Source organism: Pseudarthrobacter oxydans, assembly GCF_030812335.1.
Classification (GTDB): Bacteria; Actinomycetota; Actinomycetes; order Actinomycetales; family Micrococcaceae; genus Arthrobacter; species Arthrobacter oxydans_B.
Genome location: NZ_JAUSSN010000007.1, coordinates 1 through 115,343, shown reverse-complemented (window position 1 = coordinate 115,343; position 115,343 = coordinate 1). Strand labels below are relative to the sequence as shown.

Annotated in this window: 98 protein-coding genes, 7 tRNA genes and 1 riboswitch (1 of these 106 running past the window's edge); of the genes, 62 read left to right on the top strand and 43 right to left on the bottom strand. The window is 68.3% G+C overall.

Translation table 11 applies throughout. The features are described from left to right. Positions 1-1,278 carry the 5' portion of a leucyl aminopeptidase gene (locus J2W14_RS13050; RefSeq protein ID WP_307463042.1) on the bottom strand. The gene continues 249 nt to the left of window position 1, outside the view, so 1,278 of the gene's 1,527 nt are visible here — the first part of the coding sequence; its start codon is at positions 1,276-1,278; the stop codon falls past the left edge of the window. 291 nt (positions 1,279-1,569) lie between these two features. Here J2W14_RS13050 and J2W14_RS13045 point away from each other — a divergent pair, with 291 nt between their 5' ends. From J2W14_RS13045 to J2W14_RS13030, 4 genes are all read left to right on the top strand, one after another. Beyond that, positions 1,570-2,508, top strand: a complete 939-nt coding sequence (locus J2W14_RS13045) for a proteasome assembly chaperone family protein (protein ID WP_307463040.1) — start codon at positions 1,570-1,572, stop codon at positions 2,506-2,508. 35 nt (positions 2,509-2,543) lie between these two features. Then, positions 2,544-3,875, top strand: a complete 1,332-nt coding sequence (locus J2W14_RS13040; protein ID WP_307463037.1) for an MFS transporter — start codon at positions 2,544-2,546, stop codon at positions 3,873-3,875. 138 nt (positions 3,876-4,013) lie between these two features. Beyond that, a complete protein-coding gene (locus J2W14_RS13035; protein WP_307463035.1) occupies positions 4,014-5,432 on the top strand; it encodes a DUF4192 family protein in 1,419 nt (472 codons plus the stop codon). 320 nt (positions 5,433-5,752) lie between these two features. After that, positions 5,753-7,087: an RNA polymerase sigma factor gene (locus tag J2W14_RS13030; RefSeq protein WP_307463032.1), complete on the top strand. Its 1,335-nt coding sequence runs from the start codon at positions 5,753-5,755 to the stop codon at positions 7,085-7,087. A 178-nt stretch (positions 7,088-7,265) separates the two neighbouring features. On the opposite strand, the gene J2W14_RS13025 is transcribed toward J2W14_RS13030, so the two are convergent. Continuing rightward, positions 7,266-7,487 (bottom strand): DUF7455 domain-containing protein, encoded by a 222-nt coding sequence (locus J2W14_RS13025; RefSeq protein ID WP_282383279.1) that lies wholly within the window; start codon positions 7,485-7,487, stop codon positions 7,266-7,268. A 238-nt stretch (positions 7,488-7,725) separates the two neighbouring features. Between J2W14_RS13025 and J2W14_RS13020 the strand changes: the two genes are divergently transcribed. After that, the gene (locus J2W14_RS13020) at positions 7,726-9,834 is read left to right on the top strand and encodes a DNA gyrase/topoisomerase IV subunit B (RefSeq protein WP_307463030.1); all 2,109 of its coding nucleotides are present in this window, start codon (positions 7,726-7,728) and stop codon (positions 9,832-9,834) included. Between the two features lie 168 nt (positions 9,835-10,002). Beyond that, entirely contained in the window at positions 10,003-11,526 is a 1,524-nt protein-coding gene (locus J2W14_RS13015) for a M28 family peptidase (RefSeq protein WP_307463028.1), read from the top strand. A gap of 134 nt (positions 11,527-11,660) precedes the next feature. Here J2W14_RS13015 and J2W14_RS13010 read toward each other — a convergent pair whose 3' ends face one another. The 3 genes from J2W14_RS13010 to J2W14_RS13000 all read right to left on the bottom strand — a co-directional run bounded on the left by J2W14_RS13010 (position 11,661) and on the right by J2W14_RS13000 (position 14,626). After that, positions 11,661-12,650: a M56 family metallopeptidase gene (locus J2W14_RS13010; RefSeq protein ID WP_307463026.1), complete on the bottom strand. Its 990-nt coding sequence runs from the start codon at positions 12,648-12,650 to the stop codon at positions 11,661-11,663. A 6-nt stretch (positions 12,651-12,656) separates the two neighbouring features. Continuing rightward, a complete protein-coding gene (locus J2W14_RS13005) occupies positions 12,657-13,043 on the bottom strand; it encodes a BlaI/MecI/CopY family transcriptional regulator (protein WP_069951345.1) in 387 nt (128 codons plus the stop codon). A gap of 146 nt (positions 13,044-13,189) precedes the next feature. Beyond that, complete coding sequence (locus tag J2W14_RS13000) at positions 13,190-14,626, bottom strand: DUF2252 domain-containing protein (RefSeq protein WP_307463023.1); 1,437 nt, start codon at positions 14,624-14,626, stop codon at positions 13,190-13,192. Between the two features lie 372 nt (positions 14,627-14,998). Here J2W14_RS13000 and J2W14_RS12995 point away from each other — a divergent pair, with 372 nt between their 5' ends. Continuing rightward, positions 14,999-15,829 (top strand): MIP/aquaporin family protein, encoded by an 831-nt coding sequence (locus tag J2W14_RS12995; protein WP_307463022.1) that lies wholly within the window; start codon positions 14,999-15,001, stop codon positions 15,827-15,829. 147 nt (positions 15,830-15,976) lie between these two features. Here the strand turns inward: J2W14_RS12995 and J2W14_RS12990 are convergent, their stop codons facing one another. Then, entirely contained in the window at positions 15,977-16,330 is a 354-nt protein-coding gene (locus J2W14_RS12990; protein WP_307463019.1) for a hypothetical protein, read from the bottom strand. Between the two features lie 252 nt (positions 16,331-16,582). Here J2W14_RS12990 and J2W14_RS12985 point away from each other — a divergent pair, with 252 nt between their 5' ends. From J2W14_RS12985 to J2W14_RS12970, 4 genes are read left to right on the top strand one after another with little or no spacing between them, the layout of a single operon-like run. Then, positions 16,583-18,184, top strand: a complete 1,602-nt coding sequence (locus tag J2W14_RS12985) for a cytochrome ubiquinol oxidase subunit I (protein ID WP_307463015.1) — start codon at positions 16,583-16,585, stop codon at positions 18,182-18,184. Between the two features lie 35 nt (positions 18,185-18,219). Beyond that, the gene (cydB, locus tag J2W14_RS12980) at positions 18,220-19,269 is read left to right on the top strand and encodes a cytochrome d ubiquinol oxidase subunit II (RefSeq protein WP_307463012.1); all 1,050 of its coding nucleotides are present in this window, start codon (positions 18,220-18,222) and stop codon (positions 19,267-19,269) included. 6 nt (positions 19,270-19,275) lie between these two features. Beyond that, a complete protein-coding gene (gene cydD, locus J2W14_RS12975; RefSeq protein WP_307463009.1) occupies positions 19,276-22,953 on the top strand; it encodes a thiol reductant ABC exporter subunit CydD in 3,678 nt (1,225 codons plus the stop codon). A gap of 21 nt (positions 22,954-22,974) precedes the next feature. Then, complete coding sequence (locus J2W14_RS12970) at positions 22,975-23,967, top strand: GNAT family N-acetyltransferase (protein ID WP_307463007.1); 993 nt, start codon at positions 22,975-22,977, stop codon at positions 23,965-23,967. A 60-nt stretch (positions 23,968-24,027) separates the two neighbouring features. On the opposite strand, the gene J2W14_RS12965 is transcribed toward J2W14_RS12970, so the two are convergent. After that, a complete protein-coding gene (locus J2W14_RS12965; protein ID WP_307463004.1) occupies positions 24,028-24,546 on the bottom strand; it encodes a DinB family protein in 519 nt (172 codons plus the stop codon). Between the two features lie 719 nt (positions 24,547-25,265). Beyond that, on the bottom strand, positions 25,266-27,785 hold the full coding sequence (locus J2W14_RS12960; protein WP_307463001.1) for a DNA gyrase/topoisomerase IV subunit A: 2,520 nt from the start codon (positions 27,783-27,785) through the stop codon (positions 25,266-25,268). 67 nt (positions 27,786-27,852) lie between these two features. On the opposite strand from J2W14_RS12960, the gene J2W14_RS12955 reads away from it, so the two are divergent. The 3 genes from J2W14_RS12955 (at position 27,853) to J2W14_RS12945 (ending at position 32,623) form a co-directional block, all read left to right on the top strand. Beyond that, on the top strand, positions 27,853-30,537 hold the full coding sequence (locus J2W14_RS12955; protein WP_307462999.1) for a bifunctional acetate--CoA ligase family protein/GNAT family N-acetyltransferase: 2,685 nt from the start codon (positions 27,853-27,855) through the stop codon (positions 30,535-30,537). A 111-nt stretch (positions 30,538-30,648) separates the two neighbouring features. Beyond that, a complete protein-coding gene (locus J2W14_RS12950) occupies positions 30,649-31,395 on the top strand; it encodes a DUF5998 family protein (RefSeq protein ID WP_307462997.1) in 747 nt (248 codons plus the stop codon). Positions 31,396-31,411: 16 nt separating this feature from the next. Beyond that, complete coding sequence (locus J2W14_RS12945; RefSeq protein WP_307462994.1) at positions 31,412-32,623, top strand: alkaline phosphatase family protein; 1,212 nt, start codon at positions 31,412-31,414, stop codon at positions 32,621-32,623. Between the two features lie 54 nt (positions 32,624-32,677). Here the strand turns inward: J2W14_RS12945 and sepH are convergent, their stop codons facing one another. Continuing rightward, a complete protein-coding gene (gene sepH / locus J2W14_RS12940; RefSeq protein WP_307462991.1) occupies positions 32,678-34,039 on the bottom strand; it encodes a septation protein SepH in 1,362 nt (453 codons plus the stop codon). 355 nt (positions 34,040-34,394) lie between these two features. Here sepH and J2W14_RS12935 point away from each other — a divergent pair, with 355 nt between their 5' ends. Further along, positions 34,395-34,694: a DUF4193 domain-containing protein gene (locus tag J2W14_RS12935; RefSeq protein ID WP_307462988.1), complete on the top strand. Its 300-nt coding sequence runs from the start codon at positions 34,395-34,397 to the stop codon at positions 34,692-34,694. Here J2W14_RS12935 and J2W14_RS12930 read toward each other — a convergent pair. Then, positions 34,691-35,176 carry a DUF3093 domain-containing protein gene (locus J2W14_RS12930; RefSeq protein ID WP_307462985.1) on the bottom strand — a complete coding sequence of 162 codons (486 nt, stop codon included), beginning with the start codon at positions 35,174-35,176 and terminating at the stop codon, positions 34,691-34,693. The two genes, J2W14_RS12935 and J2W14_RS12930, sit on opposite strands and share 4 nt — an antisense overlap. A 210-nt stretch (positions 35,177-35,386) precedes the next feature. On the opposite strand from J2W14_RS12930, the gene dut reads away from it, so the two are divergent. The 4 genes from dut to J2W14_RS12910 all read left to right on the top strand — a co-directional run bounded on the left by dut (position 35,387) and on the right by J2W14_RS12910 (position 38,011). Next, positions 35,387-35,851: a dUTP diphosphatase gene (gene dut / locus J2W14_RS12925; protein ID WP_307463414.1), complete on the top strand. Its 465-nt coding sequence runs from the start codon at positions 35,387-35,389 to the stop codon at positions 35,849-35,851. 168 nt (positions 35,852-36,019) lie between these two features. Continuing rightward, the gene (locus J2W14_RS12920; RefSeq protein ID WP_307462982.1) at positions 36,020-36,748 is read left to right on the top strand and encodes a DUF3710 domain-containing protein; all 729 of its coding nucleotides are present in this window, start codon (positions 36,020-36,022) and stop codon (positions 36,746-36,748) included. Further along, complete coding sequence (locus J2W14_RS12915) at positions 36,741-37,178, top strand: hypothetical protein (protein WP_307462979.1); 438 nt, start codon at positions 36,741-36,743, stop codon at positions 37,176-37,178. The genes J2W14_RS12920 and J2W14_RS12915 overlap by 8 nt, the downstream gene beginning before the upstream one ends. Beyond that, positions 37,175-38,011, top strand: coding sequence for a DUF3159 domain-containing protein (locus J2W14_RS12910; RefSeq protein ID WP_307462976.1), 837 nt, complete (start codon positions 37,175-37,177; stop codon positions 38,009-38,011). The genes J2W14_RS12915 and J2W14_RS12910 overlap by 4 nt, the downstream gene beginning before the upstream one ends. Before the next feature lie 70 nt (positions 38,012-38,081). On the opposite strand, the gene J2W14_RS12905 is transcribed toward J2W14_RS12910, so the two are convergent. Continuing rightward, on the bottom strand, positions 38,082-38,840 hold the full coding sequence (locus J2W14_RS12905; RefSeq protein WP_307462973.1) for a potassium channel family protein: 759 nt from the start codon (positions 38,838-38,840) through the stop codon (positions 38,082-38,084). Further along, positions 38,841-39,512 (bottom strand): potassium channel family protein, encoded by a 672-nt coding sequence (locus tag J2W14_RS12900; protein WP_307462969.1) that lies wholly within the window; start codon positions 39,510-39,512, stop codon positions 38,841-38,843. It abuts the gene before it with no gap. A 225-nt stretch (positions 39,513-39,737) separates the two neighbouring features. On the opposite strand from J2W14_RS12900, the gene J2W14_RS12895 reads away from it, so the two are divergent. The 12 genes from J2W14_RS12895 (at position 39,738) to J2W14_RS12840 (ending at position 55,071) form a co-directional block, all read left to right on the top strand. Further along, positions 39,738-41,714, top strand: coding sequence for an APC family permease (locus tag J2W14_RS12895; RefSeq protein ID WP_307462966.1), 1,977 nt, complete (start codon positions 39,738-39,740; stop codon positions 41,712-41,714). Continuing rightward, positions 41,711-43,072, top strand: coding sequence for a class I SAM-dependent RNA methyltransferase (locus J2W14_RS12890; protein ID WP_307462963.1), 1,362 nt, complete (start codon positions 41,711-41,713; stop codon positions 43,070-43,072). The genes J2W14_RS12895 and J2W14_RS12890 overlap by 4 nt, the downstream gene beginning before the upstream one ends. 170 nt (positions 43,073-43,242) lie before the next feature. After that, the gene (locus J2W14_RS12885; protein WP_307462960.1) at positions 43,243-46,056 is read left to right on the top strand and encodes an aconitate hydratase; all 2,814 of its coding nucleotides are present in this window, start codon (positions 43,243-43,245) and stop codon (positions 46,054-46,056) included. A gap of 186 nt (positions 46,057-46,242) precedes the next feature. After that, positions 46,243-48,216 (top strand): 1-deoxy-D-xylulose-5-phosphate synthase, encoded by a 1,974-nt coding sequence (gene dxs, locus J2W14_RS12880; protein ID WP_307462959.1) that lies wholly within the window; start codon positions 46,243-46,245, stop codon positions 48,214-48,216. Continuing rightward, positions 48,213-48,770 carry a DUF402 domain-containing protein gene (locus J2W14_RS12875; RefSeq protein ID WP_370871291.1) on the top strand — a complete coding sequence of 186 codons (558 nt, stop codon included), beginning with the start codon at positions 48,213-48,215 and terminating at the stop codon, positions 48,768-48,770. Before dxs ends, J2W14_RS12875 begins: the two co-directional genes overlap by 4 nt. Next, the gene (locus tag J2W14_RS12870) at positions 48,767-49,324 is read left to right on the top strand and encodes a hypothetical protein (protein ID WP_307462954.1); all 558 of its coding nucleotides are present in this window, start codon (positions 48,767-48,769) and stop codon (positions 49,322-49,324) included. Before J2W14_RS12875 ends, J2W14_RS12870 begins: the two co-directional genes overlap by 4 nt. A gap of 77 nt (positions 49,325-49,401) precedes the next feature. After that, positions 49,402-49,620 (top strand): hypothetical protein, encoded by a 219-nt coding sequence (locus J2W14_RS12865; protein WP_307462951.1) that lies wholly within the window; start codon positions 49,402-49,404, stop codon positions 49,618-49,620. Between the two features lie 62 nt (positions 49,621-49,682). Then, the gene (locus J2W14_RS12860; protein WP_307462948.1) at positions 49,683-50,660 is read left to right on the top strand and encodes an aldo/keto reductase; all 978 of its coding nucleotides are present in this window, start codon (positions 49,683-49,685) and stop codon (positions 50,658-50,660) included. 72 nt (positions 50,661-50,732) lie between these two features. Continuing rightward, the gene (locus J2W14_RS12855) at positions 50,733-51,764 is read left to right on the top strand and encodes a nucleoside hydrolase (RefSeq protein WP_307463413.1); all 1,032 of its coding nucleotides are present in this window, start codon (positions 50,733-50,735) and stop codon (positions 51,762-51,764) included. A 62-nt stretch (positions 51,765-51,826) separates the two neighbouring features. Next, positions 51,827-52,681 (top strand): ECF transporter S component, encoded by an 855-nt coding sequence (locus J2W14_RS12850; RefSeq protein WP_307462947.1) that lies wholly within the window; start codon positions 51,827-51,829, stop codon positions 52,679-52,681. A gap of 12 nt (positions 52,682-52,693) precedes the next feature. Continuing rightward, a complete protein-coding gene (locus J2W14_RS12845; RefSeq protein WP_307462945.1) occupies positions 52,694-53,458 on the top strand; it encodes an energy-coupling factor transporter transmembrane component T in 765 nt (254 codons plus the stop codon). Beyond that, positions 53,455-55,071: an ABC transporter ATP-binding protein gene (locus J2W14_RS12840; RefSeq protein WP_307462943.1), complete on the top strand. Its 1,617-nt coding sequence runs from the start codon at positions 53,455-53,457 to the stop codon at positions 55,069-55,071. The genes J2W14_RS12845 and J2W14_RS12840 overlap by 4 nt, the downstream gene beginning before the upstream one ends. Before the next feature lie 108 nt (positions 55,072-55,179). Here the strand turns inward: J2W14_RS12840 and J2W14_RS12835 are convergent, their stop codons facing one another. The 9 genes from J2W14_RS12835 to J2W14_RS12795 all read right to left on the bottom strand — a co-directional run bounded on the left by J2W14_RS12835 (position 55,180) and on the right by J2W14_RS12795 (position 65,749). Continuing rightward, positions 55,180-57,375, bottom strand: coding sequence for a 3-hydroxyacyl-CoA dehydrogenase NAD-binding domain-containing protein (locus J2W14_RS12835; RefSeq protein ID WP_307462940.1), 2,196 nt, complete (start codon positions 57,373-57,375; stop codon positions 55,180-55,182). Next, positions 57,372-58,616, bottom strand: coding sequence for a thiolase family protein (locus tag J2W14_RS12830; RefSeq protein WP_307463412.1), 1,245 nt, complete (start codon positions 58,614-58,616; stop codon positions 57,372-57,374). Before J2W14_RS12830 ends, J2W14_RS12835 begins: the two co-directional genes overlap by 4 nt. 292 nt (positions 58,617-58,908) lie before the next feature. Then, on the bottom strand, positions 58,909-60,336 hold the full coding sequence (locus tag J2W14_RS12825) for an HRDC domain-containing protein (RefSeq protein WP_307462938.1): 1,428 nt from the start codon (positions 60,334-60,336) through the stop codon (positions 58,909-58,911). 86 nt (positions 60,337-60,422) lie between these two features. Continuing rightward, entirely contained in the window at positions 60,423-61,073 is a 651-nt protein-coding gene (locus tag J2W14_RS12820; protein WP_307463410.1) for a DUF3000 domain-containing protein, read from the bottom strand. A 102-nt stretch (positions 61,074-61,175) separates the two neighbouring features. After that, on the bottom strand, positions 61,176-62,264 hold the full coding sequence (locus J2W14_RS12815) for a threonine aldolase family protein (RefSeq protein ID WP_307463408.1): 1,089 nt from the start codon (positions 62,262-62,264) through the stop codon (positions 61,176-61,178). A gap of 56 nt (positions 62,265-62,320) precedes the next feature. Next, a complete protein-coding gene (locus J2W14_RS12810; protein ID WP_307462936.1) occupies positions 62,321-63,079 on the bottom strand; it encodes an SDR family oxidoreductase in 759 nt (252 codons plus the stop codon). Further along, positions 63,076-64,485 carry a DUF6421 family protein gene (locus tag J2W14_RS12805; protein ID WP_307462934.1) on the bottom strand — a complete coding sequence of 470 codons (1,410 nt, stop codon included), beginning with the start codon at positions 64,483-64,485 and terminating at the stop codon, positions 63,076-63,078. Before J2W14_RS12805 ends, J2W14_RS12810 begins: the two co-directional genes overlap by 4 nt. 248 nt (positions 64,486-64,733) lie before the next feature. Continuing rightward, a complete protein-coding gene (gene msrB, locus J2W14_RS12800; protein ID WP_307462932.1) occupies positions 64,734-65,246 on the bottom strand; it encodes a peptide-methionine (R)-S-oxide reductase MsrB in 513 nt (170 codons plus the stop codon). Positions 65,247-65,260: 14 nt separating this feature from the next. Further along, complete coding sequence (locus J2W14_RS12795; RefSeq protein WP_307462929.1) at positions 65,261-65,749, bottom strand: hypothetical protein; 489 nt, start codon at positions 65,747-65,749, stop codon at positions 65,261-65,263. A gap of 120 nt (positions 65,750-65,869) precedes the next feature. Between J2W14_RS12795 and J2W14_RS12790 the strand changes: the two genes are divergently transcribed. Then, positions 65,870-67,192, top strand: coding sequence for an alpha/beta hydrolase family protein (locus J2W14_RS12790; protein ID WP_307462926.1), 1,323 nt, complete (start codon positions 65,870-65,872; stop codon positions 67,190-67,192). Here J2W14_RS12790 and ybaK read toward each other — a convergent pair. The 3 genes from ybaK to J2W14_RS12775 form a co-directional block, all read right to left on the bottom strand. Further along, complete coding sequence (gene ybaK, locus J2W14_RS12785) at positions 67,189-67,686, bottom strand: Cys-tRNA(Pro) deacylase (protein WP_307462924.1); 498 nt, start codon at positions 67,684-67,686, stop codon at positions 67,189-67,191. The two genes, J2W14_RS12790 and ybaK, sit on opposite strands and share 4 nt — an antisense overlap. A gap of 76 nt (positions 67,687-67,762) precedes the next feature. Then, the gene (locus J2W14_RS12780) at positions 67,763-68,221 is read right to left on the bottom strand and encodes a SufE family protein (protein WP_307462922.1); all 459 of its coding nucleotides are present in this window, start codon (positions 68,219-68,221) and stop codon (positions 67,763-67,765) included. 66 nt (positions 68,222-68,287) lie between these two features. Next, the gene (locus J2W14_RS12775; protein WP_307462919.1) at positions 68,288-69,205 is read right to left on the bottom strand and encodes a sulfurtransferase; all 918 of its coding nucleotides are present in this window, start codon (positions 69,203-69,205) and stop codon (positions 68,288-68,290) included. Positions 69,206-69,435: 230 nt separating this feature from the next. On the opposite strand from J2W14_RS12775, the gene zapE reads away from it, so the two are divergent. Continuing rightward, complete coding sequence (gene zapE / locus J2W14_RS12770; RefSeq protein WP_307462916.1) at positions 69,436-70,473, top strand: cell division protein ZapE; 1,038 nt, start codon at positions 69,436-69,438, stop codon at positions 70,471-70,473. Positions 70,474-70,700: 227 nt separating this feature from the next. Here zapE and J2W14_RS12765 read toward each other — a convergent pair whose 3' ends face one another. The 6 genes from J2W14_RS12765 to J2W14_RS12740 all read right to left on the bottom strand — a co-directional run bounded on the left by J2W14_RS12765 (position 70,701) and on the right by J2W14_RS12740 (position 71,739). Then, a complete protein-coding gene (locus J2W14_RS12765) occupies positions 70,701-70,970 on the bottom strand; it encodes an antitoxin (protein WP_307462914.1) in 270 nt (89 codons plus the stop codon). 224 nt (positions 70,971-71,194) lie between these two features. Further along, a tRNA-Val gene (locus tag J2W14_RS12760) sits at positions 71,195-71,269 on the bottom strand. 38 nt (positions 71,270-71,307) lie between these two features. Further along, positions 71,308-71,380: transfer RNA gene (locus tag J2W14_RS12755), tRNA-Gly, on the bottom strand. 56 nt (positions 71,381-71,436) lie between these two features. Then, positions 71,437-71,511 (bottom strand) — tRNA-Val (locus tag J2W14_RS12750). A 39-nt stretch (positions 71,512-71,550) separates the two neighbouring features. Further along, positions 71,551-71,621, bottom strand: a tRNA-Cys gene (locus J2W14_RS12745). Positions 71,622-71,666: 45 nt separating this feature from the next. Further along, positions 71,667-71,739: transfer RNA gene (locus J2W14_RS12740), tRNA-Gly, on the bottom strand. Between the two features lie 318 nt (positions 71,740-72,057). Here J2W14_RS12740 and J2W14_RS12735 point away from each other — a divergent pair. Both J2W14_RS12735 and J2W14_RS12730 read left to right on the top strand, forming a co-directional pair. Beyond that, positions 72,058-72,129, top strand: a tRNA-Val gene (locus J2W14_RS12735). 106 nt (positions 72,130-72,235) lie between these two features. After that, positions 72,236-73,084, top strand: coding sequence for a cytochrome (locus J2W14_RS12730; RefSeq protein WP_307462911.1), 849 nt, complete (start codon positions 72,236-72,238; stop codon positions 73,082-73,084). A gap of 192 nt (positions 73,085-73,276) precedes the next feature. Here J2W14_RS12730 and J2W14_RS12725 read toward each other — a convergent pair whose 3' ends face one another. After that, on the bottom strand, positions 73,277-75,190 hold the full coding sequence (locus tag J2W14_RS12725; protein WP_307462908.1) for an HNH endonuclease: 1,914 nt from the start codon (positions 75,188-75,190) through the stop codon (positions 73,277-73,279). A gap of 304 nt (positions 75,191-75,494) precedes the next feature. On the opposite strand from J2W14_RS12725, the gene def reads away from it, so the two are divergent. The 12 genes from def to hisF all read left to right on the top strand — a co-directional run bounded on the left by def (position 75,495) and on the right by hisF (position 86,168). Continuing rightward, positions 75,495-76,091, top strand: coding sequence for a peptide deformylase (gene def / locus J2W14_RS12720; RefSeq protein WP_307462906.1), 597 nt, complete (start codon positions 75,495-75,497; stop codon positions 76,089-76,091). Next, on the top strand, positions 76,088-77,008 hold the full coding sequence (gene fmt / locus J2W14_RS12715; protein WP_307462903.1) for a methionyl-tRNA formyltransferase: 921 nt from the start codon (positions 76,088-76,090) through the stop codon (positions 77,006-77,008). Before def ends, fmt begins: the two co-directional genes overlap by 4 nt. Then, on the top strand, positions 77,005-78,645 hold the full coding sequence (locus J2W14_RS12710) for an RsmB/NOP family class I SAM-dependent RNA methyltransferase (protein WP_307462901.1): 1,641 nt from the start codon (positions 77,005-77,007) through the stop codon (positions 78,643-78,645). The genes fmt and J2W14_RS12710 overlap by 4 nt, the downstream gene beginning before the upstream one ends. A gap of 74 nt (positions 78,646-78,719) precedes the next feature. Then, positions 78,720-79,376 carry a ribulose-phosphate 3-epimerase gene (gene rpe / locus J2W14_RS12705; protein ID WP_307462900.1) on the top strand — a complete coding sequence of 219 codons (657 nt, stop codon included), beginning with the start codon at positions 78,720-78,722 and terminating at the stop codon, positions 79,374-79,376. Positions 79,377-79,635: 259 nt separating this feature from the next. Further along, positions 79,636-79,786: riboswitch (FMN riboswitch) on the top strand. A 271-nt stretch (positions 79,787-80,057) separates the two neighbouring features. Further along, entirely contained in the window at positions 80,058-81,200 is a 1,143-nt protein-coding gene (ribD, locus tag J2W14_RS12700; protein ID WP_307463407.1) for a bifunctional diaminohydroxyphosphoribosylaminopyrimidine deaminase/5-amino-6-(5-phosphoribosylamino)uracil reductase RibD, read from the top strand. After that, the gene (locus J2W14_RS12695; protein WP_307462899.1) at positions 81,200-81,856 is read left to right on the top strand and encodes a riboflavin synthase; all 657 of its coding nucleotides are present in this window, start codon (positions 81,200-81,202) and stop codon (positions 81,854-81,856) included. Before ribD ends, J2W14_RS12695 begins: the two co-directional genes overlap by 1 nt. A 131-nt stretch (positions 81,857-81,987) precedes the next feature. Next, positions 81,988-82,590, top strand: coding sequence for a 3,4-dihydroxy-2-butanone-4-phosphate synthase (gene ribB / locus J2W14_RS12690; RefSeq protein ID WP_307463404.1), 603 nt, complete (start codon positions 81,988-81,990; stop codon positions 82,588-82,590). A 13-nt stretch (positions 82,591-82,603) separates the two neighbouring features. After that, entirely contained in the window at positions 82,604-83,296 is a 693-nt protein-coding gene (gene ribA / locus J2W14_RS12685; protein ID WP_307462898.1) for a GTP cyclohydrolase II, read from the top strand. 127 nt (positions 83,297-83,423) lie between these two features. Continuing rightward, positions 83,424-83,909 (top strand): 6,7-dimethyl-8-ribityllumazine synthase, encoded by a 486-nt coding sequence (ribH, locus tag J2W14_RS12680; protein ID WP_307462897.1) that lies wholly within the window; start codon positions 83,424-83,426, stop codon positions 83,907-83,909. Positions 83,910-84,064: 155 nt separating this feature from the next. After that, positions 84,065-84,328, top strand: coding sequence for a phosphoribosyl-ATP diphosphatase (locus J2W14_RS12675; protein ID WP_018772463.1), 264 nt, complete (start codon positions 84,065-84,067; stop codon positions 84,326-84,328). Positions 84,329-84,505: 177 nt separating this feature from the next. Further along, complete coding sequence (hisG, locus tag J2W14_RS12670; protein ID WP_307463403.1) at positions 84,506-85,348, top strand: ATP phosphoribosyltransferase; 843 nt, start codon at positions 84,506-84,508, stop codon at positions 85,346-85,348. A 43-nt stretch (positions 85,349-85,391) separates the two neighbouring features. Continuing rightward, on the top strand, positions 85,392-86,168 hold the full coding sequence (hisF, locus tag J2W14_RS12665; RefSeq protein ID WP_307462892.1) for an imidazole glycerol phosphate synthase subunit HisF: 777 nt from the start codon (positions 85,392-85,394) through the stop codon (positions 86,166-86,168). Positions 86,169-86,277: 109 nt separating this feature from the next. On the opposite strand, the gene J2W14_RS12660 is transcribed toward hisF, so the two are convergent. After that, positions 86,278-86,922, bottom strand: coding sequence for a TIGR03085 family metal-binding protein (locus tag J2W14_RS12660; protein ID WP_307463400.1), 645 nt, complete (start codon positions 86,920-86,922; stop codon positions 86,278-86,280). Between the two features lie 155 nt (positions 86,923-87,077). On the opposite strand from J2W14_RS12660, the gene hisI reads away from it, so the two are divergent. The 11 genes from hisI to pyk all read left to right on the top strand — a co-directional run bounded on the left by hisI (position 87,078) and on the right by pyk (position 102,562). Further along, positions 87,078-87,542: a phosphoribosyl-AMP cyclohydrolase gene (hisI, locus tag J2W14_RS12655; RefSeq protein ID WP_307462891.1), complete on the top strand. Its 465-nt coding sequence runs from the start codon at positions 87,078-87,080 to the stop codon at positions 87,540-87,542. 145 nt (positions 87,543-87,687) lie between these two features. Beyond that, a complete protein-coding gene (locus tag J2W14_RS12650; protein ID WP_307462889.1) occupies positions 87,688-89,253 on the top strand; it encodes an anthranilate synthase component I in 1,566 nt (521 codons plus the stop codon). Then, a complete protein-coding gene (locus J2W14_RS12645) occupies positions 89,250-89,885 on the top strand; it encodes a Trp biosynthesis-associated membrane protein (protein ID WP_307462886.1) in 636 nt (211 codons plus the stop codon). The genes J2W14_RS12650 and J2W14_RS12645 overlap by 4 nt, the downstream gene beginning before the upstream one ends. 126 nt (positions 89,886-90,011) lie before the next feature. Further along, positions 90,012-90,302 carry an HGxxPAAW family protein gene (locus J2W14_RS12640; protein ID WP_307462883.1) on the top strand — a complete coding sequence of 97 codons (291 nt, stop codon included), beginning with the start codon at positions 90,012-90,014 and terminating at the stop codon, positions 90,300-90,302. A 2-nt stretch (positions 90,303-90,304) separates the two neighbouring features. Beyond that, entirely contained in the window at positions 90,305-91,123 is an 819-nt protein-coding gene (gene trpC, locus J2W14_RS12635) for an indole-3-glycerol phosphate synthase TrpC (RefSeq protein WP_307462881.1), read from the top strand. Positions 91,124-91,219: 96 nt separating this feature from the next. Further along, complete coding sequence (gene trpB, locus J2W14_RS12630; RefSeq protein ID WP_307462879.1) at positions 91,220-92,548, top strand: tryptophan synthase subunit beta; 1,329 nt, start codon at positions 91,220-91,222, stop codon at positions 92,546-92,548. Continuing rightward, on the top strand, positions 92,545-93,372 hold the full coding sequence (trpA, locus tag J2W14_RS12625; protein ID WP_307462878.1) for a tryptophan synthase subunit alpha: 828 nt from the start codon (positions 92,545-92,547) through the stop codon (positions 93,370-93,372). The genes trpB and trpA overlap by 4 nt, the downstream gene beginning before the upstream one ends. Positions 93,373-93,375: 3 nt before the next feature. After that, positions 93,376-94,647 carry a prolipoprotein diacylglyceryl transferase gene (lgt, locus tag J2W14_RS12620; RefSeq protein WP_307462877.1) on the top strand — a complete coding sequence of 424 codons (1,272 nt, stop codon included), beginning with the start codon at positions 93,376-93,378 and terminating at the stop codon, positions 94,645-94,647. A gap of 263 nt (positions 94,648-94,910) precedes the next feature. Beyond that, a complete protein-coding gene (gene gltB / locus J2W14_RS12615) occupies positions 94,911-99,530 on the top strand; it encodes a glutamate synthase large subunit (protein ID WP_307462875.1) in 4,620 nt (1,539 codons plus the stop codon). Beyond that, entirely contained in the window at positions 99,523-100,980 is a 1,458-nt protein-coding gene (locus J2W14_RS12610) for a glutamate synthase subunit beta (RefSeq protein WP_307462874.1), read from the top strand. Before gltB ends, J2W14_RS12610 begins: the two co-directional genes overlap by 8 nt. Positions 100,981-101,062: 82 nt before the next feature. Further along, the gene (gene pyk / locus J2W14_RS12605; protein WP_307462873.1) at positions 101,063-102,562 is read left to right on the top strand and encodes a pyruvate kinase; all 1,500 of its coding nucleotides are present in this window, start codon (positions 101,063-101,065) and stop codon (positions 102,560-102,562) included. 105 nt (positions 102,563-102,667) lie between these two features. Here pyk and J2W14_RS12600 read toward each other — a convergent pair whose 3' ends face one another. Next, a complete protein-coding gene (locus J2W14_RS12600; RefSeq protein ID WP_301226264.1) occupies positions 102,668-103,273 on the bottom strand; it encodes an ANTAR domain-containing response regulator in 606 nt (201 codons plus the stop codon). A gap of 204 nt (positions 103,274-103,477) precedes the next feature. On the opposite strand from J2W14_RS12600, the gene J2W14_RS12595 reads away from it, so the two are divergent. The 3 genes from J2W14_RS12595 to J2W14_RS12585 all read left to right on the top strand — a co-directional run bounded on the left by J2W14_RS12595 (position 103,478) and on the right by J2W14_RS12585 (position 106,632). Then, a tRNA-Leu gene (locus tag J2W14_RS12595) sits at positions 103,478-103,558 on the top strand. Between the two features lie 88 nt (positions 103,559-103,646). Beyond that, a complete protein-coding gene (locus tag J2W14_RS12590; protein ID WP_307462870.1) occupies positions 103,647-104,339 on the top strand; it encodes a tyrosine-type recombinase/integrase in 693 nt (230 codons plus the stop codon). A 118-nt stretch (positions 104,340-104,457) separates the two neighbouring features. Then, positions 104,458-106,632, top strand: a complete 2,175-nt coding sequence (locus J2W14_RS12585) for an NACHT domain-containing protein (protein ID WP_307462868.1) — start codon at positions 104,458-104,460, stop codon at positions 106,630-106,632. On the opposite strand, the gene J2W14_RS12580 is transcribed toward J2W14_RS12585, so the two are convergent. From J2W14_RS12580 to J2W14_RS12560, 5 genes are read right to left on the bottom strand one after another with little or no spacing between them, the layout of a single operon-like run. Beyond that, positions 106,629-106,913: a hypothetical protein gene (locus J2W14_RS12580; protein ID WP_307462866.1), complete on the bottom strand. Its 285-nt coding sequence runs from the start codon at positions 106,911-106,913 to the stop codon at positions 106,629-106,631. The two genes, J2W14_RS12585 and J2W14_RS12580, sit on opposite strands and share 4 nt — an antisense overlap. A gap of 43 nt (positions 106,914-106,956) precedes the next feature. Further along, positions 106,957-107,331, bottom strand: coding sequence for a hypothetical protein (locus J2W14_RS12575; protein ID WP_307462863.1), 375 nt, complete (start codon positions 107,329-107,331; stop codon positions 106,957-106,959). Continuing rightward, on the bottom strand, positions 107,328-107,666 hold the full coding sequence (locus J2W14_RS12570; protein ID WP_307462860.1) for a hypothetical protein: 339 nt from the start codon (positions 107,664-107,666) through the stop codon (positions 107,328-107,330). Before J2W14_RS12570 ends, J2W14_RS12575 begins: the two co-directional genes overlap by 4 nt. A 45-nt stretch (positions 107,667-107,711) precedes the next feature. Next, positions 107,712-108,992 carry a Y-family DNA polymerase gene (locus J2W14_RS12565; RefSeq protein ID WP_307463398.1) on the bottom strand — a complete coding sequence of 427 codons (1,281 nt, stop codon included), beginning with the start codon at positions 108,990-108,992 and terminating at the stop codon, positions 107,712-107,714. Positions 108,993-109,018: 26 nt separating this feature from the next. After that, complete coding sequence (locus J2W14_RS12560; protein ID WP_307462857.1) at positions 109,019-109,450, bottom strand: LexA family protein; 432 nt, start codon at positions 109,448-109,450, stop codon at positions 109,019-109,021. Positions 109,451-110,610: 1,160 nt separating this feature from the next. Here J2W14_RS12560 and J2W14_RS12555 point away from each other — a divergent pair. Further along, positions 110,611-111,291 (top strand): VOC family protein, encoded by a 681-nt coding sequence (locus tag J2W14_RS12555; protein ID WP_307462854.1) that lies wholly within the window; start codon positions 110,611-110,613, stop codon positions 111,289-111,291. 44 nt (positions 111,292-111,335) lie between these two features. On the opposite strand, the gene J2W14_RS12550 is transcribed toward J2W14_RS12555, so the two are convergent. The 5 genes from J2W14_RS12550 to J2W14_RS12530 form a co-directional block, all read right to left on the bottom strand. Beyond that, positions 111,336-111,974, bottom strand: a complete 639-nt coding sequence (locus J2W14_RS12550) for a helicase associated domain-containing protein (protein ID WP_307462853.1) — start codon at positions 111,972-111,974, stop codon at positions 111,336-111,338. Between the two features lie 195 nt (positions 111,975-112,169). Next, on the bottom strand, positions 112,170-112,892 hold the full coding sequence (locus J2W14_RS12545) for a DNA/RNA non-specific endonuclease (RefSeq protein ID WP_307462851.1): 723 nt from the start codon (positions 112,890-112,892) through the stop codon (positions 112,170-112,172). Positions 112,893-113,018: 126 nt separating this feature from the next. Next, the gene (locus J2W14_RS12540) at positions 113,019-114,119 is read right to left on the bottom strand and encodes a S1C family serine protease (RefSeq protein ID WP_370871287.1); all 1,101 of its coding nucleotides are present in this window, start codon (positions 114,117-114,119) and stop codon (positions 113,019-113,021) included. 227 nt (positions 114,120-114,346) lie between these two features. Then, positions 114,347-114,703, bottom strand: a complete 357-nt coding sequence (locus J2W14_RS12535) for a helicase associated domain-containing protein (protein WP_307462849.1) — start codon at positions 114,701-114,703, stop codon at positions 114,347-114,349. Positions 114,704-114,731: 28 nt separating this feature from the next. Further along, positions 114,732-115,004, bottom strand: a complete 273-nt coding sequence (locus J2W14_RS12530; protein WP_307462846.1) for a hypothetical protein — start codon at positions 115,002-115,004, stop codon at positions 114,732-114,734. Positions 115,005-115,343 lie beyond the last annotated feature (339 nt).

Below are 115,343 nucleotides of genomic sequence, written 5' to 3'. Positions count from 1 at the left end.
CAGGCTGGGGCGCAGCTCTTCGGGCAGCGGCATCGGCCAGACCAGCTCGCCGGCGCGGTCCGCGGCCGCCTTGAGCGGGCCGGTGACGGAGTCGGCGCCCATCACGCCGGCGGTACGGTTGCCGAGGGCGACCAGCTGCGCGCCGGTGAGGGTGGCGACGTCGATGATGGCGTCCGGGAACTCCTGGCTGGCGGCGACGATGCCGTCCGCCATGACGAGCCGGCCCTCGGCGTCGGTGTTGAGGACTTCGACGGTCTTGCCGCCGAACATGGTGAGCACGTCGGCCGGGCGCTGCGCGGCGCCGGAGGGCATGTTCTCGGCGATGCAGAGCCAGGCGGTCGCCTTGACGGGCAGGCCGAGGCCGGCGATGGCCAGCACGCTGTTAAGGACGACGGCGGCGCCCGCCATGTCGGACTTCATGTCGCCCATGCCGAGGGCCGGCTTGATCGAGATGCCGCCGGTGTCGAAGGTGATGCCCTTGCCCACGAGGGCGATCTTGGCGGTGGCCCGGGCGGGGGAGTATTCGACCTTGACCAGGCGCGGCTGCCGGGTGGAACCCTTGCCGACGCCGAGGATGCCGCCGAAGCCTTCCTTTTCCAGGCGCTTTTCGTCCCATACGGTGACCTTGACGGGCAGCCCCTTGGACAGTTCCTTGGCGGCGTCCGCGAAGGATTCGGGGTAGAGGTGGCTTGGCGGCTGGTTGACCAGGGAGCGGGTCGCATTGACGGCTTTGCCGATCAGGGCGGCACGGTCCAGTACCGGCTTCAGGGCCCTGTTGGCGGCAAAGTCCGTGACAATCACAACGTTCTTCACCGGATCCTTCAGGTCATCCTTGGAGGAGCGGTATTCGGTGAAAGAGTAGGCGCCCATCGCCGCGCCCTCGGCGACGGCGGCAACGTCGCCGAGCGACGCCGTCGGAAGGGCCAGGGTGACGGTGCCGACGCCGGCCAGCTGGCGGACCGCCGAGCCGGCGGCGCGGCGGAGCGCCTCTTCGGTGAGGGGCTGCGCGGCGGAAATCTTTCCGACACCGGCGAGCACGAGGACTTTCGCGCCGGATTCGCTCAGGCCCGGGAGGCGGTGGGCCTGGTCGGCTGCGCCGGTGATGCCAAGAACACTCAGTGATTCCGCCAGGGCTTCGGCGGCTTTGGCCGTCAGGGGGTTGCTGAGCAGGACAGGGCCGTCCGTGCCCTGCCCGACGCCGATGACAAGGGCGTCGCTGGGGGACTTCTTCAGGTCCCCTGCGACTGCACTAAGTTTGACTTCAGTATTCTTGACCACGAGGACAGTCCTCAATTCTCTGAGTTTTTACGGCAGGAACTGCATGTTCGGCGCCCTGCCTTGGAACCTGGGCCGCTGCCGGTTTGAGACGTAACCCAAGTGTCTTCAAGCCGTCATAAGGCCAGCTCCGATCGTAGTCTCTCCGCGGCGCGGGTGTTCAATTGAATGAGAGCTGGAGCACACCCCGATCAGGAATGCCCCGGCACTCCGCCGTGTTGTACCCCATATCAGCGCCGGCGCCCCTGCAGGGCACGTCCGGCTGCCCACTAACTACGACGAAAGGAACATGCCGTGCTTGAACGGATTTCCGGCTCCCTGCTGGACCCCGAATCGCTTTACCTGCGTGATGACGCGCTGTTCCACAGCCCCGAATTGCAAGGGCTGAACCTCGTCATGGGCTTCACCGGGTTCGCCGACGCAGGACACGTCGTCCGGCAGATCACCGCCGAACTGCTGGACACCCTGGACTCCGAAATGGTGGCCGAATTCGACGCCGACCAGCTGATCGACTACCGGTCCCGCCGCCCGCAGATCAGCTTCGTCGAGGACCACCTGCAGGACTATCAGGCGCCGCGCCTGGCGCTCTACCGCCTGGTCGACGGGCTGGGCAGCCCGTTCCTGCTTCTCGCCGGATTCGAACCGGACCTGCAGTGGGAGCGGTTCGCGCGCGCCGTCGTGGGCATCGTCGGGGAACTGGACGTCAACCTCGTCACCTGGATCCATTCCATCCCCATGCCGGTCCCGCACACCCGTCCCGTCGGAGTGACGGTGCACGGCAACCGCCCGGACCTCATCGAGGGCATCTCGGTGTGGAAGCCCACCGTCGAGGTGCCTGCCGCCGTCGGCCACATCCTGGAACTCCGGCTCACGGAGGCCGGCCGCAACGTCGCCGGCTACGTGATGCACGTGCCGCACTACCTTGCCGAAGCCGAGTACCCGACGGCGGCCGTCGCCGGACTCGAATACCTTGGGGCTGCCACCTCGCTGATGCTGCCCGCCGACCGGCTCCGCGAAGCGGGCCGGGATGTCGGACGCCAGATCGCCGAGCAGATTGAGGCTTCGGAGGAGGTACAGCAGGTGGTCTCCCGGCTCGAAACCCGGTACGACGAGAACGCCGAGGGAACCGTGCGGCGGTCCCTGCTCGCCGATGAGAACGACCAGCTGCCCAACGCCGATGACCTCGGGGCCGCCGTCGAGGCCTACCTGGCCCGTAAAGAACCCGGCGAATAAATACTATTTCTATCTCTGCTGGGCATAATGGAAGTGTGACTTTACCCCGCGCCTGGCTGATCTGGATCGTCGGGGTCTTCGCGTACCTTGTGGCGGTCAGCCAGCGCACCTCGTTCGGTGTGGTGGGGCTGGAGGCCACGGAACGCTTCCACGCCAGCGCGGCCGAGATCTCCTTCTTCACCGTGCTGCAGCTCCTCGTCTACGCGGCCCTGCAGATTCCGGTCGGCATCCTGGTGGACCGCTTCGGCTCCCGGGCCATGATCGCCGGCGGCGCCGTCCTGATGGGCCTGGGGCAGCTCCAGCTGGCCTTTGCTGAGAACATCCCCGGAGGTGTGCTGGGCCGGGTCCTGGTGGGCGCCGGCGATGCGATGACGTTCATCGCAGTGATCCGGCTGATCCCGATCTGGTTCGCCGCCGCCCGCGTTCCTCTGCTCACCCAGCTGACCGGAATGTCCGGCCAGCTCGGCCAGCTTTTCAGTGTGGTGCCCTTCGCCATGATCCTGCACCTCGCCGGCTGGACCCCCGCGTTCCTGACGCTCACGGCCATGTCCGTCCTCGCCGTGGTCCTCGTGCTGGTCCTGCTCCAGGACCGGCCGCCCGGGCACCCGGCACCGGAACCGTCCCAGGGGCTGCGCGCCACCGGGATCTCCATCTCCCACGCCTGGCGGCAGCCCGGCACCCGGCTGGGGCTCTGGAGCCACTTCACGGTCCAGTTCAGCGGCACCGTCTTCGCGATGACCTGGGGCTACCCCTTCCTGATCTCGGCGCAGGGCCTGGAGACGCCGGCCGTTTCTGCGCTGATGACGCTGTACGTGGCCGCGGCCATCGCCGCCGGTCCGCTGATGGGCAGCTTCGTCGCGCGGCACCCGCTGCGGCGCTCCACCATGGTGCTGCTGATTTCCACCGCCACCGCCGCGGCGTGGGCGGCGGTGCTGCTTATTCCGGGTCGCTCCCCGCTGTGGCTGCTGGCCGGGCTCGTGGTGGTGCTCGCCATCGGCGGCCCCGGTTCCATGATCGGCTTCGACTTTGCCCGCACCTTTAACCCGGCCCACCGGATCGGCACTGCGACCGGGATTGTGAACGTGGGCGGCTTTATCGCCTCCCTCATCGCCATCTACCTGATCGGCCTGGTCCTTGACGTGCTGCACGCCACCGGCTTCTCGCAGGGCGAGCTGTACGGGCTCGATCCGTTCCGGATCGCCCTGAGCGTGCAGTTCCTGCTGCTGGCCGGAGGAGCCGGAGCCATCGTTGTCAGCCGCCGAAAGGTGCGGAAGCAGATGGCGGCCCAGGGGGTCCGGGTGCCGCCGCTGCTGGCGGCCCTCGCCGAACAGCGCCGGCGCAGTGCAGAGCGGCGCCGCACGCCCTGACACGGGGACCTGGCCGCCTCCCGCCGTTGTCCACCCGCGTTGTCCACTCGTGTTATCCACTCGCGTTGTCCACCCGCGTTATCCACATAGGACAGGCCGGCCCTAACGCGGGCGTGTCCGGGCCGCGAAGCTGGCTTCATGACAGCTCCCGATCACCTGAGAATCACCGGCCCGGAGGACATCCTCGGGTTCATCCCGCATTCCCTGGGCTACTGGCCGGCCCGCAGCCTCGTCGCCATAACCATGCAGGGCAAACGGCTCGGCGCCACGCTGCGGGTTGACCTCCCGGGCGACGGCGGCAGCCCGGACTGGTCCGGCACTCCCGGGCCGGCAGGCTTTGCCCGTTCCGTGGCGTCCTACCTGGCGGCCGACGCCGAGGCGGACGGCTCGCTGCTGGCCCTCTTTACCGAAACCGACGGGGACGGCGCGCCGTGGGGGGAACTCCTGGCGGCGCTGGAAAACACACTGGCCGACGCGGGCATGCCCGTGCGGGACGCCTGGCTCGTCGGTGCCGACTACTGGCGCAACGCCTACTGCCTGGACCCGTCGTGCTGCGCACCGCCCGGGCGTCCCGTGGAGGAGATCAGGAACAGCAGGCTCAACGCCGAGATGGTCTACCGCGGCAGCACCGTGGGAGCGGCTCCCGGCGCCGCAGTGCTCAAGCCGCCGCCGGGTCCGCCGGATCCCGCCGTGCTGGAGGCCCAGCGGGAGTGGACGCAGCTGTTCTCCGCCCTCGTGCGGGACAGGCGCCAGTTCAGCCAGGTCTTGGACGTCTGGGCGCGGGTGCTGCAGGCCCACGCGCCGACACTGTCCACGGCGCTCACAGGCTACCTGCGCGCATCCCTGTGCGTTCCGTCCTGGCGCGACGCCGTGCTGGTCATGGCGGCTGCCGGGGCGGAGGCCGCTGAGCGCGGAGCCGACGAGTTCGGTGTGTTCCACGGCGGGCCACCGGATCCCGGAGGGGAAGGTTCCCTGCCTGCCTCCGAACAGTCTTCGCGGCCGCTGGCTCCATTGCCTCCGCTGGAAGGCTTCCCGCCGCGCGGCCCGGCCCCCAGTCGACAGGGCTCCGGTGGAGCGAGCCTCAGGGGAGAGGCGCCCAGGGGAGAGACGCCCCGGGGAGAGACGCCCAGGGGAGAGACGACCATGGGACGGGGCCCCAGGGGAGGGGGCCCCAGGAAAGGCGTCGCCGGCCGAGCGGGAGGCGGCGGCGGTGCCGGCCACCAGCGGCCGGAGGTTCCCGGCTACGGTGAGGTCCTGCTGGGTCTGGCGCCCCCGCTGCCGGACTGGGCCTTGATGGCACGCCTGGACCGGGTGCTGGAGCAGTTGTGCGCCGCCGGCGGTGAGGCGGGAGCCGCCGCATTGACCGGGCGGGGCTGGATTGAGTGGTGCCGCGGCAAAGGATCCTTTGCCGATGCACTTTTCCGCCGCGCCGACCAGGAGCTCCCGGGCTACCGGCTGGCCGAACTGCTCGCGGAACTGGTCCGCCGCGGGACGCTCTGCGGTTGGGCGGCCAGGAGGGAGGCGGCCTGGCAGCGGTTCGAGCCGGACGTTGCCTGACACCAAGCCAACGCCGGGCCGCGGCGGCGGCGGCGCCGCCGCCGCCAGCCGGGCGGGCGCCGCCCGATATCCCGGCCCCGCGCCCTGCGTCGGTCCCGATTGAGAAAACCGTGAGACAATGGTTGCCGAGACCCGGTTGGGTCCGTGTATTAAGTGCTTGTAGTGAACCGTGGAAACAGGGAACATTACGGTCACCCCAGGAGTTCTACTTAGTGGCTCTGCTGGTCGTGATTGCACCTGATGTCAAACACGGACTTGACAGGGTCATAGTGGTGTTGCCCGTATGGTGATTCCACAGACCGCCGCTAGAAAGGTTTTCTGTGACCCCGTCTTCCGCGAAGAAGGAACCCGCCGACCAGGCCGTATTGTCCCCCGAGGAGAAGAAGGCGGCGACGAGCGCCAAGCGCGCCGCCACGCGTGCAGCCAACAAGGCTGTCAAAGACGCAGCCTCGGCCGAAGGTGACACCACCGCATCGGCAGTCGCCAAGCCTGAACCCAAGAAGCGCGGGCCCAAGCCCGGCGCTAAAGCCGCGGCGCAAGCCGCCGGCAAAGCCAACGGTGACGATGACACCGATGAGGAAGTCGAAGTAGACCTCGACGACGTCGTCGTGGAGGCCGTCGAGATCGGTGAGGACGGGGAGGAAATCCCCGCCAAGGCCGCAGCAGCTGCCACCGGCTCCGGCTTTGTCTACTCCGACGCCGACGACGACGACGCCCCCGTGCAGCAGGTCATGTCCGCCGGCGCCACCGCCGACCCGGTCAAGGACTACCTGAAGCAGATCGGCAAGGTCGCCCTGCTGAACGCCGAGCAGGAAGTCGACCTCGCCCTGCGCATCGAGGCCGGCCTCTTTGCCGAGGAAAAGATCAACGCCGACGACGGAACCATGGATCCGAAGCTCAAGCGTGAGCTCGAATTCGTCATCCACGACGGCAAGCGTGCCAAGAACCACCTGCTGGAGGCCAACCTCCGCCTCGTGGTCTCGCTGGCCAAGCGCTACACCGGCCGCGGCATGCTGTTCCTGGACCTGATCCAGGAAGGCAACCTGGGCCTGATCCGTGCCGTCGAGAAGTTCGACTACACCAAGGGCTTCAAGTTCTCCACCTACGCCACCTGGTGGATCCGCCAGGCCATCACGCGTGCCATGGCCGACCAGGCCCGCACCATCCGCATCCCGGTGCACATGGTGGAAGTCATCAACAAGCTCGCCCGCGTGCAGCGCCAGATGCTGCAGGACCTCGGCCGCGAACCCACTCCGGAAGAGCTGGCCCTCGAACTGGACATGACACCCGAGAAGGTCGTCGAAGTCCAGAAGTACGGCCGCGAGCCGATCTCCCTGCACACCCCCCTGGGCGAGGACGGCGACTCTGAATTCGGTGACCTGATTGAGGACTCCGAGGCAGTGGTCCCCGCCGACGCGGTGAGCTTCACCCTGCTGCAGGAACAGCTGCACTCGGTGCTGGACACCCTCTCCGAACGCGAAGCCGGCGTGGTCGCGATGCGCTTCGGCCTGACCGACGGACAGCCGAAGACTTTAGACGAAATCGGCAAGGTCTACGGAGTCACGCGCGAGCGGATCCGCCAGATCGAATCCAAGACCATGTCCAAGCTGCGGCACCCGTCGCGGTCCCAGGTCCTCCGGGACTACCTGGACTAGGCACGCACCAAACAACGCGGGGTCATTTCCCGCCTATCCTCCCCGGAGGATTGGGCGGGAAATGACCCCGCGTTGTTCGTTAACCGACGTGCGTTGTTCGCAGAAGTTGTCGTTAACGCGGAAAGAGCCCCTCCGGAACCGGAGGGGCTCTTTCTCACGTGGTCTAAGCGACCGGACTCTAGTCGACCGGGACTGCCGGCTTCTCGTGAAGGCGTCCGGTCTCGTCGTGCCAGTCTGAGCTGAGCGGCCTGAGCGTCGGTTCTACGGCGCGGGCGTGGTGGCCGCAGAAAAGAAGCTCACCTCCGGAGGCGCCGAGAACAACCCGGACATACGCCTGTGCTCCGCAACGATCGCACCGGTCGACGGTGGTGAGTGTGCGGTCCGCAACTGCTGTTGTCATGTTCGGCCTCCTTGGTAGATCGGTATACCTATATAACCAGCATTCGCAGCGAAACCGTGGCACGGATGGCCCACTTTCGCTGTACGCGTATCACGTCTCGGTAACGGGTTCCGGCGCGTGCGGCGCCGGAGGAGTGGCAGCACGCCGGACGCCGGCTCTCCGACTACCCTAGGAAGAGCGCCAAAATGCTTTGTCCGTCCGATGGCGACGGTCCCGTTCCTGAAGGAGTTTCCGCCCCGTGGCACCAAGTTCTGATTACACCGCCCGGCATCTCTCCGTGCTGGAAGGCCTCGAGGCCGTCCGCAAGCGACCGGGCATGTACATCGGTTCCACAGACTCCCGCGGACTCATGCACTGCCTCTGGGAAATTATCGACAACTCCGTCGACGAGGCCCTCGCCGGGTTCGGCCATGACATCAAAATCATCCTGCACGCGGACAACTCGGTGGAGATTCACGACGACGGCCGCGGCGTCCCGGTGGACATCGAACCGAAGACCGGGCTCAGCGGCGTCGAAGTCGTCTTCACCAAGCTGCACGCCGGCGGCAAGTTCGGCGGCGGTTCCTATACGGCCTCCGGCGGGCTGCACGGCGTGGGCGCCTCGGTCGTGAACGCCCTGTCAGCCCGGCTGGACGTCGAAGTGGACCGGGGCGGCAAGACCTACAAGATGTCCTTCCGCCGCGGCGAGCCCGGCCGTTTCAAGGACACCGGCACCCGGCCGGACCCGGCTTCGGTGTTCTCGCCCTTCGTCGACGGTTCCGTCCTGGACATCGTGGGCAAGGCGAAGCGCGGCGTCACCGGCACGCGGATCCGCTACTGGGCGGACCGGCAGATCTTCACCCCGGACGCCAAGTTCTCCTACGACGAACTCGCCGCCCGCGCCCGCCAGACCTCCTTCCTGGTCCCCGGCCTGAAACTCACCGTCCGGGATGAGCGCAAGCTCCCCGGCACCCCGGGCGAGCTCGGCGGGCACGAGGAGGTCTTCCACCACGACGGCGGCATCTCCGAGTTCGTCGAATATCTCGCCGCCGACCCCGCCGTTACGGACGTCTGGCGTCTGCACGGCGCCGGCAAGTTCAAGGAGACCGTCCCGGTCCTGGACGACAAGGGCCACAGCCACCTCACCGAGGTCGAACGGGACTGCGAGGTCGACGTCGCCCTCCGCTGGGGCATCGGCTACGACAGCACGGTGCGCACCTTCGTCAACATCATCTCCACCCCCAAGGGCGGAACCCACCAGACCGGGTTCGAGCAGGCGCTCCTTAAGACCTTCCGCAAGGCGGTAGAGAGCAATGCCCGGAAGCTGAAGGCCGGCAACGACAAGATCGAGAAGGACGACATCTTCGCGGGACTCACCGCCGTGCTCACCGTCCGGCTCGCAGAGCCGCAGTTCGAGGGCCAGACCAAGGAAATCCTGGGCACCTCGGCCGTGCGCGCCATCGTCGCGAAGGTGGTGGAACAGGAAATCAACGCGAAGCTGACCTCTTCCCAGCGCAACGACAAGGCCCAGTCGGCGCTGCTGCTGGAAAAGGTCGTCAGCGAGATGAAGTCACGCATCTCCGCCCGCGTCCATAAGGAAACCCAGCGCCGCAAGAACGCCCTCGAGACGTCCTCCATGCCCACCAAGCTCGCCGACTGCCGCACGGACGACGTCGCGCGCTCCGAGCTGTTCATCGTCGAAGGCGACTCGGCGCTCGGCACCGCCAAGCTGGCGCGCTCCTCCGACTTCCAGGCGCTGCTGCCCATCCGCGGCAAGATCCTCAACGTCCAGAAGGCCTCGGTGGGCGACATGCTCTCAAACGCCGAATGCGCCGCGCTCATCCAGGTGGTGGGCGCGGGCTCCGGCCGGAGCTTCGACATCAGCGCCGCCCGGTACGGCAAGGTCATCCTGATGACCGACGCCGACGTCGACGGCGCCCACATCCGCACGCTCCTGCTCACGCTGTTCTTCCGCTACATGCGGCCGATGATCGAGGAGGGCCGGGTCTTCGCGGCCGTCCCGCCGCTGCACCGGGTGGAGGTCATCAACGCCGGGCAGAAGGCCAACGAGATGATCTACACCTACTCGGAGGCCGAACTTCACGTCCTGCTGGCCAGGCTCGCCAAGGAAGGCAAGCGGTACAAGGAGCCGATCCAGCGCTACAAGGGCCTGGGCGAGATGGACGCGGAGCAACTGGCCGAGACCACGATGGACCCGCGGCACCGCACCCTGCGCAAGGTCGGCATCGAAAACGCCAAGCACGCCGAAGAGACCTTCGACCTGCTGATGGGATCGGACGTCGCGCCGCGCAAGGACTTCATCATCGCCGGGGCGGCGGGCCTGGACCGGGAACGCATCGACGCCTGACCCGGCCCTAAAGGCGCGGTGGAGGCGTGCATTGTCCTTCCCGTTGCCGGATCGCGCCAGTGCCCAAATGCCCTCTAACCGGGTATGCCTCCTTCCGATAGTGTCGTCTCACGGCCCCGGGCAACGACGCCCGGGGCCGGATTCCGCAGCAAAATCCAGGAGACCCCTATGAGGCAAACTCGGAATATCCAGCGCGCGGCCATCGCCGCCACGATCGGGCTGGCGGTCAGCTTCGCGCCGCCGGCCCTTGCAGCAACCGGAACCAGCTCGAACGCCCTGCGCACCGCGGTATCGGCGGACAACATCATGACCCACCTCAGTGCACTGCAGGCCATTGCGGATGCCAACGGCGATAACCGCGCGGCAGGAACGTCAGGCTACGAGGCTTCCGGCCTGTACGTCGAGGAGAAGCTCAAGGCTGCCGGCTACGGTGTGGAGCGCCAGCACTTCACCTACGACCGCTACGACTTCACGTCGGCTGCTCTGCAGCGCATCTCACCCAATCCGGAGACCTACTCTTATGGCACCCGCTTCCTCGACATGTCCTACTCGGGCGCCGGCGACGTCACTGCCGACTTGATCCCCGTCGACCTGAATCTGGCCGGCGACCACGCCTCGACCAGCGGCTGCGAAGGGGGCGATTTTGACGCTTCGATGCAGGGAAACATCGCCCTGATCCAGCGAGGCACCTGTACCTTCCGGATCAAGGCGGACAACGCCGCCGCGGCAGGGGCCTCGGGGGTCATCATCTTCAACCAGGGCAACGTGGTCCCGGGGGATGACCGCCTCGGCCTGTTCGGCGGCACCTTGGACCTGCCACAGGCAGAAATCCCCGTGGTCAGCACCAGCTACGCCACCGGCGCCGAACTCGCCGCGCTCAGCAGTGTGAGGATGCGCCTCGCCGTAGATGCCGATGTGACTCCGGTCAGCTCCTTCAACATCCTGGCGGACACCGCAGACGGCCGAGCCGACCGGACCGTGGTGGTCGGGGCGCACCTTGACTCCGTGGCCGAGGGCCCCGGCATCAACGACAACGGTTCAGGATCGGCCGCCATCCTCGAGACGGCACTCCAGCTCGCGGAGTTGGACAGTGAGCCGACCAACCGGATCCGCTTCGCGTTCTGGGGCGGGGAGGAAGACGGGCTGATCGGCTCGGATTACTACGTCTCCCAGCTGACGGCGCGCCAGATCAAGGACCACGCCGTCAACCTCAACTTCGACATGGTGGGCTCGCCCAACTCCGTCCGCTTCGTTTACGACGGCGACGGCTCGGAGTTCGGCGAAAAGGGCCCCAACGGCTCCGCGCTGGTGGAGAAGGTCTTCCTCGACTACTTCAAGTCCCAGAACCTGCCCGTCGCACCGACGGCCTTTGACGGACGGTCCGACTACTTCGGCTTCATCAACAACGGCATCCCGGCCGGAGGCTTGTTCACCGGCGCGGAGGGCACCAAAACAGTAGAAGAAGCGACCGTCTTCGGCGGCAAGGACGGAGTTGCCTATGACCCGTGCTATCACGCGGCCTGCGACACGATAGGCAACATCGATGAAGTCGTGCTGGAGGAGATGGCGGACGCGATCGCCCACGCCACTCTCACCTTTGGCATGACCACTTCGGCGGTCAATGGCTCGGCGAAGGGGAACGGGTCCGGCAACGTGGACCTCGAATACAAGGCCAACAAGCTGCTCAAGTAGCCACGGACCAAAGCCGCGCAACGGGGGCCGGGCCGCTCTGCCTTCGGGCGGGGCGGCCCGGCCTCTGTGTGTGTGGCCCGGTGGCGGTCGCCGCCGGAGGGCACTGTTCGGTGCCGGCCGCCGCGAAGGGGGGCTCAGCCCAGCAGGCCGGGGACAATCAGCAGGGCCGTCGGAACCGCCAGCAGCAGCAGGCAGGCCGCCAGGACCGCCACGCGCAGGGGCTCCGCGAGCGGAGGCTGCGGCGACAGCAGGCGGCTGACACGGGACGCCGTCGTCCGGGCCGAACCGGCCCCGCCGGTGGCACCCGGCTGGCCTGGCTCGCCGTCGGACAGTTCCGGTTCGCCGAAGGCCATCCGGGCAGCGGGGGAGCCGGAGTTGCCGCTCGCCACAATCGCGATCGCCTTGATCAGGGTGGCCTTGCTCTCGGTCTTCAGTGCGACGTCGTCGGCGAGCATCTCGATCAGCGAGCTGACGGCTTCCTGCGCCAGCTGCGTGGTGGGCAGCCACGGCAGCGCCTGCCGCCAGGCCGCAAAAGCCCAGAGCAGCAGGTGGTGACGCTGGTCGAGATGGGCGTTCTCGTGGTTCAGGACCGCTCGCAGTTCGGCGGGTTCCAGGGCCGCCATGAGCCCGTCGGAGAGCACGGTGACCGAACGGGCACCTCCGGGCAGGCAGTACGCGACGGGGGAGTCGACGTTGATCACCATGGTCCGCGGGCCGTCAGCGGACGGGGACGCGAGCAGGGCGAGCAGCTCGCGGTGCCGGCGCCGCTGGCGCTGGATCTTGTAGTACGTCAGCAGCAGCGTGAAGACCAGATGGGCTGTCAGCAGGGCCGCGGCCGAGAGCGCAAAGATGTGCCAGAATCCCAGTGCTGTGGTGGGCGCATTGTTGAAGACCATCCCGGCAAGGGCCTTGAGGCCGGCCAGCAGGTTGTCCCCAATCGGTTCCAGCCCGTAGACCAGCATGGCGCCGATCATGGACAGCCCGCCGGCGAGGGCGATCGCCTGCCAGAGCAGCATTGCCGTGAACGGCGAACGTGCCGGCCACTGGGCGCGGGACAGCAGGATAGGCACCGGCCAGGCCAGCACTATCGCCAGGACCGCCAGAAACCATGAGGTCCAGAACATTGGGCGCTAGCTGAGTCCCAGCAGCTTGCGCAGCGTTTCTGCCTCGGTGTCGGTGACGGAACCGATAAAGCGGGCCAGCACGGCCTCGCGGTCGGGTGCGGAGCCCAGCACCTCGTGCATCAGCTCAGCGGTGTGGTCCTCACGGCTGGAGACTGCCTGGTAGCGGTGCGGGCGGGTGCCGCGTTCGCGCTCGACCAGACCCTTACGCTCCAGGCGGGAGAGCACGGTCAGCACCGTGGTGACGGCCAGGTCCTTGCCCTCGTGGCCTGCGGTACCGTTTTCGGGGCGCGTGCTCTGCGCGAGCAGATCCCGCAGGGTGTTCGCGGTCGCAGCCTCATGGCCTGCCCAGAGCAGATCCATCACTGCCCGTTCCAGTTCACCGAGACTTGCCATTCCGTACATCCTTCGTGAGGGCCGCCCGGCGAATCGACTCTGCCGGGCGGTCAGTGGATACTTCAGTCTTAAATTTAGCGTGTTTTGCGGATAGTTTCTACATGAGGTAGAAGTACCAGCCGTGGCGTGTCGTGGACGATATTGGCCTAGAGGCCCTCGATTGCTTCCAGCCGGCCGGAGCGGACCGCTGCGGCGAAGGCCTGGTAGTCCCGTTCGTTCTGGTCGGCGTAGCGCTCGGAGAAGTCGTTGATCGCCACATCGAATTTGTCGCTCTTGCCCAGATAGGCGGCGATCGCGACGGCGTCACCCGAGCGGGCGTGCGCCCGCGCCAGTGTCCATCCGCATGCATTGGCATAGAAGTTCATGCCGAGCGGTTTCATCGCTTCCACAACGGCTGAACCTTTCATGTCACGCAGTTGGCGCCAGTACAGGTACCGGTTTTCCTGTGCGCCCTTGGTCCACCCCAGGAAGATGTCGCTCGCAGCCTGCATCATCCGCTGCCCCTGCACCACGCGCTCGCCCGGCTGTTTGAATTTGCTCTTGGGCAAGTGGTCCTCCAGCACGGATCGTGTGGCCTCCTTGACCTGGAGGAATAGCGGGTCCTGTTGATCGCGCCCCTGGAGCAAGGCGATAAATGCCCGGGTTCCGACACTGCCGACGCCGACGACCTTGCGGGCGACGTCGATAATTTCGAAGCGCTCGAGGAGATGGCGCCGGTCCTCCTGGAGTGTCGCCCGGTAGGAACGGAGCTGCTCGCGAATCACGTGCTCAAGTTCATCGGCGGACATGCTGAACGATCCGCCCAGTTCCCGGGCCGGGATGACGATCGGTGGCTGGCTGACGATTCGGTATTTCCCGTCCACACGCTCGGCGAGTTTGGACAGTGCCTGCAGGCTGTCCCGCGTGTGGGCCTTGGCGACGTTCGCGCGTGCGTTCTTTGCCATGCCCTGGGCTGCTTTCTTGAGGGCTTTTCCCTTCTGCGTGGCCGCGGCTACGTCGATAGCTTCAATCAGTTGCTCCTCGGACAAGCGGGCGTACCAGATGTCCAGGGTGCGCATTTCCGCAAACTGGGCCATCGCTTCCCGGTAGGCCCGAACCGCGGTCAGTGTGATGTCGCGGGTTTCTTCCTTGGTGAACGAGTTGTTCCGGGCCGCGATGGTGAAACTCGCAGACATACGCTTGACGTCGTATTCAAACGGCCCTGGCAGTGTCTCGTCGAAGTCGTTCAGGTCGAACAGCAGTGTCCGCTCCGGCGAGGCGAAGACGCCGAAGTTCGACAGGTGGGCATCTCCGCACAGCTGCGTGATCAGGCCTGCCCGTGGCGTGTCTTTCAGGTCGGCGGCCATGATTTTGGCCGCGCCCCGGTAGAAAGTGAACGGTGAGACCAGCATCCGTCCGTGGCGCACCGGTACGAGATCCTGTTCGCGGGTCAGGTTCTGTTCCTCGAGGAGCGCGACCGGATCCGGCCGGTCCGGCGCGGGAACCCAACCCTTGGAGCTGGACACTGGCGTCTTCTCCCGGTATCCCTTGCCCTTCGCAGCCCGCTCCTCGACGGTCCGGTGCTTGACTTTAGTCTCGGCCATGATCGACGACCTCCCTTGACGTCAGGTACCGCCCACCGGGCACTCGTTGCCTGGGGCAATACCTGCTGAGTTGCGCAAACGCGCCTCGGCTTCGCGCTCCATCAGAATGGCTGCGCAGGTATTTGCGATTGTGGCCCTGAAGCGGCCTGTGGTCAACGCGCTGCGGAAAGTGCGGAACCCCCACCGGCTGGCGGACGGAACTGTGCGATCCGCCAACTAGTGAGAGCTACCCGCGCAGCGCTGACAAGGGTCGCAGGCAGCGGTACATTGGCCTTTTCAGGTGCCGGCTCCTTCTGGGCAGGGCACGCATGCCAGCGTCGGCGGAGGCGATCAGCCATGGCGGAAAATCAGCGAAAAGTCAGAACCGGACGCGTGCGCGCGCATGAGGACCGGGCGCATGACCACAATCTCGCCAGCGAACTGGGAGCTGTCGAGCAGAACATCCTGCTGCGGATCCAGGATTTTGATGATCCGCGCCAGGAATGGCGGCGCCTCTTCTCGGAGCTGTACGGCACGTTTCTGCTCGTCATTGTCGCGGCCGGGGGTGGCATGATGAACCAGGCGTTTCCCGGTGTGATCAGCCGATCGGCGGCCGTGGTGGCCCCAGGCCTCATGGTGATGGGCATCATCCTTTTCATGGGCAAGATTTCCGGCGCCCACCTGAACCCCGCGGTCAGCATTGCGTTCGCGCTCCGCGGTGACTTCCCGTGGCGCCGGGTGCCCGGCTACATCGTTGTACAACTCATCGGTGCGACGCTTGCCTGTGTGCTGCTCCAGGCCCTGATCGGGGTCTCCGCCACCTACGGATCAAACTATCCGGCGGCGGACTATTCGGCGGGCGCCGCGTTCGGGATGGAGGCACTGCTGACGCTGGTGCTGGTGAGCGTCATCCTGGGAACCGCCTCCGGCGCCCCGAATGTCGGGTTGCTCGGGGCGTTTGCGGTGGGCGCGTACATTGCCGTTGCCGGTCTGTGGGGCAGCCCCATCTCCGGCACATCGATGAATCCGGCACGCACGTTCGGGCCGGATCTCGCTGGGGGAAATTTTAGTGACTACTGGGTGTATGTCGCTGGGCCACTGGCCGGCGCAGTGGTCGCCGTCGGTATCGCTTTCATTTTGCGCGGCCCGGGGGGCGGCCAGTCGGGCTCCGGCGCTGCGCAGGGCGCTCTCTTCACCGAGGCTGCGAAGGACCAGAAGCCCTAGCGTCTGCTGCCGGTGCTGTTCCAGGACGTCCCGGGCCGTCGTCCACTTCCGGCTGCCATACCTGTCGTTGTTGACGTAGCGAGGTTCGCGTCGCCGCTGAACATGCTGGCGAAGTACTGCATGCCCTGCCACGGCGGGAACGGTTCGTCAGAGGCCGGCGTGAGTCTGGAGGACGCTGGGCGCCCGCTCGTCGAGGGCGGCGGCGGCGGTGTAGGTGGCCGCGTCGTCCTTGGTAGTGAAGTCGAGGACTTGGTGGGGGTCGGACCAGAAGAGCACGCGGCGGCGGGAGAACAGGATCATTGGTGCCTGCCCGGAGAGCATGTCGGTGAACGCGCCATTGAGGATCGACGTGGCCTGGATTTCGGTGGCGTCCAGTGTCTGTGCGAAGTCTCTGCGGAGTTGCAGGTTCCGGGTCACCAGATTCCGCAGGATGAGTCCGCCGAGATCTCCCGTGTCGCCGGCGAGAAGGACGGTGCCCGAAGGGGGTGTCGTCGCGGTCATTGTTCGCACCTTTTGTGATGTCTCGTGGAAAGGCGACGGTCGGCTAAAGGCTGCCAACGGTGGGGAAGAGGAGACTCCCGGGTTTGCCCCAGGGACGCCCCGGGTTCAACGGGAGCCACTGGCTCCGCCTCCATTGCGGGCCGTTACCTGCCGTGGGACTCTGGGTGCAGTGAACCATCAAAGTGTTCTACACTCTGTAGAAGAATCTTTCTACGTGATGTAGAAGTTGCTCCTAGCAAGTGAGGGACTGCCTTGGACGCCTTGGAAATCGCACGGTGGCAATTCGGAATCACCACCGTCTACCACTTCATGATGGTGCCGCTCACGATCGGCCTGGGGCTCGTCGTCGCCGTGATGCAGACGATGTGGCACCGGACCGGCAAGCCCGAGTACCTCCGGATGACCAAGTTCTGGGGCAAGCTCTTCCTGATCAACTTCATTATGGGTGTCGCCACCGGCATTGTGCAGGAATTCCAGTTCGGCATGGCCTGGAGCGAATACAGCCGCTTCGTCGGCGACGTGTTCGGGGCGCCGCTGGCCATGGAGGCCCTGCTGGCGTTTTTCGTGGAATCGACGTTCCTGGGGCTCTGGATCTTCGGCTGGAAGCAGCTCAAGCCCGGCGTCCACCTGGCCTGCCTCTGGATCGCCGTGATCGGTTCGGTCTTCTCCGCCTACTTCATCATCGTCGCGAACAGCTGGATGCAGCACCCCGTGGGCGTGGAGATGATCAACGGCCGTCCCGTGATGACCGATGCCTGGGCGGTCTTCACCAACAACACCGCCCTCGTCGCCGTCCCGCACACCATCTTCGGCGCCCTCGCCGTCGCCGGCGCCTTCCTGCTCGGCATCGCCTGGTACCACCTGTGGCGCCGCCGGCACGACGGGATCGACACCATCGGCGCGGACGGCAAGGTCGTACCGGGCGAGGCCGCCATCCCCGGCCGGGACCGCACCGACCACGCCGTCTGGATCCGCTCCCTGCGGATCGGCGCCGTCGTCGCCATGATCTCCTTCGCCGGCACCGCCATCACCGGGGACCTGCAGGGCAAACTCATGTTCGAACAGCAGCCCATGAAGATGGCCGCCGCCGAAGCGGCCTGCCACGACGGTACGGGCTTCTCCATCCTGAGCATCGGCAACGTCGGCTCCAAGAACTGTGATGACATCGTCGCGCTCATCGAGGTCCCCGGGATCCTGTCCTTCCTCGCCAAGGGCGACTTCACCACCGAGGTCAAGGGCGTCAACAGCCTGATCGACCAGTACAAGGCCGACTACGGAACCAACCTGCCGGACAACCCCATCTACGGGGAACGTGCCGGGCAGGAGATCCAGTACGTCCCGGTCATGGAGGTCACCTACTGGGGCTTCCGGATGATGATCGGCTTCGGCGGACTGGCGGCCCTGGCCGCGCTGGTTGCGCTCTGGGTTACCCGCAGCGGGACAGTGCCCGCCTCCCGCGGCCTCATGCGGCTGGCCGTGTTCGGGATCCTGGCGCCGTTCGGAGCCAACGCCGCCGGCTGGATCTTCACCGAGATGGGCCGCCAGCCGTTCGTCGTCGCCCCCAACCCGGACCCCAGCGGGATCGACCAGGTCTTTATGTTCACGGCCGCCGCCGTCTCACCCGGCGTCTCCGCCGGCGAGCTTATGACCTCCCTCGTAGTGCTCACGGCCGTGTATGCGGTGCTGCTGGTGGTCGAGGTGAAGCTGCTGGTCAAGTACATTCGCGGCGGTGTGGTCGCGGCCATGCCGGAACTGGCGCACGTGCCCGCGGACGAGAACGAGGATGCCACCCCCAAGGGCGGTGGCCCCGGCAAGCCCGGGGACGCCGACGACGTCCTGGCCTTCGCCTACTAGCCTTCGCTCCCCAAGAAACGCAGAGGATACTCAGCATGGATCTCCTTCCCACCATCTGGTTCATCGCCATCGCGGTGCTATGGACGGGCTATCTCTTCCTCGAGGGCTTTGACCTCGGCGTCGGGATGCTGATGAAGGGCTTCGCCCGGAACAACACCGAACGCCGGGTGCTGCTCAACACCATCGGCCCGGTCTGGGACGGCAACGAGGTCTGGCTCCTGACCGCGGGAGGCGCCACCTTCGCGGCCTTCCCGCTTTGGTACGCCTCGCTGTTCTCCGCGCTCTACCTGCCGCTGCTGCTGGTCCTCGTCGCGCTCATCTTCCGGGCCGTGTCCTTCGAATACCGCGGCAAGGTGGACAACCCCCGGTGGCGTGCCCGCTGGGACTGGGCCATCTCCCTCGGCTCCCTCGTGGCGGCCTTCGGCATCGGCGCAGCCCTGGGGCTGACCACGACGGGACTCCCGCTCAACGCCAACGGCGACCGCGAAGGCGGTCCGTTCGCCTGGTTCAGCGCCTACGCGGTGCTGGGCGGCCTCGCCGTCGTCGGCTTCTCGCTGCTGCACGGCCTGGCGTTCCTGGCCCTGAAGACCGACGGCGACGTCCGGCACCGCGCGCGCCGGTGGTTCGTCCGGCTCCTGCCCGTCCTGCTGCTGCCGATCGCGGGCTGGGCGATCAGCCTGCAGCTGCTCAGCGGCGAGGTGTGGACCGTGCTGGCGGTCGTCGCCGCCGTCGTCGCCGCGGTACTGGCGTGGAATTTCGCCCGCACCGGTGCCGAAGGCCGGGCGTTCCTGTCCCTGGGCGCCTTCCTGCTCCTTGGCAGCGTCTCGATCTTCGGCGCCGCGTTCCCGGTGGTCCTGCCATCCACGCTGAACCCGGACTTCAACCTCACGATCTCCAACGCCTCCTCCTCGGACTACACCCTGGGGCTGATGAGCATCGTTGCCTGCATCGGGCTGCCGCTGGTGCTCGCCTACCAGGCGTGGACCTACTGGGTGTTCCGGCGCCGGGTCAGTGACGCCCACATCCCCGAGGCCCACAGCTTCCTCCCCGCCATCGCCGCCAAAGCCCTGGCACCCAAGGACTAGCACCTGATGAGACCGCAGTTCCCCCCGGGCCCCGCCAACCGCGCCGCCCTCTACCTGCTGGGCCTGCTCGCGGCCCTGAAGGCCCTCTCACTCGTGCTCATCGCGCAGGCGGTCGCGTCCATGCTGGCTGGGCTGATGGCCGGCGACCCGGCCTGGGGCGGGCAGCTGTACTGGGGGGTTGCGGGAGTGGTGCTGCGGTCCCTGACGGTCTGGGCGCAGGCTGTCGCGTCGCGCCGGGCGGCGCTGGGTGTGAAGGAGGAGCTGCGCTCGCAGCTGCTCGAGCGTGCGCTCCGCAACGGCACCCGGTCCGCCGGCCCCTCCGACGGCGGCCTCGCGATCCTGGCGACCCGGGGCCTGGACGCCCTGGACAGCTACTACACCCAGTTCCTGCCCGCCCTGGTGAACTGCGCCGCGATCCCGCTGCTGCTGGGCGCGCGCATCCTGTTCGCAGACTGGATCAGCGCCGTCGTGATCGTGCTGACCGTGCCGCTGGTCCCGCTCTTTATGGTCCTGATCGGCCGCTATACGGATGACCGCGTCCGGGAAGCCCAGTCGGCCCTGTCACGGCTCTCCGGCCACATGCTGGAGCTCGCCAAAGGCCTGCCTGTCCTCGTGGGACTGGGCCGGGCCACTGCGCAGCGCAAGGCCCTCGAGGATCTCTCCGAGGAATACCGCCACCGGACCATGGGCACCCTGCGGACCGCCTTCCTCTCCGCCCTCGCGCTGGAACTCATCGCCACCATCTCCGTGGCCGTCGTGGCGGTGTTCATCGGCGTCCGGCTGGTCCATGGCGACATGGCGCTGGAAGCGGGGCTGCTGGCCCTGATCCTTGCCCCGGACTGCTACCTCCCGCTCCGGGAACTGGGCACCGCCCACCACGCGAGCGACGACGGCCGTGCAGCGCTCGCCGAAACCACCGCCGTCCTCGACGGGCCCGAGCCCACGCCGCTGCGGCCCGCCGGGCCCGGTGCGGACGCTGCCTCCTCCGCCTCCGCAGTCTCCTGCGCATCCGCTGCCGCCGTCACCGGGGCGGCCGCCGCCTCTGCGGGGGCTGACGCCGGAACCGGCCGTCCGCCTGCCCTGAGCGTGGCCGGGCTGAGCGTCCGTTACGGCGGCCGGCCGGATGCCGCCGTCGGGCCCCTGACCTTCACCGCATCCCCGGGGCGCATCACCGCGCTCGACGGGCCCAGCGGCGCCGGCAAGAGCACCGTCCTGGGCGTGCTGGCCGGTACCATCGGGACGGGCGGCGGCACGGACCAGGAAACCACCGTCACCGGACGGCTTGAAGGATTCACGACGGCGGATGTCGCCTGGGTGCCGCAGCATCCCGTGATGGTGGCCCCCACCGTACTGGACGAGATCCGGCTATATCTGGGATCCGCCGCGGGACCTGCCGCGGACGGTGCCGGCGATCCGGTGCGCGCCACGGTGTTGCGCTGCCTGGCCGCCTGCGCCGCGGAGCACCTCGCCGCAAAGCACCCCGCAGAACTCAGCCCGGGGGAGCTGCGCCGCGTCGCACTCGCCCGCGGTCTGGCGAGGATCGAAGCCGGAGCCAGGGTGCTGCTGCTGGATGAACCCACCGCGCACCTGGACCGGGAATCCGCCACCGCCGTGAGCCGTGCCATCGCCGCGCTCCGCGGAAAGGTCACCGTCCTGCTGGTGGCCCACGACCGGCTGACCCGGGAACTCGCCGACGAAATCGTGGCCGTGGCCCCCCGGGCCCAGGCTCCCGCGGCCGCGACGGTGCCCGGCGTCACAGCATCCGCCACAGCGTCCGCCCTCGAAACGTCGGCTGCCAGTTCGAGCACCGCCGGGATCCCCGCCGGTGAAGCCGCAGTGCTCGATTCCCGGCCGGCCGCCGTCGGGCAGCCCGGACCCGGCCTGCCCGGACCCGGCCTGCCCGGACCCGGCCAGACCGGATCCGGGCAGCCCGGTCTCGAGCCCTCCGACAACGAGGATCCCCGCGGGCGGAACGCGGGGACGGCCGGACGCACCCCGCCCGGGTCAACGGCAACCCGGCTCCGCCGGCTGCTCGCACCCGTAGGAGCCAAATTCGTTGCGGCCGGCGCCGTCGGCACCCTGGCGGCGCTCTTCGCCGTCGCCCTCGCCGGGCTCTCCGGCTGGCTGATCATCCGCGCCAGCGAGCAGCCGCCCATCCTCTACCTGCTCACCGCGATCGTGGGCGTGCGCTTCTTCGGCATCGGCCGGGCCGCGCTGCGCTATCTGGAACGCCTGCTGCTGCACGACGCCGTGTTTGCGGCCCTGACCCGGCTCCGCGGCCGGCTCTGGGAATCGCTGAGCCGGCGCGCCCTCTCGCTGCGCCGGCTGCTGCAGGGCGGCAACGTCCTGGGCACCGTGGTGGACGACGTCGACACGGTCCGGGAGCTGCTGCCCCGAGTGGTCCTGCCTCCGCTTACCGCCGTGGCCGTCGCCGCTGCCTCCGTCACCGGCATCGCGCTGCTCCTGCCGGCCGCGCTCCCTGCCGTGATTGCCGCCGCGGTGCTCAGCCTCGTGGCGGCCCCCGCCCTGGCGCTGGCAGCGGACCGGATGTCCGCCGGGACCGAGCAGCGGCTGCGTTCCGGCGTCCTCCGCCAGGTGGCGGCCGCCCTGGACGCCCGTGCCGAACTTCACGCCAACGGCGTCTCCGCGACGGTGCTCGCCGCCATCACCCGCGCAGACCGCTCCGCGACCGCCGCGTCCCAGCGCTCGGCGTGGGCCGAAGGGCTCGGCCAGGGCCTGACGGTGCTGGCCTGCGGCACGGCCGCCCTGGCCAGCGCCGTGCTGGCCGCCCCGCTGGCCCTCAGCGGAGCCGTTGAGGCCTCCACGGTCGCCGTGGTGGTGCTGCTCCAGCTCGCGCTCGTGGAACCTTACGCGGCCATCACCACGGCGGTGCGGCAATATCCCGCGCTGCGGGCCGTGCTGGAGCGCATCGGCGAAGCGGGCGTCCTGGACGACGGCGACTCCGACACGTCCGGCGGCCTGGTCCCGGTCGCCGGCCGGCCCGGCGGCAAGCCCGGGATCGAGCTTCGGGACCTCGCGGCCGCCTGGCCGGGCGGGCCGCCGGTCTTCACCGGCCTCACCGCCACGGCGGAACCCGGGCGCTGGCTGGCCGTCACCGGGACCTCCGGCTCCGGCAAGTCCACGCTGCTCGCCGTCGTCCTGGGCTTCCTCCCGGCAGCCGGCGGCCAGATCCTGCTGGGCGGGCGTGCCGCCTGGTGCCCGCAGGAGGCGCACCTCTTCGACTCGACCATCCGCGGCAACCTGCTGCTGGGGCTGCCCGAGGGCCAGCGCGGCGGAGCGCCGGAACCGCGGCTGCAGGAAGCCCTGGCCGCGGTGGGCCTCGGACCGCTGATCGGGCGGCTGGAGCACGGCCTGGACACCCGGATCGGACCCGGCGGAGCCTTCCTCAGCGGAGGCGAACGCCAGCGCCTCGCCGTCGCCCGCACGCTCCTGACCGGTGCGGACGTGATACTGCTCGATGAACCCACGGCCCACCTGGATGCGGAGTCCGGCCGGGCGATGCTGGCCGAGCTCCGGCACGGCCTGCGGGACCGCACCGTTGTCCTGGTGACCCACAATCCGGACGACATCGCCGCGGACGACAGCCGGCTGGACCTTGACCGGGCCGCAGCCGCGCAGGCTGCGCTGGCCCCGGAGTCAACGCCGTTGCTGGCGCGGGGGTAGGCCGGACGTTAGCCTGTTGCCATGAACGGACACGCCGACCCGCTGGCCAGCCTGGACCCCCGCCTTGAGTGGCGGGCCGCCGGGACCGCGGACCTGGACGACTGGGCGGCACTGATCGCCCGGACCGCCGCCGTCGAACGGCCCGTCTGGTATGAGCGCCGCGCCGACCTGGAGCAGGTCCTCGAATCACGGACGAACCCGGCCGCCGCGAACACGGTTCTCGGCTTTGACGCGCGGGACGCGGTCCGGGCCTATGGCCGGATCACAAAAAATCCGGACGGCGAGAAGGCGATCGGGTACGGCTGCGTCGATCCCGCGTGGCAGGGACACGGGATCGGCACCGGGCTGCTGGGCTGGATGGAGGCGAGGACGCGGCAGCGTTTTGCCGAGGACGCGGTGCCGGGTTCCACACCCAGGCTGCGGCTCCATATGGAGCAGCAGCACACGCACCAGGCCGCCCTGTTCGGGGACGCCGGCTACCGGATCGTCCGCTACTACAACGAGATGCACCGGCCCCTGGCGGACGGTTTTCCCGAGGCGGTGCTGGGCGAGGGGCTGGAGCTCGTGGGCTTCGGTCCGGAGCTGCACGAGCCGGTGCGGCTCGCGCACAACGAGGCGTTCCGGGACCACTGGGGCAGCGAGCCCCGGGACGAGGAGGCCTGGGGCTTCGTGGTGAACGATCCGCTGGCCCGGCCGGACCTGAGCGCCGTCGTCGTGGAGCAGTCCACCGGGAAGGTGGCCGGCTACCAGCTCGCCAGCTATGACGCGGTCAGCGCCGGGTCGCGGGGCTACAAGGAGGGCTACACGGACCTGCTGGGCGTGCGGCGCGAGTTCCGCGGCCGCGGCGTGGCGCAGGCGCTCCTGGCCGACGCGATGCGCCGCTTCGCCGCGGCCGGGATGGACAAGGCCTCGCTCGACGTCGATTCGGAGAACCCCACCGGGGCCCTGGCCCTCTACGCCAAGATGGGCTACGTCGCCGTCAACACCAGCATGGCCTGGGACAAGGAACTGTAGCTACCCGTCCACGCGCTATCCGTCCACACGTTATCCGTCCACGCGCTATCCGTCCACGCGCTATCCGTCCACGTCGTGGAGGTGATGCACGACGTCGTGCAGGAAGTACTGCGAGAACGTCAGCACGGTGAACTCCGAACCGTTGCTGCGGGTGCCCGTGCGGCCCCACTGGTCCTCCGGGACCCGTCCGAAGGAAGCGGCGATCTGCTCGCCCTCCGCGGTGAGTTCCGCGCTGACCTCGGCCGGGTCGGCGTTCGCGTAGTCCTTCTCGACCGCGGTCGCGTCCTGGTCCCAGTCATCGAACCGGGCGTCCTCCTCGCGGAGCATCAGGTCCAGCCGGTAGTCGAACAGGCTGAAGACGTCCCGGACGTGGCAGGCGTACTCCAGCACGGACCACGTGTCCCCGTTCGGGCGTTCGGCGGCGTCCGGACGCCGCAGGGCGGCGCGCCAGCGGGGGAGCATGCTGGCCAGCTGACCGGGCACCGTGGCCGGGGAGCAGGCTGAGACGTCGAAACCGCATTCCGGACAGGGCCGCTGCAGCACCCAGGTCCAGTCCTTGTTGTCCGCGATGATAGGCATGCGAGCAGTCTAAACGCTTCCGGCGGAGGCGAGGGAGCGGAAACGGACCGACGCCACGGCCAACCCACTCGGGCGGGGAAGATAGGGCCCTGCTTCTCTCCTGGGCCGATCATGGTGCCACAGCAACGTCTCGATGGACGCTAACGTGCGATTCCTTGCGATCCGCTGAATGCGGGGTTAGGCTTCCCACAAGTGGAGCCTGAAGGTTTTTAGCCTTCAGCTCCAGCCGTGGGCCAATCATCTATCGGGTGTGCACCCTCGAGCGGGGCGTGACATTGAGCACGCCGAGTTCGCTGCAATTCAGGACCGAAACCATGTCCGTTTGCTCGAAAATCCCTTATCAAAGACTTTGGTCAGCAGAGCGCGCCCTGCGGGCGATACAAGACAAAGCGTCGACGCGGGGACGAAAGTCGCCCACGGGAGTCTACTTCTGCAGCCCATGCCGCCGGTGGCACCTCACCTCGAGGTCGAAGTCGAAGATTCCCCAGTGGGCCCGGCACCATTGCTTCGCCTAGTGCCGGGCCCCTTGGTGAGTCCACCCCGGCCATTCACCACGAATGGTCGCCACGGCGGGCCGAATAGCGGCCATTTGTGGTGAATGGGTGATCGATAGCGGCCACTTGTGGCAAATGGGTGAGCGGCGGGCGTTAAGGATTCGGGGCGCCGCCGGGAAACTCGCCGCCGGAAGACCCCGCGCCGGGCGCCGTAAACCCGGCGGGCTAAGCTTCCGCCCCGGGGGCTGGCTGCCAGGACATGCTCGGACCAATCGCGTCGATGGCCTGGGAGAGCGGGATTCCGGATCCGTCGCGGCGGCCGTGTTCCCCGGGCAGGGAACGGGCCACCCCGGCCTGGGAGGACGCCTTCGCGGGGCCGTGGCCGGCCCACGCGAGCAACAGGCTGTCCTCGCCCTTGAGGAAACGGTGAGCCCGGACCCCGGCGGTCGCGCGGCCCTTGGCCGGGTATTCACTGAGGGCGGTCACCTTGGCGGCCCCGGGAGCGGTGCCCGGCAGCGCCCCGTCCGTGCCGGCGATGGTCACCACGACGGCGTCGGTGTCGGCCGGGCCGGCGGCGCCGAAGAACATCACCTGGTCCCCGGCAGCCAGTTTGATGCCGGCCATGCCGCCCGCGGTCCGGCCCTGCGGACGGACCGCGGAGGAAGGGAACCGCAGCAGCTGCGACTGCCGCGTCACGAAGACGAGGTCGACGTCGTCGGAACCTGCGGGGGCGACACCCACCACGGTGTCCTTGTCCTTGAGCGCGATAACTTCCCAGTCCTCGCGGTTCAGCGGGTAGTCGGGCTGCACGCGCTTGACCACACCCTGGGCGGTGCCGATCGCCAGGACCTCATCCAGCGGCGCGAACGCCACCAGCGACTCGCCCTTGAGCAGGGTGATGAAGTCCTTGGCCGGCACCCCGCCGGCCATGTTCGGGGTGCCCTGGGTCGGCGGCAGCACGGGCATGTCCATCACCTGGAGCCGGAGCATGCGGCCCTGGGAGGTGACGGCGGCAATCTCGCCCCGGGCTGACGTCTTCACCACGGAGGTGAACACGTCGTGCCGGGTCCGCGGGCCGGACTCGGCGAGGCTGTCCTGGTTGGCGGTGCGCGCGATCTGGCCGGAGGCGGTCAGGATCGCCCAGCAGGGATCGTCCGCGATCTCCAGGGCCAGTGGATTGGCCCTGCCCTTGGCCCCGGGCGCGGCGGCCAGGGCGGCGACGGTGGGGGAGACGGCCTCGGATTCGAGCAGCACGGTCCGGCGCGGCGTGCCGTATTTCTCGGCGATCTCGGCCAGCTCGGAAGACACCAGGGCGCGGAGCCGCTCGCTGGAGCCGAGGATGGCTTCGAGTTCGGCGATCTCCCGGCGCAGTTCCTCCTGCTCCTTCTCCAGTTCGATCCGCGAGTACTTGGTCAGCTGCCGGAGCCGGAGCTCCAGGATGTAGTTGGCCTGGATCTCGGAGAGGTCGTAGATGGACATCAGCCTGGTCCGGGCCGCGGCCGGCTCGTCCGAGGAACGGATGATCTGGATGACCTCGTCGATGTCCACGATCGCGATGAGGAGGCCCTCGACCAGGTGCAGGCGGTCCTTCTTCTTGCCGAGGCGGAAGGCGGTGCGCCGGCGCACCACGGTGATGCGGTGCTCCACATAGACGCTCAGCAGCTGCAGCAGCCCCAGGGTCTGAGGCTGCCCGTCGACGAGGGTGACGTTGTTGATGCCGAAGGAATCCTCCATCGGCGAGTAGCGGTACAGCTGCTGCAGCACGGCGTTCGGGTTGAAGCCGTTCTTCAGCTCGATCACCAGGCGCAGGCCGTGCTTGCGGTCGGTGAGGTCCACGATGTCGCTGATGCCGGCGAGCTTCTTGCCGTTGACGGCGTCCTTGATCTTCTCGATCACCTTTTCCGGCCCCACCATGTACGGCAGTTCCGTGACCACCAGCCCGGTGCGGCGGGCCGAGAGCTGTTCGACCTCCACCTTGGCGCGGGTCTTGAAGGAGCCGCGGCCGGTGGCGTAGGCGTCGCGGATGCCGTCCAGGCCCACGATCCGGCCGCCGGTGGGCAGGTCCGGGCCGGGGACGAACCGCATGATGTCCTCGAGCGTGGCGTCCGGGTGCTCGATCAGGTGCCGGGCCGCGGCGATCACTTCCACCAGGTTGTGCGGGGCCATGTTCGTGGCCATGCCGACGGCGATGCCGGTGGCGCCGTTGACCAGCAGGTTCGGGAACGCGGCCGGCAGCACGTCCGGCTGGGTCAGCTGGTTGTCGTAGTTGGGGACGAAGTCGACGACGTCCTCGTCGAGGTGGTCCGTCAGGGTCAGGGCCGCCGCCGCGAGCCGGGCCTCGGTGTACCGCGGGGCTGCCGGGCCGTCGTCGAGCGAGCCGAAGTTGCCGTGCCCGTCGATGAGCGGCAGCCGGAGCGAGAAGTCCTGCGCCATGCGGACCATGGCGTCGTAGATGGCGGTGTCGCCGTGCGGGTGCAGCTTGCCCATGACCTCGCCCACCACCCGGGCGCTCTTGACGTGGCCGCGGTCCGGGCGGAGGCCCATCTCGCTCATCATGTACAGGATGCGCCGCTGCACCGGCTTCAGGCCGTCCCGCGCATCCGGAAGCGCCCGCGAGTAGATCACCGAATAGGCGTACTCAAGGAACGAACCTTCCATCTCGGAGGTGACGTCGATATCGACGATGTTCTCTACGAAATCCTGGCTGGCTTCCCCTGCCGGGGACGGGGTTTGGCGGCGGGCCATGAGGCTGGTGGGTCCTTCTGAGCGGTGCTGAACGGGTGCGGCGTAAGTTTATGACTAGGCTAAGCCTATGGTGGATCAGCCCGTGGACGGCGTATATCCGGAATATTGGGAAGCCGATGTTGTGCTGCGCGACGGCGGGACGGCCCATCTGCGCCCGATCCACCCGTCCGACGCGGACGCGGTGCAGACCTTCCATGTGGGGCAGTCGCAGAAGTCCATCTACATGCGGTTCTTCGCATTCAAGTCCAAACTCTCCGCCAAGGAGCTCAAACGGTTCACCGAGGTGGACTACAAGGACCGCGTTGCCCTCGTGATCACCATCGGCGGGGAAATCATGGGCATCGGCCGCTACGACCGGCTCGATGACCCCGAGGAAGCCGAAGTTGCGTTCAACATCTCCGACGCGCACCAGGGCCGCGGCATCGGATCCATCCTGCTCGAACACCTCGCCGCCGCCGCCCGCGAAAACGGGATCCGGAAATTCAGTGCCGAGGTGCTCCCGGAAAACCGCAAGATGCTCATGGTGTTCTCCGACGCCGGCTACGACGTCAAACGCCACTTCGACGACGGTGTGGTCAGCCTCGAATTCAACATCGACCCCACGGACAAGTCCCGCGCCGTGATGGAATCCCGGGAGCACCGCGCCGAGGCCCGCAGCATCCAGGAACTGCTCGCTCCGTCCTCCGTCGCCGTCATCGGGGCCAGCCGCAAATGGGGCACCGTGGGCTACCAGCTGCTGGAGCACATCATCGAAGGCGGGTTCACCGGCCCGGTCTACGCAATCAACCCGGAGGCCTTCGAGCTCGCCGGCATGCTCTCCTTCGCCCGGCTCTCCGAAGTACCCGGGCCGGTCAAACTCGCGATCATCGCCGTCCCGTACGCCGAGGTCCCCAAGGTCGTGGAGGAATGCGGCGCCGCCGGGGTCAAGGGCATCGTGGTGGCCACCGCCGGCTACGCGGACGACGGCGAACGCGGCCTGGCCCGGCAGCGTGAGCTCGTCCGGCAGGCCCGCGCGAACGGCATGCGCGTGATCGGCCCGGCCTCGCTGGGCATCATGAACACCAACCCTGCCGTGTCCCTCAACGCCTCGATGGCGCCCTCGCTGGGCCGCCGCGGCGGCCTGGGCCTGTTCAGCCAGTCCGCAGCGATCGGCGTCTCCCTCTACGCGGCCTCCAGCCGGCGCCGCGTCGGGATCTCCACCTTCCTCTCCGCCGGGAACCGCGCCGACGTCTCCGGCAACGACATGATGCAGTACTGGGAGGACGACGCCGACACCACCGCCGTCGGGCTCTACCTCGAATCGATCGGCAACCCGCGCAAATTCTCCCGCCTGGCCCGCCGCCTGGCCCGGACCAAGCCGGTCATCGTGGCGAAATCCGACGCGATGGGGCTGCCCCCCGGCCACGCCGTGCGCACCACCCAGGCCCCGCCGGAGGCCCTCGACGCGATGATGCGCCAGGCCGGCGTGATCCGCGTCGAGACCATCGAACAGCTCATGGACGTCGCCCAGATCGTCTCCAGCCAGCCCCTGCCGAAGGGCGCGGGGATCGCCGTGTTCAGCAACTCCCGGGCGCTCGGCAAGGTCGTCGCGGACAGCGCGGCCGTGCAGGGGCTCGGCGTGGTGCGGATCGTCACCGACGTCGACCTGGACGCCGGGATGTCCGTGGCGCTGCCCGCGCTGCGGCACAGCCTGCAGGAAGTCCTCACCGCTGGCACCGTCCACGCCGTCGTGGTCGCGCTGTTGCCGGCGCACGGCCTCACCGTCGAAAAGATCGCCGGGGTGCTCGCCGAATGCTCGGTGGCGGCCGGAAAACCCGTGGTGGCGGCGTTCAGCGGCCTGCTGGACCCGTCCATCTACGTCGAAGGAATGGTGGGCGACGAGGCGGGGTCGCCGGTTGTTCCCTGCTACTCCAACCCCGGCGCGGCCGTGGCCGCGCTGGGATGCGTGGTCCGCTACGCCCAGTGGCTGGACCGGGACCAGGGCCTGTTTGTGGAACCCGAAGGCTGCGACCCGGACGGCACCCACGACGAGCTGGAGCGCCTGCTGGACAAGGTGGGCGGCGAGCAGCTGCTCCGGCTGGACGCGGAGACGGCTGCGGGCCTGCTGGCCCGCTACGGCATCCGCGTGGTCCCGTCGGTCGGCTTTGACACCCCCGACGAGGCCGTCGCCGCCGCGGACCGGCTGGGCTGGCCGGTGGCGCTGAAGACCACCGACCCTGCCCTGCGGCACCGGCTGGACCTCGGCGGGGTGCGCCTGGACATCCAGGATGCGGAGTCGCTGCGGCGCAACGTGCTGGAAATGCGCAAATCTCTGGAACGCTACGGCTCGCCGTCGCTGGAAGTGCAGACCATGGCCCCGGTGGGCCAGGCCTGCACCTTCCGCGCCATCGAGGACCCGCTGCTGGGCCCGGTGGTGTCCTTCGGCCTGGCCGGTGACGCCGTCAACCTGCTGGACGACTGGGCCCACCGGGTGCCGCCGCTGTCCGGCTCGGACCTGCACGACTTCATCCGGGCCCCCCGCGCCTCACGGAAGCTCTTCGGCTACCAGGGATTGCCGGCCGTGGACGCCCGCGCGCTGGAGGACCTCGCCGCCCGGCTGACCAGGCTCAAGGACAACCATCCGGAGATCGCCCTCGTCGACTTCAACCCGGTGCTCGCCGGGCCGGACGGGGCGTCGATCCTCGCCGCCGACGTGCGGATCGCCAACGCCGCCCAGCGCACCGACAGCGCCCGCCGCGCCATGCGCAGCTGACGTTCGGATAGCGGCTCGCCGCGGCTGCGGCCCGGCTACGGTGCGTCGGCGGTAGCGCCTCGCCGCGGCGATGGTTAGCATGTCCCCAGCCGATCTGTGAAAATGGAGACCATGAGCTTTCAGTCTCCGACACCCAAGCCCCAGGCGATCATCTCCGGACGCCCGGGCGGCGCGAACCACCACGGCCTGCATGACCACAGCGCGCAGGGTCAAAGCCTGGAAGGCGCCCTCCAGCAGGCCGGCTTCTACCCGCGGCTCGTGGCCGACGTCGTCGCCGACGCCCTCGACGGGCGCGACTGCGTGGCCCACCTGGTGCACCTGGAGACACACTTCGACCGCGCCGAGGTCCGCCGCCACATCACCGTGCTGGTCCTGACCGAGGACATGCTGGTCATCACCCACGTGGACGACCAGCAGCTGGACGAGGCGGGGGAGCAGACCGTCGCGCAGGTCTCCACGGAATCCGTGCCCGTGACACAGATCCGCTCCGTGGTGCTCAGCTATGTGTACGCGCAGCCCCAGGAATACAAGTCCTCGGATCCGGTCCGCGAACTGACCCTGTCCATCGCCTGGTCCGGCGGCCAGCGCCTCGACATGGGCCCGGCCAGCTGCGGCGACCCGCAGTGCGAGGCCGACCACGGCTACAGCGGCACCATCGCGCAGGAGGACATCGTGATCCGGATTAGCGCCGAAGCTGACGGCCTGCAGGCTGTCCAGGACGCCAAACTGTTCGCCCGCGCCCTCCGTGCCGTCAACACCGGATCCACCGCCCCGGTGCCGCACACCGGCCCCGGACTGCCCCCGCGCCCGCGGATGGGCGTTTTCGGAAACCGCGCCAGCCGCGGCCACCAGCGCTGATATGACGCCGGTCCGCATGCCCGAACCGCTGTCCACCGCCCGGACCGTACTGCAGAGCCTGCCCGCGGCTCCGGCCTTCGGCGAACGCTCCATCGCCGAGGTGCTCACGAGCGCCGCGGCGAGCGTGGGTGTTCCCGGCTTCGAGAACCGCCTGAACCTGCCTGCGGCCAAGCGCATCTGCGTCGTGCTGGCCGACGGGCTCGGCCGTAACCTGCTCAAGCAGAAGTCCGCGCACACGCCATTCCTGCGCGCCGTGATGCAGTCCGGCCAGGGACAGGTGCCGGTCTCCCTGGACTCGGCGTTTCCGTCCACCACGGCAGCGTCCCTGGCCAGCTTCGGCACCGGACTCGCGGCCGGGCAGCACGGCATGGTTGGCTACGACGTGCTGGATCCGGACCAGGACCAGGTGGTCAACATGCTGGGCGGCTGGGATGCCGGCGTCGATCCGGAGCTGTGGCAGCCGTTTCCCACCGTCTTTCAGCGGGCCGCGGAGCACGTCGATGTCACCACCGTCAGCCTCCCGCAGTTCAGCGACTCCGCCATGACCCGGGCCGCGCTCCGGGGCGGCCGCTACGTCACGGCCACTACCTCGCATGCCAGGACCGCGGCCGCCGCGGAGACGATGGCCGGGTCCGGCCGGTCGCTGATGTACTTCTACGTCAACGAACTGGACAAGGCCGGGCACCGCCACGGCTGCCAGTCGCCCCAGTGGGAACACCAGCTCGAGGAACTCGACGCGACGGTGAAACGGCTCAGCGAGACCCTGCCGGCAGGCACCACCATCCTGCTCACGGCGGACCACGGCATGCTGGACGTGCCGGAGTCCCAGCGGATCGACTACGCGGCCGACCCGGCCCTCGTGGCCGGAGTCCGCCACACGGCGGGCGAGCCGCGAATGGTCCACCTGTACTTGGAGGAGTCGGAAGGCGAGTCCGGCAGGATCCGGCTGTTGGAGGCCTGGCGGGCGCGTTTCGGCGACCGGATCTGGGCCTTCACGCGGGACGAGGCCATCGCCGCGGGGCTCTTCGGCGCCGTCCGGGCCGAGGTCGGCCCGCGGATCGGCGACGTGATGATCGCGGCCCGGGACGCACTGGCCTTCTATGACACCCGCCGGGTCCGGCCCACAGCCCTTGACGTCGTGGGCCAGCACGGTTCGCTGACGAAAGCCGAACGTGAAGTCCCGCTGGTGTGTTTCCAGGCCGACGGAAAAAGGGCCCCCCGCGCCTGACTGCGCGTGAAGGGCCCTGATGCGCGTCGCCGCGCCGTCAATCCGTGGTGAATGCTAGTCCCCGCGGGCTCCGAAGACGATGTCATCCCAGCTGGGAATGCTGGAGCGCTTCGGCTTCGCCGGCTGGCGCTCGGGCTGTTCCGCGTCGCGGTCATCGCGGGCGGCGGGGGTTTCCCGCTGCTGGCGCCGCGGGGTTCCGCCGCCCAGCAGTTCGTCCAGCCCCGGGCTGGAAGTGGGGCGCTGCTGGCCGGCGGGCCGCAGCTGCGAGGCCGCGATGGTGATTTCCCGGGTATCGGTGCTGACGCCGTCATGGAGTTTCAGGGCGTCGTCCGGTGCCTCCTCCTGGCGGGGAGCCAGGCTGAGCCTTGACATGATCGAGGGCCGGCCGTCGCGACGGCGTTCCCAGGGACCGGCAGCGGGCCGGGATTCCGTGTCCGCTGCGTCCGGTTTCTCCGGCCCGCCCGTTGACTTCCCCGTGCCGGACCCCGCGGGTTCCTGCTCGTCCGGCGACTCGGCAAGGAGCTCCGAAGGCCTCGGGTGGGCCGCGGGAACACCGTTGGTCAGCAGCGTGGCGAGGGCGTCGTCGGCGTCCTCGTCCACACCGAGGCGCTGCCCGCGGCGGGAGCGCAGCATGTCGAGCAGCCCGTCGGATTCCTGTTCCTGCTGCAGCTGGAGCTGCTGGACCACCTGGAGCTGCGCGGTCGCCGTGCGGGCGGCAGCGTCGGCGTCTGTTTCAAAATCAAAGGGCCGGTCCGAGACGGCGGTCAGCCGGCGCGCCGGGACGGGACCGTCCAGGGGCTCGAGCTCGCTGAGCTGCTGGGCCCAGCGGTTGGCGTTCTGCAGGGATTTGCGGGCGGGGCTGAAGGTCCACATGGCCGGCGGTTCCTCGCCGATGCCGGCGGGGCCGCCGGGTTTCGCCTCGAAGCGGGCCACCACGTTCCAGCTCCCGTCCGGGCGTCGCCAGGAGTCCCACTCCACGGTGGCGGCATCAATGCCGTGCGCGCTGAGCCGGTGGTCCACCATCTCGCCGAGCGAGGCCGGCTGGTCACCGAACACGGAGCGGTACACGTCGTGGCCGGGGGCGGGGGCGGCAACCTCCACCTTGCGGGCCTGCCGGGCGACGTGCTCGCGCTCGGCGAGTACCGGACCCTCGTAGCGCTGGACCTTAGCGAGCGGGATTCCGGAGAGCTCCGCAACCTCGGCCGCCGTCGAGCCGCTGCGGATCCGCGCCTGGATATCTCGCGGAGACATGGCAATGGGCGCGGCGACCGCACCGGAGGCGGCCTTGGCCGTCGTCCGGCTGGCTGCCACCCGAAGTGCTTCATCGATTGGCAGCTGGAACATCTCGCCGCCGGCGCCGCTCAACAGGAGATGCTCCCCGTCGTCGTGGACGCCTACAAGCCGTAGATCCTGCATACAAATCCTCCACCCTGGCATTACTAACAATCGAAACTCTGCCACCGATGCGGGCGAATTCCCGTGAGGACGGAGGGCGCGCCGTCAATTTCCGCGAATTTCCGCCACTTTCTGGCCCCTCGGCGGGTCGGGAGCCCTCCGGGTCCCGGATGCGGCAGCCCGAGGCCCAAAGCCCGGACCAGAGGACTCTGGCTTTCACCGGTCGCTTAAGCAAAAATGACGCGACATCGGGCACAAAAACCGCGTGTCCGGCGTTGACATCGGAGAACCGCTCCGGGGACCCAGGGCTACCGCCCTTGAGCACCTCCGGGCCCGGCGAACCAACCGAACGACTGCGGAGTGTGAGCAACAAACAATGGCGACAGACTACGATGCGCCGCGCAAGACCGAAGAGGACCTCAGCGAGGACTCCCTCGAGGCGTTGAAAACGCGGCGTACGGAAAAGCCTTCCGCAGTGGTCGATGAAGACGAATCGGACCTTGCGGAAGGCTACGAACTCCCCGGCGCGGACTTGTCCGGGGAGGAACTGCTGGTCCGGGTCCTGCCGGCCCAGGCCGACGAATTCACCTGCGCCTCCTGTTTCCTCGTCCGCCACCGTTCGCAGATTGCCCGCGAAAAGGACGGCCTCAAGTACTGCAAGGACTGCGAGGGCTAGGAGTTCAGCACGGCGATCAGCTTGTCGGGGTGCCGCGTGGACGTAAGCCAGTACGGCGTGCGGTCCGAGGGATCGGTGATTTCAATGCGGACCACCGGATCGATCCAGCCGCGGATGCACATGAACGCGAGGCCGTTGAGCCGGGTTCCGCGTTCCGCCGTCGCCTCCGGGCCCCGGAACGCGGTCGCGGCGCCGACGAAGCGGCGTTCGATCGTGGCGCGGCCAACGCGCAGCGTGGAGCCGGTGACCGTGATGGCGGGGGTTGAGAGGACCAGCAGCACGGTGAGGATCGTGAACAGGACGACGGCGGCGGTGAGCCCGGCAGTCATGCTGATCGGGGCGAAGACCAGGATCCCGGCGCCCGAGAGTCCCGCAGCCATCACCCAGATCCAGAAGTTCGGCCAGAGCTTCTCGCTGTACATAACGGTGGCGTCGCTGGGGGTGCTGTTGGGGGCAGGCACGGCTGCACTGGATTCGGGCATAAGCCCAGCTTTCCACTTTTCCCGGGCTATTTCACCTTGGCGGCTGAAGCGGGACCAGGGGTCCGCGCCCGCCGGCCGCGGCTAGGCCTATCTTCCCGGCGGGCGTTAGAGTGAGGGACTGTGACTGAAGAAAAGACTGCACTGGACGCCGCCGAAGCGGCAGAGCCGGTAGAACATCCAGATACACAGACAAAAGACCAGCCAGCGGCAGTGTTCGGGGCTCCCACCCTGGCGGTGCAGCTGAAGATGCTCGACGACGGCCTGGAACCGCCTTCGTATGCGCACCCGGGCGACGCCGGAGCGGACCTCCGCGCCCGCGAGGACGTGGTACTGGAACCGGGGGAGCGCCGGCTGGTGCCCACCGGTGTGGCCATTGCCCTCCCCGACGGCTTCGTGGCGCTGATCCACCCGCGGTCCGGGCTCGCGACCAAGCACGGACTGACCGTCGTGAACGCCCCGGGCACAGTAGACGCCGGCTACCGCGGAGAAATCGCGGTGACGCTGCTGAATACCGACCGCGACCACGCGATTGAACTCAAGCGCGGCGATAGAATTGCACAAATGGTTATTCAGCGCGTGGAGTACGCCAGGTTCCTGCCGGTCCAGGACCTTAGCGGCTCGGTTCGCGGCGGCGGAGGCTTCGGATCCACCGGCGGCTTCGGCGCGCCGGTCTGACCCGAAGCCGGCCAGACCGCAGTATTGCAGTGACTTATGAGCAGGACCCATTGGCAGGACGTACCAGCCGACCAGTGTTTCTGCTGAGTGCAGAATGAGACAGCAGCAGGCGCCGCGCGGTCGCGGGGCGACGCGGCGGCACGGAATCACAACTAAGGAGACAACCCCATGGTTTTTGGGCGTGGCAGGAAAGCCAAGCAGGAACAGCTGACAGATCCCGGGGAAACCCAGGAGGCCGTCACTGACGCTTCCGCCGACGACTCCGCCGGGACGTCCGCCGCCCCCGTGCGCGGCGCCACGGGTCCTTTCGACGTGTCTGAAATCGAGGACCAGGAGGGCTACGTGGACCTCGGGGCGCTCCTGATCGCTCCCGCCGAAGGCCTGCAGCTCCGGCTCGAGGTCGAGGAAGCCACGCAGCGGGTCGTCGCCGTCACCATGGACCTGAACGGCTCCAGCCTCCAGCTCCAGGCTTTCGCGGCTCCTCGCTCCGAGGGCCTGTGGGAGGAAATCCGTGAACAGATCGGCCAGTCGGTGGGCAGCCAGGGCGGCCAGATCGAGGAGATCCAGGGCGGGTTCGGGACCGAACTGCTCGCCAAGCTCCCCGCCAGCGGCGCCGACGGAAGCCACGGCTACCGCGTGGCCCGCTTCATCGGCGTCGACGGTCCGCGCTGGTTCCTCCGCGGCGTCTTCGGCGGCGAGGCCGCTGTGGACCGCGACGCCGCCGCCGGCCTCGAGGGGCTGTTCCGGCAGATCGTAGTGGTGCGCGGCGAGAACCCCATGCCGCCGCGCGACCTGCTGCAGCTCCGCCTGCCGAAGGAAAACGCCGTGCCCGCACCGCAGTCCGCCCCGGACCTCGGGCAGCCGGAACGTGGACCGGAGACTACCCAGATTGGCTGATGCCCCCCGCCAGGATCCGGCCTCCTCCATCTCCGTGAGGGGGTTGCCGGACCGTGGCCGCGTGCTGTGCCACGGCTACATCGAGTCGGTCACCTACGCACCGGCCAGCCAAGTGGCCGCCTTCACCGCCGTCGTCGTCGACCACGATGCGCCCAAAACCCGCGGCGCCAAAGCGGGCCCCGGAGGAACCGTTACGGCAGGCGCCCAGCCCGCCGCCGAAACCGCAGCGCAGCCCGCCGCCGGACCGCGGCGCCAGCGGCCCGCCGTCCCGAAGGACCGGCTCCGCGTGGTCTGGCTCGGGCGGCGCAGGATCCCCGGGATCGACGCCGGCACCGAACTCCGGCTGCAGGGCATGGTCACCGTGCGCGACGGCCTGCCGACCATGTTCAATCCCCGCTACGAAATAGTCTCCCGCCAGGAGGAACAATGACCCTGCCCGAGAAGCCCGAGCCCGCCGTTCAGTCCGGCTCAGCCCGGCCCGGCGCAGGTCAGCCCGGCTCAGCCCAGCCGGGACCCGCCCAGGAGCCTGCAGCCCAGCAGAAACCAGCCCAGCCGGGGCCGGGCGGGGAGACCTCCGCGGCTCAGCCGACCGTGGCGCAGCTCGCCGAGGGATACGCGGCCAAGGCCGGACTGCACCGTACCGGCAACGGCAACATCGACGTGCTCAAGAGCGCCGGCGGGGTCCAGGGCATTGCCGAAAGCATCCTCCCGGGCCTGATCTTCCTGGTTGCCTTCACGGTCACGCGTGAGCTGCCCCTGGCGCTGATCGCGGCGCTGTCCGTGGCTGCGGCCTTCACCGTCATCCGGCTGGTCCAGCGCAAACCGCTGACGCAGGCACTGGCGGGGATCGTCGGCGTCGGGATCTCCGCGTGGCTGGCCAACACCACCGGCAAGGCCGAGGACTTCTACGTCCCGGGGTTCTTCACCAACTTCGCCTACATCGTGGCGATGACCATCTCGATTGCCGTGCGCTGGCCCTTTGCCGGGCTGATCTTCGGGTTCATCCGCAACGAGGGCCTGGACTGGCGCAAGGACCCTGCCCGGGTCAAGGCCTACCAGATCGGCACCTGGGTGATCATCGCGGTGCTGGCGCTGCGGCTGCTGGTCCAGGTTCCGCTGTACTTCATGGGCGAGTCCGGCTTCGCGGCCCTCGCCACGACGCGGCTGCTGATGGGTGCGCCGCTGTACATCCTGGGCATCTGGGTCGCCTGGCTGCTCACCCGGCCCGCCCCGACTGCCACACCAACGACCCCAGCGGCCTAGCCACACGTTGCGCTATCACTAAACGTCGTTCCCAGCGAGCAGAACCGCCAGGAGTGATAGCGCAACCGGGCTAGCCGTCGAAGCCGTCGTCCTCCGGCAGCGGGTTCTCGTGGCCGAGCCGGCCCGAGGTGACGGGGTGCTGGCCGGCGGCGTCCTCGTCCTCGTCCTGCGACTCCGGCGAGAGCAGGGCCCGCAGCTGATCCTCGGCCACGATCGTGGTCACGAAGAACAGCTCGTCGCCGCCGTCGATCACATCATCACGGCTCGGCGTGATCGGTGCCTGGTCCCGCAGGATCGCCACCAGGGTCGAATCCTCGGGCCAGTCGATGTCGCCCACGGTCAGGCCGATCACATGCGAATCGTGGGGGACCGTGAACTCCACCAGCGATGACACGCCGGTCTGCAGGGTCAGCAGGCGGACGAGGTCGCCGATCTCCACGGCCTCCTCGACCAGGGCGGTCATCAGCTGCGGGGTGTTGACTGCGACGTCGACGCCCCAGGAGTCGTCGAACATCCAGTCATTCTTGGGGTTGTTGACCCGGCCCACCGTCCGTCCGACGCCGAATTCGGTCTTCGCCAGCAGCGAGACCACCAGGTTGACCTTGTCGTCACCGGTCGCTGAGACCACGACGTCGGCGTCCTCCAGTTTCGCTTCCTGCAGCGTGCTCAGTTCGCAGGCATCGCCGACCAGCCAGTGCGCACCGCGCAGGCCGCTGCGGCCGATCACCTCAGGTTTCAGGTCGATCAGCAGGATCTCGTGTTTGTGGGCCAGCAGTTCGCGCGCGATCGAGGAACCGACGCTTCCCGCCCCGACAATGACGACTTTCACTTAGGACTCCTTGGCGGGGGACTTGGCAAGAATGTGGGCGACTTCGGTGCTGCGGTCCACACCCAGCATGGCGTGCACGGTGTCGCCGTCCTGGTAGAGGGTGCCGGCCACGGGCAGCATGCCCTCGCCGAACCGCGTCAGGTAGGCGACGCGGACCCCGGCGGCCCTCTCGATCGACGTGACGGGGTGGCCGATCCAGTCAGGGTTCAGATCCACCTCGGCAAGCACGAGCCGGCCGGAGGGGTCCCGGAAGTCGCCGGCGAGGTGTTGTTCGGGCAGGATCCTGCGGAGCACCTGGTCCGCGCTCCAGCGCACGGCGGCGACCGTGGGGATCCCCAGGCGCTGGTAGATCTCGGCGCGGCCGGGGTCGTAGATCCTGGCGACCACGTGCGGGACATGGAAGGTTTCGCGGGCCACGCGGGTGGCCAGGATGTTGGAATTGTCGCCGCTGGAGACGGCAGCGAAGGCATAGGCATCCGCGACGCCGGCCTGCTTGAGGGTTTCCCGGTCAAAGCCGACGCCGGTGACCTTGCGGCCGGTGAAGCCCGTCCGGAGCCGCCGGAAGGCGCGGTCGTCCTGGTCGATGATGGCCACGGAATGGCCCGCGTCCTCGAGTGTGTGCGCGAGGGTTGCCCCCACGCGGCCACAACCCATAATCACGAAGTGCGCCAACCGTGCCTCCTGTTGTTCCTGTACTGCTGCTGGGTAAAACTCTACCGGCCACCGCGGCCCGGGCAGCCAGCCCCGCGGGCGCCGCGTCGACCCTCCCGGCAGCAGGCCCGGATGCCCGCAAGACAGCTGCCTTCGATGCAGGCCGTACTGCCCTCCCGGAGCTGCCCGGACGGCGGGGATCGTCGCCGTCATGACATCGCGTCCGAATCGGGCTAGCTTTGTCTGGTGCCGACAATTTTCAATGCCGTGAAGCGGGTGCTGGTAGGCAGGCCGTTCCGGAACGACAACCTGGCTCACACCCTCCTTCCCAAGCGGATCGCCCTGCCCGTTTTCGCCTCCGACGCGCTGTCCTCCGTGGCGTACGCGCCGGACGAAATCCTCCTGACGCTGGCGCTGGCCGGCGTCAGCGCCGTGGCGTTCTCGCCCTTGGTCGGACTGGCCGTCATGGTAGTGCTGCTGACCGTCGTCGCCTCCTACCGCCAGAACGTCCACGCCTACCCCTCCGGCGGCGGCGACTACCAGATCGCCAACGAGAACCTGGGCAAATATGCCGGGCTCACCGTCGCCTCCGCGCTGCTGGTCGACTACGTGCTGACCGTCGCCGTGTCGATGTCCTCCGCCGCAACGTACCTGACCACCGCGGTGCCCTCGCTGCACGGCCAGCAGGCGCTCATCGCGACGATCGGCGTCGTAATCCTGGCCCTCGTGAACCTGCGGGGCATCAAGGAAGCCGGAACGCTGTTCGCCCTGCCGACCTATATCTTTATGGCCTCGATCCTCGGCATGACCGCCATCGGCGTCTTCCAGGCCGCCACCGGCCAGCTGGGCGAGGCGCCCTCGGCGGCCTTCACAATTGTTCCCGCGCCGGGCTTCGACGAAGGACTGGTCGGACTCGCCGGCGCGTTCCTGCTGCTCCGGGCCTTCTCCTCAGGAGCCGCGGCGCTGACCGGCATCGAGGCCATCAGCAACGGTGTGCCGAACTTCCAAAAGCCCAAGAGCAAAAACGCGGCCACGACGCTGCTGCTGCTCGGTGTGATCGCCTCAGCCATGCTGGCCGGGATCATCTTCCTGGCGAACGCCACGAAGGTGCACATCGTGCTGGACCCGGCCACGGAGTTCCTGCTGAACGGCGAGCTGCTGCCGGAAGGCTATATCCAGAGTCCGGCGATCAGCCAGATCGCCCAGACGATCTTCGGCGCAGCATCCATCCCCTTCTTCATCGTCGTCGCCGCGACCGGCGTGATCCTCGTCTTCGCTTCCAACACGGCGTTCAACGGTTTCCCGGTGCTCGGCTCGATCCTGGCGCAGGACGGCTACCTGCCCCGCCAGCTGCGCACCCGCGGGGACCGGCTGGCCTTCAGCAACGGCGTGCTGGCGCTGGCCGCCGGCGCGCTGGTGCTGATCATCGCGTTCAACGCGGATGTCACCAAGCTCATCCAGCTCTACATCGTGGGCGTCTTCATCTCCTTCACGATCAGCCAGCTCGGCATGGTCCGGCACTGGGGCCGGGAGCTCAAGCTCGCCAAGGACCCCGCGGTGAAGCGGCGGATGCTCAAATCGCGCACCATCAACGGCATCGGCTTCGGCATGACCGCCACGGTCCTGCTGATCGTCCTGATCACCAAGTTCGAACAGGGTGCGTGGATCGCGCTGCTGGCCATGTTCGTGCTCTTCCTGATCATGTGGAGCATCCGGGCGCACTATGACAACGTGGCCAAGGAACTCGCCGTGGATGAGGACTCCTCGCCGCGGGCCCTGCCCACCCGGGTGCACGCGGTGCTGCTCGTCTCGCATGTCCGCAAGCCGGTCCTGCGGGCGCTGGCCTACGCCCGAGCCTCGCGGCCCTCCCGGCTGGATGCCATCACCGTGGACATCAGCAGCGAGGAGACCGAACAAACGATCGCGGACTGGGAGAAGCTGGAAATCCCGGTACCGTTGACGGTGCTGGCCAGTCCGTTCCGCGAAACGGTGACGCCCATCATGGAGTACATCAAGAACATGCGGCGCGATTCGCCGCGCGACCTGATCGTCGTCTACATCCCCGAGTACGTCGTGGGTAAGTGGTGGGAGCAACTGGTGCATAACCAGACCGCACTGCGCATCAAGACCCGGCTGCACTTCGAGCCGGGCGTCATGGTGGCCAGTGTGCCGTGGCAGCTGAAATCATCCGAAGAAGCCAAGAGACTGCAGGACATCCAATGAGCTCCGATACCCAGACCCAACCCCACACCGAACTGACCGTCGACGTCGGGCCGGTCGCCCACGGCGGGCACTGCGTGGCCCGGCACGAGGGGCGCGTGGTGTTCGTCCGCCATGGCATCCCCGGCGAAAAGGTCCGCGTCCGGCTCACCGAGTCCGGTCCGGACGCCAAGTTCTGGCGCGGCGACGTCGTGGAGGTCCTGGACTCTTCCCCCGACCGGGTGGGGCATTTCTGGGACCTGGCCGATTCCGTGCGCTCCTGGTCGCACCGCCACCCGCCCGTGGGAGGCGCCGAACTGGGCCACATCTCCCTCGTGCGCCAGCGCAGCCTCAAGACCGAGGTGCTGGCCGAACAGCTGCGCCGCCTCGCCGGCGTCGACCTTACGCAGGTGGGGGAGGGAGTAACGGTGGAAGCCGTGGGGGAGCCCGGAACCGACGCGGCGGCGGGCCTCGCCTGGCGCACCCGCGCCGGCTTCGCCGTGACTCCTGCCGGAAAGCTCGGCATGCACGCGCACCGCTCCGACCAGATCCTCCCGGTCCGGGAGATGCCCCTGGCGTCGGAGGCCATCAACGCCCTCCGGCTCTGGGACATCGACCTGCAGGGCATCGAACGCATCGAAGTCGCCGCCCCGGCCAACGGCTCCCGCCCGCTGGTGCTCCTGGTCCCGGCCCCGGGAACGCGCGCCAAGCGCCTCAGCGCGGTCCTCGCCCAGCTGCCCGAGGACGTCTCCGTGGCGAGCTTCGATCCGGTCAAGGGCGAAGTGCTGCGGCTGCGCGGACGCACCTACGTCCAGGAGACCGCGTCCGGCCACGACTTCCGCGTCACCGGCGACGGTTTCTGGCAGATCCACCGGGACGGCCCGGACACCCTCGCGGGGGCTGTGACCGGATTCCTGCACGACGGCGGCTTCCTGGAACCGGGCGCCGTGGTGGCTGACCTGTACGCCGGGGCGGGCCTGTTCACCGCTCCGCTCGCGGACGCCGTGGGTGTCACCGGGTCCGTGCTGTCCGTGGAGGGATCGCCCGGCAGCAGCCGGGACGCCCGCAAAAACCTCCATGACGCGACCCAGGTGGAGATCGTCCAAGGGCGGGTGGAACGGGTCCTGCGCGAGAAAGCCCGCAGCTTCGACGCCATCCTGCTGGACCCGCCCCGGGCCGGTGCCGGCAAGGCCGTCGTGAACCAGCTGGTCGGGGCCGGTCCGCGGGCCGTGGCCTATGTGTCCTGCGATCCGGCGTCCTTTGCCCGCGATGTGGGCTACTTCCAGCAGTCCGGCTGGGAACTGGCGGGGCTGCGGGCCTTTGACCTGTATCCGCATACGCACCATATGGAGACTGTGGCGCTGCTGACTCCCCGGGGCTGAGGCCACTAGGATGGGCGGAGTAGTCCGACGTCGCGCTCCGTAATCACGGCTGACCTCCTGCACCCGGTACCGGACCTTGTACGAACAAGGCCGGCACTAGTTAGGGCAACCTAACTAGCAAGGGGTCTGCGGCGCGACAAAGATGAAACTGTTGCGAGAGGAGTCCTGCGATGAGCATTGTGGACAGCTTCGGTTCAAAAGGCAAACTTAATGTAGCCGGTACCGAATACGAAATTTTCCGGTTGAACTCCGTTGAAGGTGCAGAAAACCTTCCGTTCAGCCTCAAGGTATTGCTTGAAAACCTGTTGAGGACCGAGGACGGCGCCAACATTACGGCCGATCACGTCCGAGCACTGGCCGGCTGGGACCCCAGCGCCGAGCCCGACACTGAAATCCAGTTCACGCCGGCGCGCGTGATCATGCAGGACTTCACTGGCGTGCCCTGCGTTGTGGACCTTGCCACCATGCGTGAAGCAGTCAAGGAGCTCGGTGGTGACCCCAAGCGGGTCAACCCGCTGGCACCTGCCGAAATGGTGATTGACCACTCCGTGCAGATCGACGCCTTCGGCAACTCCGGCGCACTGGAGCGCAATATGGAGATCGAGTACCAGCGCAACGGCGAGCGGTACCAGTTCCTGCGGTGGGGACAGACGGCGTTCGACGACTTCAAGGTCGTCCCGCCCGGAACCGGCATCGTGCACCAGGTCAACATCGAGTACCTGGCCCGCACCGTCATGACCCGCGAAATCGACGGCGTTGTCCGGGCCTACCCGGACACCTGCGTCGGCACCGACTCCCACACCACCATGGTCAACGGCCTGGGTGTGCTGGGCTGGGGCGTCGGCGGCATCGAAGCCGAGGCGGCCATGCTTGGCCAGCCCGTCTCCATGCTGATCCCGCGCGTCGTGGGCTTCAAGCTGACCGGGTCCATCCCGGCCGGCGCGACCGCCACCGACGTCGTCCTGACCATCACCGAGCAGCTGCGCAAGCACGGTGTGGTCGGCAAGTTCGTGGAGTTCTACGGCGAAGGCGTCGCGGCTGTGCCGCTGGCCAACCGCGCCACCATCGGCAACATGAGCCCGGAGTTCGGCTCCACGGCCGCCATGTTCCCGATCGACGACGTCACCCTCGATTACCTGCGGCTCACCGGCCGCTCGGACGAGAACGTTGCCCTCGTGGAGTCCTACGCGAAGGAACAGGGCCTCTGGCACGATCCTTCCAAGGAGATCAAGTTCTCCGAGTACCTCGAGCTGGACCTGTCGACGGTTGTCCCGTCGATCTCCGGCCCGAAGCGCCCGCAGGACCGCATCATCCTCACGGAGTCCAAGGACCAGTTCCGCCAGGACCTGCGCAACTACGTGAAGGAAGAACTGGTCGGCGGCAGCGTCGACGAGGCAATCGACGAGAGCTTCCCCGCTTCCGACGCGCCGTCCTTCACGGGTTCCGCAAGCCACCTCACGGACGAGGCCCCGCACGCGCACGGCCCGGCGGCCGACGGCCGCCAGTCCAACCCGGTCAGCGTCAAGACCGCGGACGGCCGCGAGTTCGAACTGGACCACGGCGCGGTGTCGATCGCCTCGATCACCTCCTGCACCAACACGTCCAACCCGTCCGTGATGCTGGCCGCCGCACTGCTGGCCCGCAACGCCGTCGACAAGGGCCTGAGCTCCAAGCCGTGGGTCAAGACCTCCGTGGCTCCCGGGTCCAAGGTCGTCACCGACTACTACAACAAGTCGGGCCTGACCCCGTACCTGGAGAAGCTCGGCTTCTACATCGTCGGTTACGGCTGCGCGACCTGCATCGGCAACTCCGGCCCGCTCGACGCCGAAATCTCCGAGGCCATCCAGGCCAACGACCTTTCCGTCGCCGCCGTGCTGTCCGGTAACCGCAACTTCGAAGGCCGGATCAACCCGGACGTGAAGATGAACTACCTGGCCTCCCCGCCGCTGGTCATCGCTTACGCCCTGGCCGGTACCATGGACTTCGACTTCGAGAACGACGCCCTGGGCCAGGATGAGGCCGGCAACGACGTCTTCCTGAAGGACATCTGGCCGAACCCGGTCGAGGTCCAGCAGGTCATCGACTCCTCGATCGACAAGGAAATGTTCGCCCGCGGCTACGAGGGCGTCTTCGAAGGCGACGACCGCTGGAAGGCACTCTCCACCCCGGCCGGCGACACCTTCGCCTGGGATCCGAAGTCCACCTACGTCCGGAAGCCCCCGTACTTCGACGGCATGAAGGCCACGCCGGAACCCGTCACGGACATCACCGGCGCCCGGGTGCTGCTGAAGCTCGGCGATTCCGTCACCACGGACCACATCTCCCCGGCAGGTTCGTTCAAGTCGGACACCCCGGCCGGGCAGTACCTGCTGGCCAACGGTGTGGAGCGCAAGGACTTCAACTCCTACGGCTCGCGCCGTGGCAACCACGAGGTCATGATCCGCGGAACGTTCGCGAACATCCGGATCAAGAACCAGATCCTGGACGGCGTCGAGGGTGGCTTCACCCGCGACTTCACCCAGGCCGACGGCCCGCAGGCCTTCGTCTACGACGCCGCCCAGAACTACCAGGCCGCCGGCACCCCGCTGGTCGTCCTGGCCGGCAAGGAGTACGGCTCCGGCTCATCCCGTGACTGGGCAGCCAAGGGCACCGCACTCCTGGGCGTCAAGGCTGTCGTGGCCGAAAGCTACGAGCGCATCCACCGCTCCAACCTGATCGGCATGGGCGTCCTGCCCCTGCAGTACCCGGCCGGCCAGAACGCTGCCAGCCTCGGGTTGACCGGCACGGAAACCTTTGCCGTTGAGGGCGTCACCGCCCTGAACGAAGGCACCACGCCGAAGACGCTCAAGGTCACCGCCACGGCCGAAGACGGCACCGTCACGTCCTTCGATGCGGTCCTGCGCATCGATACCCCGGGCGAGGCTGACTACTACCGCAACGGCGGCATCCTGCAGTACGTACTGCGGCAGATCTCCGCCAGCTAGCACAGCGCTCCTCCCGCAGGGGAGGAACAGGCGCACCTCCCGCAGGGGAGGAACACGTGCCACGTGCGAAAGCCCCGGCCGGTCCCAGACCGGCCGGGGCTTTTTCGTGCCCAGCGCGTCCGGCACGAGGGCAACCCCGGAGGCGTTAGAGTTAAAAGGCATGTCTACCACCCGAAGGAGGGGCCGTTGGGAATCTTGGAGACCATCCGGAATCCGCAGGACCTGAGCAAGTTGTCCGAGGCGCAGCTGGATCAGCTGGCAGCCGAGGTCAGGGAATTCCTGATCGGCAACGTTTCCCAGACGGGCGGGCATCTGGGCCCGAACCTCGGCGTCGTCGAACTCACCATCGCGGTCCACCGGATCTTCGATTCCCCCCGCGACAGCATTGTCTTTGACACCGGCCACCAGTCCTACGTGCACAAGCTCCTCACCGGCCGCCAGGACTTCAGCACCCTGCGCCAGCAGGGCGGCATGTCCGGCTACCCGGACCGCGCCGAATCCGAGCACGACATCGTCGAAAGCTCGCACGCCTCTTCCTCGCTCTCCTGGGCGGACGGGATCTCCCGCGCCCGGCAGCTGACCGGCGACGGCGACCGCTACGTCATCGCCATCGTGGGTGACGGCGCCCTGACCGGCGGCATGGCCTGGGAGGCCCTGAACAACATCGCCGCGGACAAGAAGCGCCGCGTCGTGATCGTCGTGAACGATAACGGCCGCTCCTACGCCCCGACCGTGGGCGGCTTCGCGGACTACCTCGCCTCGCTGCGCCCCACCATCGACTCCTTCCGCGCCGCGCCGGCCTACGAGGGCACCCTGGACTGGTGGCGGAAGAGGCTGCAGAACGGCGGACCCGCGGGCCAGTTCACCTACCGCAGCCTGCACGCCATGAAGAAGGGCGTCAAGGACTGGTGGGCCCCGCAGGGCATGTTCGAGGACCTCGGGATGAAGTACATCGGACCCGTGGACGGCCACAACCTCCAGGCCATGGAGCACGCCCTTGCCACCGCCCGGAACTACGCCGGACCTGTGATCGTGCATGCCATGACCGAGAAGGGCCACGGCTACGCGCCGGCCCGCGCCCATGAGGCGGACCAGTTCCACGCCGTCGGGATCATCGACCCGGAGACCGGCGAGCCGACCGAGGCCGGCGGCGCCAAGTCCTGGACCGCCGTCTTCGCCGACGAGATCGCCGACATTGCCGACGAGCGCCAGGACATTGTCGGCATCACCGGCGCCATGCTGATCCCCGTCGGGCTGCACAAGTTCGCCGCCCGGCATCCGGAGCGGGTGTTCGACGTCGGCATCGCCGAACAGCACGCCCTCACCTCCGCCGCGGGCATGGCCTTCGGCGGGCTGCACCCCGTCGTCGCGGTCTACGCGACGTTCCTGAACCGCGCCTTCGACCAGCTCCTGATGGACGTCGCCCTGCACAAGGCCGGCGTCACGATCGTCCTCGACCGCGCCGGCGTCACCGGGCCCGACGGCGCCAGCCACCACGGCATGTGGGACATGGCCATGGTCCAGATCGTTCCCGGCCTGCACCTCGCAGCCCCCCGCGACGCCAGCCGGCTGCGCGAGGAACTCCGCGAAGCCGTCGCCATCGAGGACGCCCCCAGCGTGATCCGCTACTCCAAGGGCACCGTGGGCGCCGAGGTGGAGGCCATCGAGCGGCTCAACGACGGCGTGGACGTGCTGGCCCGCCGCCCGGCCGGCTCCAGCGACAACGACGTGCTGATCGTCAGCGTCGGGGCGATGTCCGAACTCGCCCTCGACGTCTCCAACCGGCTCGGCGCGCAGGGCATCAGCTCCACGGTCGTGGATCCCCGCTGGCTGCTCCCGGTCCGGAAATCGATCATCGCCCTCGCCTCCCACCACCGCCTCGTCATCTGCATCGAGGACGGGGTCCGTGCCGGCGGCGTCGGGTCCCGGATCCGCCAGGAAATGCGGGCCGCCGGGGTGGACACCGCGCTGAACGAGGTCGGCCTCCCGGTGGAGTTCCTCGTCCACGGAACCCGCAGCCAGGTGCTCGAACGGGTCGGTCTGACCGCCCAGCAGATCACCCACGACGTCGTGGCGCAGGTCCTGGGGACCAAGGTGCCCTTCGCGCGGCCCCTCCCGGGCCAGGAACACCCCAGCACGGGCAGCCTGCCGATCCTGTGAGGGACTCTGTGAGGATTCCCGATGGACTGGCGCCGGGGGACCTGGTGGTGTCCCGGAACCGGAAATGGAACGGCAAGGCCCACTGGGTGGTGCCCGGCACCTATCTCGGCGAGGACGACCACGGCTGGTGGATCTTCCAGGGAACCAACGAGTTCTGTTCCCGCCCGGGCGCGGCGTTCTATGCCGAATCCGACGCCGTGCTGCTCATCCCGCGCACCGGGGAGTACGTGGCCACGTTCTACGACGAGGCCCATCCGGCCGGCGTCCAGGTCTACGTGGACCTGGCGACCGGCCACGGCTGGACCACGATCCGGCCCGGAGTCACCGAGTTCCACCTTATCGACATGGACCTGGACGTGATCCGCACCGCGGACCGCGGAGTGTACGTGGACGATGAGGACGAGTTTGCCGAGCACCGGATCGAGATGGACTACCCCGCAGACGTGGTGGACCGGATCAGCGCCGCGTCGGACCAGCTTTACCAGGCCGTCAAGGCACAACAGCCACCGTTCGACGGCGCAGACCGCGAATGGTTCAGGAAAGGACGGGCATGAGCGGAATTATCCGGGTCTACAAACGCAACGACGACGGGGTCCTCGAATTCCGGGAGGGATGGTTCGACGAGGATTACAGCCAGTTCGTGATGAACCACGGCGTCGTCGGGCACCAGAGCAAAACCGATGAGACGGACGTCGCCGACGCCGCCGCAGCGGAGGGCCTGATGGATGCCTTCGCCGTGCAGTGCGCCGAGGACGGGTTCGCCGAGATCCCCGAGGAGGAGCAGTTCTGGGTCGTGGCCCAGTACGCCCTGAAGACCAAGGACGGCACGGACCGCGACCGCTACCTCGAGGAAAAGGCCAAGGACGCCCTGATCAGCCACCTGGCCTGGCGCGGGCTCGGCGTGGTGGACCGCTCGGAATTCTCCGACGCCAAGCTCAACATCTTCATCCTCACCCCGGACGTCAACAAAGCCGTCAACGCGATCAAGGTCTGCATCCGCGGCGAGGACCTGGACTTCACCAAACTGAGCATCGGCGCCGCAGCCTTCGGGGAGACCGCCTTCAAGCTCAAGCACTCGCCGAAGCCGGCCAACAGCTTCACCCTGTAGCGCCCTGTAGCACCGGGGCAGTTCCACCGGCACGATCCACATCAGTTTTGGGGGACATCGACTGGAAGGCATGCATCATGGCACCGAAATCCGTTGAACCCGGCCGTACGCCGCTGCCGCGGGGGATCGCGGCTCCCGCCCGCCGGTCCCTCGCCCACGCGGGCGTCGAGACCCTCGAACAGGTGGTGGCGCTGGGCGGCCGCGCCCTTGCCGGGATGCATGGCATGGGCCCGCGGACCCTCGCCCAGCTCGAGGATGCCCTGGACGAACACGGGCTGGAACTGCCCGCAGGGTAGCGCCGGTCCTGCAGCGCCTGTCCTTCCAGGCGGGCGCTGCCGGCCGTTATAGGCTGAACCCCATGACTGAATACCGCCGCGTAGGAAATTCTGGACTGACCGTCTCCGTCGTAGGGCTTGGCTGCAACAACCTGGGCCGCTCCAACACCGCGACCGAGTCGCAGGAGGGGACCGACGCCGTCGTGCACGCGGCCCTGGACGCCGGGATCACCTTCTTCGACGTCGCCGACAGCTACGGCCGGGAGCCGGGCCTCAGCGAGACGATGCTGGGCAAGGCCTTGAAGGGCCGCCGCGGCGACGCCGTCGTCGCCACGAAGTTCGGCCTGGACATGCGCGGGACCAACGGCAACGACTTCGGGGCCCGCGGCTCCCGCCGCTACATCATCACCGCCGCAGAGGCCTCGCTGCGCCGGCTCGGGACGGACTGGATCGACCTGTACCAGTTCCACACCCCCGACCCGCTGACCCCGATCGACGAGACCCTCGCCGCCCTCGACGACCTCGTCACCAGCGGCAAGGTCCGCTATATCGGCCACTCCAACCGCGCCGGCTGGCAGATCGCCGAAGCCGAGTTCGTGGCCCGCGCCCGCGGGGGAGCACGCTTCATCTCCAGCCAGAACCACTACAACCTGCTGGACCGCCGCGCCGAGCTCGAGGTCACGCCTGCCGCCGAGGCCTACGGCCTGGGCGTCCTGCCGTACTTCCCGCTGGCCAACGGCCTGCTGACCGGCAAGTACGCCAAGGACACCGCGCCCGAGGGCTCACGCCTCAGCCACACCCGCACCAACCTGGTCCACGACGCCGACTGGGACCAGCTGGCTGACTTCAGCGCCTTCGCCGCCGAGCGCGGCCTGACGGAGATCCAGGTGGCGTTCTCCTGGCTCGCGGCCCAGCCCTCGGTCAGCAGCGTCATCGCCGGTGCCACCCGGCCCGAACAGGTCCGGCAGAACGCCGCCGCCGTGGCCTGGATTCCCAGCGCCGTAGAACGTGCCGAACTGGGCGACATCTTCCCGCGGACGCCGAAGGTCGCGCTGTTCTAGATGGACCCGCTATCACCGGGGGCCGCCGCCGGGTCACATTCCGGCGTGCCTGCACCGGCGCACACCATCCTGATGGACGTCGACACCGGAATCGACGACGCCCTGGCCCTCGTCTACCTGCTGTCCCGGCCGGAGGTCCACCTGCAGGCCATCACCTGCACCGCCGGGAACGTTGGTGCCCGCCAGGTCGCGCTCAACACCCTGGCGCTGCTGGAACTGTGCGGGCGACCGGGCGTCGAGGTCGCCACCGGCGCCGAGGTGCCGCTGGAAATCCCGCTGGTCACCACCGAGGAAACCCACGGGCCGCAGGGGATCGGCCACGCTGAACTGCCGGCGCCCGCGCAGCAGATCTCGCCGCGCCACGCCGTCGACGTCTGGGTGGAGGAAGTCCGGGCGCACCCGGGGGAGATCACCGGGCTGATCACCGGGCCGCTGACCAACTTCGCCCTGGCCCTGCGCCGCGAACCGGAGCTGCCGATGCTGCTCAAGGGGCTCGTGATCATGGGCGGGAGCTTCTACTACCAGGGCAACACCACGCCGACGGCGGAATGGAATGTCTCGGTGGACCCGCACGCGGCCCGGGAAGTGTTCGCCGCCTACCGCGGCCTGCCGGAGGACAAGCTGCCGGTGGTGTGCGCGCTGGAGACCACGGAGCGGATCGAGATGCTCCCGGACCACCTGCGGCGCCTCGGCGAGGCCGCCGGGACCGGGCCCGAACTGGTCCTCCCGGAGCAGCCCGAGGGGCTCCGCAGCGCCTCGTCCAGCCCGCTTGTGGCCTGCCTGTCGGATGCGATCCGGTTCTACATGGAGTTCCACCGGCTTTATGACCAGGGCTACGTGGCGCACATGCATGACGCGTTCGCGGCCTGCGCCGCCGTCGGACGGACCCCGTTCACCACCCGCCTGGCCACCGTCGACGTCGAAACCCGCTCGCCGCTGCTGATCGGGACCACGGTGGCGGACTTCCGCGGGCTGTGGGGCCTGCCGCCCAACGCCCGGATCGTCGCCTCCAACGACCCGGAGCACTGCTTCGAGGAGCTGATTTCCTCGGTGGGCGCGCTGGCGCGGCGACGCATGTCCTCCGGGCCGCCCGCCACTGGCTAGGATGGTAGCTGCGCCGAGGTGACATAGGCGGATGTTGCAGCCCCCACCGAAGGACCATCCCCATGTCACAGCAGTCCCTGATCCTCCCTGCCACCGGAACCGGCCCCGGCGCCGGGAGCGCCGCCGGCACAGCCAAGGCACGGCGCAACCGTCGCTTGCTGGAGCTCGCCGGCGCCGTCTCGATCGCGGCCACCTACATCTTCCTTGTCCTCACCCAGCCTGCGGACATCGCCAACGGACCGGCCAGCTTCTCCGCGCTCGTGGCCCTCGGCGGGTTCCTGCTCGGCGCGGTCCTGCTGATCGCCGCGGCACTTCCGGTCCTGCCCACGTCCACCCTGGTGCTGATGCCGGTAGCGCTCGTCCTGAACGTGGTCCTGGGCCAGCTGATGGGCAGCACGGGGCTGCCGTTCTACTTCGACGCCATCGGCACCGTCCTGATCGCCGTCCTCGCCGGCCCGGCGGCGGGAGCCGCCACGGGCGCCCTCAGCAGCATCGTCTGGTCCTTCTTCAACCCGACCGTGCTGCCCTTCGCGGCCGGGGCGGCGCTGATCGGCTTCCTCGCCGGACTGGCAGCCCGCGGCGGTCTGTTCCGCCGCTTCTACCTGGCACCGGTGGCCGGTTTCGTCACCGGCATCCTCGCCGGCGTCGTCTCCGCCCCGATCGCAGCCTTCGTCTTTGGCGGCACCGCGGGCCTCGGCACCGGAGCCGTCGTCAGCGCGTTCCGCGCCATGGGAGACACCCTGCTCGCAGCCATCACCAAGCAGGCGCTGATCTCGGACCCGATGGACAAGGCCATCGTCTTCGCGATTGTCGCGCTGCTGGTCTACGCCCTGCCGCGCCGCACCAGCTTCCAGTTCCCCTTCGTGCGGCGCTTCCGGGTGCTCGCCGGCAAGGGGCCGGCAACGCCCGAAGCCTGAGGACGGCACCCGATGAGAGCGCCCTCCACCCTCCATCCGCTGACGTCGCTGACGGCAGCCGGCTGCACCGCGGTGATCACGACGGCGGCCGGCACCTGGCCGCTGTCGCTCGCGGTAGCCCTCGCGGCCGTCGTGCTGGCCCGACGCGCCGGCGCCGGGCGGCGGGTGCTGGGCACGGCCGCGGCGGTGCTGCTTCCGCTGGGCCTGTCCCTGCTGCTGCTGCACGGGCTGTTCTTCCCGGAGGGCCGCACCGTCCTGGCGGCATGGGGGCCCGCCCGGGTCACGGCGGAAGGCCTGGCCTTCGCCTGGGAGGCAGGCACCCGCACGGGCGCCTGCGTGCTGGTGCTGCTGCTCTTCTCCTTCACCGTCAGCGCCCCCGACCTCGTCGCGGCGCTGGCCGCGCGGGGGCTGCCGCCGCAGTTCGGCTTCGTCCTGGCCTCCGCCCTCACCCTGCTGCCGGCCATGGCCGGCCGACTGGAGCGCATCAGGGCAGCGCAGGAGTCGCGCGGCCTGGTGCTCCGCGGCGGGGTGTTGCCGAGGCTCGCCGCCGTCCGGCTGCAGATGGTCCCGCTGGTGCTGGGCCTGATCGAGGAGTCCGGCAACCGCGCCCAGGCGCTCGACGCGCGCGGCTTCGGCGCAGCGGGTCCCCGGACCAGCTACCGCCAGGTCACCGACCCGCCCGCCCAGCGCAGGCTTCGCACCGCGATGCTGCTGCTCACCGCCGCAGCCGTGGCACTCCGGCTCGTGGCCTCCTGGCCCGGCGCGGGGCCCGTATGACAGCCACGGAGCCCGCTGCCGCCACCGCCGCCTCAGTGCTTGCCGCCGCCGCCGCCGCAACCTCCTCAGTGCTTGCCGCCGCCGCCGCCGCCGCAACCGCGCCCGCCCCCGCCGGCGCGGTTGCCGCCACTGGCGCCGCGCTGGCCGCCCGGATCGGCAGCTTCAGCTTCCACGGCGAGGCCACCCCCGCGCTGCACGGCCTCGATCTCAGTATCCGTCCGGGCATCCTGACGGCGGTCCTCGGCGGTTCCGGGAGCGGCAAGACCACCCTGGGCAAGCTGCTGGCCGGCTGGCACCGGCCCGGACACTCCGGAACCCTCACCGGATCGCTGACGCTGGCCGGGGAACCGCTGACGTTCCGGGGCCTCGAGGACGACCCCCGGATCAATCCCTCCGCCTGGTCCACCCGGGTGGGCTACGTCCCCCAGGACGCGGCCGCCATGCTCTCCACGGTCCGCTCCACTGTGGCCGAGGAGCTCGCCTTCGGACTGGAAAACCGCGGCACCCCGCGGCCCGACATGCTCCGCGCCGTGGCGGGAACGGCAGAGCTGACCGGCCTCACCGCGCTCCTGGCCCGGGATCCCGCCACCCTGTCCGGCGGTGAACTGCGGCGGCTGGCCATGGCCTGCGCCGTCATCCAGAACCCCGGGGTGCTGGTCCTTGACGAACCGCTCGCCTCCCTGGACGCCGCGGGCATCATCCAGGTCCGGGACCTGATCAACCGGCTCACCGGCGCCGGAACTGCCGTTGTGCTGCTGAGCCAGTCCGCCGACGGGCTCGCCCGCTCCGCCGGGCACTGGATCATCCTCGACGGCGGCACCGCTTCCGCGAGCGGCCTGCCCCGGGAACTGATCCGGTCCGCGGAACTGGCCCGGACCGGGACCGTGCTGCCCAGGGTCATCCACACCGTGCCCGCCGTCCGGGCAAGCGCGCCCGAGCCCGGGGCCGCACCCGTGCTGGAACTGGAGGGCCTCGGGTTCGGCTACCCCGGGACCGGCGACGCCGCGCGGGAGCCGCTGCTGCGGGACCTGGGGCTCACGGTTCGGCCGGGGGAGATCGTGGCGGTCACCGGCCCGAACGGGGCCGGCAAATCCACACTGCTGCGCCACCTCAACGGACTGCTGCGACCGCACACCGGGGAAGTGCGCGTCCAGGGACGCAGCATCGCCGGGACCCCGACCGGCCGTATCGCCGCCTCGGTCGGCCTGCTCTTCCAGCATCCCCGCGACCAGCTGTTCGAGCGGACGGTGCTGCGGGAGGCCAGCTTCGGGCTCCGGCGGCTGCATGGCAGGGGCGCCGGCGCCAGGGCGCACGAGGCGCTGGAGGCCGTCGGGCTGTCGGGGGCCGCGCAGTCGCACCCGGCGGAGCTGCCGGCCTCCCAGCAGCGGCTGCTCGCCCTGGCCACGGTCCTGGCCCGCTGCCCGGCCGTGCTCGCCCTGGACGAGCCAACGGTGGGGCTGGACCGTCATGGCCTCGAACGGCTGGACCACGCCGTGGCCGCCGCGGCGGCGCGGGGCGCCGCCGTCGTACTGGTCACCCACGATGCCGCCTATGCCCGGGCCACGGCGCACCGTGTCCTGGCGCTCGACGGCGGGAGGCTGCGGGAAGGCTGACATAGCGGCGCCGCCGCCCGCACTCGTCAGGAGTGCGGACGGCGGCGGCGGTTGGCGGTGCAGCCCTAAAAGCAGGCCCGGATCAGGCCCGGGACAGGTGCGGCTCGGTCAGGCGGCCGGTTCGGACGCCACGCCGGGCGCCAGGAACTTCCGGCCGTTGACGCGCTCGGAGGCTCCGACCCGGTCCAGGTACGGGGTGATGCCGCCCAGGAACATCGGCCAGCCCGCCCCGAGGATCATGCAGAGGTCGATGTCCTCCGGGCCGGCGACCACGCGTTCGTCCAGCATCAGGCCGATTTCCTCGGCCAGGGCGTCCTGCGTGCGGCGCAGCACCTCCTCGCCGGTGGAGGGTGTGTCGCCGAAGGACATCAGGGCGAGGGTTTCGGCGGGGATGAAGGGCTTCCCGTCCGGTCCCTTTTCCGGGGTTCCGTTCTGCACGGCCCAGATGGACTTCACCCCGCTGTCGATGAGTTTCTGCAGGTTCCGCGAGACCGGGAAACGGTCCCCGAACGCGGCGTGCAGGGACTCCTGGACGTGCTGTGCGACCGGCAGCCCCACCATGGCGCCGAGGACGAAGGGCGTCATCGGCAGTCCCATCGGGCGCAGCGCGTTGTCCGCCACCTCGGCCGGGGTGCCCTCGTCGAACGCGGCGGTGACTTCGCCCATGAGCCGCAGCAGGAGGCGGTTGACCACGAACGCGGGCGCGTCCTTGACGAGAACGGCGGACTTTTTGAGGCCCTTGGCGAGCTCGAACGCGGTGGCCAGCACGGCGTCGTCGGTCCTGGGGGCGCGGACAATTTCCAGCAGCGGCATCACGGCCACGGGGTTGAAGAAGTGGAAGCCCACCAGGCGCTCCGGATGCTCCAGGTCTTCGGCCATGGCGGTGACGGACAGCGAGGAGGTGTTGGTGGCGAGGATGCACTCGGCGGAAACAATCGCCTCGACTTCCTTGAAGACCTGCTTCTTGACGTTGAGCTCCTCGAACACCGCCTCGATCACGAAGTCGGCGTCGGCGAAGGCCTCCTTGGAGACCGATCCGGTGACGAGCGCCCGGGTCCGGTTGGCGGCGTCGGGGCTGATCCGGCCCTTCTGCAGCAGTTTGTCCACCTCGGCGTGCACGTAGCCCACGCCCTTGTCCACCCGGGCCTGGTCGATATCGGTCATCACCACGGGCACCTTGAGCTGGCGGGCGAAGAGCAGGGCGAGCTGGCTGGCCATCAGGCCGGCGCCCACGACGCCGATCTTGGTCACCGGGCGGGCCAGCTTGCGGTCCGGGGCGCCGGCGGGGCGCTTGGACCGGCGCTGCACGAGGTCCAGGAAGGCGTAGACGGTGGATCGGAACTCGTCGGTCTGCATCAGGTCCGCGAGCGTCTCGCATTCCAGCTCCGCGGACTGTGCCTGCGTCAGCGTGCGGTTGGCTTCCATCACCTCGAGGACCTTGGCCGGTGCCGGGGAGGCGTTGGAGGTTTTGGCCTCCACGAAGGCCCGGCCGGCGGCGATGGCGCCGGCCCAGCGGGCGGCGACCTCCGGGGTGGAGGGATCGACGGCGTTGGCGCGTGCCGGGCTCGCCGCGCCCGCGATGACCTGCGCGGCCCAGGCGACGGACTGTTCGACGAAGTCGGCGGGCTCGAACAGGGCATCCGCCATGCCCAGTTTGAACGCCTGCGGACCGGTCAGCGTCCGGTTGTTGCTCAGCGGGTTCTCGATCATCACCTTGACGGCGTTTTCCGGCCCGATCAGCCGCGGCAGGATGTACACCCCGCCCCAGCCGGGGATGAGCCCGATGAACGCCTCGGGCAGGGCCAGGGCCCCGGCGCCGGTGGACACGGTGCGGTAGGTGGACTGCAGGGCGATCTCCAGCCCGCCGCCGAGGGCGAGGCCGTTGATGAAGGCGAAGCTGGGCACGCCCAGGTTCGCCAGCGTGCCGTAGACGTCGTGGCCGAGCTGGGCCATCCAGAGGCCGTGCTCGCGGCCGCTGATCGACTTGACCGTGGACAGGTCAGCGCCGGCGACCAGGAAGTAGGGTTTGCCGGTGACGCCGACACCGACGATCTCGCCGCGGGCGGCACGCTCCTTGAGTCCTTCCAGGACGGTGCCGAGCTCGATCAGGGTGTTGGGGCCCAGCGTGGTGGGCTTGGAGTGGTCCAGGCCGTTGTCCAGCGTGACCAGGGCGAAAGTGCCGGGGCTCTTGCCGTCAGCCGTCTTCCCACCTGCGGCGGGCAGTTCGATGTCCTGGACGTAGGAGTGGGTGACCGTCTCGTTCGGGAAGAGGTCGGCAAGCTTGCGGAAATCGGCGGCGCTCATGCTGCGGCTCCAGTCTCGGTGGTGGTGGCGGTCGTCTGGGTGGTGGCGGGGTCAAGGGCGAGGCCGTAGGCGGCGTGGTGCGGGTTTTCCCAGATCACGGTGGCGCCCATGCCCAGACCGATGCACATCGTGGTCATGCCGAAGCGGACCGAGGGGTCCTCCTCGAACTGGCGGGCCAGCTGGTTCATCAGCCGCACGCCCGAGGACGCAAGCGGGTGCCCGACGGCGATCGCCCCGCCGTAGCGGTTGACCCGGGGGTCGTCGTCGGCGATGCCGAAGTGGTCCAGGAAGCTGAGCACCTGGACGGCGAAGGCCTCGTTGATTTCGAACAGGCCGATGTCCCCGATGCCCAGCCCGGCGTTCTTGAGGGCCTTTTCCGTGGCCGGGACCGGGCCGATGCCCATGACTTCCGGTTCGACGCCGGCGAAGGCGTAGCTGACCAGGCGCATCTTGACCGTCAGCCCCAGTTCCTCGGCGGCGTCGGCGGAGGCCAGCAGGGCGGCGGTGGCGCCGTCGTTGAGTCCGGCGGCGTTGCCCGCGGTGACCCGGCCGTGGGCGCGGAACGGGGTCTTGAGTGCGGCGAGGTCGTGCACCGAGGTGCCCGGCCGCGGCGGCTCGTCCACCGTGTTTACCGTCCAGCCCTGTCCCGGTTTCATCGTGGCGACGGGCACCAGGTCCGGCTGGATCTGGTCCCTGGCGTAAGCGGCAGCGAGCTTGTCCTGGGAGGCGACGGCGTAGGCGTCGGTGCGGTCCTTGGTGATGGCCGGGAAGCGGTCGTGCAGGTTCTCGGCGGTGTTGCCCATGTTCAGGGCCGCCGGGTCCACGATCCGTTCGGACATAAAGCGCGGGTTGGGGTCCGCGCCGGCGCCCATCGGGTGGTTGCCCATGTGTTCGACGCCGCCGGCGATCACGACGTCGTAGGCGCCGAAGCCGATGCCGCTCGCCGTGGCGGTCACGGCCGTCATGGCGCCGGCGCACATCCGGTCGATCGCAAAGCCCGGCACGGTCCGCGGCAGTCCGGCCAGCAGTGCGGCGGTGCGGCCAATGGTCAGGCCCTGGTCGCCGGTCTGTGTCGTCGCCGCGATGGCCACTTCGTCGATCCGGTCCGCCGGCAGGGACGGGTTGCGGCGCATCAGTTCGCGGATGCATTTGACGACCAGGTCGTCGGCGCGCGTTCCGGCGTAGATGCCCTTCTCGCCGGCGCGGCCGAACGGGGTGCGGACGCCGTCGACAAAAACGATATCGCGGACGGCGCGGCGACCTGCGGTTCCGGGCCCCGCGGTGCGGGGATTCGCGCTGCTCTGTTCTCCGCTGCTGGGTTTTCCGCTGCTGGGGGGCTGGCTCACGTGTTACTCCTCATCGAGACATGGGTGCCGGATCCGCGCCCCGGGCGTAAGGAGCCAGGGGACGGCAGGGGGCCGGGCGACATCAGACAACATGTTACTCGTCAGTAACTTAGCTGGCAAGGAGTCCGGTGGCGCGCCGCCGGAGGAAAAGTTCGGCAACCGGGCGGGCGGGTCTAGTGCGCCGTGTCTAGTGCGCCGTGTCCGGTGCTGCGGCGGCCGTCATGGCGGAAGCGGTCGCTGCGGGGGCTGCGGCAGCCGCTGCAGTTGCGGCCGGCACGGATCTGGCTTCCTTGACCGGCAGCGGCTGCGGGTTCTGGAAGGCCTCGGTGATGAGGGGAGCCACGAGTTCGATCTGCCACTGGCGGGCCCCCAGGTTCGCGAGTTCCTCGGCGATGCCTTCCTCGCTGGGCTCGACCGGCGGGCGCCAGGAGACGCGGCGGAGGTAATCCGGCGTCAGCAGGTTCTCCACCGGCATGTTCAGCTCCTCGGCCTTGGCCTGCAGCAGCGGCCGGGCGGTGGCGAGCCGGGCTGCGGCCTCCGGGTCCCGGTCGGCCCAGACCCGCGGGGGCGGGGGAGCGTTGGTGGGCAGGTGGAGGGGAGGGAGCTCCTCGAGGGTGCGGGCGGTGCTGATGCAGCGCAGCCACCGCGGCGCCTCGCGCTGGGCGGCGCGGCCGTGGAAGCCCTTGGTGCCCAGCAGCTGGGGCACGGTGGCGGGCATGGCCTTGGCGGCGGCGACGAGGGCGGAATCGGGTATGAGCCGGCCGGGAGCGACGTCGCGCTTCTGCGCCAGCGAGTCGCGCTCGAGCCACAGCTCGCGGACAGCGGCCAGCTGGCGCCGGTCGCGGATCTGGTGCAGACCTGATGTCTTGCGCCACGGGTCGATGCGGGGCGGCGCCTGCCCGGCCTCGAGGATGGCGGCGAATTCCTGTTCGGCGAACTCCAGCTTGCCGTCGGCGACCAGGAGCTCAATGAGTTCCTCGCGCAGTTCGGTGAGGACCTCGACGTCGAGCGCCGCGTAGCGCAGCCAGGGCTCGGGCAGCGGCCGGGTGGACCAGTCTGCCGCGGAGTGTTCCTTCGCGAGGCCGAAGCCGAGGAGCTGTTCGATCACGGCGGCGAGCCCGACGCGGGGAAGCCCGGCGAGGCGGGCGGCGAGCTCGGTGTCAAAGAGCTTGTCCGGCCACATGCCGAGTTCGGACAGGCAGGGCAGGTCCTGGCTGGCCGCGTGCAGGATCCATTCGACGCCGCGCAGGGCGTCGTTGACGATGGAGAGGTCCCCGAAGGGTTCGGGATCGATCAGCCAGGTGCCGGAACCCTCCCGGCGGATCTGGACCAGGAAGGCGCGCTGGCCGTACCGGAAACCGGAGGCCCGCTCGGCGTCCACCCCGGCGGGGCCGTGGCCTGCGGCGAGGGCCGCGGCGCAGCGTTCCAGGCCGGACTGCGTTTCAATGACGAGCGGCACGCCGTCGCGGGGTGCATCGAGGTCGATGATCTCGGGGACCAGGCTGTCGAAGCCGTCCACCGCGATGTGGGCTGTGGTGTCAGCCGCCTCGGTCTTGTTCGGCACTGTGTTGGCGGCCGCGCCCGCGGTGGTGATTTCCGGAATATGAGGGGTCATGATGACTTCAGTTTAGCGACAACACAGTGCCGGGGGCCGCGCATCCGCCAAAACGAAGCGGGTTCCGCCGGTGCGCGGGCCGAATCTCAGGCCGGTCCGCGGCGCCAGCGCGGCAGCGGCGTGACGCCTTCGGGCAGCGGAGGAAGGCCGGCGAAGGTGCAGACCATGTCGGACCAGGCCTCAAGGTGGGAGCTGATGTCGGGGGTGGCCGGAGTCCAGGATGCGCGAAGTTCGATGTCGATGGAATTGGGCCGGTCCGCGAGGGTCCCGAAGCTTTCGGACAGCACCCGCGTCGCGGTGCCGCCGGCCGAGCGGTACGGTGCGGCATGGTTTTCGAGGGCCTCGACAAGCCAGGCCCACGCGACGGAGCCGAGCATCTCGTCGTTGCCCATTTCCGGCTCCAGCTGGGCCCGGATGTAGGTGACGACGCGGAACTCGCCCTCCCAGACCGCGGAGCCGTCGGGATCGTGCAGCAGGATGAAGCGGCCGGTGGCCAGCTCGATGTCGTCGCTTCCGGACGCACGGGCCAGGGCCGCGGCCGCAGGGCCGTGCACGGCACCGGAGGGCGTCACCGCGCCGGGGGCGACCACTTCCGCCCCGAGGGCGACGGAGAACGGTGCCAGCCGCGCGGGCGCCGGGATCTCCTCCAGGCGCAGCTCACTGCGGGTTCGTGCCTGCCGAAGGGTTCCCAGGGCGAAGAGAAAATCCGGCGGAACCTGGTCGAGTGCGTTCACAATGGAAGATTATGCAAGGGGCGTCCCCAAGCCCGGCAGGCTCGCCGCTGCTGCCCGGCCGGGCTTTCACCGGGCCGGGCGGCGGCGGCCGTCCTGCCGCCGGGGTCAGCCGGCAGCGAGTTCGCGCTTGATGGCAGCGATGAAGGTATCAACGTCGTCCTCGGTGGTGTCGAAGGAGCACATCCAGCGGACCTCGCGGGCCGCCTCGTTCCAGTCGTAGAAACGGAAGGACTCGCGCAGCCGGTCCGCCACACCGGCCGGCAGGATCGCGAAGACGCCGTTGGACTCGGTCTTCTGGCTCAGCTCGACGCCGGGGACGGACTCGACGCCGGCGCGCAGCCGGGCTGCCATCGCGTTGGCGTGTGAGGCGGAGCGCAGCCACAGGTCGCCCTCAAGCAGGGCGATGAACTGGGCGGACATGAACCGCATCTTGGAGGCCAGCTGCATGTTCATCTTGCGCAGGTAGATCAGCCCCTGGGCTGCGGCCGGGTTCAGTGCCACCACGACCTCGCCGAAGAGCAGGCCGTTCTTGGTGCCGCCGAAGGAGAGGATGTCCACGCCGGCGTCGCGGGTGAAGGCCCGCAGCGGCACGTTCAGGTGGGCGGCGGCGTTGGCCAGCCGGGCGCCGTCCATGTGCAGCTTCATGCCCTTGGAATGGACATGCTCCGCGATGGCCCGGACTTCCTCGGGGGTGTAGCAGGTCCCGAGCTCGGTCGTCTGGGTGATGGAGACGGCCAGCGGCTGGGCGCGGTGCTCGTCACCCCAGCCCCAGGCTTCCCGGTCGATCAGTTCGGGGGTGAGCTTGCCGTCGGCCGTGGGGACCTGGAGCAGTTTGATGCCGCCGATCCGCTCCGGTGCGCCGTTCTCGTCCATGTTGATGTGGGCGGTCGACGCGCAGACGACGGCGCCCCAGCGCGGCAGCAGGGACTGCAGCGACAGCACGTTGGCGCCGGTGCCGTTGAAGACCGGGAAGCATTCGATTCCTTTGCCGAAGTGCTCCTCCAGCAGCTGCTGCAGCCGGGCAGTGTAATCATCCTCGCCGTAGGAGACCTGGTGGCCCTCGTTGGCGGCAGCCAGGGCGGCCAGCACCTCGGGGTGGACGCCGGAGTAGTTGTCCGAGGCAAAGCCGCGGACCGAGGGATCGTGGAGCCGCACTGCGGTGCTGGCAGGGGCAGTTTCAACTGTGCTTGTCATCGGTTTGCTCACGCTTTCAGTCTAAGGAGGTCCGGGGCGAAGTTCAGCGTCCGGGCTCAGTGCCGGGGCTCCGGGCCCAGCAGCATCCGCCGGCCGTTCAGCTCCGCCGCGGGGGAGGTGAAGAGCCCGACGGCGGCAGCCGCCAGGGCCTCCACGTCGGTGAATCCGGGGAAGCTGCGGTCCGGGGACTTCGCCCGCATGCCCGCGTCCACGAGGGCCTTCACCACGAAGACCACCGCGGCGCTGTGCTGTTCCACGGGGTCTTCCTTGCGGCCCGACTGGCCGCCGTGGAAGCCGTCGGCGACGGCCAGGGTCCAGGCTTCGGCGGCGGCCTTGGCGGCCGCGTAGCTGGCACCGCCCGCCGTCGGCCTGCCCGCGGCGGTGGAGGACATCATGGCGAAGCGCCCGGCGTCCGAGGCGGCGAGGTCGTCGTAGAAGACCCGCGTGACGTTCCGCAGCGTGGTGATGGCGCCGCGTTCCAGGAATTCCCAGTCCTCGTCGGTCTGGTCCGTGATGCCCTTCGCGCCGCGCCAGCCGCCGACCAGGTGGATGACGCCGTCGACGGACCCGCCCGTGTCGGCCAGCCGGGCCCGCACCGTGGTGTGCAGCGACCGGACCTGCGCGAGGTCCGCGAGGTCGCACACCAGCGGCGTGACGCCGCTGCCGGCTTCCGCCGCGGCTGCCTCAATCCGGGGGCCGTCCGAGCCCACCGTGAAGACGGTGTGCCCGGCGCGGCGCAGGGCGCGGGCGGTAGCGATCCCCGAAGGGCCGCTGCCGCCCGTCACCACGACGTTCAGGGGGCGTCCGGTGCTCATCCGGCGTTCAGGGCGGTGTGCGCCACGCCGGCAGAGGTGCCCGTGTCGGAGGTGCCGGTGATCCCGGCCGTGGACTCGATGACGGGGCGCATCTTCTTCTCGAGGGCCTCGTAGAACATCGAGAGCGGGAACTCGTCGTCGAGCACCTGGTCGGTGAGGCCGCGCGGCGGGCCGGCCAGCGGCAGCGCGTCCGGACCCTTGGCCCAGACGGAGGCCGGGTTGGGCGTGACGGTGCCGGAGATCAGCTCGTAGGCGGCCAGCCAGTGCGCCATCTTCGGGCGGTCGATCGAGCGCCAGTAGAGCTCCTCGATCCTTGCGCCGAGTTCCACCACGACGTCGGCCGCCGCGTCCCAGTCGATGCTGAGCTTGCTGTCGGTCCAGTGCAGGACATGGTGCTGGTGCATCCACGCGAACAGCAGCTGGCCGCCGAGGCCGTCGTAGTTGCGGACCCGGGTGCCGGTGATGGCGAAGCGGAAGATCCGGTCGAAGATGACGGCGTACTGGACCAGCTTGGCGTGCCGGCGCGCCTCGGGATCGGCGTCCTCGTCCTTTTCGATCCTCACGGATTCGCGGAAGGCGGTCAGGTCGCAGCGCAGTTCCTCGAGCGAGTACAGGAAGTAGGGCATGCGCTGCTTGATCATGAACGGGTCGAAGGGCAGGTCGCCGCGCATGTGGGTGCGGTCGTGGATGAGGTCCCACATCACGAAGGTTTCCTGGGTGAGCTCCTGGTCCTCGAGCAGGCCGGCGGCGTCCGCCGGCAGCTGCAGCGAGGTGATGTCCGCGGCGGCGCGGACCACGCGGCGGAAGCGTGCGGCCTCGCGGTCGGCGAAGATGGCGCCCCAGGTGAAGGTGGGGGTCTGGCGGACGGCGACGGTTTCCGGGAACAGCACCGCCGAGTTGGTGTTGTAGCCGGGGGTGAAGTCCAGGAACCGGATCGGGACGAAGAGCTTGTTGGAGTATTCGCCCTCCTCCAGGCCGGCGATGAACTCGGGCCAGATCACTTCGATCAGCACCGCCTCGACCAGGCGGTTGCTGCTGCCGTTCTGGGTGTACATCGGGAAGACCACGAGGTGCCGCAGGCCGTTGACCCGGTGCTGCTGCGGCTGGAAGGCCTGCAGGGAGTCCAGGAAATCGGGCACGCCGAAGCCGCCGTCGGCCCAGCGGCCGAAGTCGGTCACGAGGAGGGCGAGGTAGTCGGCGTCGTGCGGGAGGGCCGGGGCCAGGGTCTCGATGGACGCCGTGATGGTGCGGACATGCCCCGCGGCCGCCTCGTGGTCCGCGGTCTCCGGAACGGAGCCGTCCTGAACCTGCAGTGCCTGCAAGGCGGTGGCGGCAGCCTTGAGCTGCAGCCACTCCGGGGAGCTGGCGGAGATCGGGGCAGTGGTGGTGATAGCGGTGGTGGTCATCGTCAGCGGGCGCCTTTCTGTGAACTGGGAGCGTCGCTCGTCAGTGATTAAAACGAGCGTAGCAAATAAACAGGAGCCCTAATGCAAAATAGGCTTGAGCATAAGAAAGTCTGTGGCAAGTGGACCGCGCAGCCCGGGCCAGCTCCAGCGGCCGAGGGGCTTGCCCCAGAACGCACAGGACCCCCGTCCGGCGCCACTGGTGCGGCTCCGGACGGGGGTCCCCTGTCAAATGCGGCCTCGGCACCGGGTTACTGCTTGGCGTCCTCCGTTGAGACCAGCTTCAGCGAGACGGAATTGATGCAGAAGCGCTGGTCGGTCGGGGTTCCGTAGCCCTCGCCCTCGAAGACATGGCCCAGGTGCGAATCGCAGTTGGCACAGCGGACCTCGACGCGTTCCATCCCCAGGGTGCGGTCGTGGATGTACCTGACCGTGCCGTCCGCGAGCGGGGCCCAGAAGGAGGGCCAGCCGCAGTGCGAGTCGAACTTCTCCTGGCTGGTGAAGAGCTCCGAGCCACAGGCGCGGCACTGGTAGACACCGGCGGTGTGGGTATCCCAGTACTCGCCGGTGTAGGGCCGCTCGGTGCCCGCCTGGCGGAGCACCCGGTACTCCTCGGGCGTCAGCTCCTGGCGCCACTGCTCGTCGGTCTTTTCAGCCGGCGAGCTGCCGGCCGGTGCGGTGCCGTGTGCTGTGGCGCTGTCGGTATCGGACCCGGCGGGGGCGGCGACGGGCGAGACTTTTGGCTTGTTACTAAAGATGTTCATAGCCTCAATAACGCTTAGGAGTCCCCGATAAATCCCGATCCGGCGTAGAGATGCAGGACCGGCAGGCCCAGCTTGTCCTGGGCCTTGGTGGCCCAGTCAGTGTGGAAGGTATCCGCGACGGCGTGCGGGCGGGTGATCACCACGGCCTGCCCGGCGCCGAGTTCCTTGACCTTGGCGACCATGCTGTCGACGGCTTTGCCCTCGAGGATTTCGCCGGTCACGCCGCTGCCCAGGCCGGCCAGGGCGGCGAGGGAGACGGCCAGGGTCTCGGCGGCTTCGGCGCGTTCCCCGGCAGGGTCGGAGTGTCCCGTCAGCTCACGGAAGGCCTTGGAGATCTCCAGCAGGGAGAGATTCTCCAGGAAATCCACCAGGAGGTGCCGCTCCGTGCTGGCCGGAACCAGGACCACCAGCGGTGCATCACCCCCGGCGAGCAGGGTTTCGATGTTGACGCGGTCGTCCGCGCCCAGGGGCTCTTCTGTCAGGATGACGATTGGATCACTCATGCCCCCAGCCTAGTCGCGCCCCGGTGGGCCCGCACGGATTGGTGCCCGTATGCCCGCAGCCGGTGGTCCCCGCCGCCCCCGGATGCCACTCTCGGCGGTGAGTTCGGTAAGAATGGTGCCATGGCTTCCTCCTCACGCCTCCTGCCGGACCCGCAGCTGGTCTCCGCCGTCCGTGGAAAGGCTGCCCGCGCCGTCGCGGACTCCGCCGGCGACGTTTCGGTCACAGGCAGCGCCAAATGGGCGCTGGGCGGCATCATCGGCGGCAGCGCCGCGGCCGGACTGCTCGCCGCCGGGTCCTCCGCCCTTGCCCTCTATTTCGCCCGCCGCGTGATCACCCCCGCCCGGGTCCGCGAGGAGGACCAGGAGATTCTCGCGGTGATCCGCGGCGGCCACCGGCTGCAGGTCATCCTCGCCGCCACGCCCGAGGCGACGGTCGAGGGGGTCTACGGGTTGTTCTTCGACGGCGGCCGCGGGCACGCCCGCATCGGCCGGATCGTGTCCTATTCGCCGGCGGAGCGCACGGTGCAGCGCGAAGTCGAGGCCGTCTACAGCGGCGATCTGAGCAAGACGCGCCGCGGATACTGGAGCGGCGCCGCCCACCCGGACCCTGCCAGCATCGGCCTGCCGTCGGAAGACGTGGACATCGAGGTCGAGGGCGGGACCGCCCCGGCATGGCTGGTCCGGGCACCGCAGGAATCCGGCATCTGGGCGATCATGGTGCACGGCCGCGGCGCGAGCCGGCAGGAGTGCCTGCGGGCGGTCCGGACGGCCCGGGAACTGGGCATGTCCAGTCTGCTGATCACCTACCGCAATGACGGCCTGGCGCCCTCGGCGCAGGACGGACGCTACGGGCTGGGCTCCACCGAGTGGCGCGACGTCGAGGCAGCCATCGGCTTTGCCCTGGAACAGGGGGCCCGCGAAGTTGTGCTCTTTGGCTGGTCCATGGGCGGCGCCATCTGCCTCCAGACCGCGGATTTGTCGCGGTATCACCACCTGATCCGGGCCATGGTGCTCGATGCCCCGGTCATCAACTGGGTGAACGTGCTGGCACACCACGCCGAGCTCAACCGCATCCCGTCGGCGGTGGGCCGGTACGGGCAACTGATGATGAGCCACAAGCTGGGCCGGCGGCTGACCGGCCTCGCCGCGCCCGTGGACCTAAAAGCCATGGACTGGGTGTCCCGTGCGGTCGAACTGCGCACACCGACGCTGATCATCCACAGCGTCGACGACGAATACGTCCCCTACGGTCCGTCCGCGGCCCTGGCCGAGAAGAACCCGGAGATGGTCACCTTCGAGATGTTCGACCGCGCCAGGCACACCAAGGAATGGAACGTGGATCCGGAGCGCTGGGAACGGCTGGTCGCCGCCTGGCTGGGGCAGCAGATTGCGCCCCGCCCGAATCCTGGCCAGCACGATCCCGAGGCCCCTGCGCCCGGCTAGTTCCTGCCGGAGCCGATCCGCGCCGTGTGGGCACCGGTGAGCCGGATCAGCTCGGCGGGGCTCAGTTCGATGTCCAGCCCGCGCCGCCCGCCCGAGACCAGGATGGTGTCCAGGCCCAGGGCGCTGTCATCGACCACCGTGGGGGATGGCTGCCGCTGTCCGAGCGGTGAGATGCCCCCGAGCACATAGCCGGTGCGGCGCTCGGCGGCCGCCGGGTCGGCCATGGTTGCCTTCTTGCCGCCCAGCGCGGCCGCCATCGCCTTGAGGTCCAGGTTCCCGCTCACGGGCACGACGCCGACGGCGAGCCGGCCGTCGACGTCGACCATCAGGGTTTTGAACACCCGGGCCGGATCGACGCCGAGCACCTCCGCGGCCTCCAGCCCGTAGCTGGCCGCCGCCGGGTCATGGCTGTAGGGGTGGGCGACGAAGGGAACCCCGGCGGCCGCCAGTGCTGCGGTGGCCGGGGTTCCCTGTGACGCCTGTTTGCGTGCCATTCGGTCCGTATGTCCCTTAGTGCCTGCGGGTCCTGATGTGTGCGTGTCCCTTAGTGCCTGCGTGGCCGGGTGTGGCTCAGGGCTGCTGCGGGAGGGCAGCAACCTTGCGCTTGATCCGGCCCAGCATCGCCGTCATCCCGCGCATCCGCAGCGGCGTGATGGCCCGGGTGAGGCCCAGCAGCTCCGGCATGTCGTCCGGAACGGCCAGGATCTCGGCCGGGCTCAGCCCGTCGAGGCCCTCATGCAGCACGCTGGCGAAGCCGCGGGTGGTGGGGGCTTCGGGCGGTGCCTTGAAGTAGAGCCGGACGCTGTCGGCAGCGCCGCCGTCGGACTTTTCCGTTTCGATGGTCAGGAACAGCGGCGACTGGCACTCGACGACCTGCTCCATCAGTTCCGGATGGTCCTTGAGCCGGTCCGGGAGCTCCGGCAGTTCACGGGAGAACTCAAGCAGCAGCTGGAGCCGTTCAGGTTCGGTAACGGCCTGAAAGTCATCAACAATTTCCGCCAGTGCGGTGGGGAGGGCAACAGTATTCATCCCTTCCAGCTTACGCACGCGCAGCGATTGTGTCCCGGTCGCAGTAGCAGCGTCCATTGCCGTCGGCTACTTGGCGGCCGGGACCGTGCCGCGTTCGCTGCCCTTGACGATCGGGACGCGGACGGCGTTGCCCCATTCGGTCCAGGAACCGTCGTAGTTGCGGACCGTCTCGAAGCCCAGCAGGTACTTGAGCGCGAACCAGGTGTGGCTGGAACGCTCGCCGATGCGGCAGTACGCCACGACGTCGTCGCCTTCCTTCAGCCCGGCCTCGCCCAGGTACAGCGCCTCGAGTTCGGGGCGGGTCCGGTAGGTGCCGTCCTCGGCGGCCGCCCGGGCCCACGGGATGGAGGCCGCGGAGGGGATGTGTCCGCCGCGCAGTGCGCCTTCCTCGGGGTAGGCGGGCATGTGCGTGCGCTGGCCGGTGTACTCCTCGGTGGAGCGGACGTCGATGAGCGGCTTGCCGAAGTGGGCCAGCACATCGTCCTTGAAGGCACGGATCGGGGCGTCGTTGCGCTCGACGACGGGGTACTCGCCCGGGGTGACCGCGGGCTTGTCCGTGGTGAGGGCGCGGCCTTCGGCGATCCACTTGTCCCGGCCGCCGTCGAGCAGGCGGATGTCCTCATGGCCGAAGAGCTCGAAGACCCAGAGGGCGTAGGCCGCCCACCAGTTGGATTTGTCGCCGTAGATGACGACGGTGCTGTCGCGGGAGATGCCCTTGGCCGCGGCGATGGCGGCGAACGCTGCGCCGTCGACGTAGTCGCGGGTGACCTCGTCATTCAGGTCCGTGTGCCAGTCGATCTTGACCGCGCCCGGAATGTGGCCCATCTCGTAAAGCAGCACATCCTCGTCGGACTCCACCACCACGAGCTTTCCGTCAGCGAGGGCGCCGGAATCGATGGCGGCGGCCAGCCACTCGGTGGACACGAGCCGCTCGGGGTGGGCGTAGGCGGCGAACTTCTCGTTCTGTTCAACGGGGTAGGGCATTGGAATGGCCTTTCACTGAAACGGTCAGGAGGCCGGGCCATGGAAGGATCGTGCGCGGCGCCGGGCCTTCTCCAACACTAGCCACGCCCCGCCGGGATTGCCCCTCAGGGTTCACACTCGGAAATATGGCCTTCGTCACGTGCTGCCCGCCCGTCCCACGGGTGCCGACGGGCGGCCCGCGCATTGCCGGTATTCTTTCTGGGGACAAGAGACCAGCAGAACGGACCACCTTGGTACAGATCGAACAGCTCGCCGCCCGCACCCCGGCAGTTTCAGTGGATGAACTCCTCAACGGGTTTTATCCGTCGCCGCGCTTCGGTGAGGTTTCGTTTTCCAGCTACCGGCCGGATCCGGAGCAGCCCAGCCAGTCCTCCGCGGTCAGGGCGCTGTCGGGATTTGCGGCCAACGTCGGTGCGCGCGACGGTGACGGGCTCTTCAAGCGCCTCTTCGGCAAGAAGGACATGTCCCGCGCCGGGATCTACCTCGACGGCGGTTTCGGAGTCGGCAAGACCCACCTGCTCGCCTCGCTGTGGCACGCCGCCCCGGGACCGAAGGCGTTTGGCACCTTCGTCGAATACACCAACCTGGTCGGGGCGCTGTCCTTCCGCAAGACGGTCGAGGCCCTGAGCCACTACAAACTGGTCTGCATCGATGAATTCGAGCTCGATGATCCGGGCGACACAGTGCTGATGTCCCGCCTTATGCGCGAACTGGCCGACGCCGGCGTCAAGCTCGCGGCCACCTCCAACACCCTGCCGGGGTCCCTCGGCGACGGCCGCTTTGCCGCCGTCGACTTCGCCCGGGAGATCCAGGTGCTGGCGGACCAGTTCGACGTGGTCCGGATCGACGGCGAGGACTTCCGCCACCGTGGCCTGCCCGCCGCGCCGCAGCCGCTGCCGAACGACAAGCTGACACATCACATGCAGCAGGAGTTCCACGGCAAGACGGTGGCCCGTGACGAGTTCAGCACCCTGATTAACCACCTGGCCGGCGTCCACCCGAGCCGGTACCGCCAGATGCTCGACGGGATCGAGGGAGTGGTCTGGAAGAACGTCCACACCATCACCGAGCAGGCCGTCGCGCTGCGCTTTGTGGTGCTCGCGGACCGGCTCTACGACAAAGACGTGCCCATCCTGGCCAGCGGCGTGCCGTTCGACCAGCTCTTCACCGAGGAAATGATGACCGGCGGGTACACGAAGAAGTACTTCCGCGCCGTCTCGCGACTCACCGCCCTGGCCCGCGAGGGCCAGAACCACGAACCCTCCTGACGCTGAAAGCAACGCGGGGTCACCTCCGCACCATCCTGACGTACTGGATGGGGCAGGGGTGACCCCGCGTTGCTGCGTTAAGCGCCCATGGACCTAAGCGCCCTTGACGCCCTTGACGCCTGTAAGCGCCGCAAATAAAACGCCGGAGGTGCCGTTAGGCGCCGTTAAACGCCGGAGGTGCCGGCGCCACCTCTCGGCGGGACCGGCACCTCGCTGACGTATCTGGGTCAGAGGCCTGGCTTGCGGGGTTCCCCGGTAACGGGGGGCTCTCCGGCAACGGGATTCTGCTCGGCGACCGGCGGCGTATTCGGCCGGTTGTTCGCCTTGTCCACGAAGTCGGAAGCGCCTCGCTGCGCAGCATCGATCTTGTCGGCATGCTTTCCGCCGGTCTTGGTGTCGACGAAATCGCCGGCCTTTTCGATGCCGTTCTTGATGGCTTGTTCGTTGCCACCAATCACTTTCTGAGCCTTGCCCTTTAGATCGTCAAGTAAACCCACGGGCACCTCCCTTCGGTCGCGGAGCCAGATCGCTCCTAGCGGTTTCTACCCTAGCTGGAGGCAGCGGGGGTGCCAAGGGTGTCCGCCCACAGGGTAAAAGCTGCCGGACCGGATGCACAGGGTATAACGCCCCAATGGGGACCAGGAACCGGGCCTTGGGAACCCCTATCGCGACCCGGGGCGGCAGGGTACAAAAAAGAGCAGTTCCGGGGGAGCTGCTCTTGTGGTGGGCGATACTGGGATCGAACCAGTGACCTCTTCCGTGTCAGGGAAGCGCGCTACCGCTGCGCCAATCGCCCGCAACCGGAAGGATCCGGAGTGGAGTTGTAATGAAGAGAGCGGACGACGAGATTCGAACTCGCGACATCCACCTTGGCAAGGTGGTGCTCTACCAGCTGAGCTACGTCCGCATTTTAGTCCATGCCGGCTGGGCCGGTGGTACTGCATCAAGCAAGTTGCCTTGCTTTGGTGGGCGATACTGGGATCGAACCAGTGACCTCTTCCGTGTCAGGGAAGCGCGCTACCGCTGCGCCAATCGCCCCTTGCATCCAGTCGAAACCGGAAACCAGGGTTTTCACCGAGGTGGGTACGGGATTCGAACCCGTGTTAACGGCTTTGCAGGCCGCTGCCTCGCCTCTCGGCCAACCCACCGTGTAGATAGGATTCCGAAGAACCTTACCGTGACAGTGTCCTGCGAGCGGACGACGAGATTCGAACTCGCGACATCCACCTTGGCAAGGTGGTGCTCTACCAGCTGAGCTACGTCCGCAATATTGTCTGCAATTCCCCGCCGCAATCGGCATTTCCTCGCGTTCCAACGAGTAAGAACTCTATAGGAGGTTCAGGGAACTTACAAATCGGTACGACGGCGGCGGACGCGGGGGAGCGCTGCATCGTTGAGTTCTAGCGGTTCCTGCGAATTACAGGCTTGTAATTCGCCCGTCGTTTCCGGGTGGCTCCCGGGCGGCCGCGGGTGCCTGCTGGAGATCGCAGGTTCCCCAGTCGACGACTCATTCGGTGACTTCGGCGGAACGAAGCGCTCCGATTTCTAAATTCCGCCGGGGTGGGCTAGCATTCAATGGCATTGGGGCGATTGGCGCAGTGGTAGCGCGCTTCGTTCACACCGAAGAGGTCACTGGTTCGAACCCAGTATCGCCCACCCAAGAAATGGTCCGTTCCGCTCACCGAGCGGGGCGGACCATTGTTGTTAGTGCAGTGTGGCCGCTGTTTGCCCTACTGTCAGAGCCCCGTGAAAGAGTCTTGCCATGACCGCCCCACTTCTTGCCCACGCCACGGACTATGGCCGGATGTATGCCCGCTCCACCACCGAGCAGTTCTCCGTCCCGTCCATCACCACGGTGATCGGCCAGCAGCCCCACGGCCTGGACGGATGGTTTGGGTACATGGGCGCCAACAGCCTTGCCCAGGATCCGACCCTGCCCGGCATTCTCGGCAGCCCGGCCAAAGTGCGCCAGGCAGTGAGCCGCGCGGCCAAGGCAGCGGAGACCTACCGCGACGACGCGGCGAAGCGCGGTGACCGGGTGCACAACTACTGCGAGCAGGTGGCCTTGCGTGCCCTGGGCCGCCCGCACCAGATGAAGGAAACACGCGAAGCCCTGGCCGCCAACGGCGAGGAAGGGTTTGCAGCCCGCTTCGACGAGTGGTGGGAACTCTTCCAGGTGGAGCCGATCGCCCCGGAAATTACCGTCTGGAACAAGACCGTCGGGTACGCCGGCACCCTGGACCTTGTGGCCAAGATCAATGGCCGGACCTGCCTCATCGACTACAAGACCAAGGGCACGAGCCGCGACGGCACCGTCAAACCGCTGGATGACAAAGTAGTCATGCAGCTCGTGGCTGGCATGAAGGCCGAGGAAAGCCTCGTGGACCCGGTTGCAGGGGAGTGGGAAGCCTGGCAGCACGGCGAATCCCCGATCCTGCTGGCGGTGGCGATCGGCGAGACCGAAGTCCGTCCGCTGCGCGCCAACCCGGACGTCCTGAAGCACCACTGGTGGAAGTTCTGCGCCCTGCGCCGCGTCTGGGAAATGTCCGCCGACACCACGGCGGCCGGAACGGCTCTGCTCCCGCTGGCACCGCCGCCTATCACCCGGTAGTCCCAACTCGGCCGACGCTGCCCACCGCGCACTACGGCTGGTGGCGGCGTCGGCCAACATTCGTGCCGGTGCCAGCATCGGCCATTAGCTGAGCAGTCCTTCATGCTCCCGAATTGCGTAGCTGCGCTGTCCTTCAGGCTCCCGAATTGCGGCGTCACCGGGCACCGCAGCCTTGCGGCCGGGCTGGACCCATCAGGCTGCGGTGCCGAGGTCTGCGGGGCGGAAGTAGTAGTTGCGTCGGGGTTTTTGGCGTGGGTCGAGGTGGGGTGGCGGGATGAACCAGGGGATGCCGGTGCGGACCTGGATGGTCCAGTGTTCTTTGTGGATCACGTGGTGGTGGTGGGAACAGAGAAGTACGCCTTTCTCGGTGCCGGTGGTTCCGCCGCGGGACCAGTAGTCGATGTGGTGCGCTTCGCACCAGGGCGCGGGGATGGTGCAGCCGGGGAACGCGCAGCCCTGGTCGCGCGCGGTGAGGGCTTTGCGGATGTGCGGCGGGAAGACCCGTGAGGTGCGGCCGATGTCCAGGATCCGGCCTTCGGTGCCGAGGAGGACGGGGATGATGTCCGCGTCGCAGGCGATCTTCCGCACCGTGGAGGCGGTGACAGGTCCGGTGAAGAGCAGGTTTCCGGTGTGCTCCGGCGTGGCTCCCGGGCGGAAGGGACCGCCGGCGGTGCCTTGGACGTCGCCGTCGGTGGGCCCGTCGCTGGTCCCGTCGCCGTGTACGAGCCGGGTGAGTAGGTCGCGGTAGTCGATGGTGACCATGACCTGGGGGCGGAGTCCTCCGGCGGCGGGCAGGGTGCCGGCGGCGAGGGCGACCTTGGCAGCGCCGACGAGGCCGTCGAGGAGTTTCTGCGGGCGCGAGCGCAGGTCGAGCGGGACATCCACGCCGTCATTCTCCCCAAGGTTCCCGCTGTTGTTGCGGCTGTTGTTGCCGGCCTCGGGCCAGGGGCTGGCGTCGGTGACGGCTCCGGCGCAGTGGGTGGCCGCGGCCGCCGCGGCGGGCCCGCCCGCGGACCCCGCACCGGAAGCCGCGGTTGCCGGTGTTTCCGGGGCGGTGGTGCGGGGGGTGGTGGCAGTGTTCATGACGGTGAGGAGGTGTTCGAACTGTTCGGCGGTCGCGAAGATTTCCAGGTGCTGGAGTCCGTGGCGGGGTTTGCGGATGAAGGCGCCCTGGAGCTGGCGCAGGAGTTCCTCGGAGGGCTCGGCGCCGTCCTGATCCAGCGCATCGGTCCAGCTCCGGGCGACCCGGGTCAGGAAGTCCGGGTCGTTCTCCACCGCGGTGCGGGTCAGGGCGTGTTCCATCCGGTCGGCGGCGTCGGCGTCGCAGACGTGCCGGACACGGTCCAGGGCCAGGGCGATGATGGTCGCGGCCCGGGACGCGACCTCGCCGGCGGCGACGGCGGAGCCGAGTTCCCCGTGCACGGGCGGGAGGGGTTCGCCGGTGAATCCCTGCCGCGGCAACAGACTCTCGGCGAGGGACAGCCGGCGGCGGGCCTCGCCGGCGCTGATCCGCAGCCGCGCCCGCAGGAACTCCGTGGTGTTCCGGTACCCGTCATCCACAGCAACAGCCGCCGGGCCGTCAGCGGCGGGCGCGGCGCTCACGGCGGCCGGGGCGTCCACAGCAACAGCGGCAGCTGGGGCGTCCAAAGCTACGGCAACAGCATCAGCCGGGCCGTCAGCGGCGGCCGGGGCGTCCACAGCTCCCGCCGCGGCCGCGCTGTCGGGTCCGGCAGTCCCAGTCCCGGCCTCCGTGAAAGCGTCGGGGCCGGTGGTTTCCCGCCAGCCGGTGGTCCATGAGGTGCCCGCCCTCATGGCGGCGGCAGCGGCCTGTTTGCGGGTCCGGTCCACGGCCCCGGCCGCCACGAGCTGCAGGTATTCCATGACCCGCGAGAGCTCCTCCACGGTGCCGGCGAAGTCGGAGGCGCCCTGGAACCCAAGGAGCGCCGCGTCCTCGACCGCCGTCAACCCCACCTCCCGGAGAATGGCGAGGGCCTCGTTCACACCGTCCATACCGGGCTGTCCGGCCCGGGAGGTACCGAGGCCGGTGCTGCGTTCAGCGTCCCGGTCCGTGTCCTCGAAAGGAATGAAATCCCTGACGGTTTCCATGAAACAAAATCTACCGGGGAGCTCTGACATTCCTGGGAAGACCGGAAAGGGGTGGCAGTTTCGCGGGCAGACTTCTTCCTGACACCCCTGCCGCGTCCAGCCCACAGCGTCTTCCCGCCATCCCACGCGCCCCCGCACCTGCCGGGGGCCCCGATCCGTTCTGCCCGGGCGACACTTCGCTCTTGTCCGGGGGCCCCGGTCCGCCCCGCCCAGGCTGATTCCGTGAACCCGTCCGGGCCGAGTCCCGGCGTGCAACTAAACTGGACTGGATCCCGTCGCCGCCCACTGTTAGGACAGATTGCACATGGCCATTTTGAATATCCGCATCATCGGGGATCCTGTGCTGCGCACAGTTGCCGATCCCGTGACGGAATTCGGGCCTGAGCTGGCGAAGCTTGTTGCCGACATGACCGAAACCATGGAGGACGTGGACGGTGCAGGCCTGGCGGCTCCCCAGGTCGGCGTCAGCCAGCGCGTCTTCACCTACCGCATCGGCGGCGTCGAGGGACACATCATCAACCCCGTGCTGGAAAACAGTGACGACTTCCAGCCAGACGAGGTCGAGGGCTGCCTTTCCATCCCCGGACTCGGCTTCCCCGTCCGCCGGCACCGGCACACCCGCGTCACCGGCGTCGACCTGCACGGCAACCCCATCACGGTGGAAGGCGAAGGCATGCTGGCGCGGGCCTTCCAGCACGAAACCGACCATCTCGACGGCATCCTCTTCACGGACCGGCTGGAAGGTGAAGACCGGAAGACCGCGCTGCGCGCCATCCGGAACGCCAACTACGACTCCATCGCCGAACAGACGACGGCGAAGCGCGCCAGGACGGTCGGCACCAGCTTCGGTTCCGGCAACGCGGGTGCGGGCAGCTTCGGCTCCTTCGGTAACTCCCAGTGAGGGTTCTCTTCGCCGGGACGCCGGCCGTGGCCGTGCCGTCCCTGGATGCCCTCGTCGCGGGGGGCTTCGACGTCGTTGCCGTCCTCACCCGCCCGGACGCGCCGCTCGGACGCAAACGCGTGCTGACGCCGTCGCCCGTTGCCGCCCGTGCGTCGGAACTGGGCATCAGGATCATCCACGCCGCCAAGGTCGACGCCGCGGTCACGGAACAGATCGCCGCCGCCGCGCCCGACGTCGCCGCCATCGTGGCGTACGGCGGGCTCATTCCCCGGCCGGCCCTGGACCTTCCCCGGCACGGCTGGATCAACCTGCACTTCTCCCTGCTGCCGGCCTGGCGCGGTGCGGCGCCCGTGCAGCGGTCCCTGATCGCCGGCGACGACGTGACCGGGGCGGTCACCTTCCTGCTGGAGGAAGGACTGGACACGGGACCGGTGTTCGGCACCCTGACCGAAGCCGTGCGGCCCGACGACACCGCCGGGGCGCTGCTTGAGCGGCTGTCCCACAGCGGCGCCGTGCTGCTGACCCAGACGCTGTCAGCCGTCGACGCCGGCCGGGCCGCCGCGGTGCCGCAGCAGGGCGAGCTCAGCCTCGCCCCCAAACTCACCCTGGAGGACGGTCGGCTCGACTGGCAGCAGCCCGCCCTCGCGATCGGACGGCGGGCCCGCGGGGTCACCCCTGAACCCGGCGCGTGGACCACCCTCGACGGCCAGCGGATCAAGCTGGAACCCGTGATTCTGCGGCCCGGCGACCCGGCGTTGAAACCCGGACACTTGGCCCTGGAGGGGAAGAGTGTGCTGGTGGGGACCGGCTCACACCCGGTGGAGCTCACCCGGGTCCAGCCTTCGGGGAAGAAAATGATGACCGCCGCCGACTGGGCGCGCGGACAGGCAACACTTGAAAGCGTGGTATTCGAATGAGCGAGTCCGGGACGAGCGGCAGCGGCCGCGGCAACGGCCCCCAGCGCGGCGGATCGGGCGGCCAGCGCGGCGCCGGCCAAAGCGGCCAGGGGAGCCAGGGCGGCCAGGGCGGCCGGGGCCGGGACGGGAGCCAGCGGAACGCGCAGGGCCGGGAACGCAACCGTGGACCGCAGCGGGGCTTCACCGAGAACGCGCCGTCCCAGCGCACCCGCCGGGCGGACCCTGCCCGGCTCGTGGCCTTCGAGGTCCTGCGCGCCGTCGCCGCCGAGGACGCCTACGCCAACCTCGTGCTGCCTGCCCGGATCCGGCACCATAACCTGGACAAGCGCGACGCCGGCTTCGCCACGGAGCTGAGCTACGGGGCACTGCGCGGCCAGGGCACCTACGACGCGGTCCTGGCCCGCTGCGTGGACCGGCCGCTGGACCAGCTGGATCCGGCCATCCTCGATGCGCTCCGGATCGGCGCCCACCAGCTGCTGGCCATGCGGGTTCCCGCCCACGCCGCTCTGGACCAGACCGTAGGCTTGGCCCGCGCTGTGATTGGCGCCGGGCCGTCGGCGCTCATCAACGCCGTGCTGCGCAAGGTATCCGCCCGCACGCTCGAGGAGTGGCTGGACCTGCTGCTCAGCGACGAGACCGACGAAACCAAAAAAGCCGCCATCCGCTACGCCCACCCGGAATGGATTGTCCGGGCCCTCCGGCAGTCCTTGGTGGCCCACGGACGCCCGGTCAGCGAAATCAGCGACCTCCTCGAGGCGGACAACGCCGCCCCGGTGGTCAACCTCGTGGCACTCCCGGGCCTCGGCAGCCTCGACGAGGCCCTCGACGGCGGCGCCACGCCCGGTGAACTCGTCGAAGGCTCCGCGCTCTCCAGCGGCGGAGACCTCGGCCGGCTCGCCTCCGTCCGCGAAGGCACCACCCGCGTCCAGGACGTCGGCTCCCAGCTCGTGGCCCGCGCCATGGCCGCCGTCGACCTGAGCAGCACCGGGAGTGGCGCCGGGACGGCAGGGAATCCAGGCCCCGGCACGGAACCGGCAGCCGAGCGCTGGCTGGACATGTGCGCCGGCCCCGGCGGCAAGGCGGCCCTGCTCGGCGCCCTCGCCCGGGAGCGGGGCGCCACCCTGCTGGCCAACGAACCCGCTCCGCACCGCGCCAAACTGGTCCGGCAGGCCCTCGCCGCCGTGCCGCACGAGGTCTGGCATGTGCGGACCGGCGACGGCCGCGAGGTGGGCACGGAGATGCCGGAGAGCTTTGACCGCGTGCTTGTCGACGCGCCCTGCACCGGACTCGGCGCCCTGCGCCGCCGCCCGGAATCCCGCTGGCGCCGGACGCCGAAGGACCTGACGGACCTCGGCCCGCTGCAGCGCGAGCTGCTCAAATCCGCGCTGGCCGCCGTGAAGCCCGGCGGCGTGGTCGCCTACGTGACATGCTCACCGCACCCGGCAGAGACAACCGCCGTCGTGAGCGATGTCATGCGAAAACGTGAGGACCTCGAACTGCTCGACGCCGGTGCGGTGCTGGACAGCGTCAGCCTCACGGGCCACCTCGACGCCGGACACGAGCTCACCGCCCAGCTCTGGCCGCATGTGCACCGGACGGACGCCATGTTCCTGGCGCTCATCCACAAAAAGGCCTGACCAACAGGGAATACTGGGGCACTGGAGCCCGCGCCTTCCACCGGACATCTCAGCAGAACGACAAGGAATTCCACATGGCCAAGTGCTGTATCCACCCGAGCATCCTCTCCGCCGACTTCGCCAACCTCGAAGCCGAACTGCGCAAAATCAGCACCGCCGATGCGGTGCACGTGGATGTCATGGACAACCACTTTGTCCCCAACCTCTCGCTGGGACTGCCGGTGGTGGCGCGCCTGCAGGAGATCAGCCCGGTGCCGCTGGATGCCCACCTGATGATCGAGCACGCGGACCGCTGGGCTCCGGCCTACGCCGACGCCGGCGTCGCCTCCGTGACGTTTCACGCCGAGGCCTCGATTGCGCCGATCAAGCTCGCGCGGGAGCTGCGGGCACGCGGCGCCAAGGCGGGGCTGGCGCTCCGGCCGGGCAGCGGTGTGGAACCCTTCCTGGACATGCTCGGTGAGATCGACATGCTGCTGATCATGACTGTGGAACCGGGATTCGGCGGCCAGGAATTCCTGGACCTCACGCTGCCGAAGATCCGCCGGGCCCGCGCGGCGATTGACGCGTCCGGGCTGGACGTGGCGCTGCAGGTCGACGGCGGCATCACCGAGGACACCATCTGGCGTGCCGCGGACGCCGGCGCCAACGTCTTCGTGGCCGGATCCGCCGTCTACGGTACCGATGATCCGGCCAGGGCCATCGAACGGCTCCGCGCCGCAGGCCAGCGCTGACCGCACCAATGGCCGCACCGCTGGCCGGCGCTGGCCCCACCGACTGCTGCACGGCAGGTCCGCGCCCACGGCGCCAATTGCCGCGCCTGGCCGGCGCCCGCCGCACCGCGGGCCGCGCCGCTGGGCAGCGCCCACCGCGCGGCGGGCGGCCCGCGCGGCGGGCGGCCCGCGCGGCGTGGCGAAAATGACGCAAGCCGTAACATCCGGCCGGCGGGAATAGCCAAAGCTACCCGGCGGTTGTGCCAGAATAGCAAGACACATACGTGCTCCGGGGTCGGTGTAAGTCCGAACCGGCGGTTATAGTCCGCGACCCGCGCGCCGGCGCTTCCTTCGGGAGGGCTGCCGGCAGACGGTTGAACCGGTGGAACTCCGGTACCGACAGTTAAAGTCTGGATGAGAGAAGCACGTACAGCTGTTACTGCGGTGCCCTCGTGGCGTCGCGGAAGTTCGCTGTCGTATACCCCCGGAGCCATCGCGGCTTTTGAGGGAAGGAACGACACACAACATGCACTCTCTGCGATGGCTCTTCACCACCACTCCGGTCTTCGAAAGCCCGGTGGCAGGTTGATGAGCCTCAAACACCCCACACACGAGACGGCCGGCTCCACAGACGAAACTGTGGCCGACCCGGTTGCGGACGCCGTAGCCGTTGCCGTTTTCAGCGCAGCCGAGGTCGCCGCCATGGAGGCCGCCCTCGCGGCAGCCCGGCAGGGGCCGCGGGGCGCGAACCCGCTGGTCGGCGCCGTCGTCATCAACGCTGACGGCACCCCGCTAGTCACCGGCCGCCACCGCGGGGCCGGCACCGCGCACGCGGAAGCCGACGCGATCGACCAGGCAAAGGCCGCCGGCCTGGACCTCAGCGGCACCACGATGGTGGTCACGCTGGAGCCGTGCAACCACAGCGGACGCACGGGTCCCTGCGCCCAGGCGATCATCGGGGCCGGTATCACGGACGTCGTCTACGCGATCGACGATCCGCACGACCCCGCCGCCGGCGGCGCGGCCACCCTGCGCGCCGCGGGAGTCCGCGTCCGATCCGGCCTCGGCGCCGAGGCCGCCCTGGAGCTGAACCGGCGCTGGTTCGACGCCGTTGCGGCGACCCGCCCCTTCGTCACCCTGCACATCGCGCAGACCCTCGACAGCCGGATCGCCGCCAGTGACGGTACCAGCCAGTGGATTTCCAGCCCGGAATCGCTCGCCGACAACCACGCCCTGCGCGGCCGGATCGACGCGATCCTGGTCGGCACTCAGACGGTGCTGGTCGACAATCCGCGCCTCACCGCCCGCGGTGCCGACGGCGAACCGGCCAGCCGGCAGCCGCTGCGCGTTGTGATGGGCTACCGGGGGATTCCCGACGGCGCCGCCATCAACGGCGACGACGGCAAGGTCCTCCACCTGCCCACTCGGGATCCGCGCGAAGCGCTGGACGAGCTGTTCGCCGCCGGAGTCCGCCACCTCATGGTGGAAGGCGGCTCCCGGATCCTCAGTGCCTTCCTCGCCGCCGGGCTCGTGGACGAACTCATCGTCTACCTCGCCCCGACGCTCCTCGGCTCCGGAACGCCGGCACTGGAGGACCTTGGCATCACCACCCTGGCCGATGCCCAGCAGTGGGAATGGGACCCCGCATCCGGCGGGGCGGTCCAGCAGCTCGGCCGCGACCTGCGGCTGCACCTGCGCCCCGCCCTGGCAGCCAGTGCTACAGCCAGCGTCCAGGGGGCCAGCGCTACAACCAGCGCCCCGGCACCCGTGCCGGCCGCCACCAACACTTCAGCCGATTCAACCCCGCTCCGCACAGGCGCGGACACCGCCGCAGGAGGCAACTGATGTTCACCGGAATTATTGCCGAGCAGGGGAAGGTGTTGTCCGTTGACCGCAACGGCAACATCAGCGCCACCGTCCGGCTCCACGCACCCGGCAGCACCGAGGGACTAGCGCTCGGCGGCTCCATCGCCGTCAACGGCGTCTGCCTCACGGCCACGGAAATCGACGGCAAGGACTTCAGCGTTGACGTGATGGGCGAAACCCTGACACGCAGCACCATCGGCGAACTCGCCGCCGGCGACCCCGTCAACCTGGAACGCTGCGTCCCGGCCGGCGGCCGACTCGACGGGCACGTCGTCCAGGGCCACGTCGACGGCGTCGGGCAACTGCTGGAGCGCGAGGCGCTGGGCAACTGGGACCGGCTCCGCTTCGGCGTCCCCGCCGGACTGGCACGCTACATCGCCGAGAAGGGCTCCATCGCCGTCGACGGCGTCTCCCTGACGGTGACCGCCGTGAGCCCGGCCGCCGAACCGGCACCGTGGTTCGAGGTCGGACTCATCCCCACCACGCTGGCGGACACGGGACTGGGCGCGAAAACCCCCGGCAGCCACGTAAACCTCGAAGTTGACGTCCTGGCGAAGTACACTGAGCGCCTGCTCGCTTTTTCAGGTGCGGCAGCCGGGGGAGCAGCAGTACGCGCGAAGGGGGCAACAGCGTGAACAACGTCAAGGACATCCCTGCCCCGCAGCCCCTTCTCACCGAGCCCGCCGAGTCTGCCCTGCCCGCGGAGCTTGCCGCCCCGGTCATCCCGCCGGCCGGCCTGGACCTGATCGAGGACGCCATCCGGGCGATGGCCGCCGGCCGCCCCGTCCTGGTGGTCGACAACGAGGACCGCGAAAACGAAGGCGACATCATCTTCGCCGCCCAGCACGCCACTCCGGCACTGATGGGCTGGACCATCCGGTATAGCTCCGGGGTGATCTGCGTGCCGCTCGACGCCGGCCGGGCTGACGCCCTCGCGCTGCCGCCGATGGTCGAAAACAATGAGGATGCCAAGGGCACTGCCTACACGGTGTCCTGCGACGCCGCGGTGGGCGTCAGCACCGGAATCTCCGCCACGGACCGGGCCCTGACCGCCCGGATCCTGGCCGATCCCGGCAGCCAGCCGGCGGCGCTGACCCGCCCCGGGCATGTTTTCCCGCTCCGCGCCGTTAAGGGGGGAGTGCGGGAACGCCCCGGCCACACCGAAGCGGCCGTGGAACTGTGCCGGCTGGCCGGACTCGAGACCGTGGGAGTGATCGCTGAAGTGGTGCACGATAACGGGGAAATGATGAGGCTGGACGGACTGCGGGGCTTCGCCCGCGAGCACGGCTGCCCGCTGGTCTCGATTGCGGATCTGGTGGCTTACCTTGAGGCCGGTCAGCCTGCCGGCCACACGACGGACCCGGTTTGATGGAGGAGAAACGATGACGACGTCGGAAGCACAAGAACAGCGGTCTGCCGGACGCCAGCCGCATCCGGTCAGCGCCGGTCCGGTCGTCCAGCTGCCCACCGCCTTTGGTGAATTCGTGGCGCAGGCCTGGACCGACCTGGCCACCGGCGCCGAGCACCTGGCGGTCAGCTCCCCGCTGCCGCCGGTTGACGGGATGGCCCCGCTGGTCCGGCTGCATTCGGAGTGCCTCACCGGAGACGTGTTCGGCTCCTACCGCTGCGACTGCGGGGAGCAGCTGGCCTACGCCCTCGAGATGATCAACGAATTCGGCGGGACCCTGCTGTACCTCCGCGGCCAGGAGGGCCGGGGGATCGGCCTGGCCAACAAGATGAAGGCCTACGCCCTGCAGGAAGCCGGTTTCGACACCGTGGAGGCCAACGAACAGCTGGGCCTGCCGGTGGACGCCCGCTGCTACAAGGCCGCGGCCCAGATCCTCGCGGACATGGGCCTGCACGAGGTCCGGCTGCTGAGCAACAACCCGGACAAGCAGGACCGGCTGGCCCAGGCCGGGGTCCACGTTGTGGAGATGGTGCCCACGGAGGTTCCCTCCCGGGAGCAGAACATCCGGTACCTGCAGACCAAAAAGGACCGGATGGACCACCGGCTGGTCCTGGACATGGAGCCGGCTGCGCCGGTGTCCGGCCCCCGCGGGTTCGACCAGGACTGAAGACTTCCGGGCGGCCCCGCGCGGGGCCGTCCCGACGTTTTCGATACGCACACTTTCGACACGCACACTTTCGACACGCACACGTGTCGACATGTACACCACGACTGAACAGAACAAGGATTCCCAGATGAGCGGACACGGCGCACCACAGATTGACCTCAGCACCTTCAAGCCGGAGGAGACCTCGCGACTGAAACTGGCCATCGTGGCCGCGAGCTGGCACACCCAGATCATGGACGGGCTGCTGGACGGCGCCCTGCGCGCGGCGAAGGACGCCGGCATCAGCGAACCGACCGTGCTCCGCGTCCCCGGCACCTTCGAGCTCCCCGTCGCCGCCGCCCGGCTGGCACCTCACTTCGACGCCGTCGTGGCGCTCGGCGTCGTGATCCGCGGCGGAACCCCCCACTTCGAGTACGTCTGCGAGGCGGCCACCCTGGGCCTCACCGAGGTCTCGGTGCGCACCGGCATCCCGGTCGGCTTCGGCGTGCTGACCTGCGACACGGAACAGCAGGGCATCGACCGCGCCGGGCTGCCCGGCTCCACCGAGGACAAGGGCCACGAGGCCGTCACCGCCGCCCTGGCCACCGCGGTGACGCTCAAGCAGTTCAGCTAAGCCCGCACGCACCAGGTCCGGCCGTGCCCCGCGGGGCACGGCCGGACCCCGACCCGACCCGACTCGGCCCGACCAATGTGCAATCGCTCACATCCCCGCCGTCATGCAAGGGCCCGGCAGGCGCCCTCCGGCCGCGAGCAAGTAGGCTGGAGGGCGTGAAGAATTTCGAATCGCTGTTCGCAGAACTGAGTGAGAAGGCAGCCGTCCGTCCGGAGGGCTCCCGCACCGTCGCCGAACTGGATTCCGGAGTCCACGGCATCGGCAAGAAAGTCGTGGAGGAAGCAGCCGAGGTCTGGATGGCTGCCGAGTACGAATCCGATGAAGCCGCCGCCGAGGAAATCTCGCAGCTGCTCTATCACCTGCAGGTTCTGATGCTCGCCAAAGGACTCACCCTGGAAGACGTCTACAAGCATCTCTAGCCACGTCCGCGCCGGACCCCGCCAGGCCCTGACCTGCGATTCCGGTGTATAGCGTGGCCCGCTGTGCCTGAACTGACTGACCCCGGACTGGCTGTTCCTGAACGGATGTTCCTCAACAAATGTTGATGAACGAACTGTTTCTGAATGGACTACGTCACGACCAAGAAAGACTTCCCCATGCTGAGAGTTGCCGTCCCGAACAAGGGATCCCTGTCCGAAGCCGCCTCCGCCATGCTCGCCGAGGCCGGCTACCGCCAGCGTCGCGACACCCGCGAGCTGGTCATGCTGGACCCGGACAACGACATTGAATTCTTCTTCCTCCGTCCCCGCGACATCGCCGTCTACGTCGGCCAGGGCACGCTCGACGTCGGCATCACCGGCCGCGACCTGCTCCTGGACGCCGAGGTGGAGGCCGAGGAACTGCTCCCGCTGGGCTTCGCCGCCTCCACCTTCCGCTTCGCCGGCCCGGTCGGCGACTTCGCCACGGTCGAACAGCTCGAAGGCAAGCGCCTCGCCACCAGCTACGACGGGCTGCTCCGCGGCTACCTCGCCGAGCGCGGCATCAAGGCCAAGGTCGTCCGCCTCGACGGCGCCGTCGAATCCTCCGTGCGCCTCGGCGTCGCGGACGCGATCGCCGACGTCGTCGAAACCGGCAACACGCTCAAGGCTGCCGGCATGGAGATCTTCGGGCTGCCCATCCTGCACTCCGAAGCCGTCCTCATCGGCCGCAAGGGCGAGCAGAACCCGGCCGCGGACGTGCTGATCCGCCGGCTCCAGGGCGTCCTCGTGGCGCACCAGTACGTCATGATGGACTACGACATCCGCAAGGAACTCGTGGAAGAAGCCGCGGCCCTCACGCCCGGCCTGGAATCGCCCACGGTCTCGCCGCTGCGCGATTCGGACTGGGTGGCCGTCCGCTCGATGGTGCCGAAGAAGCAGACCAACCGGATCATGGACGAGCTCTACGACCTCGGCGCCCGCGCCATCCTGGTCAGCACGATCCACGCCTGCCGCATCTGATCAGCGCGCGTCAACCTTTCGTAAGCGAATACCAGGAGAAGTCATGGCTGTAGCCGTCCGCGTTATCCCGTGCCTGGACGTCGACGCCGGCCGCGTCGTCAAGGGCATCAACTTCGAAGGCCTGCGCGACGCCGGGGACCCGGTGGAGCTGGCGCACCGCTACGACAACGGCGGCGCCGACGAGCTGACCTTCCTTGACGTCACGGCGTCCTCGGGCAACCGGGAGACCACCTTCGACGTCGTCCGGCGGACCGCCGAGGAAGTCTTCATCCCGCTGACCGTCGGCGGCGGCGTCCGCGGCGTGGCCGAAGTGGACAAGCTCCTGCGCTACGGTGCCGACAAAGCCGCGATCAACACCGCCGCCGTCGCCCGGCCCGACGTGATCGACGAGATCACCCGGCACTTCGGGTCCCAGGTGCTGGTGCTGTCCCTCGACGCGCGGCGCACCCGCCCCGGGTCGCAGCCCACCGCCTCCGGCTTCGAGGTCACCACCCACGGCGGCCGCCAGGGCACCGGGATCGACGCGATCGCCTGGGCCCGCGAAGCGGCCGACCGCGGGGTCGGGGAGATCCTGCTGAACTCGATCGACGCCGACGGCACCAAGGACGGCTTCGACCTGGAACTGATCCGCCTCGCGCGGGCCGCGGTCAAGGTTCCGCTCATCGCGTCCGGCGGGGCCGGCAAACCGGAGCACTTCCCGCCGGCCGTAGCGGCCGGCGCCGACGCGGTGCTTGCCGCGTCCGTCTTCCACTTCGGCCCGCTGGACATGATCGCCCAGGTCAAGGCCGCGATCCGCGACGCCGGCTTCGAAGTCCGCTGACCCGCACCACCGCCCAGCGGCTTAACGCAACGCGGGGTCACGTACCGCCCATCCCGGAGGGGATTTTGGGCGGTAGGTGACCCCGCGTTGCTGCGTTGTGCGTGGGGGCCTAGAGCCCGACTTCGGCGGACTGCAGGAGCGCGACGGCGTCCGGCTGGCCTTCGAAGGTCACGAGCGCGTGGCGGGTGCGCCCGTGCGCGTGCATCAGGAGTTCGCCCGGTTCACCGACGATCGCCACGGAGACCGGGGCGCGCTTGGCGACGTGCCGGGGGCCGGAGGGGCGCACCAGCACGATACCGAGGTCCACGCCGCGGTAGAGGATGGCCGCACGCTTCACCAATTCATCCCAGAGGGCGTCCGAATACTCCTCATCGAGGGCGCGCGGCGCCCAGCGGTCCACGGCGCGGCGGACGTCCTCGGTGTGGACGAAATATTCGATCAGGTTGGCGCTTTCGTCCACGGCCTTGATCTTCATCGGCGAGAACGCGGAGGGACCGGCGCGGAAGGAGTTGACCAGCTTGTTGTACTCCTCCGGCGTCGTGAGCTTGGCCGCCAGCGCGGCCGTGGCCTGGTCCGACGCCTTGGCCAGCCGCTTGATCAGCAGGCCGAGTCCGACGGCGGCTTTCCGCTCGCGCAGGTACAGATGGGCAGCAAGGTCCCTGGTACGCCAGCCCTTACAGAGCGTGGGGGAGTCAGGACCGGCCGCCAGCAAGGTTTCGGCCAGAACTTCTCGGGAGGGATCGACGAAATACATCACTTGTGAAACTAGCACGAGACGACGGCGCGTGCGCACCTGAACCGCCGTCGTTTCGGCCCCGGGGAAGTGATCCGCGCCCCGGTGACGCTGATGTTAAGCGGGGCGCCGGGGAACTGGGCGGCGCCCCGCGCCGAGGCACTAGACTTGAGCTGATGTCTGAGCAGCCCGCCCCCGCCCTTATTACTGGAAGCCCCGCTGATGGAACCACCGTCACGGGCGAGCCCGTTGGCACCGCCGTTCCCGGCCAGCCCGCGCCCGCAAGCCCGCTCCCGGCGGGCCTCGCCGAGGCACTGAAGCGCGACAGCGCCGGCCTGGTCGCAGCGATCGTGCAGCAGTACGACACCAACGAGGTGCTCATGCTGGGCTGGATGGACGACGAGGCCCTGCACCGCACCATGACCAGCGGCCGGGTGACGTTCTACTCCCGCTCCCGCCAGGAGTACTGGCGCAAGGGGGACACCTCCGGCCACGTGCAGTGGGTCAAATCCCTCGCGATGGACTGCGACGGCGACGCGCTGCTGGTCCGTGTGGATCAGGTCGGCGCGGCCTGCCACACCGGGACCCGGACCTGCTTCGAGGGCCGCGGCCTCGACGTCGTCACCGGCCACGCCGGCTGACCCGGTACGCGCCGGCTAGCCCGGCAAGCGCTGGCCGGCCCGGCAGCTGACGGCGGCGCACAGCCGCCCGACACAGCAGCACCGGGCCACCACCCCAGACACTCAACCTTCAGGACCACTGAAAGAACAGGCGGAAACCACAGCCATGCAGGACCTTGGAATCATCAGCCCGGGCCTGGAGGAGTTCCGTGAACTCGCAGGCCACAGCCGTGTCATCCCCGTCCGGCTGAAGGTGCTGGCTGACGCCGAAACCCCGATCGGGCTGTACCGCAAACTCGCCCAGGGCCAGCCCGGCACGTTCCTGATGGAATCCGCGGCCGTCGGCGGCTCCTGGTCCCGCTACTCCTTCATCGGCGCCCGCTCACGGGCCACCCTGACCACCAAGGACGGCCAGGCGCACTGGCTTGGCGAACCGCCCGTCGGCGTTCCGCTGGGCGGCAGCCCGGTGGACGCCATCCGCGACACCGTCGAGGCCCTCCGCACCGACCGTTTCGACGGCCTTCCGCCGTTCACCTCCGGCCTGGTCGGCTTCCTCGGCTGGGAAACCGTCCGGCACTGGGAGAAGCTCACCAGCCCGCCCGAGGACGATCTGGAGCTGCCGGAAATGGCGCTCAACCTCGTCACGGACATGGCGGTGCACGACAACATGGACGGCACCGTGCTGCTGATTGCCAACGCGATCAACTTCGACAACAGCACCGAACGGGTCGACGAGGCCTGGCATGACGCCGTCGCCCGGGTCAAGGCCCTGCTGGCGCAGGTCAGCACGCCCGTCAAGCAGCCGGTCTCCGTGCTGGACCCCGCCGCCCTGGACTTCGCCTCCAGCGTGCAGGAACGCTGGGACGAGACGGACTACCTTGCTGCCCTGGACCGCAGCAAGGAAGCGATCGTCGACGGCGAGGTCTTCCAGGTGGTCATCTCGCGCCGCTTCGAAATGGAATGCGGCGCCGACCCGCTGGATGTCTACCGGGTGCTGCGGAACACCAACCCCAGCCCGTACATGTACATCTTCAGCCTCGAGGACGCCAACGGCCGGCAGTACTCCATTGTCGGGTCCTCCCCGGAGGCGCTGGTGACCGTGACCGGCGAGGAAGTCATCACCCACCCCATCGCCGGTTCCCGGCCGCGCGGCAAAACCGTGGAGGCGGACAAGGCCCTGGCCGAGGAGCTCCTGGCGGACGAGAAGGAACGCGCCGAGCACCTGATGCTGGTGGATCTGTCCCGCAACGACCTGTCCAAGGTCTGCGTGGCCGGCACCGTCGACGTCACCCAGTTCATGGAGGTCGAACGCTTCAGCCACATCATGCACCTGGTCTCCACCGTGGTCGGCAAACTCGCGCCCACCGCCAAGGCCTACGACGTGCTGAAGGCGACCTTCCCGGCCGGAACGCTGTCCGGGGCCCCCAAACCCCGCGCGCTGCGCCTGCTCGACGAGCTGGAGCCGCACCGCCGCGGGATCTACGGGGGAGTGGTGGGCTACCTGGACTTCGCCGGTGACATGGACATGGCCATCGCCATCCGCTCGGCCCTGCTGCGGGAAGGCCGCGCCTACGTGCAGGCCGGCGGCGGCATCGTGGCCGACTCGGTGAACGCCACCGAGGCCCTGGAAACCGTCAACAAGGCCGCCGCCCCGATGCGGGCCGTCCACACGGCCCGGTCGCTGCGCAACATCACGCCGGATTCCATCTCCGACGCCGGGACGCAGGCATGAGCGGCACCACGGTCAGGAGCACCAGCCCCGCCGTTCCCCGCTGGGCCCGGAAATCCACCCTGGTGCTGGCCATCGCCGCCCTGGCGCTGGCCGTCTTCGGCACCACCACGCAGACCTGGCTCACCGTCCACCTCGACCCGGCCCAGCTCGGGGCGGCCGTCGACAGCCAGGACGGCCTGCAGGTGCAGGGCAGCAAGGCCGCGACCACGGTGACGGCGCTGGCGCTGGTGGCCCTCGCCGGCGGACTCGCCGTGTCGATTGCCGGCCGGATCGGCCGCTGGATCATCACGGTGCTCATCCTGCTGGCCGCCGCCGGCATCGTCAGCGCGGCCGCGGTCGTCATCGCGGACCCGCTGGCCGCCGCCCAGGGCTCCATCGCCGCCGCCACCGGGATCACCGGCAGCGACGTGCAGGTGGACGTCACGGTGTTCCCGGCCTTCGCCGTCGTCGCCGGCACGCTGCTGGGGCTCAGTGCCCTGCTGGTCATCCCGGCGGGCCGCTACTGGAAATCGCGCACGAAATATGACACCGCCGCCACGGGTGCCGTCGCCGGCGGCTCCGCGGCGCCCGCCGGGCCGGCGGACGAGATCGACAGCTGGGACCGGTTGTCACGCGGTGACGACCCCACCTGAGCCGGTACCGCGTGCTGGCCCAGTAGCGCAGCCGGCGTCGAGGCCGGTGACGCGGCCAGTAACCCGGACAATAGCGCCGCCAATAAATGGCAGAATGTAAGCAGTATTTACCCTGAGGAGATTTCAATGAGCAAAGCATCTGTTTCCGCCCCCAAGCCCGCTGCCGGGACCGGCTACTCCTACGACGACATCGATCACCGCGAACCGACCGGCCACGGCAACAGCCCGGCCGCCTGGACCACGGTTTTCGTCATGCTCGTCGGCGCCCTCATCATGTCCATCGCCTTTGTCATCGCCAACACCCCGATCTTCATCGCGGGCGGCGTTGTGATGCTGATTGGCCTGGTCATCGGCTTCATCATGCGCAAGGCCGGATACGGCGTGGGCGGCAGCAAGCTGAAGAACTCCGGCCACTAAGGGTGACTGTTCTCGATGACATCAATGCCGGTGTCAGGGAGGATATGGAGGCCCGTCAGCGCCTCGTCACGCTCGCGGAACTGAAGGAGCGCGCCGCCGCGGCGGCTCCGGCCCGCGACGCCTGGACCGCCCTGGGCGGGGCCTCGGCGTCGCGCGGGGAGCTGAAAGTCATCGCCGAAATCAAGCGCCGCAGCCCCTCCAAGGGCGATCTCGCGAGCATCGCGGATCCCGCCTCGCTCGCCGTGCAGTACGCCGAGGGCGGCGCGTCCGCGATCAGCGTCCTGACCGAACAGCGCCGCTTCAACGGCTCCCTCGCCGATTTCGACGCCGTCCGGGCCGCCGTGGACACTCCGCTGCTGCGCAAGGACTTCATGATCGACGAGTACCAGATCTGGGAGGCCCGGGCACACGGGGCCGACCTGATCCTGCTGATAGTGGCGTCTCTGTCCGACGCGCAGCTGGGCGAGTTCAGCGCCCTCAGCCGCGAACTCGGCATGAACGTGCTGGTCGAGACGCACACCGCCGAGGAAATCGAGCGGGCGGTTGCCGCCGAAGCCCGGATCATCGGCGTCAACGTGCGCAACCTCAAGACGCTCGACGTCGACCGTTCCGTTTTCGCCGAACTCGCCGGAGGCATCCCCGCCGGTGCGCTCGTCATCGCGGAATCGGGCGTGCGGGGCGTCGACGACGTCCGGCACTACGCCGCGAACGGCGCCAACGCGGTCCTCGTCGGCGAGGCCCTGGTCAGCGACGCGACCCCGCGGGAGCGGATCGCCGAATTCATGGCCGCCGGAGCCGAAGCAATCGCCGCACGTTCCTGACCAGCGCTTCCTGCGGGGCACCTCCCGTCGGGACGCCGGCAGCGCCTCCGTGCGGCACCCAGATCTAATCAACAGTGGAACAGGATGGTGAGACCGATGGTCGATGCGCCAGCAGCCGGCTCAGACGAAAGCGCCGTGGACGCGTTCCTGCAGGGCGGAGAATCCCTGCGGCACGCCCCCGGACCCTACTTCGGCTCCTACGGCGGCCGATGGATGCCGGAGTCACTCATCGCGGCCCTGGATGAGCTCGAGGACACCTTCGAGAAAGCCAAGGCGGACCCCGAGTTCACCGCGCAGATCGCGGAGCTGAACAAGAACTACTCCGGCCGGCCTTCGCTGCTGACCGAGGCCAAGCGCTTCGCCGAGCACGCCGGGGGAGTCCGGATCTTCCTCAAGCGCGAGGACCTCAACCACACCGGCTCGCACAAGATCAACAACGTTCTGGGCCAGGCACTGCTGGCCAAGCGCATGGGCAAGACCCGCGTCATCGCCGAAACCGGCGCCGGCCAGCACGGCGTCGCCAGCGCCACCGCCGCGGCCCTGATGGGCCTGGAATGCGTCGTCTACATGGGCGCCGAGGACTGCCGCCGGCAGGCTCTCAACGTGGCCCGGATGGAGCTCCTCGGAGCCACCGTCATCCCGGTGACCAACGGCTCCCAGACCCTCAAGGACGCCATCAACGAGGCGCTCCGCGACTGGGTCGCCAACGTTGACAACACCCACTACCTGCTGGGCACCGCCGCCGGCGCGCACCCGTTCCCGGCCATGGTCCGCTACTTCCACGAGGTCATCGGCGAGGAGGCCCGCGCCCAGATCCTGGAGCAGACCGGCCGGCTGCCCGACGCCGTCTGCGCCTGCATCGGCGGCGGCTCCAACGCCATCGGCATCTTCCACGGCTTCCTGGACGATCCCTCGGTCAGGATCTACGGCTTCGAGGCCGGCGGCGAGGGCGTCGAAACCGGCCGCCACGCCGCCACCATCACGCTCGGCAAGCCCGGCGTGCTGCACGGCGCCCGCTCGTACCTCATGCAGGACGACGACGGCCAGACCATCGAATCGCACTCCATCTCGGCGGGCCTGGACTACCCCGGCGTCGGTCCGGAGCACTCCTACCTCGCGGACATCGGACGGGTCAGCTACGAGCCCATCACGGACAGCGAGGCCATGGACGCGTTCCGGCTGCTGTGCCGCACCGAGGGCATCATCCCGGCCATCGAGTCCGCACACGCCCTGGCCGGCGCCATGAAGGTCGGCCAGCGGCTGGCCGCCGAAGCCGGAGCATCCGGCGATGCGTCAGAGAAGATCGTGCTCGTGAACCTTTCCGGCCGCGGCGACAAGGACGTGGCCACCGCCGCGGAATGGTTCGACCTGCTGGACAAGGATTCACCCGAACACGAGATCGCCAAAGAGGGGGAGCAGCTGTGAGCACCGTCCAGGACCCGGGCACCGCCCGGAACGCCAGCAAGTCGGCCGCGGCCATCGACCGCGCCAAGGCCCAGGGCCGCGCGGCCCTGATCGGCTACCTGCCCGCCGGCTACCCGAGCGTCGAGGAGACCATCGCCGCCGGCATCGCCCTCGCGGAAAACGGCGCGGACCTGATCGAAATCGGCATCCCGTACTCCGACCCGGTCATGGACGGCCTGGTCATCCAGGCCGCGACGACCGAGGCCCTCGCCAAGGGCTTCCACGTCAAGCAGGTCTTCGACGTCGTCCGCGGCATCACCAGCAAGACCGACGCCGCCGTGCTGGTCATGACCTACTGGAACCCCGTGGTCCGGATGGGCGTGGAGGAATTCTCCCGCCAGCTGGCCGACGCCGGCGGGGCCGGGCTCATCACCCCGGACCTGATCCCGGACGAGGCATCGGAATGGATGGCAGCCTCGGACAAGTACGGCCTGGACCGGGTGTTCCTGGTGGCCCCGTCGTCCTCGCCGGAGCGGATGAAGCGCACCGTGGAGGCAAGCCGCGGCTTCGTCTACGCCGTGTCGATCATGGGCGTCACCGGCGCCCGCACCTCGGTCAGCTCCGCGGCCAAGGACGTGGTGGCCGCCGCGCACGCCGCCGGCGCCGAACGCGTCTGCGTCGGGCTGGGCGTGTCCAACGCGGACCAGGTCCGGGAGATCGCCGCCTACGCGGACGGCGTGATTGTGGGCACCGCGCTGGTCGTCGCCATCGGCGACGGCGGCGTGGACGCGGTAGCGTCCTTGACGAAAGACCTCAGCACCGGCCTTACCAGGGAAGAAGCCTAAGCAATGCAGTCAGTCCTCCACGCGGCGGCGATGATCCCCGCGAGCATTCCGAGCCCGGACTGGTCCGGTTTCGACATCCCGCTGCCGTGGGGGTCACTGCGCATCCACGCCTATGCCCTGTGCATCCTGCTCGGCATCATCGCCGGCCTCTGGCTCACCTCCGTGCGCTGGACCAAGCGCGGCGCCCCCGAGGGCAGCGTCTGGGACATCGCCATCTGGGCCATCCCGTTCGGCATCATCGGCGGACGGCTCTACCACGTGGTCTCCTCCCCGGACGCGTACTTCGGCCCCGGCTTCGACGGCACCGGTGACCTGTCCCTGATCCCGCAGCTCCAGCGCGGCGGGCTGGGCATCTGGGGCGCCGTGCTGCTGGGCGCCGTGGGTGCGTGGATCGGCTGCCGCAAGGCGGGCGTCAAACTGAGTGCTTTTATGGACGCCGCGGCTCCCGGACTGCTGCTGGCCCAGGCCATCGGGCGCTGGGGCAACTACTTCAACCAGGAACTCTTCGGCGGGCCCACCACCCTGCCATGGGGCCTGCAGATCGACGCCGAGAACCCGAACTTCCCTCCGGGCATGGCCGCGGACACGCTCTTCCACCCGACCTTCCTGTACGAATCCCTCTGGAACTTCGCCGGCGTCGGCATCCTGCTGCTGCTGGACCGCAAGTTCCGGTTCCGCCGCGGCCGCCTGTTCTGCCTGTACGCGGTCTACTACACGCTGGGCCGGGTCTGGATCGAGGCGATGCGGATCGACGACGCCGAGCTGATCAGCCTCTTCGGCATCACCACCCGGCTGAACGTGTGGACCAGCATCTTCGTCCTGCTGGGCGCACTGGCCGCGTTCATCCTCCTGGGACTGCGCAAGCCCACGGAACCCGACACGGTCTACCTGCCCGGACACGAACCGTCCGAATCCGACGCCCGTACGGACACGGACGCCGGCACGGACGGCGGCACTGACGCCGTCCGCGGCTCCGACGGCGGCACTGACGCGCACACGGCGCGCTCTGGCACCGGGGATGACACGGCGGACAAGGTGCCGGCCACCGTGCCGGCCGACGGTGACAATGTCCGCCATTCGGATTCTGCTGTCTCAGATAGTGAATCGCGTGATAATCTCCCTGATAACCAAAGCGGTCCAGGCCACGTTTCCGCCCCAGCTGAAGCGTCAAAGGAATCCACCGGCGGCACCAAGCCCGCCACCGGAGTACCGGTGGCCGGAGCACCCGGCCACCAGGCCACCGGAACCGCGCCGGAAGCTGAGGGCACCAAGTAGCTCAGCGCCGGCAAACCGGGCCGCGGAGTCACCCCTCGCAGGGCCCGTATCCACAGCGTCGTGGCAGCAGGGAACGCAGCGGACTGCAGAGTGTTGCGGTTCGCGCAAACCCGGGTCTGTGGTCGCGTAACTGTTAGTGCAGAAGGCGGCCCTGACCTACAATTCGAGTAAGAAAATACTTTGTTGTGCCCATCACACCGGCGCACCGATGCGGGCCAATGTTGTCCCTCCCATACGCACGATCAGGAGGAAGGACGTCTCCCATGACCCAAACCCTGCACAGCCCCAGTTGGTCCGACCCTAGCGAGCCCCAGCAGCCCGCCATGTCACCCTTCAAGCGCTTCGCGGCGCTGCCCGAAGCGGCCGGGCTCTACAACCCCGAGCAGGAGAAGGACGCCTGCGGCCTCGCCATCATCGCCACGCTGCGGGGGGAACCGGGTTATGACATCGTTGATGCCGCCCTGACGGCCCTGCGAAACCTTGAGCACCGCGGTGCCGTGGGCGCCGACGAAGGCACCGGCGACGGCGCCGGACTGCTCATGCAGATCCCGGACGAATTCTTCCGCGCCGTGACCGACTTCGAACTTCCCGCCCCCGGCCAGTTTGTCGCCGGCACCGCGTTCCTCCCCGCGGAGCAGCGCGAATCCGACGCCGCCAAGGCCGGCATCGAGGGCCTCGCCGCCGACGAGGGCCTGAAGGTCCTCGGCTGGCGCGAAGTGCCGATCGTCGCCGACCTGGTCGGGGCGATGGCCCGGGCCTGCATGCCCTACTTCTCCCAGCCGTTCTTTGCCTCCAGCACCGGGGAAGAGCTGGAGCGCAACGAACTCGACTCGCGTGCCTGGCGCATCCGGAAGCGGGCGCAGAACAAGTTCGGCGTGTACTTCCCGTCACTGTCCTCCCGGACCATCGTCTACAAGGGCATGCTGACCACGGCCCAGCTCGAGCCGTTCTATCCGGACCTGTCGGACAAGCGCTTTAAGACCAAGCTCGCGATCGTCCACTCACGCTTCTCCACCAACACCTTCCCGTCCTGGCCGCTGGCCCAACCGTTCCGGACCATCGCCCACAACGGCGAAATCAACACGGTCAAGGGCAACCGGAACTGGATGCGCGCCCGCCAGTCGCAGCTGGCCAACCCGCTGCTGGGGGACTCACCCGAGGAGCTCTACCCGATCTGCACCCCGGGGGCCTCCGACTCGGCGTCCTTCGACGAGGTCGCGGAACTGCTCTGGCTCTCCGGCCGGCCGATCACCCACTCGATCATGATGATGATCCCCGAGGCCTGGGAAAACCACGCCACGATGGACCCGGCCCGCCGCGCCTTCTACGAGTACCACTCGCTGCTGATGGAACCGTGGGACGGCCCCGCCGCCGTGTCCTTCACCGACGGCAACCTCGTCGGCGCCACCCTGGACCGCAACGGCCTGCGCCCGGGCCGGTTCTGGATCACCGAGGACGGCCTGATCATCTTCGCCTCCGAGGTCGGCGTGATCGACGTCGAACCCTCCAAGGTGGTCAAAAAGGGCCGCGTCTCACCCGGCAAGATGTTCCTCGTGGACACCGACGCCGGCCGGATCATCAGCGACGCCGAGGTCAAGGCCGAGGTCGCGGCAGCCAACCCCTGGGCCGACTGGGTCAAAGAAAACCTGATCGACCTCAAGGACCTGCCCGAGCGCGAGCACGTGGTGCACACCGCTGCGTCGGTCAACATCCGCCAGCGCACCTTCGGCTACACCACCGAGGAACTGAAGATCCTGCTCGGCCCGATGTCCCGCACGGGCGCCGAGCCGCTCGGCGCGATGGGCTCGGACACCCCCGTGGCCGTCCTCTCGAAGCGGCCCCGGCTGCTGTTCGACTACTTTGTGCAGTCCTTCGCGCAGGTCACCAACCCGCCGCTGGACGCCATCCGCGAGGAACTCGTCACCTCGCTGACCTGCGCGATCGGGCCCAACGGCAACCTGCTGGACACCAAGCAGGTCCGCCAGCCGCAGGTTTCGCTGCCGTTCCCGGTGATCAACAACGACCAGCTCGCCAAGATCGCGAACATCGAGAACGCCGACGGCGACAAGGTCGCCATGAAGGTCCGCGGCCTCTACCGCCCCGAAGGCGGCGAGAACGCGCTCCGCGCCCGGCTGACCGAAATCTGCGAGCAGGTCTCCGGCGCCATCAACCGCGGCGTCCAGTACGTCGTGCTCTCGGACCGTGACTCGAACGCCCAGTGGGCGCCGATCCCGTCCCTGCTGCTGGTCAGCGCCGTGCACCACCACCTGCTGCGCAGCGCCAACCGCACCAAGACCGCCCTGGTGGTCGAGGCCGGCGACGTCCGCGAGACGCACCACGTGGCCGTGCTGATCGGCTACGGCGCCTCCGCCGTGAACCCGTACCTGGCCATGGAATCCGTGGAACAGCTCATCACCACCGGCGACGTCCTCGGGGTCACCGCGCAGGACGGCGTCTACAACCTGATCAAGGGCCTCGGCAAGGGCGTCCTGAAGATCATGTCCAAGATGGGCATCTCCACCGTGGCCTCCTACACCGGCGCCCAGACCTTCGAGGCCCTGGGCCTCGGCCAGGACCTGGTCGACGAGTACTTCTCAGGCACGCACTCCCAGCTCGGCGGCGTCGGCCTGGACGTCATCGCGGCCGAGGTCGCGGCGCGCCACCGGATGGCGTACCCCGAAAACGGCATCGAGCAGCCTCATCAGGCCCTGATGGGCGGCGGCGAGTACCAGTGGCGCCGCGACGGCGAGCCGCACCTGTTCAACCCGGAGACCGTGTTCCGGCTGCAGCACGCCACGCGTGAGCGCCGCTACGACATCTTCAAGTCCTACACCCGCGGCGTGGACGACCAGTCCGAGAACCTCATGACCCTGCGCGGGCTGCTGAAGTTCAAGGCCGGGCTGCGCCCCGCGGTCCCGCTCGAGGAAGTGGAGTCCGTCTCCAGCATCGTCAAGCGGTTCTCCACCGGCGCGATGAGCTACGGCTCCATCTCGCAGGAGGCCCACGAAACCCTCGCGATCGCCATGAACCGGCTGGGCGGCAAGTCCAACACCGGTGAAGGCGGCGAGGACGTGGACCGGCTGCTGGACCCGACCCGCCGCTCGGCGGTCAAGCAGATCGCGTCCGGCCGTTTCGGCGTGACGAGCCTGTACCTGACCAACGCCGATGACATCCAGATCAAGATGGCGCAGGGTGCCAAGCCCGGCGAAGGCGGCCAGCTGATGGCGCAAAAGGTCTACCCCTGGGTGGCCCGGACGCGGCACTCGACGCCCGGCGTCGGGCTCATCTCCCCGCCCCCGCACCACGACATCTACTCGATCGAGGACCTCGCCCAGCTGATCTACGACGCGAAGCGGGCCAACCCCTCGGCGCGGGTGCACGTCAAGCTGGTCTCCGAGGTCGGGATCGGCACGGTGGCCGCCGGCGTCACGAAGGCCAAGGCCGACGTCGTCCTGGTCTCCGGGCACGACGGCGGCACCGGCGCCTCGCCGCTGAACTCGCTCAAGCATGCCGGTGTCCCGTGGGAGCTGGGCCTCGCCGAGACCCAGCAGACCCTGATGCTCAACGGCCTGCGTGACCGCGTGGTGGTGCAGGTGGACGGCCAGCTCAAGACCGGCCGCGACGTGGTGATTGCCGCGCTGCTCGGCGGCGAGGAGTTCGGTTTCGCCACCGCCCCGCTGGTGGTCTCCGGCTGCATCATGATGCGCGTCTGCCACCTCGACACCTGCCCGGTGGGCGTCGCGACGCAGAACCCGGAGCTGCGCTCCCGCTTCAACGGCAAGCCGGAATTCGTGGTCAACTTCTTCGAGTTCCTTGCCGAGGAAGTCCGCGAGATCCTGGCCGAGCTGGGCTTCCGCAGCATCGAGGAAGCGATCGGCCACGCCGAAATGCTCGACACCCGCGAGGCGATCAACCACTGGAAGGCCGAAGGGCTGGACCTGGACCCGATCCTGCACGGGCTCGAGTTCGACGACGACGCCCCGCTGCGCAACCTCACCGGCCAGAACCACGAGCTGGACAAGCACTTTGACCAGCGCCTGATGGTGATGGCCGCGGAGGCCCTGAGCGACCGCACCCCGGTCAAGATCGCCGTCAACGTCATCAACACGGACCGCTCCGTCGGCACGATGCTGGGCCACGTGGTCACCAAGACCTTCAGCACGGACGTGCTGGCGACGGACACCATCGACATCACGCTGACCGGCACCGCCGGCCAGTCGCTCGGTGCGTTCCTGCCGGCCGGCATCACGCTGCGGATGTTCGGTGACTCCAACGACTACGTCGGCAAGGGCCTTTCCGGCGGGCGCATCATCGTCCGGCCGGACCGCACCAACGTGTTCCCGGCCGAGCGCAATGTGATCGCTGGCAACGTGATCGGCTACGGCGCCACCAGCGGCGAGATGTTCCTGCGCGGCCAGGTCGGCGAACGCTTTATGGTCCGCAACTCCGGCGCCACCGCGGTGGTCGAGGGAATCGGCGACCACGGCTGCGAGTACATGACCGGCGGCCAGGTGCTCATCATCGGGCGCACCGGCCGCAACTTCGGTGCCGGCATGTCCGGCGGCACCGCCTATGTGCTGGACCTGCAGACCGAACGCGTCAACAAGCAGGCCCTCGAAGCCGGCGAGCTGCAGCTGTGCGAACTGGACGCCGAGGACCGTGAAATTGTCCATGGGCTGCTGCTGAAGCACTCCGAGGAGACCGAATCGTTGCTCGCGGCGCGGCTGCTGGAGAACTTCGACGACACCGCAGCCCGTATAACCAAGGTGCTGCCGCGCGACTACGCGGCCGTCCTGCAAACCCGTCTCGACGCTATCGAAGAGGGCCTTGACCCCGACGGCGAAGAAGTTTGGTCTCGAATCCTGGAGGTGACCGGTGGCTGATCCACGCGGATTTCTGAAAGTACGTCAGCGCGAAACCCAGCCCCGCCGTCCCGTTCCGGTCCGCATCATGGACTGGAAGGAAGTCTATGAGGCCCAGGAAAAGGGTGTCCTGAAGGCGCAGGCCGGCCGGTGCATGGACTGCGGCGTGCCGTTCTGCCACCAGGGCTGCCCGCTGGGCAACCTCATCCCGGAGTGGAACGACCTCATCTGGCGGGACAAGGGCGAGGAAGCGATGGAGCGGCTGCACGCCACCAACAATTTCCCCGAGTTCACCGGCCGGCTCTGCCCGGCCCCCTGCGAGGCGTCCTGCGTGCTGGGCATCAACCAGCCCGCCGTGACCATCAAGCAGGTCGAGGTCTCGATCGTGGACCAGGCCTTCGAGAACGGCTGGGTCAACCCGCTGCCGCCGGCCCGCCTCAGCGGCAAGACGGTCGCCGTCGTCGGCTCCGGCCCCGCCGGGCTCGCCGTCGCGCAGCAGCTGACCCGGGTGGGCCACACCGTCGCCGTCTACGAGCGCGACGACAAGATCGGCGGCCTCCTGCGCTACGGGATCCCCGATTTCAAGATGGAAAAAGAGCACGTGGACCGCCGCCTGGAGCAGATGAAGGCCGAAGGCACCCGCTTCCGGACCGGCGTCGCCGTCGGCACGGACGTGACCTGGGAGCAGCTGCGCCGCCGTTACGACGCCGTCGTCATCGCCACCGGCGCCACGGTCCCGCGTGACCTGCCGATCCCGGGCCGCGAACTCGAGGGCGTGCACTTCGCGATGGACTACCTCGTCCCGGCCAACCGTGTGGTGGCGGGGGAGACGGTCGAGAACGAGATCAACGCCGCCGGCAAGCACGTGATCATCCTCGGCGGCGGCGACACCGGCGCGGACTGCCTCGGCACCGCGCACCGGCACCAGGCCGCGTCCGTCACCACCCTGGCGATCGGCAAGCAGCCCCCGGCCGAGCGCGCCAGCCACCAGCCGTGGCCGACGTTCCCCACCCTGTTCGAAGTTGCCAGCGCCCACGAGGAAGGCGGCGAACGCACCTACCTCGCCTCCACCGTGGAGTTCGTCGGCGAGAACGGCAAACTGACCGGCGTGAAGGTGGCCGAGACCGAATTCGTCGACGGCAAGCGCCTCCCGAAGGCCGGCACCGAACGGATCATCCCGGCGGACCTGGTCTTCCTGTCCCTGGGCTTCACCGGCCCGGAACCGGCCGGGATCACCGAGCAGGTCAGCGCCGAGTTCGACGGCCGCGGCAACGTGGCCCGGGACGGCTACTACATGACCAACACGGAAGGCATCTTCGTCGCCGGAGACGCCGGCCGCGGACAGTCGCTCATCGTCTGGGCCATTGCCGAGGGACGCGCCTGCGCCGCCGCGGTGGACAAGTTCCTGATGGGCAGCACCATCCTGCCGGCTCCCGTGGCGCCGACCGACCGGGCCATGGCCGTCCTGTAGGCCGAAGCCGCTTCCGGTGGCCGGCGACGGTCACATTCTGCCAACAACTTCATCCAGACAATCGACTACATAGGGTAGGTATATGAGACGCGCTAAAATAGTGGCCACCTTCGGACCGGCAATCGCGAGCTTCGAGAACACTCTCGCCGTGCTGGAAGCCGGCGTCGACGTGGCCCGTATGAACATGAGCCACGGCGACTACGCCGTCCACGACACCACGTACGAGAACGTCCGCAAGGCTGCCGGGCAGCTCGGCAAGCCGGTCGCCATCATGGCCGACCTCCAGGGGCCGAAGATCCGCCTGGGCCGGTTCGTGGACGGGCCGCACCTGCTGGCCGTCGGTGACACGTTCACCATCACCACCGAGGACGTCCCGGGCACCAAGGACATCTGCTCCACCACGCTCAAGAGCCTCACCGAGGACGTCAAGCCCGGCGACGCGCTCCTGATCGATGACGGCAAGGTCGCCCTCCGCGCGATCGACGTCGACGACGTCAAGGTCGTCGCCCAGGTGATCGTCGGCGGTTATGTGTCGAACAACAAGGGCATCAACCTGCCCGGTGTTGCCGTCAACGTGCCGGCGCTGAGCGTCAAGGACGAGGACGATCTGCGCTGGGCCATGCGCCGCGGCGTGGACATGGTCGCCCTCTCCTTCGTCCGCGACGCCTCGGACATCAAGCGCGTCCACGAGATCATGGACGAAGAAGGCCGCCGCGTGCCGGTCATCGCCAAGATCGAGAAGCCGCAGGCTGTGGAGCAGCTCCCCGAGATCATCGACGCCTTCGACGCCATCATGGTGGCCCGTGGCGACCTCGGCGTGGAACTTCCGCTGGAGGAAGTGCCGATCGTCCAGAAGCGCGCCGTTGAACTGGCCCGCCGCTGGGCCAAGCCGGTCATCGTGGCAACCCAGGTGCTGGAATCCATGATCGACAACCCGCGTCCGACCCGCGCCGAGGCCTCCGACTGCGCCAACGCCGTGCTCGACGGCGCCGACGCAGTCATGCTCTCGGGCGAGACCAGCGTGGGCAAGTTCCCGATCGAGACCGTCAAGACCATGGCCCGGATCATCGAATCCACCGAGGTCCACGGCCTGGAGCGCGTCCCCCCGCTGGGCACCAAGCCCAAGACCCGCGGCGGCGCCATCACCCGTGCCGCCGTCGAAATCGCCGACCAGCTGGACGCGAAGTACATCTGTGCGTTCACCCAGTCCGGTGACTCCGCCCGGCGTCTGTCGCGGCTGCGTCCGATCCGCCCGGTCTTCGCCTTCACCCCGGTGGAGCATGTCTGGAACCAGCTCGCGCTGACCTGGGGCATCCAGCCGGTGCTGGTCCCGATGGTGGGCCACACCGATGCGATGACTGCCCAGGTCGACCGCAGCCTGCTGAACATGGACGTCGTCGAGGACGGCGACATGGTCGTTATCGCCGCCGGGTCGCCTCCCGGAAAGGCCGGTTCCACGAACATGCTCAAGGTCCACAGGGTCGGCGACCTCGCCGACGCCGGCAGCACCGGCGACGCCGAGGTAGCCAAGGACAAGCTCGGCCCCTGGCCGGAAAAGAAGAAGCGGAACTCCAAGATCTAGTTCCGCGCTTCACACAAAAAGGGAGGGTCCCCGCCGCTGGCGGGGACCCTCCCTTTTGGTTTATCGTTGCTGGCTCTCGTTGCCGGCTCCTGTGTTGCCTGGCGGCTAGTTGACCTGGTTGATGATGGTCTCGGCGACCTCGCGCATGCTGAGGCGGCGGTCCATGGAGGTCTTCTGGATCCAGCGGAACGCCTCCGGCTCCGTCAGGCCCATCTTGGTGGTCAGGAGGCTCTTGGCGCGCTCGACAAGCTTGCGGGTGGCGAACTGCTCCTGCAGGTCGGTCACTTCGCTTTCGAGGGCCTTGATCTCCTCATGGCGGGAGAGTGCGATCTCCAGGGCGGGGATGAGGTCCGCCGGGGTGAACGGCTTGACCACGTAGGCCATGGCTCCGGCGTCGCGGGCGCGCTCGACGAGTTCCTTCTGGCTGAACGCGGTCAGCAGGACCACGGGGGCGATCCGGGCCTTGACGATCTTCTCGGCGGCGGTGATGCCGTCCATGACGGGCATCTTGACATCCATCAGGACGAGGTCCGGCTTCAGTTCTTCGGCGAGCTGTACGGCCTTCTCACCGTTGTCCGCTTCGCCGACGACGTCGTAGCCTTCGCCCCGCAGGATTTCGATGATGTCGAGCCGGATGAGGGTCTCATCCTCGGCCACGACCACGCGGCGCGCCGGCTTGGACGTGGGGTTTGACTCCGTCTGTTCTGACACGGGAACTCCTTGGAAAGGTACGGCGGGAACTAAACCATCTTAGGTTGTCACCGCTGCTGTACTGGGACCGGGCTGGGTTCGATGCGGCGTCACTGGCGCGATTCTGAAATTCAGCCTATCTGCATGTAGAGTAATTTCGCGCACTGGAAGCGATCGCGTTGCTCACAGCACTGTGGCGGGGCGATTATGACACCGGTGTTCCGCGCCCGAGTGGCGGAATGGCAGACGCGCCGCACTCAAAATGCGGTATCGAAAGGTGTGTGGGTTCGAGTCCCACCTCGGGCACAGTGTTTCCGCAGGTCAGCAGGGTTCCAGGGCCTTGGGTGTGCACAAAAACTCGTTTTCTGTGCACACGAAGCCTAGAATTTTGGGTATGGCCAGCATTTGGGAACGGAAAAAATCGGACGGATCCACGTCGTTTACGGTCCGCTGGCGGAACCCCGAGACGCGAAAGCAAGAGGGGATTACCCTAGCGACGTCGGCCGAGGCCCAGACGCTGAAGCGCCTCCTTGATGCCAACAACCAATCCTTTGAGATTGCCCAGCATGCGATGGTCGCGAACCAGACTAAAGCGCCCACCGTCTCCGCCGTGATCCAAGAGCACATCGACTTTCTGGTCCGACCTTCAGTTGGCACCGTCCACACGTATCAGACCATGCTGAAGCTGCACATCGCCGACGTCATCGGGCACATTCCCGTGGACAAGCTCGATTACCGGCACCTGACGTATTGGATCAAGGGGATGCAGACCAAGGGCCGGTCGGCCAAGACCATCAAGAACAACCATGGCCTGATCTTCTCGGCGATGGAGACGGCGGTCCGCCTCGGGTACCGGAAAGATAATCCGTGCCGAGGCGTGCAACTCCCGTCAGGCGAAAAGGCCGAGGATGAGGCCAGGTTCCTGACGCACGCTGAATTCGGCCTGATTCTGGAGGACATGGGAGAGCGGTACAAGGCGTTGACTCAATTCTTGGTCATGACGGGAACGCGGTTCGGCGAAGCGACTGCGGTGCCTCGTAGCTACCCGCCCGGGTTCCTCACTGCAGTCGTTGACCTCATCAGGTAAGTTCCCGCTACTACACCTGCAACGTCTGACACCCGGCCTACGGATGCAGTATTTCAGTCGGTGGTGCGCCGTATCGAGTCTGAGCCAAGATGCCGCAGCTAGACTGCAGGCGATCTTTGTGGACAGCCAGCACCTTCCACATATCAACGAGCTCGCGGCCTATCCGATGCAGCTAGCAATTCTTCTGCATCTCCTCCATCGACGCCAATTTCTCCCGCAGCAGCGCACAGATCTATACGCGGAGTATCTCAAGACCTTCCTCGATCGGGAGCAGACACAAGAGAAAGAACCGCTGCTTCGCCAGCAGCGCCGCGTCCTGGAAAAGACGCATGCCTACCTCGGATGGTACCTCCAGGCGAAAGCCGAAGAGGGCAAAAGCTCCGGTTCCATCACAAGGGCGGAGCTACGTGATCTGCTGCGAAGCTTCCTCAGCGGCAATCAGGAAGAACAAGCCCTGGCAGAGGAAATATATTCGGCCATCACAGACCGGGTGTTGTGCCTCGTAGAACGCAACGACGCCTTCGAGTTCGAGGTGCAGTCTCTGCGAGAATATTTTGCAGCAGTGCACCTCTTCCAGAATCTCACGCCAAAGGGGAATGGCAACTCTCGTGATGATGGGCTGAACGCACTTCTGATCCGCCCGTACTGGATGAACGTCTGTAGGTTCCTTATGGGGTTGCTTGCCCATGGAGAAATCCGCGGGCTCATGGGGAATTTCAAATCTGCCAGTAGGGTAAGCGCACCGCATCCGCTGATCCGGATCATGGCGGCCGCGACACTAAACGACCGGATCTGCGATGACCTCGATGACAGCGAGCTTCGTGAAATTATCGATTTCATCCTCGAAGGTCCAGGCGTTATCTTTGCCCACGACGGCTTTTTGGACGCTTCTGGAAGCTCGTTAGTATTTGGGCACCAAGCGGGACGTTCCCAGGCTGTGGCCCACCTCAAATCCCGTCTGAGCACGGAATCCGACCCAACGACGCGCGCCGTCATTGCATCGATGTTGCGTGCGCATGCGATTCCGGAGGACAGGCTGGGCCGATGGTGGTGGGAGAACCATGAAGATGACTCACTGTGGCTTCGGTCCGCAGCGCACCTTCACGCTCTGCACGATCTTTCGACGGAACAAACCTCCCAGCTTGAATCACTTTTGACAGCAGACAGCGACCCACAAATTTGGGCGCTGGATACTCTCGTCGAAGGAAGACACGACAGCAACGAGAAGTCCATCGTTGAGCTTGCCGTCCGTAGCCTGAACACTGGGGCTGCCGAAACCATTAAAACCCGGAGCGCTACAACGGATCTTGAAGCGCTGGGTGTTCTGGCCGCGGATGTGCTCGAAGGGCCCTACACAAAAGGCGCGCCACTGCCACCGAGAAGTATCTACGCGATGCAGTCTCAAACTGCGCAGCGCATCCAACAGCTAAGTGGCCACTTTCAACTCCCGCCCGAAGGTTCTATCCGCCCCGACGAATGGGCGCCGTACCTGGCCGATGTTGCCGAGGCTTGGGGGCAAGGTTGGATACTTCGCCGCGTGGTTTCGATGACGCCGGCACACCTTGACCTGTCCGCACTCAGGCTCCGTCTTCGAAACGAAACCCTCCTTAGCGCGGTGCACGCAGAGAGCGATTACCGTGAAAACAGATCAAACGCTCAATGGTGGAAGAGCCACTTTGCATCCACGACTGACCCAACTGAACTGATGCTCGCAACAATCGCTGCGCTGGAGATAGCCAAACCCCAGGTAATTATCGATATCGCTGGGGTACTGAACGCTGTCGTAGAAAAATTTACCGGCAAGATGTATCGGACCCTGGAACGAGCTCTGAAAAGGGACTCTACCTCCTACCGAATTCGCGTCCTTGACCTACAGGAGGCACTGCGTCTTCAAACAGTCAACCTGTCGGGGAGGGTACTTTGGCTGGTGTGGATTATCACAAACGATTCCACGCGTGACCGCATTCGCAACCACTTAGAGCCTAAGGTTCACGATGTCCTTAGTGCCGGTACCAATGAAGGCATAGTCGTGCTTTCTGCAGCGTACTCAACCAGGAAGCTTCGCCCAGAAAAGTTCAAAGACACACGGCAGGCCCTACGCGACTCTGGATGGCTGGATCCACAACAATTCACGTCAATGACACTCGGCTTAGCTAAATTGGTTCTCGCGAAGCCCCAGAGCTGGCCAGTAGATCTGGTGCAGATGGCTGTAGACAAGTTAGGTGCCAAAGCCGCCGAACAGACTTCTTCACTGGCCGATGTTGCCGCCTCCTGTTCATGGTTTCGATCCTAACTACCCGTCGCATAGCCCTCCAGAGCCTCTACTTCCGCGGCGTCGAGCAGGCCTGCGGAGTCTGCCCCGGTGGCCCGGGCCAGATCGTCCAGCGACTTGAAGTGGATCCGGGCGAGGGTGATAGCCACCAGCTCCAGGAAGGCGGTGCCGTTGCGCTGCTCGAGGTCGCCCAGATAGTCGAGCATGCGCCGTTCCAGGGCGCCGGGTCCTTCGGATTCTTCCGCGGCGAGCCGCGTCAGCGTCAGGGCCACGAGGTCCGGGTTGTCGTAGATGAGTCCCATGGGCCAACGCTACCCACCCCGCCGTCGCGGTCAAGAGCCGGTGCTAGCGCCAGCTGAAGGATTCCAGCGCGCGCAGCAGGGGAGCGGGTCCGCCTTTCACGCGGTCCACGGGGCGTGCCCCGGAAAGGTCCCTGGAGGGGGTGACCATCCAGAGCGTGAAGTAGTTGTGCGGGATCTGCAGCTCCATCGCACGTTGAAAGAGCGCAACGACGGTGGGGCGGAGCTGTCCGCCGGGGAGGAACTGGAATCCGGGGCAGAAGGTGCCCTCGTCGATGAAGACGCGGACGAGCTGCCGCGTCACCGGTTCCGGGTCTTCCATGAGCTCGGAGAGCCGTCGGTGCACCTGCTGCAGGGTCGGCAGCGTGAATTCCGTCCGGATTGCTGCCCATGTCTGATCGGTGATGGTTCGGCCGTTCACACTTCTTCGGTTGTTTCGTCGGCGTCGCTGGTGCTGTCCAGGAGCCAGCGTGTGGAGAGCGGCTTCCGGCGCAGCGTGACGGTCCGAAGGGCCGAGGTGTTGCCGAAGCGGACTTGGACCCGCCAGAATTCGATGCTGACCAGATCCCCGCTCCCGACGGCCGCGGTACGCCGGGTGTCCCACCAGGCATCCCTGCCGTACCAGTGCTGGGATTCGGTGTCGGGATCGACCAGCCAGATCCGTCCTTCGTGCCGGATGGCGAGGGGTTTGCCTGCCGCGTCGGTCCGGACCTGGAGGTCGTGGGTCTGGGTGGGGGCTTCGATGGTGGTGGTCATGGGGGTGCGTTCTTTCGTGGTGCTGTCGTGCGGGCGAAGTTGGGTTTAGGCGGCTTTGACGAGGGGGAGTTCGTCCCAGTGGGTGGTGTAGCGGGGGGAGAGCATGTCCCGTTTCATGGTCCAGTCCGGCCCGCCGCGGATGCCGCCGTGGCCCAGGCCGATGGAGCCGCGCCCGTAGCGGCGGGTGATGTCTTCCAAGAGTGCTCCGACGTGGCGTTCCTCGTGCGGGTTCTCGAACAGGGCCAGGGGTGCCTGGTTGCCGCTGGGGCGCAGGTCGGTGACCATGATCCCGGCCCTGGCGTACCGGATGCCCTCGCAGATGCGGGGCAACAGGGCGTGCGCGGCCTTGGTCAGGATCACCGGGTCCGCGGTCGGCATCGGCAGCGGCACGCGCACCGAGGGGTAGGAGGTGTCTTTCGGGTTGAAGTGTGAGGTCCCGGCGAACGCGGTAAGGACTTTGGCCTGGAGCCCGTGTTTGGCCAGCCGCGCCGAGGCCTGCTGGCCGTAGACGCTCATGACCTGCCGGATGCCGGCCGCTGTGGTGATCGGGGTGGCGAAGGAGCGGGAGAAGATGAGCTGGTCCCGGCCGATCCGTTCTTCCTCCATCGGGATGCAGGGGGTTCCCTGCAGTTCCAGGACGGTGCGCATCATGACCACGGAGAAGCGGTCCCGGATCATCACCGGATCGGCCCGGGACAGATCCAGGATGGAATGAATCCCCAGAGCGTTGAGGCGTTTGGTCAGCCGCGTGGCGACACCCCAGATCTCGATCACGGACAGGCGGCGCATCAGAGATTCCCTGTCGGCGGCGGGCACGGAGTCCCAGTGGCAGACCCCGTCGAAGCCCGGGTTGTTCTTGGCCCATTTGTTGGCCAGCTTCGCCAGGGTCTTCGTGGGCGCGATGATGACGCAGACCGGCACGCCGACGTTCCCCCGCACGGTGGCCTTCATGTCCCGGCCCAGGGCCAGGAGTTCGTCCGGGGTGCCTTTGACGCCGAGGAACGCCTCGTCGATGCTGTAGACCTCCAGCCAGGCCGAGTACCGGCCGAGCAGCTCCATGACCCGGGCGCTGATGTCCCCGTAGAGCTCGTAGTTGCTGGAGAGGGCGACGAGTCCCCATTGTTTGGCGCGCGGGGCGAGTTTGAACCACGGCTCACCCATGGCAATACCCAGGGCCTTCGCTTCCGGGGAGCGGGTGACGGCGCAGCCGTCGTTGTTCGAGAGCACGATGACGGGCCGGCCCTCCAGGGACGGGTCGAATGCCCGCTCGGCCGAGGCATAGAAGCAGTTCACATCCACATGCGCGGTCTGCGGCATATGCCGCATCACCGCCGGCTTAGACACGACCGGCCCTAGACGACATGGAGGCATCGGGTTGCGACGCCCCACACGACCAGGTCGGATAAGGACGGGACCCGGATATCGGGGTAGGCCGGGTTCTCCGCCTGCAGCACGACGCCGACTCCGGTGATCCGGAGCCGTTTGATGGTCAGTTCACCGTCCAGGACCGCAACGACCACGGACCCGTCCACCGGTTCCAGGGCCCGGTTGACGATCAGTTCGTCCCCGTCGCTGATCCCCGCGCCCTCCATCGAGTCCCCGGACACCCGCACGACATAGGTGCTCGTGACGTCCTTGATCAGGTGCTCGTTCAGGTCGATCCGGCCATCAAAGTAGTCCTGCGCGGGCGAGGGATACCCGGCCGCAACAGCGACCGGAGAGATCAGCACCGACAACAACGATGCGCCCGCATCTATCACACGGGGACCCACAACAACGCCCACAACACACCTTTTATTCGAATATATGTTCGATTAACTATAGCCGTCAGGGCCGACAAAAGACCTATCCACTGTCTTGGTTCCCGCCTCCGGCCGGACGGGTTGCACGCCAATGGGGACAGCTTTGAGCTGTGCGGAGGGCTCCACCTGTCCACAGTGGGCACAACATGGCGGGCCCTTCGCTGCGGCTCCGCTTCGGCTTTGTAGTCGGCCTTCGCGGCTCCCTGCCTCGGGATGGCCCAATGCAGCTATGGCCCACCCGGTTCACTCCGGAAGATCTGGTTGACAAGGGGAGAAAGTGCTCCTAGATTCTTAGTGTTTTGGCCACATTTCTGGGCCGGTCATGCTTCACATTCATGCTGTTGCTGTTTCAGTTGAGCGGCTCTGCCGCCAGGATGCAGGAGGCCACGATGACGAAGACACCACTGGAAGATTTCCTCAAGGACTGCGTCGCCGCAGATCCGGACGGGGACGGTCTCAGCGTGGAGGAAATGTATGGCTTGTACCTGAGCTGGTGCGGGCTCGAAGGGGTTGCACCCGTGGGTGGCAGGGCGTTCAGAGCCGGTTTACGCGCAGCCAATGTCCGCATTGAACATCGTGGACGACGGTGCCCGGGTCTGAGGATGACCGGCCCGGCAGCGTCCGATTACCTTATCCACCGCGAACTCCCGCTCGCCGAGCTGGAACCCACTTCCGGACGTCCTCAACCGACCCCACACGGTGTCCCTGAACGCGTCGCGCCGCTTCCCGTCTGCCCGTCCGGGGCAGTCCGGGGCGTCGTGCCGGCTGCCTGACGGGCTCCGGCACGGTCGTAAACGCCATCTCTGCGGGGTCGCGTTCGGTTAGATCGCCCTGTGGCAGCAGCCCGGGCTTCTTCTGCTGGTCTATGAGGAAAGCCTCCGCGCGAGTCCAGGACTCAAACGCGGAGGCTCCCGGCTCTCCAAGCTGGGGGGACTGGAGAGCCGGGACGAGTCTACTAGGGCGTGTCTACCAATGGTTGGGTTGCGAGACAACCAAGTGCTCCCTCCAGGCCAATCAGGGCTCGTTACTCACCAGTTACTTGTCCCTTGGGGACAGCTTTAGGAGTACAGGGCCCTATTGGCGAGTCGAAGGCTGGGACACCGGGCCGATCTGTCGAACGCCCCGAGCAGTACGGTTGAGTTGTGAACGCCGTTATCGATCACCTGGTCATCGCCGCCGATTCGCTGGAACAGGGCGCGGCCTGGTGCGCGGCGACGTTCGGCGTTCAGCCCTCCGGTGGTGGCAAGCACCCGCGGATGGGTACTCACAACCGCGTGATTGCCGTCAGCAGCGAGAGCTTCCCCGACTGCTACCTCGAGGTCATCGCGATCGATCCCGACGCCCCGGCGCCGGGGAGGCCGCGCTGGTTCGGGCTCGACCACCCCGAGGTGCGCGAGGCTGTGCGCGAATCCCCTCGGCTGGTGCACGCAGTGGCGCGCACGCGCAAGATCGAGATGCTGCGCAGGGACCTTGCCAACTTCGCCCTCAACCCTGGCGAGTTGCTGGCAGCGCAGCGCGAGACGCCTTACGGACTGTTGAAGTGGCGAATCACAGTCCGCGACGACGGCCGCGCTGAATGCGCGGGCGCGCTGCCCAGCTTGATCGAATGGGAGGGGCAACATCCGTGTGCCCACATGCCCCCCACTAACGCGGCGCTGCAGGGCCTGGTGCTGCGCGGCGTTCCGACCCAGGCGGTCGACGTGCTGAAGCTTCCGGCCGTTCACACGAGCCCGATCGACGCTGCGCAGAACGCACCGCTCACCGCGACACTGGAATCGCCGCGTGGCCGTGTTGTGCTCGATGCGTGGCACGTCGGAGGCTGAACAGCGCTGAAGCCGCCAGAGGGCCGGATGGGAATTCCTCCCGGTCACCGCCGGGGAGGGCGGCCCCGTTTCCTTCCGGTCTGCCATCCCGGAACGGCATCGTCCAGGAGCTTAACCTTCACAGGGTCGAGGTCGCCGCGGCGCCGTTTGTAACGCTGGGCGTGGATCCACACTCCGAGGGTGTGTTCTCGCTCTGAGTCATAGTCGTGGTGGCGTGGCCAGTCGTTGCCTTCCCGCCGGAAGGCCACGAGCTCGGCAAGACGGTCGTGCCATCTGGCTTCGTCCGCAACTTCCCTGGGGGTTCCGGTCCATTCCGGAACCCGGGCGCGTCCGTCATGGTATGCCGGGTCAAGGGTGCCTTCGGCTGCTTCGCGCCGACGATCAGAGAGCCACCGGGCCATCGAGCGTTCATCCTTGTGCTCGGAATGTTCGCGGGGGCGCCGGCCCTCGACCACGATCCAGGCGATGACCTCCTCCATGCGGGTAAGGCTCATGGGGGAGGGGCTGGTTCTGGCACCGGCGGCGGCACGGTGTTCGCCCTCAAGTCCAGGATCACGGCGGCGGGCAATGACCAGGTGGTATCCGACGACGGCGGGATGAACGCGCACGAGCTCAGCGATGCGTGTCCGGCTCAGCCCGAGCCGGTACATCAGCACCGACTCCGCGTCGGCAGCGCGCCGCAACCGCCTGTCCAGGGCCCCATCCTGCCACGGCCCTCCCCACAAGCCGGGCGTGCACCGCGCCCGTACGCACTGCTTATTCCCGGTGTCGGCGGCCGTTGCAGGGCTTTGCCGTGCCCGAACTGTTGCTTTTGCCGCCGTCGGAGCCTGCCTTGCCGGGGTGGCTCCGGTGCCGTGTTAGGTCAGGTCGGGGGGATGTCAGTCCGTGTCGTTGAGGTCGAAGTCCAGGTCGAGGTCCAGTGGCGAGTTCAGCCGTCGCCAGGTGGAGGTGACTGGTGCGGTGGTGAGCGCACGGGCGATTGGCATCCGGTCTGCGGCCACGAGCTGGTCCAGGTTCAGGTCTGTCAGGGCGGCTATGTCTCGGACGGGGACCTGGAAGGTGCGGAACGGGCCGAGCGGGGGAGTCTCGTCGATGGCGCCGGGCCGCGGGACGTCGGGCAGGTTCACGAGCTCCGGGGTTTGGTCCACGATGTAGCCGGTTGCGGCGAGGTCGCCGTGGTGGAGGAAGACGGCGACCTTGAAGTACCGCAACGGGATGTTGACACAGCGGTAGGCGGGGTCGGTGTCACTGAAGATCGGGCCTGTGAAAACAACAAGCCGCCGGCCGTTGTCGGCTGCGTTTTCCAGCAGGTAGGACTCCAGGCCGAGCCAGAGGTCCGGGCCCTGGTTGAACGTTGCCGCCCGGGGTGCGGCGTTCGTGTAGTGGAAGGTGTCCTCGTTGGCCTGGGCGGCCTCTTCCCGGGTCTCGCCCCAGACGGCTAAGGACCGGCGTACCAGGTGGCCGCGGTCGACGTCGTTGCGGGCGCATACCCGCTCGCCGGTCTGCTGGTCTTCGCGCAGCCGGGGATCGAGCCGCCACCGATTGGGCCCGAAAGCGGAAGGGGAAACCCCCGGCCCGCCTGGCGGGCAGCGCGGGTCCACAGACACTGCTTTAGGGCGTCCGCTGGCGCGGCCGGCTGTGGGGTCCAGTGCTGTCCGTCGCAGAGCTCCGGCCCGCCCTGGCCCTGTATTGTCTCCGGCGTCTTTTGGTTGCTGTCCTTGTGTTTACTACTGGGTGGGTCGGTCGACCAGGTCCGCTTTGAGGTCAAGGCTTTGGTCGCCACGTTTCACTTTGAAGCTGACTGTATCGCCGGGGTTGCGGTTGCGGAGTTCTGCCAGGAGCTTCTCGGGGGCGTTCAGCGCCACACCTTCCATGGACTCCAGCACGTCACCGGGGCGAATGCCTGCCCGTCCGGCGGGCCCTTCCTCATCCACAGCAAGAACCACGACGCCGGTGTTCGCCGCAATGCCCAGCTGGTCGGCGATCTGCTGCGTCAGTTCGCCCGGGGTCAGGCCGAGATAGGCGTGTTCGGCCGTGCCGTCGGCCAGCAGTTCCTCCGCCACCTGCACGGCAGTGGCGGCCGGGATGGCAAAGCCGAGGGAGACCGCACCGGCTGACGGCGGGATGTACGCCTCGCTGATGCCGATGATTTCGCCGCGCATGTTGATCACCGCGCCGCCGGAGTTGCCGGGGCTGATGGGGGCGTCTGTCTGGATCAGGTCCACCAAGGACAGGCTGTTGGAGGCCGAACCCGGGATGGACCGGTGCAGCCCGGAGATGATCCCGGCCGTCGCCGTGTTCTCAAAGCCCAGCGGAGACCCCAGAACCACGGCGCCCTCGCCCACCCGGGGGAGTGTGTTCTGGTAAGTGGGCTTGGGCAGGCCCTTCCGGTCCGCCTGGACCAGCGCCAGGTCGGTGACGACGTCGGTCGCCTTGACCGTCCCCTTGACCCGCTGGCCGTCAGCGAAGCCAACCTCCACCGCGGTGTTGCCCCTGACCACGTGCTCGTTGGTAAGGATGAGCCCGTCGGCAGAATAGACAACGCCGCTGCCCAGCCCGCCCTCGGTGAAGATGGTCACCACTGAGGGGGCCAGGTTCTCCACCAGTTCGGCGATGCCGCCGGGCGAGGCGCTGGATCCCTGGGTGGTAGTGGCCGACGGCGGGGTGCTGCTTCCAGTCGTATTGTCACTTGACGTTTCGCTGGGCGACGGCGGTGGCTGCGATCCGGTGCATGCCGTCAACGTGAGAGAAGCGGCGAGCAAGATGCCCCCGGCTAAGGTGCCGAGACGTGCGGGATGCGGGAATCCCCGGCTGGTGCTGATGCTCACGGACAAACCTCCTGCGGATGCTGGCTGTCCTACCACCGTAGCCCCCAGTGGGCACAACCGGGCAGAGGGTCCTTGCTGCGAGCCATGAGGAAAGCCTCCGCGCGAATCCAAGGACTCGAGCGCGGAGGCTCCGGGTTCTCCAAGCTGGGGGGACTGGAGAACCACTCCAAGGGTACGAATCGGCGTGAGGTCCTGGCCGCTGGCCTCAGGGAGGAGGGGCTTTCCGGTCACCGCCGGCGGTGGCGGCCCCTGGTCCTCCCGGTCTGCCAGCCGGGAACAGCGTCGTCCAGGAGCTTGACCTTCCCTGGGTCGAGCTCGCCGCGGCGGTTCTTGTACCGCTGGGTGTGGATCCACACCCCGAGGGTGTGTTCCCGCTCTGAATCGCAGTCCATGTGGCGGGGCCAGTTGCTGCCCACGTGTCGGAAGTCCTCGAGCTGGGCCAGGCGGTGGTGCCAGCGTGCCTCGTCCTCGGCGTCCCTGCGGTTTCCCCGCCACCCGGGCACCCGGGCCAGACCGTCCCGGTAGGCCGGGTCCAGGGTCCCTTCGGCCGCTTCGCGCCGGCGCCCGGACAGCCATCGTGCCATCGCCCGTTCGCTCTGTTGCCCGGAGCGGTCACGGGGGGAGCCGGCCTTCGGCCTTGACCCAGGCGATGAGCTCGTCCATGCGGGCGAGATCCTTGGGGGAGGGGTGAGGAACGGGCGCGGCGCCGGCGGCCACCTGGTGTTCGGCCTCGAGGCCCGGGTCCTGGCGGCGGGCGATGACCAGGTGGTATCCGACCGTGGCGGGCTCGGAGCGCACGAGGGCAGCAATGCGCTGCCGGCTCAGCCCGAGCCGGTACATCAGCACCCATTCGGCGTCAGGAGCGCGCCGCAACCGTCTGTCCATGATGGACATCCTGCCATGACGTCTCCGTGAGTCGGGCGGTCACCGGCGGGTCCACGGACAATGCCTTCGGGCGTCCGCTGGCGCGGCCGGCTGTTGGGTCCAGGGTGCGCCGTCGCAGGGCTCCGGCCCGCCCTGGCCCTGTGTATCTTCTATAGGAGCATCGGTAAACGTCTAGACCATAGGAGTTCCTGACATGAGCAAAATTTCCCCCGTCACTGGCCACTACGTCACCGTCGACGTGGATGGCCTTGAATACAAGGTTTTCTATCTCGAAAACGGCCAGGGCCAGCCCCTGGTCTGCCAGCACACCGCCGGAGCCCACAACCACCAGTGGCGCGG

Coding starts and splice junctions, on each gene's coding strand:
- gltB (WP_307462875.1), top strand. CDS start 94,911: ATGACCCAAACCCTGCACAGCCCCAGTTGGTCCGACCCTAGCGAGCCC.
- hisI (WP_307462891.1), top strand. CDS start 87,078: ATGTCTGAGCAGCCCGCCCCCGCCCTTATTACTGGAAGCCCCGCTGAT.
- J2W14_RS12840 (WP_307462943.1), top strand. CDS start 53,455: ATGACAGCCACGGAGCCCGCTGCCGCCACCGCCGCCTCAGTGCTTGCC.
- J2W14_RS12530 (WP_307462846.1), bottom strand. CDS start 115,004: ATGGACAGACGGTTGCGGCGCGCTCCTGACGCCGAATGGGTGCTGATG.
- J2W14_RS12725 (WP_307462908.1), bottom strand. CDS start 75,190: ATGGAAACCGTCAGGGATTTCATTCCTTTCGAGGACACGGACCGGGAC.
- J2W14_RS12650 (WP_307462889.1), top strand. CDS start 87,688: ATGCAGGACCTTGGAATCATCAGCCCGGGCCTGGAGGAGTTCCGTGAA.
- J2W14_RS12885 (WP_307462960.1), top strand. CDS start 43,243: ATGAGCATTGTGGACAGCTTCGGTTCAAAAGGCAAACTTAATGTAGCC.
- ribA (WP_307462898.1), top strand. CDS start 82,604: ATGACGACGTCGGAAGCACAAGAACAGCGGTCTGCCGGACGCCAGCCG.
- J2W14_RS12845 (WP_307462945.1), top strand. CDS start 52,694: ATGAGAGCGCCCTCCACCCTCCATCCGCTGACGTCGCTGACGGCAGCC.
- J2W14_RS12990 (WP_307463019.1), bottom strand. CDS start 16,330: ATGACCGCGACGACACCCCCTTCGGGCACCGTCCTTCTCGCCGGCGAC.
- J2W14_RS12970 (WP_307463007.1), top strand. CDS start 22,975: ATGAACGGACACGCCGACCCGCTGGCCAGCCTGGACCCCCGCCTTGAG.
- J2W14_RS12870 (WP_307462954.1), top strand. CDS start 48,767: ATGAGCGGAATTATCCGGGTCTACAAACGCAACGACGACGGGGTCCTC.
- J2W14_RS12960 (WP_307463001.1), bottom strand. CDS start 27,785: ATGGCCCGCCGCCAAACCCCGTCCCCGGCAGGGGAAGCCAGCCAGGAT.
- J2W14_RS12930 (WP_307462985.1), bottom strand. CDS start 35,176: ATGCCCGAATCCAGTGCAGCCGTGCCTGCCCCCAACAGCACCCCCAGC.
- J2W14_RS12535 (WP_307462849.1), bottom strand. CDS start 114,703: ATGGCACGATGGCTGTCCGGGCGCCGGCGCGAAGCGGCCGAAGGGACC.
- J2W14_RS12920 (WP_307462982.1), top strand. CDS start 36,020: ATGGTTTTTGGGCGTGGCAGGAAAGCCAAGCAGGAACAGCTGACAGAT.
- msrB (WP_307462932.1), bottom strand. CDS start 65,246: ATGAACATCTTTAGTAACAAGCCAAAAGTCTCGCCCGTCGCCGCCCCC.
- J2W14_RS12890 (WP_307462963.1), top strand. CDS start 41,711: ATGAGCTCCGATACCCAGACCCAACCCCACACCGAACTGACCGTCGAC.
- J2W14_RS12775 (WP_307462919.1), bottom strand. CDS start 69,205: ATGCCCTACCCCGTTGAACAGAACGAGAAGTTCGCCGCCTACGCCCAC.
- hisF (WP_307462892.1), top strand. CDS start 85,392: ATGGCTGTAGCCGTCCGCGTTATCCCGTGCCTGGACGTCGACGCCGGC.
- J2W14_RS12810 (WP_307462936.1), bottom strand. CDS start 63,079: ATGAGCACCGGACGCCCCCTGAACGTCGTGGTGACGGGCGGCAGCGGC.
- cydB (WP_307463012.1), top strand. CDS start 18,220: ATGGATCTCCTTCCCACCATCTGGTTCATCGCCATCGCGGTGCTATGG.
- J2W14_RS12590 (WP_307462870.1), top strand. CDS start 103,647: ATGGCCAGCATTTGGGAACGGAAAAAATCGGACGGATCCACGTCGTTT.
- ribD (WP_307463407.1), top strand. CDS start 80,058: ATGGAGGCCGCCCTCGCGGCAGCCCGGCAGGGGCCGCGGGGCGCGAAC.
- ribH (WP_307462897.1), top strand. CDS start 83,424: ATGAGCGGACACGGCGCACCACAGATTGACCTCAGCACCTTCAAGCCG.
- J2W14_RS12955 (WP_307462999.1), top strand. CDS start 27,853: ATGGTGGATCAGCCCGTGGACGGCGTATATCCGGAATATTGGGAAGCC.
- J2W14_RS13025 (WP_282383279.1), bottom strand. CDS start 7,487: ATGACAACAGCAGTTGCGGACCGCACACTCACCACCGTCGACCGGTGC.
- trpB (WP_307462879.1), top strand. CDS start 91,220: ATGGTCGATGCGCCAGCAGCCGGCTCAGACGAAAGCGCCGTGGACGCG.
- J2W14_RS13035 (WP_307463035.1), top strand. CDS start 4,014: ATGACAGCTCCCGATCACCTGAGAATCACCGGCCCGGAGGACATCCTC.
- J2W14_RS12640 (WP_307462883.1), top strand. CDS start 90,012: ATGAGCAAAGCATCTGTTTCCGCCCCCAAGCCCGCTGCCGGGACCGGC.
- J2W14_RS12710 (WP_307462901.1), top strand. CDS start 77,005: ATGAGCGAGTCCGGGACGAGCGGCAGCGGCCGCGGCAACGGCCCCCAG.
- J2W14_RS12645 (WP_307462886.1), top strand. CDS start 89,250: ATGAGCGGCACCACGGTCAGGAGCACCAGCCCCGCCGTTCCCCGCTGG.
- J2W14_RS12580 (WP_307462866.1), bottom strand. CDS start 106,913: ATGGGACTCATCTACGACAACCCGGACCTCGTGGCCCTGACGCTGACG.
- J2W14_RS12825 (WP_307462938.1), bottom strand. CDS start 60,336: ATGACCCCTCATATTCCGGAAATCACCACCGCGGGCGCGGCCGCCAAC.
- J2W14_RS12865 (WP_307462951.1), top strand. CDS start 49,402: ATGGCACCGAAATCCGTTGAACCCGGCCGTACGCCGCTGCCGCGGGGG.
- rpe (WP_307462900.1), top strand. CDS start 78,720: ATGGCCAAGTGCTGTATCCACCCGAGCATCCTCTCCGCCGACTTCGCC.
- ybaK (WP_307462924.1), bottom strand. CDS start 67,686: ATGGCACGCAAACAGGCGTCACAGGGAACCCCGGCCACCGCAGCACTG.
- J2W14_RS12945 (WP_307462994.1), top strand. CDS start 31,412: ATGCCCGAACCGCTGTCCACCGCCCGGACCGTACTGCAGAGCCTGCCC.
- J2W14_RS13005 (WP_069951345.1), bottom strand. CDS start 13,043: ATGGCAAGTCTCGGTGAACTGGAACGGGCAGTGATGGATCTGCTCTGG.
- J2W14_RS12790 (WP_307462926.1), top strand. CDS start 65,870: ATGGCTTCCTCCTCACGCCTCCTGCCGGACCCGCAGCTGGTCTCCGCC.
- lgt (WP_307462877.1), top strand. CDS start 93,376: ATGCAGTCAGTCCTCCACGCGGCGGCGATGATCCCCGCGAGCATTCCG.
- J2W14_RS13015 (WP_307463028.1), top strand. CDS start 10,003: ATGAGGCAAACTCGGAATATCCAGCGCGCGGCCATCGCCGCCACGATC.
- J2W14_RS12660 (WP_307463400.1), bottom strand. CDS start 86,922: ATGTATTTCGTCGATCCCTCCCGAGAAGTTCTGGCCGAAACCTTGCTG.
- ribB (WP_307463404.1), top strand. CDS start 81,988: ATGGCCGCCGGCCGCCCCGTCCTGGTGGTCGACAACGAGGACCGCGAA.
- hisG (WP_307463403.1), top strand. CDS start 84,506: ATGCTGAGAGTTGCCGTCCCGAACAAGGGATCCCTGTCCGAAGCCGCC.
- J2W14_RS12805 (WP_307462934.1), bottom strand. CDS start 64,485: ATGACCACCACCGCTATCACCACCACTGCCCCGATCTCCGCCAGCTCC.
- J2W14_RS12730 (WP_307462911.1), top strand. CDS start 72,236: ATGACCGCCCCACTTCTTGCCCACGCCACGGACTATGGCCGGATGTAT.
- def (WP_307462906.1), top strand. CDS start 75,495: ATGGCCATTTTGAATATCCGCATCATCGGGGATCCTGTGCTGCGCACA.
- cydD (WP_307463009.1), top strand. CDS start 19,276: ATGAGACCGCAGTTCCCCCCGGGCCCCGCCAACCGCGCCGCCCTCTAC.
- J2W14_RS12910 (WP_307462976.1), top strand. CDS start 37,175: ATGACCCTGCCCGAGAAGCCCGAGCCCGCCGTTCAGTCCGGCTCAGCC.
- J2W14_RS12815 (WP_307463408.1), bottom strand. CDS start 62,264: ATGACAAGCACAGTTGAAACTGCCCCTGCCAGCACCGCAGTGCGGCTC.
- J2W14_RS12860 (WP_307462948.1), top strand. CDS start 49,683: ATGACTGAATACCGCCGCGTAGGAAATTCTGGACTGACCGTCTCCGTC.
- sepH (WP_307462991.1), bottom strand. CDS start 34,039: ATGCAGGATCTACGGCTTGTAGGCGTCCACGACGACGGGGAGCATCTC.
- J2W14_RS12780 (WP_307462922.1), bottom strand. CDS start 68,221: ATGAATACTGTTGCCCTCCCCACCGCACTGGCGGAAATTGTTGATGAC.
- pyk (WP_307462873.1), top strand. CDS start 101,063: ATGAGACGCGCTAAAATAGTGGCCACCTTCGGACCGGCAATCGCGAGC.
- J2W14_RS13010 (WP_307463026.1), bottom strand. CDS start 12,650: ATGTTCTGGACCTCATGGTTTCTGGCGGTCCTGGCGATAGTGCTGGCC.
- J2W14_RS12935 (WP_307462988.1), top strand. CDS start 34,395: ATGGCGACAGACTACGATGCGCCGCGCAAGACCGAAGAGGACCTCAGC.
- J2W14_RS12695 (WP_307462899.1), top strand. CDS start 81,200: ATGTTCACCGGAATTATTGCCGAGCAGGGGAAGGTGTTGTCCGTTGAC.
- J2W14_RS13000 (WP_307463023.1), bottom strand. CDS start 14,626: ATGGCCGAGACTAAAGTCAAGCACCGGACCGTCGAGGAGCGGGCTGCG.
- J2W14_RS12855 (WP_307463413.1), top strand. CDS start 50,733: ATGGACGTCGACACCGGAATCGACGACGCCCTGGCCCTCGTCTACCTG.
- J2W14_RS12850 (WP_307462947.1), top strand. CDS start 51,827: ATGTCACAGCAGTCCCTGATCCTCCCTGCCACCGGAACCGGCCCCGGC.
- J2W14_RS12950 (WP_307462997.1), top strand. CDS start 30,649: ATGAGCTTTCAGTCTCCGACACCCAAGCCCCAGGCGATCATCTCCGGA.
- J2W14_RS12570 (WP_307462860.1), bottom strand. CDS start 107,666: ATGACCACCACCATCGAAGCCCCCACCCAGACCCACGACCTCCAGGTC.
- J2W14_RS12965 (WP_307463004.1), bottom strand. CDS start 24,546: ATGCCTATCATCGCGGACAACAAGGACTGGACCTGGGTGCTGCAGCGG.
- J2W14_RS12795 (WP_307462929.1), bottom strand. CDS start 65,749: ATGAGTGATCCAATCGTCATCCTGACAGAAGAGCCCCTGGGCGCGGAC.
- J2W14_RS12565 (WP_307463398.1), bottom strand. CDS start 108,992: ATGCGGCATATGCCGCAGACCGCGCATGTGGATGTGAACTGCTTCTAT.
- J2W14_RS12835 (WP_307462940.1), bottom strand. CDS start 57,375: ATGAGCGCCGCCGATTTCCGCAAGCTTGCCGACCTCTTCCCGAACGAG.